Source organism: Paracoccus sp. S-4012 (assembly GCF_009674885.1).
Classification (GTDB): Bacteria; Pseudomonadota; Alphaproteobacteria; order Rhodobacterales; family Rhodobacteraceae; genus Paracoccus.
The window spans coordinates 112070-199225 of record NZ_WKKA01000007.1 but is presented as its reverse complement, the minus strand read 5'-3'; the positions used below and the strand labels follow the sequence as shown (position 1 = coordinate 199225).

General features: G+C 70.0%; 98 protein-coding genes, 2 tRNA genes and 3 pseudogenes (1 of these 103 running past the window's edge). 67 read left to right on the top strand and 36 right to left on the bottom strand.

What is annotated here, in order from left to right; genetic code table 11:
• Positions 1 to 248, bottom strand: a pseudogene (locus GI374_RS11670) (transposase); the annotation flags it as partial.
• Positions 249 to 307: 59 nt separating this feature from the next.
• Between GI374_RS11670 and GI374_RS11665 the strand changes: the two are divergent.
• A pseudogene (locus GI374_RS11665) lies at positions 308 to 1279 on the top strand (MFS transporter); the annotation flags it as partial.
• Positions 1280 to 1295: 16 nt separating this feature from the next.
• Here GI374_RS11665 and GI374_RS11660 read toward each other — a convergent pair.
• The 3 genes from GI374_RS11660 to GI374_RS11650 form a co-directional block, all read right to left on the bottom strand.
• Positions 1296 to 2525 carry an MFS transporter gene (locus GI374_RS11660; RefSeq protein ID WP_154337229.1) on the bottom strand — a complete coding sequence of 410 codons (1230 nt, stop codon included), beginning with the start codon at positions 2523 to 2525 and terminating at the stop codon, positions 1296 to 1298.
• Between the two features lie 73 nt (positions 2526 to 2598).
• Positions 2599 to 4005, bottom strand: a complete 1407-nt coding sequence (chrA, locus tag GI374_RS11655; RefSeq protein ID WP_154337228.1) for a chromate efflux transporter — start codon at positions 4003 to 4005, stop codon at positions 2599 to 2601.
• Positions 4002 to 4838 carry a chromate resistance protein ChrB domain-containing protein gene (locus GI374_RS11650; RefSeq protein WP_154337227.1) on the bottom strand — a complete coding sequence of 279 codons (837 nt, stop codon included), beginning with the start codon at positions 4836 to 4838 and terminating at the stop codon, positions 4002 to 4004. The genes chrA and GI374_RS11650 overlap by 4 nt, the downstream gene beginning before the upstream one ends.
• A gap of 329 nt (positions 4839 to 5167) precedes the next feature.
• Here GI374_RS11650 and GI374_RS11645 point away from each other — a divergent pair, with 329 nt between their 5' ends.
• The gene (locus tag GI374_RS11645) at positions 5168 to 5740 is read left to right on the top strand and encodes a recombinase family protein (RefSeq protein WP_154337226.1); all 573 of its coding nucleotides are present in this window, start codon (positions 5168 to 5170) and stop codon (positions 5738 to 5740) included.
• On the top strand, positions 5737 to 6069 hold the full coding sequence (locus GI374_RS11640) for a WGR domain-containing protein (protein WP_229583119.1): 333 nt from the start codon (positions 5737 to 5739) through the stop codon (positions 6067 to 6069). Before GI374_RS11645 ends, GI374_RS11640 begins: the two co-directional genes overlap by 4 nt.
• A 132-nt stretch (positions 6070 to 6201) precedes the next feature.
• On the opposite strand, the gene brnA is transcribed toward GI374_RS11640, so the two are convergent.
• A complete protein-coding gene (gene brnA / locus GI374_RS11635; RefSeq protein WP_154337225.1) occupies positions 6202 to 6417 on the bottom strand; it encodes a type II toxin-antitoxin system BrnA family antitoxin in 216 nt (71 codons plus the stop codon).
• On the bottom strand, positions 6404 to 6667 hold the full coding sequence (locus GI374_RS11630) for a BrnT family toxin (protein ID WP_154337224.1): 264 nt from the start codon (positions 6665 to 6667) through the stop codon (positions 6404 to 6406). Before GI374_RS11630 ends, brnA begins: the two co-directional genes overlap by 14 nt.
• A gap of 72 nt (positions 6668 to 6739) precedes the next feature.
• Here GI374_RS11630 and GI374_RS11625 point away from each other — a divergent pair, with 72 nt between their 5' ends.
• Positions 6740 to 7207 carry an ArsR/SmtB family transcription factor gene (locus GI374_RS11625; RefSeq protein ID WP_370515299.1) on the top strand — a complete coding sequence of 156 codons (468 nt, stop codon included), beginning with the start codon at positions 6740 to 6742 and terminating at the stop codon, positions 7205 to 7207.
• Between the two features lie 84 nt (positions 7208 to 7291).
• Positions 7292 to 7786: pseudogene (locus GI374_RS11620) on the top strand (arsenic resistance protein); the annotation flags it as partial.
• Between the two features lie 127 nt (positions 7787 to 7913).
• On the opposite strand, the gene GI374_RS11615 reads toward GI374_RS11620, so the two are convergent.
• From GI374_RS11615 to GI374_RS11580, 8 genes are all read right to left on the bottom strand, one after another.
• Positions 7914 to 8312, bottom strand: a complete 399-nt coding sequence (locus tag GI374_RS11615; protein WP_154337223.1) for a hypothetical protein — start codon at positions 8310 to 8312, stop codon at positions 7914 to 7916.
• Positions 8309 to 8659 (bottom strand): hypothetical protein, encoded by a 351-nt coding sequence (locus tag GI374_RS18895; RefSeq protein ID WP_195759903.1) that lies wholly within the window; start codon positions 8657 to 8659, stop codon positions 8309 to 8311. The genes GI374_RS11615 and GI374_RS18895 overlap by 4 nt, the downstream gene beginning before the upstream one ends.
• A gap of 36 nt (positions 8660 to 8695) precedes the next feature.
• Complete coding sequence (locus tag GI374_RS11605; protein WP_154337258.1) at positions 8696 to 8971, bottom strand: DUF2312 domain-containing protein; 276 nt, start codon at positions 8969 to 8971, stop codon at positions 8696 to 8698.
• A 58-nt stretch (positions 8972 to 9029) separates the two neighbouring features.
• On the bottom strand, positions 9030 to 9554 hold the full coding sequence (locus GI374_RS11600) for a hypothetical protein (RefSeq protein ID WP_154337222.1): 525 nt from the start codon (positions 9552 to 9554) through the stop codon (positions 9030 to 9032).
• Between the two features lie 71 nt (positions 9555 to 9625).
• Positions 9626 to 9865 carry a hypothetical protein gene (locus GI374_RS11595; protein WP_154337221.1) on the bottom strand — a complete coding sequence of 80 codons (240 nt, stop codon included), beginning with the start codon at positions 9863 to 9865 and terminating at the stop codon, positions 9626 to 9628.
• Positions 9862 to 10008, bottom strand: a complete 147-nt coding sequence (locus tag GI374_RS11590; protein WP_154337220.1) for a hypothetical protein — start codon at positions 10006 to 10008, stop codon at positions 9862 to 9864. The genes GI374_RS11595 and GI374_RS11590 overlap by 4 nt, the downstream gene beginning before the upstream one ends.
• Positions 10009 to 10032: 24 nt before the next feature.
• The gene (locus GI374_RS11585) at positions 10033 to 10284 is read right to left on the bottom strand and encodes a hypothetical protein (RefSeq protein WP_154337219.1); all 252 of its coding nucleotides are present in this window, start codon (positions 10282 to 10284) and stop codon (positions 10033 to 10035) included.
• Positions 10281 to 10592, bottom strand: coding sequence for a hypothetical protein (locus GI374_RS11580; protein ID WP_154337218.1), 312 nt, complete (start codon positions 10590 to 10592; stop codon positions 10281 to 10283). Before GI374_RS11580 ends, GI374_RS11585 begins: the two co-directional genes overlap by 4 nt.
• 87 nt (positions 10593 to 10679) lie before the next feature.
• Here GI374_RS11580 and GI374_RS11575 point away from each other — a divergent pair, with 87 nt between their 5' ends.
• From GI374_RS11575 to GI374_RS11565, 3 genes are all read left to right on the top strand, one after another.
• On the top strand, positions 10680 to 10985 hold the full coding sequence (locus GI374_RS11575) for a helix-turn-helix domain-containing protein (RefSeq protein ID WP_195759902.1): 306 nt from the start codon (positions 10680 to 10682) through the stop codon (positions 10983 to 10985).
• Positions 10986 to 11176: 191 nt separating this feature from the next.
• Positions 11177 to 11353, top strand: coding sequence for a hypothetical protein (locus GI374_RS11570; RefSeq protein ID WP_154337216.1), 177 nt, complete (start codon positions 11177 to 11179; stop codon positions 11351 to 11353).
• Between the two features lie 172 nt (positions 11354 to 11525).
• Positions 11526 to 12623, top strand: a complete 1098-nt coding sequence (locus tag GI374_RS11565) for a tyrosine-type recombinase/integrase (protein ID WP_154337215.1) — start codon at positions 11526 to 11528, stop codon at positions 12621 to 12623.
• Positions 12624 to 12641: 18 nt separating this feature from the next.
• Here GI374_RS11565 and GI374_RS11560 read toward each other — a convergent pair.
• The 5 genes from GI374_RS11560 to GI374_RS11540 all read right to left on the bottom strand — a co-directional run bounded on the left by GI374_RS11560 (position 12642) and on the right by GI374_RS11540 (position 16385).
• Positions 12642 to 12715 (bottom strand) — tRNA-Cys (locus tag GI374_RS11560).
• A 53-nt stretch (positions 12716 to 12768) separates the two neighbouring features.
• Positions 12769 to 13587, bottom strand: coding sequence for an ABC transporter ATP-binding protein (locus GI374_RS11555; RefSeq protein ID WP_154337214.1), 819 nt, complete (start codon positions 13585 to 13587; stop codon positions 12769 to 12771).
• Complete coding sequence (locus GI374_RS11550; RefSeq protein ID WP_154337213.1) at positions 13584 to 14543, bottom strand: iron chelate uptake ABC transporter family permease subunit; 960 nt, start codon at positions 14541 to 14543, stop codon at positions 13584 to 13586. The genes GI374_RS11555 and GI374_RS11550 overlap by 4 nt, the downstream gene beginning before the upstream one ends.
• Positions 14536 to 15489, bottom strand: coding sequence for an ABC transporter permease (locus GI374_RS11545; protein WP_154337212.1), 954 nt, complete (start codon positions 15487 to 15489; stop codon positions 14536 to 14538). The genes GI374_RS11550 and GI374_RS11545 overlap by 8 nt, the downstream gene beginning before the upstream one ends.
• Entirely contained in the window at positions 15486 to 16385 is a 900-nt protein-coding gene (locus tag GI374_RS11540; RefSeq protein WP_154337211.1) for a siderophore ABC transporter substrate-binding protein, read from the bottom strand. Before GI374_RS11540 ends, GI374_RS11545 begins: the two co-directional genes overlap by 4 nt.
• Before the next feature lie 403 nt (positions 16386 to 16788).
• Here GI374_RS11540 and GI374_RS11535 point away from each other — a divergent pair, with 403 nt between their 5' ends.
• A complete protein-coding gene (locus GI374_RS11535) occupies positions 16789 to 17613 on the top strand; it encodes a DUF4167 domain-containing protein (RefSeq protein ID WP_154337210.1) in 825 nt (274 codons plus the stop codon).
• Between the two features lies 1 nt (position 17614).
• Here GI374_RS11535 and rsmA read toward each other — a convergent pair whose 3' ends face one another.
• The 6 genes from rsmA to lptF are packed head-to-tail and all read right to left on the bottom strand — an operon-like array spanning position 17615 to position 25286.
• Positions 17615 to 18472, bottom strand: coding sequence for a 16S rRNA (adenine(1518)-N(6)/adenine(1519)-N(6))-dimethyltransferase RsmA (gene rsmA, locus GI374_RS11530; RefSeq protein WP_154337209.1), 858 nt, complete (start codon positions 18470 to 18472; stop codon positions 17615 to 17617).
• Positions 18469 to 19449 carry a 4-hydroxythreonine-4-phosphate dehydrogenase PdxA gene (gene pdxA / locus GI374_RS11525; RefSeq protein ID WP_154337208.1) on the bottom strand — a complete coding sequence of 327 codons (981 nt, stop codon included), beginning with the start codon at positions 19447 to 19449 and terminating at the stop codon, positions 18469 to 18471. The genes rsmA and pdxA overlap by 4 nt, the downstream gene beginning before the upstream one ends.
• Positions 19427 to 20737 (bottom strand): peptidylprolyl isomerase, encoded by a 1311-nt coding sequence (locus GI374_RS11520; RefSeq protein WP_154337207.1) that lies wholly within the window; start codon positions 20735 to 20737, stop codon positions 19427 to 19429. The genes pdxA and GI374_RS11520 overlap by 23 nt, the downstream gene beginning before the upstream one ends.
• A 36-nt stretch (positions 20738 to 20773) precedes the next feature.
• A complete protein-coding gene (locus GI374_RS11515; protein WP_154337206.1) occupies positions 20774 to 23065 on the bottom strand; it encodes an LPS-assembly protein LptD in 2292 nt (763 codons plus the stop codon).
• On the bottom strand, positions 23062 to 24162 hold the full coding sequence (gene lptG / locus GI374_RS11510) for an LPS export ABC transporter permease LptG (protein WP_370515298.1): 1101 nt from the start codon (positions 24160 to 24162) through the stop codon (positions 23062 to 23064). The genes GI374_RS11515 and lptG overlap by 4 nt, the downstream gene beginning before the upstream one ends.
• The gene (gene lptF / locus GI374_RS11505) at positions 24159 to 25286 is read right to left on the bottom strand and encodes an LPS export ABC transporter permease LptF (protein WP_370515297.1); all 1128 of its coding nucleotides are present in this window, start codon (positions 25284 to 25286) and stop codon (positions 24159 to 24161) included. The genes lptG and lptF overlap by 4 nt, the downstream gene beginning before the upstream one ends.
• Before the next feature lie 143 nt (positions 25287 to 25429).
• Here lptF and GI374_RS11500 point away from each other — a divergent pair, with 143 nt between their 5' ends.
• Both GI374_RS11500 and GI374_RS11495 read left to right on the top strand, forming a co-directional pair.
• Positions 25430 to 27049 carry a leucyl aminopeptidase gene (locus GI374_RS11500; protein ID WP_154337205.1) on the top strand — a complete coding sequence of 540 codons (1620 nt, stop codon included), beginning with the start codon at positions 25430 to 25432 and terminating at the stop codon, positions 27047 to 27049.
• Positions 27049 to 27501 (top strand): DNA polymerase III subunit chi, encoded by a 453-nt coding sequence (locus GI374_RS11495; RefSeq protein WP_154337204.1) that lies wholly within the window; start codon positions 27049 to 27051, stop codon positions 27499 to 27501. The genes GI374_RS11500 and GI374_RS11495 overlap by 1 nt, the downstream gene beginning before the upstream one ends.
• Positions 27502 to 27507: 6 nt before the next feature.
• On the opposite strand, the gene GI374_RS11490 is transcribed toward GI374_RS11495, so the two are convergent.
• Positions 27508 to 28083: a TIGR02281 family clan AA aspartic protease gene (locus tag GI374_RS11490; protein ID WP_154337203.1), complete on the bottom strand. Its 576-nt coding sequence runs from the start codon at positions 28081 to 28083 to the stop codon at positions 27508 to 27510.
• 150 nt (positions 28084 to 28233) lie between these two features.
• On the opposite strand from GI374_RS11490, the gene GI374_RS11485 reads away from it, so the two are divergent.
• Genes GI374_RS11485 through GI374_RS11470 form a run of 4 tightly spaced genes read left to right on the top strand, consistent with a single transcriptional unit; the run spans position 28234 to position 30802 of the window.
• The gene (locus tag GI374_RS11485; protein WP_154337202.1) at positions 28234 to 28500 is read left to right on the top strand and encodes a twin-arginine translocase TatA/TatE family subunit; all 267 of its coding nucleotides are present in this window, start codon (positions 28234 to 28236) and stop codon (positions 28498 to 28500) included.
• A gap of 32 nt (positions 28501 to 28532) precedes the next feature.
• Complete coding sequence (tatB, locus tag GI374_RS11480; protein WP_154337201.1) at positions 28533 to 29030, top strand: Sec-independent protein translocase protein TatB; 498 nt, start codon at positions 28533 to 28535, stop codon at positions 29028 to 29030.
• A gap of 9 nt (positions 29031 to 29039) precedes the next feature.
• Positions 29040 to 29930, top strand: a complete 891-nt coding sequence (gene tatC / locus GI374_RS11475) for a twin-arginine translocase subunit TatC (RefSeq protein ID WP_154337255.1) — start codon at positions 29040 to 29042, stop codon at positions 29928 to 29930.
• 5 nt (positions 29931 to 29935) lie between these two features.
• Complete coding sequence (locus tag GI374_RS11470) at positions 29936 to 30802, top strand: ATP-binding protein (protein WP_154337200.1); 867 nt, start codon at positions 29936 to 29938, stop codon at positions 30800 to 30802.
• Between the two features lie 5 nt (positions 30803 to 30807).
• Here the strand turns inward: GI374_RS11470 and GI374_RS11465 are convergent, their stop codons facing one another.
• The gene (locus tag GI374_RS11465) at positions 30808 to 31890 is read right to left on the bottom strand and encodes a FliM/FliN family flagellar motor C-terminal domain-containing protein (RefSeq protein ID WP_154337199.1); all 1083 of its coding nucleotides are present in this window, start codon (positions 31888 to 31890) and stop codon (positions 30808 to 30810) included.
• A 151-nt stretch (positions 31891 to 32041) separates the two neighbouring features.
• Between GI374_RS11465 and infA the strand changes: the two genes are divergently transcribed.
• The 6 genes from infA (at position 32042) to GI374_RS11435 (ending at position 35244) form a co-directional block, all read left to right on the top strand.
• Positions 32042 to 32260 carry a translation initiation factor IF-1 gene (gene infA / locus GI374_RS11460; RefSeq protein WP_036716789.1) on the top strand — a complete coding sequence of 73 codons (219 nt, stop codon included), beginning with the start codon at positions 32042 to 32044 and terminating at the stop codon, positions 32258 to 32260.
• Complete coding sequence (locus GI374_RS11455) at positions 32257 to 32832, top strand: nucleoside triphosphate pyrophosphatase (RefSeq protein WP_370515296.1); 576 nt, start codon at positions 32257 to 32259, stop codon at positions 32830 to 32832. The genes infA and GI374_RS11455 overlap by 4 nt, the downstream gene beginning before the upstream one ends.
• Positions 32829 to 33893 carry a ribonuclease E/G gene (locus GI374_RS11450; RefSeq protein ID WP_154337198.1) on the top strand — a complete coding sequence of 355 codons (1065 nt, stop codon included), beginning with the start codon at positions 32829 to 32831 and terminating at the stop codon, positions 33891 to 33893. Before GI374_RS11455 ends, GI374_RS11450 begins: the two co-directional genes overlap by 4 nt.
• A complete protein-coding gene (locus GI374_RS19225; protein WP_370515295.1) occupies positions 33890 to 34069 on the top strand; it encodes a DNA gyrase inhibitor YacG in 180 nt (59 codons plus the stop codon). Before GI374_RS11450 ends, GI374_RS19225 begins: the two co-directional genes overlap by 4 nt.
• A 66-nt stretch (positions 34070 to 34135) precedes the next feature.
• Positions 34136 to 34211: transfer RNA gene (locus GI374_RS11440), tRNA-Phe, on the top strand.
• 100 nt (positions 34212 to 34311) lie between these two features.
• Positions 34312 to 35244 (top strand): 3-hydroxyacyl-CoA dehydrogenase NAD-binding domain-containing protein, encoded by a 933-nt coding sequence (locus GI374_RS11435; RefSeq protein ID WP_154337197.1) that lies wholly within the window; start codon positions 34312 to 34314, stop codon positions 35242 to 35244.
• Positions 35245 to 35250: 6 nt separating this feature from the next.
• On the opposite strand, the gene GI374_RS11430 is transcribed toward GI374_RS11435, so the two are convergent.
• Positions 35251 to 36528: an ArgE/DapE family deacylase gene (locus GI374_RS11430; protein WP_370515294.1), complete on the bottom strand. Its 1278-nt coding sequence runs from the start codon at positions 36526 to 36528 to the stop codon at positions 35251 to 35253.
• 194 nt (positions 36529 to 36722) lie between these two features.
• Between GI374_RS11430 and GI374_RS11425 the strand changes: the two genes are divergently transcribed.
• From GI374_RS11425 to GI374_RS11335, 19 genes are all read left to right on the top strand, one after another.
• On the top strand, positions 36723 to 36914 hold the full coding sequence (locus GI374_RS11425) for a hypothetical protein (RefSeq protein WP_154337196.1): 192 nt from the start codon (positions 36723 to 36725) through the stop codon (positions 36912 to 36914).
• Between the two features lie 42 nt (positions 36915 to 36956).
• Positions 36957 to 38081: an FAD-binding oxidoreductase gene (locus tag GI374_RS11420; RefSeq protein ID WP_154337195.1), complete on the top strand. Its 1125-nt coding sequence runs from the start codon at positions 36957 to 36959 to the stop codon at positions 38079 to 38081.
• Positions 38082 to 38083: 2 nt separating this feature from the next.
• Positions 38084 to 38380 carry a (2Fe-2S)-binding protein gene (locus GI374_RS11415; RefSeq protein ID WP_154337194.1) on the top strand — a complete coding sequence of 99 codons (297 nt, stop codon included), beginning with the start codon at positions 38084 to 38086 and terminating at the stop codon, positions 38378 to 38380.
• Positions 38377 to 39774 carry an NAD(P)/FAD-dependent oxidoreductase gene (locus tag GI374_RS11410; RefSeq protein ID WP_370515293.1) on the top strand — a complete coding sequence of 466 codons (1398 nt, stop codon included), beginning with the start codon at positions 38377 to 38379 and terminating at the stop codon, positions 39772 to 39774. The genes GI374_RS11415 and GI374_RS11410 overlap by 4 nt, the downstream gene beginning before the upstream one ends.
• Positions 39775 to 39949: 175 nt before the next feature.
• The gene (gene rpsM, locus GI374_RS11405; protein ID WP_370515292.1) at positions 39950 to 40318 is read left to right on the top strand and encodes a 30S ribosomal protein S13; all 369 of its coding nucleotides are present in this window, start codon (positions 39950 to 39952) and stop codon (positions 40316 to 40318) included.
• A 12-nt stretch (positions 40319 to 40330) separates the two neighbouring features.
• Positions 40331 to 40720 carry a 30S ribosomal protein S11 gene (gene rpsK, locus GI374_RS11400; protein WP_154337193.1) on the top strand — a complete coding sequence of 130 codons (390 nt, stop codon included), beginning with the start codon at positions 40331 to 40333 and terminating at the stop codon, positions 40718 to 40720.
• Between the two features lie 112 nt (positions 40721 to 40832).
• Positions 40833 to 41849, top strand: coding sequence for a DNA-directed RNA polymerase subunit alpha (locus GI374_RS11395; RefSeq protein ID WP_154337192.1), 1017 nt, complete (start codon positions 40833 to 40835; stop codon positions 41847 to 41849).
• 142 nt (positions 41850 to 41991) lie between these two features.
• Positions 41992 to 42414, top strand: a complete 423-nt coding sequence (gene rplQ, locus GI374_RS11390; RefSeq protein ID WP_154337191.1) for a 50S ribosomal protein L17 — start codon at positions 41992 to 41994, stop codon at positions 42412 to 42414.
• A gap of 144 nt (positions 42415 to 42558) precedes the next feature.
• A complete protein-coding gene (locus GI374_RS11385; RefSeq protein ID WP_154337190.1) occupies positions 42559 to 43170 on the top strand; it encodes a LuxR family transcriptional regulator in 612 nt (203 codons plus the stop codon).
• A 66-nt stretch (positions 43171 to 43236) separates the two neighbouring features.
• The gene (locus GI374_RS11380) at positions 43237 to 43827 is read left to right on the top strand and encodes an acyl-homoserine-lactone synthase (RefSeq protein WP_154337189.1); all 591 of its coding nucleotides are present in this window, start codon (positions 43237 to 43239) and stop codon (positions 43825 to 43827) included.
• A gap of 45 nt (positions 43828 to 43872) precedes the next feature.
• Positions 43873 to 45186, top strand: coding sequence for a replication-associated recombination protein A (locus GI374_RS11375; protein ID WP_154337188.1), 1314 nt, complete (start codon positions 43873 to 43875; stop codon positions 45184 to 45186).
• Positions 45187 to 45349: 163 nt separating this feature from the next.
• Positions 45350 to 45721 carry a fluoride efflux transporter CrcB gene (gene crcB, locus GI374_RS11370; RefSeq protein ID WP_154337187.1) on the top strand — a complete coding sequence of 124 codons (372 nt, stop codon included), beginning with the start codon at positions 45350 to 45352 and terminating at the stop codon, positions 45719 to 45721.
• A complete protein-coding gene (locus GI374_RS11365) occupies positions 45718 to 46761 on the top strand; it encodes an RluA family pseudouridine synthase (RefSeq protein WP_154337186.1) in 1044 nt (347 codons plus the stop codon). The genes crcB and GI374_RS11365 overlap by 4 nt, the downstream gene beginning before the upstream one ends.
• Positions 46758 to 47414 (top strand): HAD-IA family hydrolase, encoded by a 657-nt coding sequence (locus GI374_RS11360; RefSeq protein WP_154337185.1) that lies wholly within the window; start codon positions 46758 to 46760, stop codon positions 47412 to 47414. The genes GI374_RS11365 and GI374_RS11360 overlap by 4 nt, the downstream gene beginning before the upstream one ends.
• Positions 47411 to 48142 carry an ATP12 family chaperone protein gene (locus tag GI374_RS11355; protein WP_154337184.1) on the top strand — a complete coding sequence of 244 codons (732 nt, stop codon included), beginning with the start codon at positions 47411 to 47413 and terminating at the stop codon, positions 48140 to 48142. The genes GI374_RS11360 and GI374_RS11355 overlap by 4 nt, the downstream gene beginning before the upstream one ends.
• Positions 48143 to 48278: 136 nt before the next feature.
• Positions 48279 to 49295, top strand: a complete 1017-nt coding sequence (locus GI374_RS11350) for an amino acid ABC transporter substrate-binding protein (RefSeq protein WP_154337183.1) — start codon at positions 48279 to 48281, stop codon at positions 49293 to 49295.
• 113 nt (positions 49296 to 49408) lie between these two features.
• Positions 49409 to 50665 (top strand): amino acid ABC transporter permease, encoded by a 1257-nt coding sequence (locus GI374_RS11345; RefSeq protein WP_229583116.1) that lies wholly within the window; start codon positions 49409 to 49411, stop codon positions 50663 to 50665.
• Between the two features lie 3 nt (positions 50666 to 50668).
• Positions 50669 to 52126 (top strand): amino acid ABC transporter permease, encoded by a 1458-nt coding sequence (locus tag GI374_RS11340; protein ID WP_154337182.1) that lies wholly within the window; start codon positions 50669 to 50671, stop codon positions 52124 to 52126.
• Positions 52127 to 52199: 73 nt separating this feature from the next.
• Positions 52200 to 52943 carry an amino acid ABC transporter ATP-binding protein gene (locus tag GI374_RS11335; RefSeq protein WP_195759907.1) on the top strand — a complete coding sequence of 248 codons (744 nt, stop codon included), beginning with the start codon at positions 52200 to 52202 and terminating at the stop codon, positions 52941 to 52943.
• Here the strand turns inward: GI374_RS11335 and GI374_RS11330 are convergent.
• A complete protein-coding gene (locus tag GI374_RS11330; protein WP_154337181.1) occupies positions 52921 to 53820 on the bottom strand; it encodes a DMT family transporter in 900 nt (299 codons plus the stop codon). The genes GI374_RS11335 and GI374_RS11330 overlap by 23 nt on opposite strands.
• 149 nt (positions 53821 to 53969) lie before the next feature.
• Here GI374_RS11330 and GI374_RS11325 point away from each other — a divergent pair, with 149 nt between their 5' ends.
• Positions 53970 to 55226: an aspartate kinase gene (locus GI374_RS11325; protein WP_154337180.1), complete on the top strand. Its 1257-nt coding sequence runs from the start codon at positions 53970 to 53972 to the stop codon at positions 55224 to 55226.
• Between the two features lie 58 nt (positions 55227 to 55284).
• Positions 55285 to 57570, top strand: a complete 2286-nt coding sequence (gene ptsP, locus GI374_RS11320; RefSeq protein WP_154337179.1) for a phosphoenolpyruvate--protein phosphotransferase — start codon at positions 55285 to 55287, stop codon at positions 57568 to 57570.
• Here the strand turns inward: ptsP and GI374_RS11315 are convergent.
• Positions 57510 to 58406 carry a zinc ABC transporter substrate-binding protein gene (locus tag GI374_RS11315; RefSeq protein ID WP_154337178.1) on the bottom strand — a complete coding sequence of 299 codons (897 nt, stop codon included), beginning with the start codon at positions 58404 to 58406 and terminating at the stop codon, positions 57510 to 57512. The genes ptsP and GI374_RS11315 overlap by 61 nt on opposite strands.
• Before the next feature lie 82 nt (positions 58407 to 58488).
• Here GI374_RS11315 and GI374_RS11310 point away from each other — a divergent pair, with 82 nt between their 5' ends.
• From GI374_RS11310 to GI374_RS11295, 4 genes are all read left to right on the top strand, one after another.
• Positions 58489 to 58944, top strand: a complete 456-nt coding sequence (locus GI374_RS11310; RefSeq protein ID WP_154337177.1) for a transcriptional repressor — start codon at positions 58489 to 58491, stop codon at positions 58942 to 58944.
• Positions 58941 to 59693, top strand: a complete 753-nt coding sequence (locus tag GI374_RS11305; RefSeq protein WP_154337176.1) for a metal ABC transporter ATP-binding protein — start codon at positions 58941 to 58943, stop codon at positions 59691 to 59693. Before GI374_RS11310 ends, GI374_RS11305 begins: the two co-directional genes overlap by 4 nt.
• Positions 59693 to 60490: a metal ABC transporter permease gene (locus GI374_RS11300; RefSeq protein ID WP_154337175.1), complete on the top strand. Its 798-nt coding sequence runs from the start codon at positions 59693 to 59695 to the stop codon at positions 60488 to 60490. Before GI374_RS11305 ends, GI374_RS11300 begins: the two co-directional genes overlap by 1 nt.
• A 144-nt stretch (positions 60491 to 60634) precedes the next feature.
• Positions 60635 to 62038, top strand: a complete 1404-nt coding sequence (locus GI374_RS11295; protein WP_154337174.1) for an ammonium transporter — start codon at positions 60635 to 60637, stop codon at positions 62036 to 62038.
• A 33-nt stretch (positions 62039 to 62071) separates the two neighbouring features.
• Here GI374_RS11295 and GI374_RS11290 read toward each other — a convergent pair whose 3' ends face one another.
• From GI374_RS11290 to GI374_RS11280, 3 genes are all read right to left on the bottom strand, one after another.
• Positions 62072 to 62575 carry a MarR family winged helix-turn-helix transcriptional regulator gene (locus GI374_RS11290; protein ID WP_154337173.1) on the bottom strand — a complete coding sequence of 168 codons (504 nt, stop codon included), beginning with the start codon at positions 62573 to 62575 and terminating at the stop codon, positions 62072 to 62074.
• Between the two features lie 94 nt (positions 62576 to 62669).
• Entirely contained in the window at positions 62670 to 62954 is a 285-nt protein-coding gene (locus GI374_RS11285) for a succinate dehydrogenase assembly factor 2 (protein WP_229583114.1), read from the bottom strand.
• On the bottom strand, positions 62951 to 63313 hold the full coding sequence (locus GI374_RS11280) for a helix-turn-helix transcriptional regulator (RefSeq protein ID WP_154337172.1): 363 nt from the start codon (positions 63311 to 63313) through the stop codon (positions 62951 to 62953). The genes GI374_RS11285 and GI374_RS11280 overlap by 4 nt, the downstream gene beginning before the upstream one ends.
• A gap of 126 nt (positions 63314 to 63439) precedes the next feature.
• Between GI374_RS11280 and GI374_RS11275 the strand changes: the two genes are divergently transcribed.
• Positions 63440 to 64642, top strand: coding sequence for a pyridoxal phosphate-dependent aminotransferase (locus GI374_RS11275; protein ID WP_154337171.1), 1203 nt, complete (start codon positions 63440 to 63442; stop codon positions 64640 to 64642).
• Positions 64643 to 64697: 55 nt separating this feature from the next.
• Positions 64698 to 65081: a host attachment family protein gene (locus tag GI374_RS11270; protein WP_154337170.1), complete on the top strand. Its 384-nt coding sequence runs from the start codon at positions 64698 to 64700 to the stop codon at positions 65079 to 65081.
• A 49-nt stretch (positions 65082 to 65130) separates the two neighbouring features.
• Here the strand turns inward: GI374_RS11270 and GI374_RS11265 are convergent, their stop codons facing one another.
• Positions 65131 to 65361: a DUF1127 domain-containing protein gene (locus GI374_RS11265; protein ID WP_154337169.1), complete on the bottom strand. Its 231-nt coding sequence runs from the start codon at positions 65359 to 65361 to the stop codon at positions 65131 to 65133.
• A gap of 210 nt (positions 65362 to 65571) precedes the next feature.
• Here GI374_RS11265 and GI374_RS11260 point away from each other — a divergent pair, with 210 nt between their 5' ends.
• Positions 65572 to 66459, top strand: a complete 888-nt coding sequence (locus tag GI374_RS11260; protein WP_154337168.1) for a LysR substrate-binding domain-containing protein — start codon at positions 65572 to 65574, stop codon at positions 66457 to 66459.
• 86 nt (positions 66460 to 66545) lie between these two features.
• Here the strand turns inward: GI374_RS11260 and GI374_RS11255 are convergent, their stop codons facing one another.
• Entirely contained in the window at positions 66546 to 67328 is a 783-nt protein-coding gene (locus tag GI374_RS11255) for a 3-hydroxybutyrate dehydrogenase (protein ID WP_154337167.1), read from the bottom strand.
• A gap of 269 nt (positions 67329 to 67597) precedes the next feature.
• Between GI374_RS11255 and GI374_RS11250 the strand changes: the two genes are divergently transcribed.
• From GI374_RS11250 to GI374_RS11240, 3 genes are all read left to right on the top strand, one after another.
• Positions 67598 to 69466, top strand: coding sequence for an extracellular solute-binding protein (locus GI374_RS11250; protein WP_154337166.1), 1869 nt, complete (start codon positions 67598 to 67600; stop codon positions 69464 to 69466).
• Between the two features lie 86 nt (positions 69467 to 69552).
• Positions 69553 to 69912 (top strand): hypothetical protein, encoded by a 360-nt coding sequence (locus GI374_RS11245; RefSeq protein WP_154337165.1) that lies wholly within the window; start codon positions 69553 to 69555, stop codon positions 69910 to 69912.
• 268 nt (positions 69913 to 70180) lie between these two features.
• Positions 70181 to 71539, top strand: a complete 1359-nt coding sequence (locus GI374_RS11240) for a DEAD/DEAH box helicase (RefSeq protein WP_370515291.1) — start codon at positions 70181 to 70183, stop codon at positions 71537 to 71539.
• Between the two features lie 33 nt (positions 71540 to 71572).
• Here the strand turns inward: GI374_RS11240 and GI374_RS11235 are convergent, their stop codons facing one another.
• The gene (locus GI374_RS11235) at positions 71573 to 72001 is read right to left on the bottom strand and encodes a VOC family protein (RefSeq protein WP_154337164.1); all 429 of its coding nucleotides are present in this window, start codon (positions 71999 to 72001) and stop codon (positions 71573 to 71575) included.
• A 136-nt stretch (positions 72002 to 72137) separates the two neighbouring features.
• Here GI374_RS11235 and thyX point away from each other — a divergent pair, with 136 nt between their 5' ends.
• The 15 genes from thyX to GI374_RS11160 form a co-directional block, all read left to right on the top strand.
• Positions 72138 to 73043, top strand: a complete 906-nt coding sequence (gene thyX, locus GI374_RS11230; RefSeq protein WP_154337163.1) for an FAD-dependent thymidylate synthase — start codon at positions 72138 to 72140, stop codon at positions 73041 to 73043.
• A gap of 4 nt (positions 73044 to 73047) precedes the next feature.
• Complete coding sequence (locus GI374_RS11225; protein WP_154337162.1) at positions 73048 to 74337, top strand: hypothetical protein; 1290 nt, start codon at positions 73048 to 73050, stop codon at positions 74335 to 74337.
• Between the two features lie 79 nt (positions 74338 to 74416).
• Positions 74417 to 76702 (top strand): bifunctional salicylyl-CoA 5-hydroxylase/oxidoreductase, encoded by a 2286-nt coding sequence (locus GI374_RS11220; RefSeq protein ID WP_154337161.1) that lies wholly within the window; start codon positions 74417 to 74419, stop codon positions 76700 to 76702.
• Positions 76703 to 76771: 69 nt separating this feature from the next.
• Complete coding sequence (locus GI374_RS11215) at positions 76772 to 77503, top strand: SDR family NAD(P)-dependent oxidoreductase (protein ID WP_154337246.1); 732 nt, start codon at positions 76772 to 76774, stop codon at positions 77501 to 77503.
• 2 nt (positions 77504 to 77505) lie between these two features.
• Positions 77506 to 77988, top strand: a complete 483-nt coding sequence (locus GI374_RS11210) for a MarR family winged helix-turn-helix transcriptional regulator (RefSeq protein WP_154337160.1) — start codon at positions 77506 to 77508, stop codon at positions 77986 to 77988.
• Positions 77985 to 78809, top strand: coding sequence for an enoyl-CoA hydratase family protein (locus GI374_RS11205; protein ID WP_154337159.1), 825 nt, complete (start codon positions 77985 to 77987; stop codon positions 78807 to 78809). The genes GI374_RS11210 and GI374_RS11205 overlap by 4 nt, the downstream gene beginning before the upstream one ends.
• Positions 78810 to 78861: 52 nt before the next feature.
• Complete coding sequence (locus tag GI374_RS11200; protein WP_154337158.1) at positions 78862 to 80019, top strand: acyl-CoA dehydrogenase family protein; 1158 nt, start codon at positions 78862 to 78864, stop codon at positions 80017 to 80019.
• Between the two features lie 11 nt (positions 80020 to 80030).
• Positions 80031 to 80453 (top strand): thioesterase family protein, encoded by a 423-nt coding sequence (locus GI374_RS11195; protein WP_154337157.1) that lies wholly within the window; start codon positions 80031 to 80033, stop codon positions 80451 to 80453.
• Positions 80450 to 80860: a RidA family protein gene (locus GI374_RS11190; protein ID WP_154337156.1), complete on the top strand. Its 411-nt coding sequence runs from the start codon at positions 80450 to 80452 to the stop codon at positions 80858 to 80860. Before GI374_RS11195 ends, GI374_RS11190 begins: the two co-directional genes overlap by 4 nt.
• A 45-nt stretch (positions 80861 to 80905) precedes the next feature.
• Positions 80906 to 82540, top strand: coding sequence for an AMP-binding protein (locus GI374_RS11185; protein WP_154337155.1), 1635 nt, complete (start codon positions 80906 to 80908; stop codon positions 82538 to 82540).
• Between the two features lie 120 nt (positions 82541 to 82660).
• Complete coding sequence (gene kynA, locus GI374_RS11180; protein WP_370515305.1) at positions 82661 to 83497, top strand: tryptophan 2,3-dioxygenase; 837 nt, start codon at positions 82661 to 82663, stop codon at positions 83495 to 83497.
• Positions 83498 to 83548: 51 nt separating this feature from the next.
• Positions 83549 to 84691, top strand: a complete 1143-nt coding sequence (locus tag GI374_RS11175; RefSeq protein ID WP_154337153.1) for an ABC transporter substrate-binding protein — start codon at positions 83549 to 83551, stop codon at positions 84689 to 84691.
• Positions 84692 to 84746: 55 nt separating this feature from the next.
• Positions 84747 to 85658 carry a branched-chain amino acid ABC transporter permease gene (locus GI374_RS11170; RefSeq protein ID WP_154337152.1) on the top strand — a complete coding sequence of 304 codons (912 nt, stop codon included), beginning with the start codon at positions 84747 to 84749 and terminating at the stop codon, positions 85656 to 85658.
• Complete coding sequence (locus GI374_RS11165; protein WP_154337151.1) at positions 85655 to 86641, top strand: branched-chain amino acid ABC transporter permease; 987 nt, start codon at positions 85655 to 85657, stop codon at positions 86639 to 86641. The genes GI374_RS11170 and GI374_RS11165 overlap by 4 nt, the downstream gene beginning before the upstream one ends.
• Positions 86631 to 87156, top strand: the 5' portion of a protein-coding gene (locus GI374_RS11160) for an ABC transporter ATP-binding protein (RefSeq protein ID WP_154337150.1). Its footprint extends 227 nt past the window's final position; 526 of the gene's 753 nt are visible here — the first part of the coding sequence; it begins with the start codon at positions 86631 to 86633; the stop codon falls past the right edge of the window. The genes GI374_RS11165 and GI374_RS11160 overlap by 11 nt, the downstream gene beginning before the upstream one ends.

The following is an 87156-nucleotide window of genomic DNA, read 5'->3' as shown; positions in this document are numbered from 1 at the left end:
GAGATCCTTCAACGCAGCCTGGTCGAGCAGCGACTCCGCCAGGAGCCGTTTGAGCCGGGCGTTCTCGTCCTCGAGCGCCTTCAGCCGCTTCGCGTCGGATACGTCCATGCCGCCGAACTTGGCCTTCAGGCGTAGAACGTGGCGCTGCTGATTCCGTGGCGACGGCAGAGCTCCGACGTCTTCGCCCCGGCTTCCTGTTCCCGCAGGATCCCGATGACCTGCTCCTCGGTGAACTTCGATCTCTTCATGTCCGGTCCTCTCGTTGGGCCGGACTCTAGCGTCACATGGAGGAGTTATCGGGGGTCACAGCATCCAGGCCACGATCCCGGACGTTCTGCCAGACGAGGCCGAGTACACACGGGCGCTGTCGCTCTCACGCCTGGCCTACGATCTCGAGAGCCTGCTCTCGCCGATGCTGGCGGCGGCGCTGCTGACGGTGGTGAGTTTCCCGGTCCTCTTCGGCGGTACCGTCATCGGCTTTCTCGCGTCGGCGGCGCTGGTGCTCACGGTTGCACTGCCTTCGCCCAGGCCTGCCCAGCCCCGCGGCATCTGGGATCGGACCACCCGCGGCATCCGCATCTATCTGGCCACGCCGCGCCTTCGAGGGCTGCTCGCCCTCAATCTCGCCGTCGCCGCGGCCGGCGCCATGGTAATCGTCAACACCGTCGTCCTCGTTCAGGCCCGCCTCGGCCTCGGCGAGGCAGAGGTGGCGCTGGCGCTCGCGGCGTTCGGCGGCGGCTCGATGGTGGCGGCGCTGCTCCTGCCGCGGCTGCTCGATCGCATCCCCGACCGTCCGGCGATGATCGCGGGCGCGGTGATCCTGGCGCTCGGGACGGCGCTTGGTCCGCTCATCGGATCGCTCACCGCACTGATGGTCCTGTGGCTCGTGATCGGCTTCGGCTACAGCCTGACGCAGACGCCGACGGGCAGGCTCCTGCGCCGGTCGGCCCAGCCGGAGGACCGGCCGGCGATCTTCGCCGCCCAGTTTGCGCTGAGCCACGCCTGCTGGCTCCTCACCTATCCGCTGGCCGGGCGGTTCGGTGCTTCGTTCGGGCTCGATGCGACCTTTCTGGTTCTCGCCGGCATCGCGGCGGCGGGTGTCGTGAGCGCCATGCGTCTCTGGCCGGCGCATGACCCCGATGCAGTGCTGCACGTGCATCCGGACTTGCCCGATGATCACCCGCACCTTCGGGAGCACGGACCCTCCGAGCATCGGCATCCGCTGGTAATTGATGACCTGCACCGCCAATGGCCACGTCCAAAGCGGCGTGCGTCGTAGCGCGGCCGCCGGTTCCTCAGGCTTCTTCCGGTGGCTTGATGTGGCGAAACTGCGAAAGCAGGAGCAGGTCGTAGGTTATCTTCAGGACTCCGCAGAGGAGGAATGGTCCCGCAAGAAACGCGCTTCCGAACATGGCGCCCGCGAGCGCGGGACTGAGCGCTGCCGCTAGGCTTCGCGGCACGGACGTGACGCTCGCGGCGGCCGGGCGTTCGGCTTCGGTCACCACCGCCATGACGTAGGAGGAGCGGGTCGGCACATCCATCTGCGACAGCGCGGCCCGCACCAGCAGCAAGGCAAGGGCAAGCCACAGGGTCGGCGCGAAGGCCGCCAGGATCAGGCACAGGCTTGACGGAATATGGGTGAAGACCATCGTGTTGATCAGGCCGATCCGCCCGGAGAGCCAGGCTGCAACCGGAAACGAGAACGCCGACAGGAGCCCCGACCAGAAGAAGAACAGGCTCGCGGCGGCCAGCGACATGTCGAACCTCTGGAAGAGCCAGAGCGCCAGCAGCGACTGGACCACGAAACCGCCCGCAAATGCATCCAGACTAAACAGCGCCGCGAGCTTGAAGACGATCTTCCGCGACGGCCCCAGCGCACTCGGCGCCCGGCCACTTTCGGGGTCCGGCCGCCGCGGGATCCGCCGATAGATGAGGTATCCCGCCACCCCGAGCATCGCATAGACGACGAACATTGCCTTGATGGCTGTTAACTGTCCGACCCCTCCGCGGCCGAGAAGATCAGGCGTTGCGGCCGACAGCGCTCCCACCGCGCCGGCCAGGGCGCCGATAAGGCTGTAGCGGGCGAAAAGCGCCGTGCGTCCCGCCGCTGATACGGCGCGCGACAGAACCGCGTGCTCGAGCGGGACGAAGACGCTGACGCTTCCCGCCGAGGGGTTCATTGTCCCGGCGAACGCAATCGCCAGCAGGACGGCATAGGTCTCCGCGATCGAGAACACGATCCCGGTGACAGCCATCAGGCAGGCGGCGGCCAGTAGGAGTTGCCGCCGCTCGTGGTGCGCACCGAGGATGCCGACGGCCAGAGTAAGCAGCGACGAGCCGAAGAGCGCGGCGGAAGAGATGACGCCGACCTGCCACGGCGACAGTCCAAGGGCGAGCAGGTAAGCGGGAAGGAGCACGGCGGCAAAGCCGTCGCCGAAATCCCTCAGTCCTCTGGCTACAAGCAGGGGTACGACCGCGGTTGCCTCCAGGCATCCGTTCCGCGCCAGCCCATCCGTCCGAGTCATGGCCCCCATGCCCTCGTGCGTCGAGATGTTGCCGTGACGCCCACCACGCCAACGGGGCGCCGATCCATGGCCCCTACGTGACCAGCCCGACAGCGTGGAGAGCGAAGCCGAGAACCGCCGCCCCACCCAGCACCGTTGTCACCCCGAGCTTCAGCCGGAACACCGCGACAAGGGCGAGCACGGACAGCGCGGCCGCGATCCAGTCGATCGAGCCGAAGACAGGCAACTCTATTGAGAGTGGTCCGGCCTCCACCCGCTGCACCTCGCGCCAGATGACATGGATGGCGAACCAGATCGCGAGATTCAGGATCACGCCGACGACCGAAGCCGTAACCGCGGTCAGGGCAGCGGACAGCGCCCGGTTGGAGCGAAGGCCCTCCATGTAGGGCGCGCCGAGAAAGATAAAGGCGAAACAGGGCGCGAAGGTGACCCAGGTAGCGAGCAGCCCGCCCAGCGTGCCCGCAAGCAGCGGGTTGTCCCAGCCGGCTTCGCGGAAGGCGCCCAGGAAGCCCACGAACTGGAGCACCATGATCAGCGGCCCCGGCGTCGTCTCGGCCATGCCGAGGCCGTCGAGCATCTCGCCGGGCTTGAGCCAGCCATAGGTTCCCACGGCCTCCTGCGCCACATAGGCGAGCACCGCATAGGCGCCGCCGAACGTCACTACCGCCATCTTCGAGAAGAAGGTGGTGATGTCGGCGAAGACGTTGCCCGGACCCAGGACGGCCACCAGCGCTGCCACCGGGCCGAGCCAGAGCGCCACCGCCGCCGCACCCGCGATCAGTGCGCTGCGTCGCGCTCCAGCGGGCATCTCGGCCATCTCCTCGCCGAGGAGTGTCTCGGCATCGTCGACATGGACGCCTCCGACCGACCCGTGACCGCCACCCGGCGTGAAGGCCGGCAGGCCGCTCCGCGCCCCCAGGAATCCGATCATCGCGGCGACGAGCACGATCAGCGGGAACGGTGCATCGAAGGCGAAGATCGCGACGAACGACAGCACCGCGAGCAGTCGCATCGCATCGTTCTTCAGCGCTCGCCGGCCGATGCGGACCACCGCCTGCAGCACGATGGCGAGGATCGCCGCCTTGAGGCCGAAGAACAACGCCTCGACCATGCCGATGTCACCATAGAGGGCGTATAGCCAGCTCAAGGCCATGATCGCGACCACGCCGGGCAGCACGAACAGCATGCCCGCAATCACGCCGCCGCGGGTGCCGTGCATCAGCCAGCCCACGTAGGTGGCGAGCTGCTGCGCCTCCGGCCCCGGGAGCAGCATGCAGAAGTTGAGCGCATGCAGGAAGCGCCCGTCGCCGATCCACCGCTTCTCCTCCACAAGGATGCGGTGCATGACCGCGATCTGCCCGGCCGGTCCCCCGAAGGACAGGAGCGCGATGCGCGCCCAGACCCGTGTTGCCTCGGCCAGCGTCGGATAGACCTGCGCCGGCGCGTCGCCCTGCGGTGTCGCCAATGTGGCATCCGTCATTTCGCACCGCCCAGCCGGTTCGTCGGCCAGTTGTGGGTCTCGCCGGTCGCGTCGCGGGCCCAGCGGTAGAACGCGTCGTAGAGCGCCATGCCCGCCTCGAGCTGCTCGAGGTCATCCGCATGCATCCGGGACAAACCGAGAGAGGCGGCAAGAAGCCCCGCAGCCTCGGGCGCGAGATCAAGCCGCGCCGTGTCCGCTGCGCGCACGACGGCGGCCAGTCGGTCAAGCGCGGGCGTGGAAATCCCGAACTCGGCGAGCATCGTGTCAAAGGTGCAAAGCTCGCCACGATGGCTCCAGAACACGTCCTCCACATCATAGGGCATCGCCCCGAACAGCTCCGCCACGCCGGCGACTTCCGCGGGAGCAACATAGAGGAAGATCGCACGCGGATCGACGAAGCGCCGGATCAGCCACGGGCAGGCAATCCGGTCGATTTTCGGCCGCGAGCGCGTCACCCAGACGGTCCGACCCTCGGCGTCGCGCGCGGTGATCTTGCCAGGCTCGACCAGCGGAAACCCCGCCGCGACCCACGCGGCCTGTCCGCCCTCCAGGTATTCGGCAGCTACGCCCGCGCTCCGCAGCAGCGCGGCGACACCCTGGCTGCGCCTGTGCCCTGCGGCGCAAATGACGACAACCGGGCCCGACAGGCTAGCCCCAAGCCGCACCACGGCAGCATGGGTGAGTTCCGCGTCGCCGAGCGGCCGGGCCGAGGGAACAGATCGCGAGTCCGCGCCGCGGGCGGCGTCGTCGCGGACATCGAGCAGCGTCGGACAGCGGGGCGTACCGATCAGCTTGGCAAGTTTTTCAATGGGAATGGCGTCGGGCACAGGCAAGAGCGTTCCTCCTTGCGGTCAAGGTTCGGGTGGAACGCGAGCTTCGGCTGTCGCCTCGTGGGGAGATCGCGGATCCCCATGACTCGAAACTTTCCGAAAACCTAGGGGCTGTCAACGTCCGGCTCCGGCGACGCCCGGATTTGCCTAAAGGTCTGCCAGCGTCGCCGCGAGATTGCGCATCAGTTGCGGATAGAGCGCCGGCGGAACCTTCGTATTCTGGACATGTCCGCCAGGGCGGTCCCAAACCCCGCCTTTGTAGCTCTTTTCTGTCCGGAAACCGTGTCTGGAAATCAGTTGTCCGACATACCATGTTCAGCTACTATCCTGACATGCTGATCGGCTATGCGCGCGTCTCAACCGACGACCAGAACCTGGACCTGCAGCGCGACGCTCTGCTCCAGGCTGGCTGCGAGCGCATTTTCGAAGAAAAGGAGTCCGGCCGCGCCGGCACGAAGCGCCCGGCCTTCGAGGCCGCGCTCGCCTTCCTGCGCCCCGAGGACCAGCTCGTGGTCTGGAAGGTGGACCGGCTAGGGCGTTCCCTGCGCGAGATGCTGGACACCGCCCACAAGCTTCAGGCGCAGGGGGTCAGGCTCCGCTCCCTGACCGAGGCGGTGGACACAGAAACGCCCACGGGACGGCTGATGTTCAACTTCCTGGGCACCATCGCCGAGTACTTCCTCGATCTCAACCGCGAGAGGACGATCGAGGGGCTCAGGGCGGCCGCGGCCCGCGGCCGCAAGGGCGGGCGGCCCCGGAAGCTCTCCGATGATGACCTCGCGATGGCGCGGGCGCTCCTCAAGGACCCGAGCATCCCCGTCGCGCAGATCGCCAAGCGCCTCGACGTGAGCCGGGCCACCTTCTACGCCTACTTCCCGCAAGCGAGGAGACGGAGCCTGCCATGAGCGAAAAGCAGATCGATCTTCTGGACTGGCTGGCGGCGAATCCGCCTAGGGCTCCTGAGGTTGTGCCGTCCGCGGGTGAGGATGCGATGGAGGATCCGGGCGTGACGCCCGTCCTGCTCACGCGCGCCGATCCGTCCTGCAACATGCACCGGTTCTACAGCCTGGAGCTCGCCACCAGCCTCTTCGGCGAGTGCGGGGTGGTGCGCCACCGGGGGAGGGTCGGGGCCTCGGGCCGGAGCCGGACGGACTGGTTCGAGAAGCCTTGTGAGGCGGAGGCTGCCTTTTCGATCCTGTTGAGGGCGAAGCACAGGCGAGGCTATGCGCCTTGAGATGCCAGCAGGTTCCGGCTACCGACAGAGCGCCGGAAGATCGTTGCCGTCTTCAGGTGATTGCGCAGATGCGGCGAATGGAGCCTCACGACAGACTACCTGCCGCTTCCCCGCGGAGGCAGGTGTTCATTCTCACTGAAGACGTTCGGCAATCCACAGCTTGATAAGAGACTGCCGCGTGACGCCCAGTTCCTTGGCCTGGCGGTCAAGGCTGGTGACTACCCAAGCCGGAAAATCCACATTGACCCGACGGGTCTGGGTGTTCGTGCGGCGCGCCTGCGACCAGTCTACTTGGGCGCTCACGTCCTCGCCGGCATCGAACCTCTCATCGAACTCACGAGCCTTCATAGCGATCAACTTCCTCCTTGCGGGCACGACGCACCGAGATGATGCGCGTGGCTTCGTCCCTGGGCGTCCACACGGCCGCCCAATGCCGCTCCCCGATCCGCCCAACCGCGAGAAAGCGTGGCTCGTCCTCCGTGCGGGCGGGTGCCTCCAGCAGCCAAGGATCATTCCAGAGCGCTTGAGCCTCCTCGAAGTCGATGCCGTGCTTGGCCTTGTTGGCTGCGCTCTTGTCGGGGTCATATTCGAAGGACATGAAGCTTATTAGTGCGGAAATTATACCTTTTCAATCCAACAACGATTGATCTGCCAGCTGTCGGGCTGAACCTTGAAGACGGGATTGCCCGGTGTGCGCGGCCCGCGATCATCCTGTTCGGACCTCGAACGTCGTGCGATCTACGCGCCGGTTGTGCTGACCAACCATATCCTTTATTCTAGAAGTATGGAATCATCAGACGCCATTGCCGCCTTGGCGGCCCTCGCCCAGGCCACCCGGCTCGACACCTTCCGCCTGCTCGTGCGCCACGAGCCGGAGGGACTGCCGGCCGGCGAACTGGCCCGCCTCCTCGACGTGCCGGCCAACACCATGTCGGCGCATCTCGGCACCCTTGCCCGCGCAGGCCTGGTGGCGGGCACGCGGCACAGCCGCTCCATCGTTTATCGGGCCGATCTCGAGCGCCTGCGCGAGCTGATCCTGTTCCTGCTCAAGGACTGCTGCGGGGGCGACGCCGCGCTCTGCACACCTCTGATTGCCGAACTCACGTCCTGCTGCGCCCCTCTGGAGGCCGTCCAATGACCGACCGCGTCTCGGACGTGTCGTTCCTACCCACCTCAGCCGCGCCGATCGTGCGGCGGCTGCTCGACCTTGAAGGACGAGAGCATGACTGACATGACCGCCGCCCCCGGTGGCTTGGGCCGCTTCGAGCGCTGGCTCTCGATCTGGGTGGCCGCCGCCATCCTGGCCGGGCTTCTCTTGGGCAACATTGCGCCCGGCATCTTCGGGGGCCTTGCGGGACTGGAGGTCGCCTCCGTCAACCTGCCCGTCGCCGTTCTGATCTGGGCCATGGTCTACCCGATGATGGTGGGCGTAGATTTCGGCTCGATCCGCCGGGTGGGCGAGGAGCCGCGCGGGCTGCTCATCACGCTGGTGGTGAACTGGCTCATCAAGCCCTTCACCATGGCTGCGCTCGGCGTTCTCTTCTTCAACCACGTCTTCGCCGGTCTGATTCCGCCGGAGGATGCGCAATCCTACCTCGCCGGGGTGATCCTGCTCGGTGCCGCACCCTGCACGGCCATGGTCTTCGTCTGGTCGAACCTCACGCGGGGTGATCCGACCTACACTCTCGTGCAGGTGAGCGTGAACGATCTCATCATGGCCGCATCGCGGTCGCGCCATGCCGCCGCGGCGACCATCCAGTCCCAGGCGTAGCCGCGGCGGAACTTCTCGCCGGCGAACAGATGGTGCTCGAAACGCGCGCGCTGCGCCCTGACGTAGCCGCTCATCACTTGGCCCGCCCGCGCGCCTTGCGGCGCTTCTTGCATGCCTCGTGGCGGCGCCAGCCTTCCTTGGTGCGGCGCTTGGCGTCGCGCGCCTCACGCGCCTTCTCGGCCTCCTCGATGCTCACGTCCTTGAGAACGCGGACCTGCTCCTGCGTCAGCACCGTGATGGGCGTGCCGGTCACGTCCGAGACCATGGCGTAGGTGATGCCGCCGTGCTCCTCGGGCAGCAGCACGCGCCAGACGGAGCGGCCGCGCTTGTAGGACGCAATGACCCGCTCGGCGACCGACTCGTTGCCCTCGTGGACGGCGCGGGCAATGCGATGCGCGAGGATGGGGGGATCGCCGGGCCAGCCCGACGACTCGGGGACGCGCTGGCACAAGGGCTCGGTGGCCACGGTCATGGGGCGTCCTCACGCGATGGGAAGGTGATGGTCAGGATCGCGGCCCCGGCCGTGCCCCGGGCGCGGGGCAAGGCGGTCGGGGCGCCGTAGCCGAACCGGCTGTCGTCCACGCCGAGAACCTCGACGATGCCGTCGATCGCGGCCTTCTGCGAGGCGACGGCGTTGTCGAGGTCGAAGGTGATGGTGCGGAACGAGGGCTGGAAGGCGAAGGTCAGCGTCACCCGCGCGCCCTCGGGCAGGTGCCGCAACCCGGCGCTGCGGGCGAGGATGCCGGCCTCCGCACGCTGCTTCTGAGCGGCGCGGTGGCGCGCGGACCAGTGCGGCGGGCGGCCGTTCGGCCATAGCACCCGCGTCGCCCAGCGTGAGGACGACCGGCTCCATGGTCAGGCCATGCCCAGCGCGGCCAGATACATGGAGAGGATCGCTTCTTCCTCGGCCACGTCGTCCTTGTCGCGCTTCCGCAGGGCGACGACCTTCCGCAGCACCTTGCTGTCGTAGCCGCGGCCCTTGGCCTCCGCGAAGATTTCCTTGAGGTCGCGCTTCCGCTCGTCGATCTCGGTGTCTATCGCCTCGATGCGCTCGATGAACGACCGCAACTCGCCGGCGGCGATGCCATAGGTGCGCTGTTCCACCGCCTCGTCCTCGGGCGTGTTCTTCATCGGCGGCTTGCCGGCGCGCGCGGCCTCGAACAGCGGCGTCATGTCAGCCTCGCGGCCGTCATGCGTGCGCAGCGTCACGCTGATCCCGTCTGTCATGGTGTCCTCCTGTCAGTTGATGGTGGCGCTGTGGCCGGCGGCGCGGGCCGCGAGCCGATCGGCCAAGGTGACGGCTGTCGCCCGCAAGGCCGAGAACTGGTCCTCGATGGCCGTGAGGTCGCCTTGCGTCCATGGTGGCCTTGGTGGCCTCGGCCAGCAGGACCAGCCGCTGCTCGACCGTGGGCTCATCGGAACCCGCATTTGTCGCCATGCCCGCAATCGCCTTACGGACGACATCGAGCGTGCAGCTCATGCAGCCACACTCCACCCGGTTAAAGCCCTCGGGCAGCCTCCCCATGACGGACTCGCTCATCATGGCGTCGAGCACGATCGCAACGGCCTCGCCCGGCGTTCTGGACGCGAGGCGGGTCTGGACCGCAAGGGCATGGGCGAGCGCGAACAGCGCATACTGGCCCTCACCGCCGAGGTTCAGTTCCTGCGCCACCGCGACGACCGCGCCCCATTGCTCGGGCAACTTGAGCTCCACCTTCCTAGCCATCCCGGCCCCTGTGGTTGAACCGCCGCGCGGCTCGGGGTTTCGGTGGAAAAATCGAGGGTTCATGCCGGCACCTCGGCCCGCCGGATCCAGACTCCCGGCCGCACCGCGTCGTGGATCACGAGCTTGCCGGCGCCATTTCCGGCGACGACCTCGGCGACGATGGCGAAGTCGATGCCGGTCGCGCGGGCGATGCCGCCGATGTCGAGCCGCGCGGGCGGCGCGATGGCGGCCCAGACGGCGACCTTGTGCGGGCGGGTGACGCGGGCCGCGACGGAGGAGGGGTGATAAGGCGCGCTCACAGCAGCGCCTCCTGCCGGAGATCGCCGCGCGGCTTGTGGAGCCAGCGAAAGACCGGCTCGCCATTCCAGCCGCGGCGCCAGACGAACCACGCATTGCGCTGCGGCGGGGAACCCTCGCCGGTGAAGTCGAGCTTCCAGCGCATCAGGGCGCAACCGGACGGCGGCGTTCATGCCGTCAGCACCTCGAGGGCGTCGTCCACCGTGTCGATCAGCGGATAGCGGCCCGACAGCGGCATTGGCGGGAGCCGGAAGCGATCGGCCCAGCCGCGGCAGGTGACGAGCGCGCGCACGGTCTGGGTCCGCTCGCTGATGGCCTCCGCGACCTCGGCGATGGTCTGGTCCCAGCCGCGCAGGGTGCACCCGTTATGGACATGGGCGAGGATGCGCATGGAGCGCGGCGTGAAGCCCGCGATGGTCATTGCTGCCCCACCCCGGCCGTTTCGGCGCCGCTTGCAAGGGTAGCCTTTACATTGACTTGTCCGCCCGAACAGGCAGGTTGCGCGCTCGCCACAATGTGACCATTCTGGCGCTTGCGCTCCAGCTCGTCTCGCAGCAAGGAAATGCCTCGCTCGGCCGCGACTTCCAGCATCGGCACGAAGTATTCACCGGGGATGGAACTACGCTGATGCCACCGATGAATGACGACCTTCTCGAGGCCAAGATCGCCAGCCAGAGCCCTGCGGCTTGGCCAACGCTCGATGATTTGCTGCACGGAGGATTTTGTCATGCCCGCAGACTATGACCCCGGTGGTCATTCGTCTTTGGGTCCAAGATGGTGATTGCGGCTGTGGGGGAGCGGACTATTCCGCGTCCAATGAGCACACCACCCCAACGCATACCGCCCGAGATGTCGCCCGAGTCCATCGGGCGCCGTCTGCGCCTGATCCGCCTGGCGCATGGATTAAGGCCCGCCCAGATCTCCGACATGCTCGGGATCGAGCGGACCTACTGGTCACGGTTCGAGGGGGGGCGGCGGGCGCCCTCGGTCGAGTTCGCCTGTCTGCTCACGGCGAGATTCGGCGTTACGCTGGATTATCTGTATCTCGGGCGGGAAGCAGGCTTGCCACTGGAGCTTGCCGAGCGGCTTCGAGCCGCTGCTGCACAATCAGATCAAGACTGACACCCGACGCATATGCCGTTAGTGCGTCGTCCAGCAGCGTCTCGCTGCCGGACCAGTATGCGTCGTTCCGAGCCTGCATCATGTCCGGCAGCCAGTAATAACCGAACAGGTTATTCTTCTCTTGCCTGTAACCGTACTGGTCATTATTTTCGCTGCAGGGTCCGCCCCGGACCGCAGAGAGAGACGCCGCCATGAACATGAGCGCCGATGTGGTCCCCGACTATTTGCGGCTTCTGAACCGCGTGGTCTGGCCAGGCTGCACCCATTTGAAGCTGTCTGGGCTCATCCGCGAGGCTGATCGCGAGAGTCGGCCACAGCGCGGCCGCAAGGCGAAGTGGTGGAAGATCGTGCCGCCGGGAGAGCGGTGATGGGGGTTAGGTTCAGCCAAAGGGAACTGCGCAAGGCGCTCGACGTAGCTCGCGAGAAGGGACTTGCGATCCAGCGGTTCACCCTCAGCCCCGGACGGCACGATCACCGTCGACACTGCAGAGTCGAAACTCAGCGTGGGCTGCGACGACTTCGATATGCGGACTTGCGGCGATGACCAAGCGGAACCTGCCGGCCCATGTCTACGCACGGAAGCGCAAGAGCGGCACCTACCTCTATTTCGAGCGGGGCGGGCGCAGCGTGCGCTTGCATGAGCGGCCCGGCACGCCGGAGTTCCAGATGGAACTGGCCCGCGTCCTGGCCGACGAGCAGCGGATGCCGACCGGGCGCGATTTCCGCGCGTTTGTCGCCAGCTACCGCGAGAGTGACCGCTACAAGGACCGGGCGCCGCGGACGAAGGCCGATTACGACCGCGTGCTGCGCTACATCGAGGACAAGCTAGGGCAACTGCCCGCCGACAAGATGCAGCGCAAGGACGTAATCAGGGCTCGAGACGCGAACAAGGACAGCGCGCGCTTCGCCTCCTACATCGTCCAGGTGCTCCGCATTCTGTTCGAGCACGCGCATGACCTCGGCTGGATCAAGGCAGGGCAGAACCCCGCGAAAGGTGTCGCGCTGGTGAAGGCCAAGACCGTGGGGCGCAATCCGTGGCCGCCGGGCAAGGTCGAGGCGTTCCGCGAGGCTGCGGCCCACGGCACCCGCGCCCGACTCGTGTTCGAGATGTGCATCGGCACGGGGCAACGGATCGGCGACGTGCTCAAGATGCGCTGGAGCGACATCGACGAAGGCGTGATCCGCGTGCGCCAGAACAAGACCGATGCCCGGCTGTGGCTGCCGATCACGACCGACCTTAAGGCGGCGCTGGACGCCACGCCGGGGCTGGAGCCCAAGGTGCGGCTGGCCGTGAAGGGCCACGACCTCGGGCCGACGATCGTGCAGCGTCTCGACGGCGGCCCGGCCAGCTATCGCGTCGTTGCCGACGAGATCATGGCGGTGCGGCGGAAGATCCGGGCCGAGCGATTCGACATTCACGGCCTGCGCCACGCAACGGCGGTGGAGCTGGCCGAGCTGGGCTTGACCGACGAGGTGATCCAGTCGGTGACGGGCCACAAGGACAGCGCGACGTTGCGGAGCTACACCCACGAGGCGCGTCAGAAGGCGCGCGCGCGGCAGGCGATGGAGGCCCGAGAACAGGCCGGGATCAGAGCGCGAACTTCGGAACGGCTTTCGGAACAGGAAAGCGGCGGGTGAGAAAAGTTAGGAAAATCATGGAGGTGGGTACCGGAATCGAACCGGTCTTCACGGATTTGCAATCCGGTGCGTAACCTCTCCGCCAACCCACCGCCGTGCCGAGTGAGCTAGGGTTTCGGCGCGCCCGGGTCAAGCCGCTTGTGGCTCAGGACAGGCGGGCGCGATCGGGAAGGCGGCCGCGGCTCAGGTCGGCGATGCGGCTGTGCGAGTGGTGGTGCAGGACCAGCGGGCGGCCGTCGTGGCGGCTGACCTCGACCGGCGTGTCGTAGAGGTCGGACAGCAGGTCCTCGGTCAGCACCGCCTCGGCGGCGCCTTGGGCCACGATCCGGCCGTGCTTCATGGCGACGACGTGGTCGGCCCAAGCGGCGGCGTAGTTGACCTCGTGGACCACCGCGACGACGCTGCGGCCGGTGTCCTGCACCAGTTGCGCCAACCGCGCCATCAGCGCGCGGGCATGGGCCACGTCGAGGTTGTTCAGCGGCTCGTCGAGCAGCATCCACGCCGTGTCCTGCGCGAAGGTCATGGCGAGGAAGGCCCGCTGCACCTGCCCGCCCGAGAGCTCGTCGAGGAAGCGGCCCGCAAAGGGTTGCAGCCCGAACGCGTCGATCGCGGCCTCCACCGCCTCGCGGTCGGCGGCGCGGGGGCGGCCCTGATGGTGGGGCCAGCGGCCGAAGCCGACCAGCTCGCGCACCCGCAACCGGCTGGCGACGCTGTTCTGCTGGCCCATGATCGCCAGCGTCCGCGCCATCGCGTCGGTCGGCGTGGTGGCGAGGTCGAGGCCCTCGACGGTGATCCGCCCGGACTGCAGCGGCTCGAGCCGGGCCATGAGGCGCAGCAGCGTCGATTTGCCGGCGCCGTTGGGGCCGATCAGCGCGGTCAGGCTGCCCTCGGGCAGGCTGAGGCTGATGTCGCTGAGGATCGGGGCCGCGCCCACGCGATAGTGCAGGTCGTGAATCTCGATCATCGGATCCGTCCCTTCATCAGCAGGTAGAGGAAGAACAGCCCGCCCGCGAACTCGACCACCACCGAGAGGGTGGCGGGCTGGCTCATGGCGCGCTCGAAGATCGTCTGGCCGGCGACGAGGATGAGGGCGCCGATCAGCCCGGCGATGGGCAGCAGCGCCGCGTGGCGGTCGCTGGCGGCGGCGCCGTGTGCGAGGCCCGCGACCAGCAGGCCGAAGAAGCCGACCGGGCCGACGAGGGCTGTGGAGACCGAGACCAGCACCGCGACGAGGGCGAGGGTCAGCAGCACCATCCGCCGGTGCCGGAGCCCGAGCGAGACCGCCGCCGTCCGCCCGAGGGCCAGCACGTCGAGCCGCGACGAGAGCGCGAAGGCCGCGGCGATCATCCCCGCCGCGATCAGTCCGCCGGGCAGCAGCAGCGAGGCGTTGATGCTGCCGAAGCTGGCGAAGCTGACGCTCTGGACCACGGCATAGGCGTTCGGATCGAGGATGCGGGACACGAACCCGCTGATCGACCGGAAGAGCACGCCCAGAATCACGCCCGTGAGGATCGTGCGCGGGATGTCCCGCGCGCCACGGCCCAGAAGCGTGCCGAACAGCAGCCCCGCCAGCAGGACCATGACGGCGATCTCGGCCAGGAACTTCAGCGTCGGGTCCAGCATGGCGAAGCCGGTGATGCCAACGCTCGCGACCAGCAGCGTCTGGAGCAGCAGGTAGAGCGCGTCGAAGCCCATGATCGAGGGCGTCAGCACGCGGTTCGCCGCGACGGTCTGGAACAGCACCGTGGCGATGGCGATGGAGGCTCCCACGGTGATGAGTCCCGCCAGTTTCGTGGCCCGCAGCGTCAGGATGAAGCTGCGATTGCCGCCGCCGATGCCCTGGAACATCCAGACCAGCGACGACAGGACCAGCAACCCCGTCAGCCCGGCGATCACCTGCCATGAGGCGCGCTCAGGCATGGGCCGGCCGGCGGTAGAGGAGGACGAGGAAGATCAGCGCGCCGAGGACGCCGAGAATCACGCTGACCGGCATTTCGTAGGGCGCGATCAGCAGCCGGCCGATGATGTCGCAGGCCAGCAGCAGCCCCGCCCCACTGGCCGCCACCACCGGCAGCGAGGCGCGCAGGTTGTCGCCCATCACGCGGGCGACGATGTTCGGGACGACCAGCCCGAGGAAGGGCACCATGCCCACCGTGGTCACGACGAGGGCCGAGACGACCGCCACGACGACGAGGCCGAAGCGCATGACGCTCGCTGTCGAGAGGCCCAGCCCCGTCGCCACCCCGTCGCCGAGCGAGAGGATGGCGAAGCGGTCGGCGCCCACCCAGGCCAGCCCGGCGGCGAGGCCCGCGACCCACAGAAGCTCGTAGCGCCCCGCCGTCACGCCCGAGAACTCGCCGCTCATCCAGACGCCCACATATTGCAGCAGGTCCGCCTGCCAGGCGATCCAGGTCACGATCGAGCCGAGGACGCCCGACAGCACCAAGCCCGCGATGGGCACCAGCATGACCTCGCGCCGGGGCAGGCGGCGGATCACCACGATGAAGAGCGCGGTCCCGGCCATCGCGGCGAAGCTGGCGGCGACCATCTTCACCCAGATGGGCGAGGCCGGCGCCAGGATCGTCACCGCGAGGAGGCCGAGGGCGGCGCTTTCGCTCGTCCCCGTGGTGTCCGGCCCGACGAAGCGGTTGCGCACCAGGCTCTGGATCAGCGTGCCCGAGACGGCGAGCGCCGCCCCGGCGAGCGCGACCGCCAGCGTCCGCGGAAGCCGCGACTCCATCAGCACGAGCATCGTCCAGGCATCCGAGCGCGCCTGCCGCACCGAGATCTCGGCCGCCCCGACCCCGAGGCTGACCAGCATCAGCGCCAGCAGCGCCGCGAGGCCGAGACCGGCGGCGAACCTCATCCCGCGAGCGCCGCCTCAAGGCTGTCGAGGATCTCGAGCAGCGAGGTGTAGCCGCCGGCCGAGAGATAGACGTTGCTGGCCGGGAGATAGACGACCTGATCCTCGGTCCAAGCGGTCGTGCCCTTCACCAGCGCGCTGTCGAGCGTGGCTTCGGCCGACTGCACGTCGGCGCCGATCGCGGCGCCACGGTCGAGCACGAAGAGCCAGTCGGGATTGGCCTGCGCGATGAACTCGTGGCTGATCGCGTCGCCGTGGTTCGCCGTGGCGTCGAGCGTCTCGACCGCCGGGGTGAGGCCGGTCACGTCATAGGCCCAGCCGAAGCGCGAGCCGGGGCCATAGGCCGACATCTTCGGCCCGTTGGTCAGCACGACCAGCATCGTGCCCTTGCCCTCGCCCGCCGCCGCGACCGCGGCCAGCTTCTCGTCGAGCAGCGCCAGCAGCGCCTCGCCGTCGGCCCCCTTGCCGTAGAGCTGCGCGAAGGCGGCGAGCCGGGCCTTGGTGTCGGCCACCAGATTCGCGCCGTCCACGGTCATGTCGATCGCCGGCGCGACCTGCGAGACCGCGTCCTTCTGCGTGGCCGAACGGTTGGCGACCACGATCAGGTCGGGACCCACGCCCGCGAGCGCCTCGAGGTTCGGCTCCTGCAGCGTGCCGACCTTCACCGCGCCGGCGATGGCCTCGGCGATGTGGTCGATCAGGTTGCTGTCCGGCGCCGCGTCCGGCGCCACGCCGAGGGCCTGCAGCGTGTCGATCGCGCCGAGGTCCAGCACGGCGATGGTCTCCGGCGCGGCGGGCACCGTCGCCTCGCCCTGCGCGGTGGGGATGGTCACGTCCTGGGCCGCGGCGGGCACCGCATGCGCCGCCGTCAGGGCGAGCGCGAGGGCGAGGGATCGCATCGGGAAATCCTTTCGGTCTGGCAGTCCGCAGCACGCGGGCCGAACCGCTGCCTAATCCCGCAAGCAGGGGGTGTCCATAATAGGCGAGCAAAAAACTCTGAGAATGTCTGCGAGGACTTTTCGGGCAGGCAGGTGCGGGCTTGACCCGTCGTCCCCGGTCAATCTCGGCCGCTTCGGAGGGTTTTTCGCGATTTTCCGGCGCGCGGCTGCGTTTTCGGCTTGTAACGCGGCATCGGCGTGGTTACTCCAAAGGTCGTGACGGGGTGCTTTCGCGCCGCCGCACGGGTCAGCCGACACACTGCCGCTTGTCGCCACGGGTAAAACGCCCGCGGCCGCGCGCAGGGTGCAGGGCCGACCCGAACCTCCATGCCGCCGGCTGGATCCCTGACCGACAGACGAGCACATGAGATCATCCAAGTCCCGTTCGCGCAACAAGTCGAACCGCCAGCGTCCGCTGGGCAATGTTGTCAACCGCGTGTTCGACAGCTCCGGCCCCGAGGGCAAGGTCCGCGGCACGCCGCAGCAGATCATAGACAAATACCTGACGCTCGCCCGCGACGCGCAGCTCTCGGGCGACCGCGTGGCCGAGCAGAGCTTCCTGCAGCACGCCGAGCACTACACGCGGATGCTGGGCGAGGCGATGCGCGAGCAGGCCGAACGCCAGCAGCAGCAGGGCGGCGGGCAGGGCCCGCAGCAGCGCGACGACGACGGCGGGCGCGACGACGACCGCCAGCCGCGGGACGACCGCGCCCAGCGGGACGACCGTCAGCCGCGCGATGACCGCCGCGACGACCGCCAGCAGCGCGATGAGCGTCCGCAGCGCGATGACCGCCAGCAGCGCGACGAGCGTCCGCGCGAGGATCGCCAGCCGCGTGACGACCGCCGCCGCGACAGCGACCGCCGCGACGACAACCGCCGCGAGGATCGCGGCAACGGCCCCGCCGATGCCGGCACCCCGCCGTGGCAGGCCTGGGCCGCGCGCGGCGAGGGCGGCCTTCCCGACGCGGTCGGCGGCGAGGACGAGGGCGGCCCGGTGGAGCTGCCCGAGGCCCGCGCCGAGGTCCCGGCCGCCGAAGCCGCGGCCGGGCAGCCCGCTCCCGCCGCTGACGAGGCCCGGGCCGAGCCTGCGGCCCCGGCCCGCCAGCCCCGCGCGACGACCCGCCCGCGGGCCCCGCGCAAGACCGCGGCGGCCGCCGACGCACCGGACGAGACCGCGACCTCCGAATAAGCTACCGCCCCGCCTCGCGCGCTGCCTTCAGGCCGCGCGCGAGCGTGCAGAAGCCTTCGAGCGGGATTTCCTCGGCCCGCGCGGTCGGCGCGATCGCCGCCTCCGACAGCAGCGTCTCGATCTGCGGGTGCAACCCGCGCAGGCTCGCCCGCAGCATCTTGCGCCGCTGGCCGAAACCCGCGCGCGTCACCTCCTCCAGCACCTTCGCATCGGCCGGAAAGCGCGGCCCCGGCAGCGCCGTCAGATGCACCACGGCCGACTCGACCTTGGGTTGCGGCACGAAGGCCTGCGGCGGCAGGGTCAGCACGATCCGCGCCTCGGTCCGCCACTGCGCCAGCACGGCGAGGCGGCCATAGGCCCTGCCGCCCGGCTTCGCCACGATCCGCTCGGCCACCTCCTTCTGGAACATCAGCGTGAGCGACATCCAGAAGGGCGGCCATTCGGATGGCGTCAGCCAGCGGGTCAGAAGCTCGGTCCCGATGTTGTAGGGCAGGTTCGCCGCGACCCGGATCGGCGGCGCCAGATGCGCCAGCGGGTCCACCTCGAGCGCGTCGCCGTGGATCACCGTCAGCCGCCCCGGGTAGGCCGCGGCGATCTCCTCCAGCGCCGGGATGGCGCGGGCGTCCTTCTCGATCGCCAGCACATGCCGCGCGCCCTCAGCCAGCAGCCCGCGCGTCAGGCCGCCGGGACCGGGGCCGACTTCCAGCACGTCGCATTGCGTCAGGTCGCCCGCCGCCCGCGCGATGCGGGCGGTGAGGTTGAGGTCCAGCAGGAAGTTCTGGCCGAGCTGCTTCTTCGCCTGCAGGTCATGCCGCGCGATCACCTCGCGCAGGGGCGGCAAGCCGTCGATGGCGCTCATGTCGCGGCGCGGGCGGCGGCCATGGCGCGGGCCATGCGGAGCGCCGCGATGGTGCTGGACGGGTCGGCCCGGCCGGTGCCGGCGATGTCGAAGGCGGTGCCGTGGTCGGGCGAGGTGCGGATGAAGGGCAGGCCGAGCGTGACGTTGACCCCACCGGCGAAGTCCAGCGTCTTGATCGGGATCAGCGCCTGATCGTGGTAGGCGCAGACCGCCGCGTCGTAGCGGGCGCGGGCCGGGGCGTGGAACATCGTGTCGGCGGGCAGGGGGCCGGACAAGTCGAAGCCCTCGGCCCGCAGCCGGTCGAGGAGCGGCGCGATCCAGTCGCGCTCCTCGCCGCCCATCGCGCCGCCTTCGCCGGCATGGGGGTTGAGGCCCGCGACGGCGATCCGGGGGTGCGGCAGCCCGAAATCCCGCGAGAGGCCCGCCGCCGTCACCCGGATCGCGCGTTCCAGCACCTTGGGCGTCAGCGCCTCGGGCACCGCCGAAAGCGGAATGTGGATCGTCGCCGGGACCACGCGCAGCGGCGGGTTCACGGTCGAGGAGGCCAGCATCATCGCCACTTCCGCGCCCCCCGCGAGATGGGCGAGGAACTCGGTATGGCCGGGGAAGGCGAAGCCCGCGCCCTCCTTCAGCGCCAGCTTGCTGATCGGCGCGGTAACGAGGCCCGCGGCCGCGCCCGACTGCGCCAGTTCGACCGCGCGGGCGATGACCTCGATCACGGCGGCCGCGTTGACGGGATCGGGGCGGCCCGGCCAGGCGGCGGCGGGGAAGCGGTGCGGGAGGACGGCAAGCACGCCGGGCTCCGCCGCGCGGTCCTCGGTCCAGCGGGTGCCGGGCGGCAGATGCGCGGGGTCGCCCAGCCATACGAAGGCCTCGCCCGCGGCCCGCGCGAGCGGTGCAAGCTCCGGCCCGATACCCGCAGGCTCGCCGCAGGTCAGGATCAGCGGGACGGGCTCAGGGGCGGATGATGATGGCATTGGCGCGCAGTTCCGCCAGCAGCGTCTCGGCGGCGCGGTTCACCTCCGCGGTAAAGACCGCCTCGCGCGCCTCGCCCGCGGTCGGCACCGGATCGAAGCCGTCGGGCGCCTCGGGCAGCTCGGCCACGGTGGGCGCGCCGCCCGCGATCACCGGCTGCGGCAGGCCGGGGATCGGGTTCTCGCCCATGCCCTCGGCCAGCAGCGTCGGCGCGCGCTCGCAGAGCATCAGGACCTCCACGGCGCCGCCGCGCGGGATGGCCGCGATCTCGTTCGGGTCGAGCCGCGACAGCACCAATGCGGTCTCGGCCGGGATGGCGGAGGTATCCGCCACCTGATGCTCGACCGGGCGGCCGCGAGCGGCGACGTAAAAGGTGCCGCAGGTGTCGGCCTCGGCCTGCACCTGCGCGGCTTCCGCCGTCGAGGCGACCATCAGGCGCAGGAACTCGACCGTCTCCGCCGTCGCGCCGGGGCGAACCTCGCCGCGCGTGTCGCGCAGGTAGAACAGCACCACCGCGCCCGGAATCGAGAGCGGCTGCGTCACCTGTCCCGGCTGCAGCGCCAGCAGGATCGGCGCGAGGCCCTGCGGCAGGTTGTCCACCCGCGTCCAGTCGAGGCGGCCACCCTGCGGGGCGGAGGGCGTGGCCGAATACTGCCGCGCGGCGGCGGCGAACTCGGCCTCGCTGCTCACGCTCGCGGCGATCTGGGCGGCCTGCGCCGCGATGCGCTCCTCGGTGCCCGGGGGGGCGGGGATGATGAGCTCCGAGATCAGCACCTGGGTCACGCGCGGCGTCTCGATCGCGCGCTGCCGGGCCTGCGCCACCTGCCGGTCCGAGACCACCACGCCCGGCGCCACGCGGACCCGCAGGATCTCGCGCCAGACGACGCCCGCGCGGATGAAGTCGCGGAAGGTGGTGGCATCGACGCCCGCCTGCGCCAGCTGGCCGATGAAACTCATCGAGTCGAGGCCGGCGCGGCCCGCGAATTCGGTCATGCCGGCCTGGATCGCCTGCTCGCCGGGCGAGATGCCCATGCGCCGCGCCTCCTGCAATTGCAGCCGCTCGTTGATGAGCGCGGTCTCGGCCGCCTCGGCGGTCGTGCCCGGCGCGCCGAGGGCCTGCATGAAGCGCAGCCGCTGCTCGAGCTCATAAGCGGTGATGACCTCGTCGTTGACGATCACCGCGGGCGCGTCCTGCGCCGCGGCCGTCCCGGAAAGCGGCCCGAGCGGCAGCCCCGGCACGAACGCGGCGAGCACTGCTGCGAGCAGTCCGGCAGGCATCAGTTGGCGCATCGGGGGGCGTCCTTTCGTCACTCGGCGGCGGCGAGCCTAGCGCATGCAGGAGCGCCGCGCCACCGTGCCCGGCAGGTCCGAAGCGCGGCCGAAGCCGCCGAGACGGACCGAGAAATCGAACGAGGTGTCGGGCTCGTCCCGCCCCTCGCCCGCCCAGTCGCGGCTGAGCGCGCCCGCGACGGTGATGCATTCGTTGCGGTAGGTGACGCCGAGCGCCGCGCTCTCCGGGCGGCCGAGGACGAGGTCGTAGCGCGTGTCGGCCTCGGCCCACCATCCGGGCGCGACCTGCCAGCCGGCGTCGAAGGCGATTTGGTGGCGCTCGGCCGTCCCGGCGGACGCGTCCACGAAGCCGTAGCCGGCCGAGAGCTGGATGTCCGGGCGCAGGATGCCGAGGCGGGCATCGGCGCGGCTGACCTCGCCGCCGTCGGCGAAGAGGGCGCGGCCCACCGCGGCGAGGCCCTGCGGGTGCTGCCAGTTCGCGGCGAGGAGCCAGTCGGAGCGCCGTCCCTCGAACGGCGTTCCGGCGAGGTCCGGGTCGTCCTCGTCGCGCCAGACCCGCCCCGCCATCGCGCCGAAGGCAGTCCCGTCAGCGAGGGTTCGCGTCCAGGTCAGGCCGAGTGCCGCGCGCAGGCCGGTCTCGCGCCGGTCGCGGCCGGGCAGGCGGTCGAGGGCGTAGAGGTTGCCCTCGTCCAGCTCGGCGCTGCGGCTGTCCTCGTTGGGGATGCCCTCGTCGTCCTCGTCCCGGCGCGGCGACCAGGCGATCTGCGCCACCGGCTCCAGCACGTCCACCGCGCCCGCGCCCGCACGGAGCAAGGGCCAGCGAAGCTCCACCGCGACGGTCGGGACCACGCGGCTCGCCTCGGCCCGGATCGTGCTGTCGTCCTCCACCCGCCACAGGTCGGCATCGAGCCGCGTGTCGATGCGGCCCAGCACGCCGCCGGGCAGCACCGCGCTGCGCTGCCAGCCGCCCCAGGCGGAGAGGCGGGCCACGTCACGGCCGAGCACGTCGAGGTCCGACGGCCGGCGATGGGCATGGGCCTGCCAGCCCAGTTCCACCGTGCCGCCGATCCCCGGCGCCTGCCAGCGGCGGATCCACGCGGCATCCAGCACCTCGGTCGGCAGCAGCGCCTGCACCTCGCCCTCGCGCAGCGTACGGTAGGCCCCCGCGCGCAGGCCGATCAGCTCGCCCTCGCGCACCCGCTCGAGGGTCACGCCGGTCCACAGCCGGTCGGCATCCGAGATGCCGTAGTCGTCAAGGTAGTCGCGGTCGGACACCCATTGCTGCTGCAGGCCGAGGTTGAAGCCGCTGGAGAGTGCGAATTGCGCCGCGCCGAAGCTCATGCCGCGGGTCTCGCCCTCGCGGATGTCGTCGCGGCTGACCGCGCCCTGCCATTCGAGCGCGCCGTTGGTGAAGGCCTGCCGGTAGCGCGCCTCGAGCGTGAGGGTGCGGCCGGTGGCGAGGTAGGGGGTCAGCGTCAGGTCGGCGCTGTCGCCGAAGGTCAGGAAATAGGGCGCCTTGACCCCGACGCCGAGTTCGGAGGTCGTCCGCAGGGTCGGGCGCAGGAGGCCCGACATGCGCTCGACGGTCGGACCGGGGGCGGTGATGCGGCCGGGCAGGCTGAGGATCGGAACGCCGAAGGCACGGAATTGCGGCTGCTCGAAGGTCAAGCGGCGCGTGTCCTGATCGTGGGTGATGCGGCGGGCGCGGATCTCCCAGAGCGGCGTCGGGCTGGCCGCGCAGACGCGGCAGGAGGACGCCACGACGCGGTCGAGGACGGTCACGCGGCCCTCGTCCAGCACGCGCACCTCGTCCGCCGCCAGTTGCAGCTCGCGCGCCAGCACCAGCCGGGCGCCGCGCATGAGGCCCTGGCGCAGATCGCCGTCGAGCTCGGCCGCCTCGGCCACTAGCACGCCCTCGCGGTCGGTGCCGCGGTCGCCGGGGCGGGTGAGATGGATCGGCCCCTCGATGTAGAGGCGGTCGGCCTCGCCGTCGTAGATCACGCGCGGGGCGATGAGGCGGGTGCCCTGATACCAGACGACGACGCCACCGGAGGCCTCGAGGCGGCGGTTGCCGCTGAGCGTGACCATGTCGGCGAGCAGCGTGGCCTCGGTGCCGTCCTCCACCGGGGCGGCGGGGGTCGCCTCGATGACCTGCGAGGCCGGCGCGGCCGGGACCACGACCGCCTCGGTGCCGTCGGCGCGGGTGCCGGGAAGCAGCGCGCCGTCGGTCGGCGCGAGCGCGGGTTGCGCCAAGGCGCCTGCGGGCAGGGCGAGCGCCACGAGCAGCGCGGCCAGCCTCCCGCCCCATCGCCTCCGCGCGCCCCTCATCCGTCCTCCAGCCGCAAGAGCCGCCCGAGCGCCAGCAGCGTCCCGGCCGCCGGCGGCACCCAGGCGGCGAGCGCCGGGGGAATGTCGCCGTTGTCGCCCAGAACCTGCGCGAAATGGCGCAGGAAGAACAGCCCCAGACCGGCGGCGAAGGCGGCGAGGATCAGCCCGCCGGTGCGCTGGCCGCGGACGTGGTGCATGGTGAAGGCCGCCGCGATCAGCACCATCGCCGCCAGCAGCGCCGGGCGGGCGAGTTCTGTGTGCAGCCAGACCCGGTGCCGCTGGGCCGAGAAGCCCGCGCGCTCCATCCCCGCGATGAACTGCGGCAGCTGCCAGATCGGCACCGCCTCGGGGGCGCCGAAGGCGTCGCGGATGCGCTCGGCGGTGAGGTCGGAGGGCAACTCCAGCGTCGGTGCAGTGGTGGCGACCGCCTCGGGGTTCGGCTGGGCGAGCGGCCACACCTTCACGTCGGCGAGTTGCCAAGCGCCGGGGACCAGCCGCGCCTCGCGCGCGATGAGGCGGCGCAGCGGCCCGGCCTGCGCGTCGAAGACGAGGAAGGTGGCGTCGTAGAGCGTGGTGGCGTCGCGCGAGGCGCGCTCGGCCCGGATCACCACTTGCCCGCCGCCGTCGCCCAGGGCCTGCCGGAGCCACAGCGAGTCCTCGGCCACGCTGACGGTCTGCGCGCGGCCCCGGTCGAGGGCGTCGGCCGCATCGCCATAGCGCTGCACGGTCGCGGCGACGATCGGGTTGAGGAACGCCACGGCCAGCAGCCCGACCAGCACCGCCACCGCCGAGGGCGCGGCGAGGAAACGCAGCGCCGAACGGCCCGAGGCCCGGATCGCCACCAGCTCGGAGCTGCGCGAGAGGGCCAGGAACATGCCCATGCCTGCCAGCAGCACGATCAGCGGCAGGATCGTATAGAAGGTCCCCGGCACCAGCAGGGCCGAGAGCGCCGCCGCCCCGCCGAGGCCCACGCCCGCGCCACCGAAGCGGCGCACCTGCTCGACCAGCTCGACGAAGAACAGGATGGCGACGAAGCCGATGCCCACCGTCAGCAGCATCCGCGCGAAGCGCCGGGCGATGTAGCGCGAGAGGATCACCCGCGGGCCTCCCTTGGTCGACGCCTCGGGGCGGAGGCAAGCCACAGCACGGCAGCGCAGGCGGCGGCGCCGATCAGCGCGGGCAGATAGACCACCGGCCACAGCGACGGATCGCCTTCGGCGGCGTTCTCGGCCGCGGTGCTGGCGAATTGCAGCGCGATCAGCGCCAGCACCGACAGCACCACCTGCCGCCCGACGCCGAAGCGGCTGTAGCCGCCGACCAGCAGCAGCGCGAAACCGAGGACCGCCGCTACCGGCGACAGCAGCGGTTGGGCGAGCCGCAGATGCGCCTCGAGGCGGGCGCGCGCGGGCGTCTCGCCGGTCGCCTCCAGCAGCGCCGCGTCGGGCGCCAGCAGCCGATGCGTGGCGTAGTCGCGCAGGTCGGTGCCGGTCCGGCGCCCGCCGCCGATCAGGTCGCCGATGTCGAAGGTGAGGTCGCGGAAGCGCGTGACCGCCAGTCGCTCGGCCCCGTTCGCGCTGGGCCGCGCCTCCTGGGCCATGCCGCTGGCCATGACCAGCACCGGCCCGCGGTCCGAAGGCACGATCCGCGCCTCGTCGGCGGTGTAGGTGAGCCGCCGCACAGGATCGCGCGAATCGTCGAACAACAGGTCGTGCATGGTGCCGTCCGCGCCGATCTCGCGGATGAAGAGGGTGACGCCCCGGCTCGGGAACTGGAAGCTGCCGGCGCGCAGGAAGCGGGCGGCGACATCTTCGGCCACCGCGTCCTGCCGGGCGCTGAGGCGGGCGCGGGCCGAGGGCACGAGGCCGTGGACGAGGATCGCCACCATCAGCGCCACCATTAGTCCGAAGACCAGCACCGGCCGCGCCAGCCGCCAGGGCGACATCCCCGCCGCCTGCATGGCCACGAGTTCGCTCTCGCCCGCGAGGCGGTTGGTGCCGTAGGCGGCGGCGGTGAAGGCCGCGACCGGCAGGACGAGCGCAATGACATGGGGCAGCGTCAGCGCCGTGAACTCCAGCACCACGAGCGCGGTCTGGCCGTCGGCGATCAGCTGCTCGAAGAGGGCCACGGCCCGGTTGAGCCAGTAGACCGACACCAGCACCAGCGCGAAGAAGCCGAACAGCGCGGTCATCTGCGACAGGATGTAGCGATCGATGCGCGGCACGCGCGGGCCTCCGGCTCGGGCTCGAACACCCCTCTAACCCGCAGGCGGGCCGGGCGGATAGTCCCCAGGCCGCGGGCGGCGCTGGCCTTGGCGCCGGGGCGCCGCTAGTGTCGCGGCCCGAAACGCAGCCAGCCGAGGCCCCGATGACCCACCCCGTCGAGATCAGCTTCACCGACAGCCTGCCGGACGATCTCAGGGAGCGCGGCGGCCGCCTCGCGTTCCTGATCGAGGGCGAGCGCGGCGCCCCCCGCGGCCTGCCGGGCCTCGCCCGCGCCGCGGTCATGCGCGCGATCGCCTCGCCCGCCTTCGCCAAGCTGAAGCCCGGCGAGGCGATGGAACTCGCCTTCCCGGCGGGGATGGCGGCCGATGCGATCCAGCTCGTCTCGCTGCCGCGGGACGCCGATGTGGCGGCGGCGCGCAAGGCCGGAGGCCAGATCGGGGGGCGCATGGCCAAGGGGCAGGTCACGGTCTTCGCCGGCCGCCACCGCCGCGCCGCCGATGTGGCACTGGGCATCGCGCTGCGGGGTTATGACTTCTCGGCCTACAAGTCCGCGCCGGACGGCGTCGGGGCCGACGCTCCGACCGAGATGATGCCGCAGGCGGTCTCGGCTCAGGGCCAGCCGGACAGCGCCCGCCTCGACGACGCGCAGGCGCCCGTCATCGGCGAGCCGCCCGCCGATACCCCGGCCGAGGCGCCGAAGCCCGAGCGCGCCTCCGTCACCTTCGTCGCCGCCGATCCCGAGGCGCTCGCTCGCTCGGCCCGCGATGCGGCGGCGGTGGCCGAGGGCGTGTTCTTCACCCGCGACCTCGTCAACGAACCTGCCAACGTGCTGACCACCAGCGACTTCGCCGACCGGCTGAAGGCGATGGAGACGCTGGGCCTCGAGGTGGAGGTGCTGGAGGAGGACGAGCTCGAGCGCCTCGGCATGCGCGCGCTGCTGGGCGTCGGGCAGGGGTCGGAGAGCCCGACCAAGGTCGTCGTCATGCGCTGGCAGGGCGGCGGCGAGGAGGCGCCGCTGGCGCTGGTCGGCAAGGGCGTCGTCTTCGACACCGGCGGCATTTCGATCAAGCCCGCGGCGGGCATGGAGGAGATGACGATGGACATGGGCGGCGCGGGGGTCGTCGCCGGAGTCATGCGGACGCTGGCGCTGCGCAAGGCCAAGGCCAACGTGGTCGGCCTCGTCGGCCTGGTCGAGAACATGCCCGACGGTCGCGCCCAGCGTCCCGGCGACATCGTGCGCTCGATGAAGGGCGACACGATCGAGGTCAACAACACCGACGCCGAGGGCCGCCTCGTGCTGGCCGATGTCCTCTGGTACGCGCAGGAGCGGTTCAAGCCCTCCGCGGTGATCGACCTCGCGACGCTGACGGGGGCGATCATCATCGCGCTCGGCCATGACAAGGCGGGCGTCTTCGTCAACGACGACGGCCTGGCCAAGGCGCTGCTGGCTGCCGCGGACGCCGAAGGCGAGGGCGCCTGGCGGATGCCGCTGGCGCCGTCCTATGACGAGCTCATCAAGTCGCGGCTGGCGGATGTGAAGAACACCGGCGGGCGGCCGGCGGGGTCGATCACGGCGGCGCAGTTCCTGCAGCGCTTCATCCGCAAGGGCACGCCCTGGGCGCATATCGACATCGCCGGTGTCGCCCTGCCGCCGGGCGAGACGCCGCTTGCGCCCAAGGGCGCCTCGGGCTGGGGGGTGATGACGCTCGACCGGCTGGTGCGCGACCGCTACGAGCGCCGGGAGGACGCGCAGAAGGGCTGATGGGCGCGGCGCTCTTCTACCACCTGACCCGCTCGCCGGCCGAATCGCTGGTGCCGGTCCTGATCGAGAAGTCCCTCGCGCAGGGCTGGCGGGTCGAGCTGCGCGGCACCGATACCGCGCGCCTCGCCCGCCACGATGACCTCCTTTGGACGCGCGAGGGCTTCCTGCCGCATGGCCGCGCCGGCGGGCCGCATGACGCGCGCCAGCCGGTGCTGCTGACGCTGGCGGGCGAGGGGCCGGCGGCGAACGCGCCCGCCTGCCTGATCGCGCTCGACGGCGCGCCCGTGGAGGCGGCGGAATGCGAGCGACTGGAGCGCACCTGCATCCTCTTCGACGGCGCCGATCCCGCGGCGCTTGACGTGGCGCGGGGCCAGTGGCGCAGTCTCACCGCGGCCGGGGTCACGGCGGAATACTGGAGCGATGCGGATGGCGGCTGGGCCCGGCAGCGGTGACGCCGCCTAACGCTCCAGCACCAGCATGCCGCCCTCGAAGCTCACCCGCGCGAAGCGGCTGAGGAACGACATGCCCATCAACGAGCGGTCAAGCTCGCCCCCGATCACCATCGCCGGCACGTCATGGTCGGTGACGCCGCCGAGGCTGACCGAATCGAGCCGCACCGGCGCGGTGCCGACGATCCCGTTCGCGGTCCGCGCCTGCGAGGTATAGGCCAGCCGGTCCGGGTCGATGCCCACGCGCCGCGCGTCGCGCTGCCGCAGCGCCAGCATCGTGGCGCCGGTGTCCACGACGAAACGGACGGGAACGCCGTTCACCTCCGCGGTCAAATGCGCGTGACCGGAGGGGTCCAGCGGCACCTCGATCCGCCCGCCCTCGAGCACTCGCGCTTCGGGCGCGACGCTCTGCCGCACGTCCTGCCAGAGCCCCCCCGCGGCGATCACGCCGACGAAGATCAGCCCCCATGCAAGCGCCTGACGCAGCGCCTGTCCGCCGCGGCCGCGAAACTCCACGATCAGGAAGCCGCCGATCGCCGCCAGCAGCAGCGCGAGGTAGAGAAACCGGCCGATCTGGTCCTGCATGCCGCTCCCCCGCCTGCGCCGCCCGGTTTCTAGCCCGATCACCGCCGCGACACCAACCCGCGACGGGCCTTTGCATTCGACCCGCAACGCTCTAGATGTGTCAGGCCGGAAGGGGCGGGGGCACCTGCCCCGATTCAGGGAGTGGAGTTCATGCTCAACAACATCGGCCTCCCCGGCCTGTTGCTCATCGCGGTCGTGGTGCTGGTGCTTTTCGGCCGCGGCAAGGTCAGTTCGCTGATGGGCGAGGTCGGCAAGGGCATCACCGCCTTCAAGCGCGGCGTGAATGACGGCGCGGCGGAATACGACCGCGAGGTCGCCGAGGGGACGCGCACCACCGAGACCAAGGTCATCAGCGCCTCCGACGCCGAGGCCCGCGCCCGCGACGTCACGCCCGCGGCCGAGCGCGACCGCGTCTGAGCGCGGACCGCTGACAGGCTGAAAGGCGCGCCATGTTTGACGTCGGCTGGAGCGAGTTGCTGCTGATCGGCGTCGTGGCGCTGATCGTGATCGGCCCCGAGGATCTGCCGCGCATGTTCCACACGCTCGGCCGGATGACCGCGAAGGCGCGGTCGATGGCGCGCGAGTTCAACTCGGCGATGGAGGACGCGGCCCGCCAGAGCGGCATCAAGGAGGCGACCGACGACCTCAAGGGCATGCGGAACCTGACCTCGAAGAAGGCCCTCGGCCTCGACGCGCTCGACCGGGCGGTGGACAAGTTCGAGAAATGGGATCCGAAGCTGCCCACCGCCAAGACCGTCGGCATGAAGCCCGACCCGGCGGCTCCGGGCAAGACGCCGGTGCCGCCGGCTGCGGCTCCCGCTGCTGCCGCGCCCGGGACCGGGGTGGCCGCCGCAGCGCCCTCGGCGGCGGTGGCGCCCGAGCCGGGCGAGGCCGCACCCGGCAAGCGCCAGCTCAAGGCGGTGCGCCGCTCCGATCTGCAGGGATAGCCCGTGAACATGGCCACTCCGCCGCCGCGCCCGGACGATATCGACGAAAGCTCCGCGCCGCTGATCGAGCATCTGAAGGAGCTGCGCACGCGGCTCATCTGGTCGGCGCTCGCCTTCGTCGTGGCCATGGTGATCTGCTTCACCATCTGGAACCCGATCTTCAACTTCCTCACCCGGCCGATCTGCTCGGCCCTCGAGCAACGCGGCCAGGACTGCGGCCTGATCCTGCTGAAGCTGCAGGAGGGGTTCTTCGTCGCCATCCAGATCTCGTTCCTGGGCGGCTTCGTCCTCAGCTTTCCGATCATCGGCTACCAGCTGTGGCGCTTCGTGGCGCCGGGCCTCTACCGCTCCGAGCGCAACGCGTTCCTGCCCTTCCTGGTCGCCTCGCCGGTGATGTTCCTGCTTGGCGCGGCCTTCGCCTATTACATCATCCTGCCGATGGCCTATGACTTCTTCCTCGGTTTCCAGCAGGGTCCGCTGCAACTGCCCGACGACCCCGACCTGGCGGTCACGCCCGAGAGCGCGGACCTCGCCGGGATCGTGTTCCAGGGCTCGGTCAGCGAGTATCTGGGGCTGACGGTCCGCTTCATCATGGCCTTCGGCATGTCCTTCCAGCTGCCGGTGCTGCTGACGCTGATGGGCAAGGCGGGGCTGATCTCGGCCGACAGCCTCGCGGGCATTCGCCGCTACGCCATCGTCGGCATCCTGGTGCTGGCGGCGGTCGTGACGCCGCCCGACGTGGTGTCGCAGATCGTCCTCTTCGCGGTTATCTACAGCCTCTACGAGGTGTCGATCTGGCTGGTCCGCCGGATCGAGAAACGCCGCGAGGCGGAGCTGCGGGCACAGGGCCTCTGGATCGAGGACGACGAGGGCAGCGACGCAGCGGAGCCGCGCGGATGAATGACATGAACCCACGCCCCGCCGCGCCAACGGCCGAAGCGGCCCTCGGCCGGATGGCCGACGCGCTCGAGCGCCTGGCGCCGCCGCCCGCGCCCGCGCCCGACTTCGACGCCGCGGACGCCTTCATCTGGCACCCCGATCCCGACCGGCTGGAGCCGGTGGCGCAGGTGGCGCGGGTGGAGATCGAGCGCCTCGTCGGCATCGACCGCGCGCGCGACACGCTCGTCGCGAACACGCTGCAGTTCGCGCGCGGACACGCCGCCAACAACGCCCTCCTCTGGGGCGCGCGGGGGATGGGCAAGTCGTCGCTGGTCAAGGCGGTGCATGCCGAGGCGCGGGCCGAGGGGCTGCCGCTCACGCTGGTCGAGATCGCGCGCGACGACCTCTCGTCGGTGGCGCGGCTGCTGAAGATGCTGGGCGAGGTGCCGGAGCGGCGCTTCCTGCTCTTCTGCGACGACCTCAGCTTCGTGGCCGAGGACGCGCAGTACAAGTCGCTGAAGGCGGTGCTCGACGGCGGCATCGCCGGGCGGCCGGCGAACGTGGTCCTCTATGCGACCTCGAACCGCCGCCACCTGATGCCGCGCGAGATGATCGACAACGAGCGCGCGACCGCGATCCACGGCGGCGAGGCGGTGGAGGAGAAGGTCTCGCTCTCGGACCGCTTCGGTCTGTGGCTGGGCTTCCACCCCTGCAGCCAGGACGAATACCTGGCGATGATCCGCGGCTACTGCGCCGCCGCCGGGCTGGATTTGCCCGAGGAGCAGATCCGGGCCGAGGCGATCGAATGGCAGGCGACGCGCGGCGCGCGCTCCGGGCGGGTCGCGTGGCAGTTCTTCACCGACCTCGCGGGACGCCGCGGGCTGGCGGTCTGAAGCCGTCACGGGGCGGCCGCCGGCAGGGTGTCGTCGGCGGAATCCTCCGGCCGAGGCCAGGCCGAAGCGGCCGCCGTCATGGTCTCCTGTCGAAAGGCATCGGGCAGACCAAGATCGGCGATGGGAGGCTCGGCGGGCTGCGGCCCGGCGCCTCCTGCGTCCTCACGCCCGTGCAGGCGGACCGCATAGGCGCCGTCATTCTCGCCCAGCCGCCCGCGGGCGACGGTCTGCCCCGTCGCGGTCTCGAGCGTCACCTCGCCGAGGGCGGCGCGAGGCAGCGTCAGAGTCGCGCCGGGGGCGAGCTGGCGCAACTCGCGCAGGGTGACGCTGCGGCGGCACAGGACCGCAGTCAGGGGAACGGGGGCGGCGGCAACGGCGGCTGCAAGGGTCCGTCGCGGCCGCTTCGGCGGATTGACGGGCGCGGGGGCGGCAGCAGGTTCGGCCAGCTTGCGTCCCACGGCGTCCGGGCCGGGCAGCGCGATGAACACCCGCGCCTCGCGCCGCCCGCCCGGCCCGAGACGCAGCCGGGCGTCGATGGCGCGAAACCCGACCTCCTCCAGCATCAGCGGCAGCGGGCGGGGATCGTCCAGATGACTGGCATAGCGGTAGCCCTCGAGGCCCGCGCCGAAGGGCAGCGCGGCGGTCGCGGCGGCGATCTCGGCCAGGGCCTGGTTGACGAAGCCCGCGGCGATGGCCGCGTCGGTGCGCGTCGGACGCCGCGCCGCCGGGGCCTGTGCGGCGAGGCGGCCCATGGCCTGCATCTCGATCAGCGCCGCCACGGCCAGCGGGCAGAGGGCGACCACGCCCAAAGCCTCGCCCGGTCCCTCCACCACGGCCAGCAGCCCGCCCTCGGGCAGCGTTTCGGCGATCTCCGCGAGGCTCAGCCCCTGCAGCCGGATTCGCTCGGCATAGAGCGCGAGACCATGGGTCCGTTCGGCCGCGCGGGCGAGCGCGCCCGCCACCGCCCGTTCGAGCGAGGGGGGCGGCGGCGGGGGCACCGCCACCCCGCCCGCAGGCGCAACCGGCGCGGCGCGGGGCTTCAGCAATCCGCGCAGCACGCCCCCCGCCATGTCGCGTCCCCTGTCCATCATCGCCCGAATCGCCGCGCTTCCTTTCGGACGCTAGCCCCGCACCCCTTTCCAAATCGCTAACGGCCCGGTGACGCTTGAAATCCGACCCGTTCGCGCGCATCTACCATCAGCCCGCACCGTCCCCGCGGGCGGATTCAGCGGAGTGATCATGGCCAAGGAAGAGATGCTCGAATTCCCCGGCGTCGTGAAGGAACTCCTGCCCAACGCGACGTTCAAGGTCGAGCTCGAAAACGGCCACGAGATCATCGCGCATATGGCAGGCAAGATGCGCAAGAACCGCATCCGGGTTCTTGCCGGCGACAAGGTGCAGGTCGAGATGAACACCTACGACCTCACCAAGGGGCGCATCAACTACCGCTTCAAGTGACTGATACCGCACCGCGCCTGGTGCTGGCCTCAGCGAGTCCGCGGCGGCTGGAGCTGCTGGCGCAGCTGGGTCTGGTGCCGGATGAGGTCCGCCCGGCCGATATCGACGAGACGCCCCGCAGGGATGAGCCGGTGCGCGCCTATGCGCGGCGCATGGCGGCCGGGAAGGCCGAGGCCGCCGCCCGCGAGGGCGAGGTGGTGCTGGCCGCCGACACGGTCGTCTCCGCCGGCCGCCGGATCCTCGGCAAGCCCGAATCGCCCGACGAGGCCGCGGCCTTCCTGCGCCTCCTCTCCGGCCGCCGTCACCGGGTCGGCACCGCGGTCGCCGTCGCGGCAGGCGGGCGCATCGCGTTGAAACTGGTCGAGACCGTGGTCCGCTTCCGCCCCCTCCGCCCGGCCGAGATCGACGCCTACGTTACCAGCGGCGAGTGGCGCGGCAAGGCCGGCGGCTACGGCATCCAGGGCCGCGCAGCGGCTTTCGCGCCGTGGCTGCAGGGCTCGTGGAGCGGCGTCGTCGGCCTGCCGCTGGCCGAGACGGCCGCGCTGCTCGCCGCCGCCGGGGTGCGGGCATGAAGGGGCGGCAGGTCGTCCTCGGCCGCCTCTGGGGCCGCGAGGCGGCGGCGCTGATGGTGGACGGGCGGCTTGAGGACCTGATCCTCGACCCCGGCGCGCTGACGCCCTTCGCCCCCGGCGCGATCCTGCGCGGGCGGGTGGACCGGCTGGTGAAGGGGCAGGGCGGCGTGTTCCTGCGCCTGCCGGACGGCGCCCGCGGCTTCCTGCGCGACGTGCGCGGCGTGTCCGAGGGGCAGCCGCTGGTCGTGCAGGTCGCGGGCGTCGCCGAGGCGGGCAAGGCGCTGCCGGTCACGCGCCGGCTGCTCGTCCGCGGGCGGCATGTGATCGCCACGCCCGCCGCGCCGGGCGTCAATGTCTCGCGCAGCCTGCGCGACGAGGACCGCCGCGCCGAACTGACGGCGCTCGGCGAGGCCGCGCTGACCGGGGCGCCGGAAGATCTGGGGTTGATCCTGAGGACCGCCGCCGCTGCCGCAGACGACGCCGAAATCGCGGCCGAGGCGGCTGAACTGGTGGCCCTCGCCACCGCCCTTGCGACTGACACGTCCGGCCCGGCGGAGCTTCTGCTCGACGCGCCCGGCCCGTGGGAAGCGGCCTGGCGCGACTGGGCCGAGCCGCCGCCGGACGACGTGCTGGAAGGCTCCGACGCCTTCGTGGCGAGCGGCGCCGAGGATGCCGTGGCCGCGCTCCTCGGCCCCGATGTCGCGCTGTCCGCCGGAGCCTCCGCCGCCATCGAGCCGACCCGCGCCCTCGTGGCCATCGACGTCAACACCGGCCCCGACACCAGCCCCGCCGCCGGGCTGAAAGCCAACATCGCGCTCGCCCGCGACCTGCCGCGGCAGTTGCGGCTGCGGGGCCTCGGCGGGCAGGTGGTGATCGATTTCGCGCCGATCCCCAAGCGGGACCGCGGCACACTGGATCAGGTGCTGCGCGCGGCGTTCCGCGGCGACGGCGGCGCCACGACGCTCGCCGGCTGGACCGCCCTCGGCCTCTACGAGATCAGCCGCAAGCGCGAGCGCGTGCCGCTCGCCCGCCTCGCCGCCGCCGCGGAGGCCGCGTCGTGACGCAGGCCAGATGCCCGATCTGCGGCAAGCCCGCGCTGCAGGAGTTCCGCCCCTTCTGCTCCAAGCGCTGCGCGGATGTGGACCTCGCCCGCTGGCTGCGCGGCGACTATCGCATCCCCGGCGAGCCGGCCGAGGACAGCCCCCCGCCCGACGCGCCCTGCGGCGAGGACGAATAGCACTGGACAGCCGCGCCCGCCGCCGCTAATCACGCCCGCACCCCGGCCCGCAGAGGGCCGACCGGGGCCCGGATAGCTCAGTTGGTAGAGCAGCGGATTGAAAATCCGCGTGTCGGCGGTTCAAATCCGTCTCCGGGCACCATCCTTTCCGAATGGTCTTGCAGGTTCAAGGGCGCCGGGCTTCTCTGCCGGAAGCCTTGCAGCGGCCGCAGCCGCGCTGCCCCTCCAGCCGGGATGACCTGATGACCGACCTTGCGAATACCGCCGTTCTCGGCGCCGGAGTGATCGGAAGCAGCTGGGCTGCGCTGTTTCTGGCCGCGGGGCGCAATGTCGCGGTCTTCGACCCCGCCGACGGGGCCGAGGCCGCGGTGCGGGCCTATGTGGACGAGGCCTGGCCGACGCTGGCCGAGCTTGGCCTGATCCGCGACGGCGCACCGGGCGCGCTCCGGTTCTGCGCCACCGCGGCCGAGGCGGTCGGCGGCGCGGATTTCGTGCAGGAGAGCGTCCCCGAGCGCATCGCCCTCAAGCACGCCCTCTATGCCGAGATCGAGCCGCGGCTGAAGCCCGGAGCGATCGTCGCCTCCTCCGCCTCCGGCCTCACGCTGACCGAGATGCAGGGCGGCTGGGCCGACCCCGCGCGCTTCGTCCTCGGGCACCCTTTCAACCCGCCGCACCTGATCCCGCTGGTGGAGGTGATGGGCAACGACCGCACCGGCGAGGGCGTGGTGGAGGCGGCGGAGGCCTTCTACCGCGCCATCGGCAAGGTCACGATCCGCGTCGGCCGCGAGGTGCCGGGCCATGTGGCAAACCGCCTGCAGGCGGCGCTGTGGCGCGAGGCGATCCATCTCGTCGAGACCGGGGTGGCGACGGTCGAGGACGTGGACACCGCCGTCTGGGCCGGGCCGGGCCTGCGCTGGGCGGCCATGGGGCCGACCATGCTGTTTCACCTCGGCGCCGGGCAGGGCGGCCTGGCCGAGTTCTGCGCGCGTTACGAGGACAGCTTCAACACCTGGTGGCGCGATCTCGGGCAGCCGTTCTTGAACGACGAGATCGCCCGCAAGATGGTCGCGGGCGTCGAGGCGGAGGCGGGGGGCGGGAGCCCGGCGGCGCTCTCGGCGAAGCGGGACGCGATCATCACGGCGATGCTGAAGGCCGGGATGGCGGCGCGGGGCTGACCCGCGTCAGACGGCCTCGGTCCCGCACCACTCGGCGATGAAGAGCGCCATGGCCTGCGTGATCCAGCGCAGGGATTGCAGGCTGACCCATTCGTCGAAGCCGTGGATGTTGCGCGACACCGGCCCGTAGCAGAGCGCCGGGATGCGGTTGTAAAGCGCATAGACGCGGGCATCGAGGTAGCCGGGCGTGGTGAAGCTCTGCAGCGGCTCGCCGAAGGCGGTCTTGTGGGCCGTCGCCAGCACGGCTTCGGCCTCGGAGCCGGGCTCGAGATGATAGCCCTCGGAATTGAAGCCGTTCAGCGTGATCCGCGGCGGGTTCTGGGCGAGGAAAGGGTCGTGGCGGGCGAAGGCTGCGATATGGCGCTCGATCTCGGCCAGCTTCTCCTGCGCCTTCTGCCCCGGATAGATCGAGACGCGGGTCTGGAACCGGCACCAGGCCGGAACCGAGGAGCCCCAGTCGCCGCCCCGGATCAGCCCGATGTTCATGTTGATCGGATGGTCCATGTCCTCGAATCCGCGATGCTGCACCTTCTCGGCGTTCCACCGCGCCTCGACCTCGCGCAGCGCGCCGATGACGCGATACGCGGCGTCAATGGCGTTGGCGCCCTCGCCCATCTCGCGGACATGGACGGGGATGCCACGGACCTCGACCTCGAACCAGAGCACGCCGACATTGGCGCGGACGAGCATGTTCTCCTCCGGCTCGGGGATCAGGACCGCATCGGCGGTGTAGCCGCGCAGGAAGGTTTGCAAGGCGCCGTTGCCGGTCGATTCCTCCTCGACCACGGATTGCAGATACACCGTCGCCGCCGGCTGCAAGCCGATGCGCCGCAGCGCCTCGAGCGCGAAGACATTGGCTGCCGCGCCCGCCTTCATATCGCCCGCGCCGCGGCCATACATGCGGTCGCCCACGACCTCGCCGCCATAGGGGTCATGCTCCCACATGTCGCGCGGACCCGTGGGCACCACGTCCACGTGATGCTGGAGGATGAGCGAGCGGCCCTTCTCGTCGCGCGGATGGTGGATGCCGACGACGATCGGCGCGCGGGAATGGTCGGCCGAGAACGGGGCGCCGCCCTCATGGGCTGCGAGCGCCGCCTCGTCCATGTCGAAGCGGTCCATCCTCAAGCCGCGCGCGGCGTAGTCTTCATAGAGGAAATCCTGGATCGCGAACTCCTCGCCGCGCTGCGAGGCGAAGCCCACGAGCTGGCGGGTGTAGGCGATCTGCGCGTCGAAACCCTCGTCGACGGAACGCATGATGGCGGCGCGAAGCTCGGCGTCCACGGTCGTCCTCCTCGTTTTCCCTGCCGGAGAAGGGACGATGGCGCCGGTGGTGTCGAGGGGCGAAAAGACACACCGATCACGTTGACTCACGTTTTTGTCGAACCGAAGCGCGACAAATCGGGTTTGATCTCAGGCACGCGTCAGAAAACGTCGAACCGGGCGCAGGCTGTTGTCATCGAGTAAGGATCAGTACCATGTTGAAGTCGCGCCAGGATGTCTCCACCCTCGACAAGACTGACGGCGGAGGGGCGGCGCTCAACCCGTTCTGCGCGCTGGGCCCGCCGGGCACGCCGCTGCGCATGATGTTTGCGCCGTTCGAGGTCGCCACCTTCCTGCCCGCCTACGCGATCGACACGTTCCACGGCCGCAGGTCGGGGCGCCGCTGACCACCGGCTTGACGCGACCTTGGCCGCGGTGGACGGTCGGGCATGAGGCGCGATTATGACGTGGCGGTGATCGGCGGCGGACTGCTCGGCTCGGCCATCGCCTGGGGGCTGGGAAGGCTGGACGCGCGGGTCTGCGTTCTCGACGAGGGCGACATCGCGCGGCGCGCCTCGCGCGCCAATTTCGCGCTGGTCTGGGTGCAGGGGAAAGGGCTGGGGTTCCCGGCCTATGCGGACTGGACCGTTGAGGGCGCCGGGCGCTGGCCCGAGCTTGCGGAGGCGCTGCGGTACCAGACCGGCCTCGACCTGTGCTACGAAAGGCCCGGCGGGTTCCACATGGCCCTGAGCGAGCGCGAGATGGAGGCGCGCGCGGCGGTGGCCTCGCGCATGGCGGCGCAGGGCGCGGCGGCCGGGATCGAGTTGCTGGGCCGCGACGAATTGCGGCGTCTGATGCCGCAGATCGGACCGGACGTCGTGGGTGCGAGCTACTGCCCGATGGACGGGCATGTGAACTCGCTTCGCACCTTCCGCGCCTTCCATGAGGGGATGCGCGGCTTGGGCGTGGATTACCGGGCCGAGGCCCCGGTGGAGGCGATCGAAGCCCGGCCCGGCGGCGGCTTCGAGCTGCGGACGCCTGCCGGCGAGATGGGGGCGGCGCGGGTGGTCCTCGCGGCCGGCAACGCCAACGAGCGCCTCGCACGGCAGGTCGGGCTCCACGCGCCGATGCTGCCGACGCGCGGGCAGATCATCGTGACCGAGCGCACCGGGCGCTTCCTCGATCATCTCGTGATGACCATCCGCCAGACCGACGAGGGCTCGATCATGATCGGCGACAGCAAGGAGGAGGTGCTGGAGGATGCCGAGACCACCCTCCGCGTCGGCGCCGTGATCGCCGACCGGGCGCGGCGGATCTTCCCGGCGCTCGCGCGGCTCAACGTGGTGCGGACCTGGTCGGGCATCCGGGTGATGACCCGCGACGGCTTCCCGATCTACGACGAGTCCACCAGCCACCCCGGCGCCTTCGTGGCCTGCTGCCACTCGGGCGTGACCCTCGCCGCGCAGCATGCCTTCGTCCTCGCGCCGATGATCCTTGCGGGCCGCCTCGACGCCCGCGCCGCCCCCTTCTCGGCCCGCCGCTTCGCCGACGCGCCCGCCACACTGGCGGCCTGAGCATGTTCCGCCGCGCCATGGCCGACCCGCGCCCCGAGGTCGGCATCACCATCGACGGCGCGGCCGTCAGGGCCCGCGAGGGCGACACGGTGGCCGCGGCGCTGCTCGCCTCCGGGCGCGACGTGCGGCGGCGGACGGCGGTCTCGGGCGCGGCGCGGCTGCCCTTTTGCATGATGGGCGTCTGCTTCGACTGCCTGGTGAGCATCGACGGGGTCGGCAACCGGCAGGGCTGCCTGATCGCGGTGCGCGAGGGGATGCGGGTCGAGGTGCAGCGCGGGGCGCGCCAGGTGGGGCGGTGAGCCCGCCCCATGAGAGCTACGATGTGGTCGTCGTCGGCGCCGGACCGGCCGGCATCGCCGCGGCGACCGTGGCGGCCGAGGGCGGCGCGCGGACCCTGCTGCTGGACGAAAATCCCGGTCCCGGAGGGCAGGTCTGGCGCGCGATCGACAGCACGCCGCTGCGGGACGAGGCGCTGCTGGGGGCCGATTACTGGGCCGGGCGGCGCGAGGTCGAGCGGCTGCGAGCGAGCCCCGCCGAAGTGATCCACCGCGCCACGGTCTGGTCGCTCGACCGCCATCTGGAGATCGCCGTGTCGGTCGGCGGCGGCTCGGCGGTGCTGCAGGCGCGGCGCGTGATCCTCGCCACCGGCGCGATGGAGCGGCCGTTTCCGATCCCCGGCTGGACGCTGCCGGGCGTGATGACCGCGGGGGCGGCACAGGGGCTGCTGAAGGGTTCGGGGCTGGTGCCGGATGTGCCGACCGTTCTGGCGGGGCAGGGGCCGCTCCTCTGGTTGCTCGCGGCGCAGATCCTGCGCGCGGGCGGGCGGATCGAGCGCATCCTCGAGACCACGCCGCGGCTGACGGCGGCGGCGCTGCGCCATGCGCCGGGGTTCGTGCTCTCGCCCTATTTCCGCAAGGGGCTGGCGCTGATGCGCGAGGTGCGGGGGAGCGTGCCGGTCGTGCGAGTCACCGCGCTCGAGGCGCTCGGGGCGGATCGTCTCGAGGCCGTGCGATATGAGGCTGGCGGACGGCACGAGGAGTTCGCCGCCGGGCTGCTCCTGCTGCATCAGGGCGTGGTGCCGGAGGTCAACCTCGCCATGGCCGCGGGGGTGCGGCATGGTTGGGACGAGGCGCAGCTCTGCTGGCGGCCGGAGACGGACGCGGACGGTCAGACAAGCGTGCCGGGGATCGCCATCGCGGGCGACGGGGCCGGGATCGGCGGGGCCGGGGCGGCGACGCTGGCCGGGCGGATCGCGGGCCATGCGGCGCTGACCGCGCTCGGGCGCGACACGGACGCCGCGGCCCTCGCCGCCGCCCGCCGCGGCCTCCGGCGCGCGCTGCGCGGCCGGGCCTTCCTCGACCGCCTCTACCGCCCACCCGACCGCTTCCGCATCCCGGCGGGGGACACCATCGTCTGCCGTTGCGAGGAGGTGCGCGCCCGCGACGTGCTGCGCGCCGTCGAGATCGGGGCGGCGGGGCCGAACCAGGCCAAGGCCTATCTGCGCGCCGGGATGGGCCCGTGCCAGGGCCGCCTCTGCGGCCTCACCGTGACGGAGCTGATCGCCCGGGCCCGCGGCCGCACGCCGCAGCAGATCGGCCATTACCGCTTGCGTCCGCCGGTGAAGCCGATCACGCTGGAGGAACTGGCGAACCTGCCAGCCGACGACGAGGCCCGCGCCGCGGTGGTCCGCTGACCCTTGGCGCCCGGGCTTGACGCTCCCCACCCCGACCTATACGTCGCAGTATCTCGCAAGAGAATCACCCCGTCACGGGGTCGTCGTCAATGGCCCGGAGGCGCGTGTCTTCGGGTCATCGGTTGTGAAAAAAGGTTCCGGCACTACGGAACCGCAACGAAAAGGAAGAGACAGCGTGGCTCGTATCGCCGGCGTCAACATCCCCACGGGCAAGCGCGTCCCCATCGCGCTGACCTATATCCACGGAATCGGCGCCCACAACGCCGAGCAGATCGTCCAGGCCGTCGGCATCGATCCGACCCGCCGCGTGAACGAGCTCTCGGACGCCGAAGTGCTGCAGATCCGCGAGTTCATCGACGCGAACCTGACGGTCGAGGGCGACCTGCGCCGCGACACGCAGATGAACATCAAGCGGCTGATGGACCTCGGCTCCTACCGTGGCCTGCGCCATCGCCGCGGCCTGCCGGTGCGCGGTCAGCGGACCCACACCAATGCCCGCACCCGCAAGGGCCCGGCCAAGCCGATCGCCGGCAAGAAGAAGTAAGGGGCAAGGCAGATGGCACGCGACAAGACGCGCATGAAGCGCAAGGAGCGCAAGAACATCGCCACCGGCGTGGCGCATGTGAACAGCAGCTTCAACAACACCAAGATCCTGATCTCGGACGTGCAGGGCAACGCGATCTCGTGGTCGTCGGCCGGCACCATGGGCTTCAAGGGTTCGCGCAAATCGACCCCCTACGCCGCGCAGATGGCCGCCGAGGACGCCGGCCGCAAGGCGCAGGAGCACGGCATGCGCACCATCGAGGTCGAGGTCCAGGGCCCCGGCTCGGGCCGCGAATCGGCGCTCCGGGCGCTGGCCGCGGTCGGCTTCAACATCACCGCGATCCGCGACGTGACGCCGATCGCGCATAACGGCGTCCGCCCGCCCAAGCGCCGGCGCGTCTGACCCGTTCTCGCCTTTGCCGGATCGCGCCTGCCCGCGCGGTCCGGTCCACGCATTTTTTCCTCGGGCGTTTCCGGTCGCTGGACATGGGCCGGAAACAGGAATGGAGGGACGCATGATCCACAGGAACTGGGCCGAGCTCATCAAGCCCGGCCAGCTCGATATTCGTCCGGGCGCCGACGCCAGCCGCACCGCCACCGTCATCGCCGAGCCGCTGGAGCGGGGCTTCGGCCTGACCCTCGGCAACGCGCTGCGCCGGGTGCTGATGTCGTCGCTGCAGGGCGCGGCCATCACCTCGGTCCAGATCGACAACGTGCTGCACGAGTTCAGCTCGGTCGCCGGCGTCCGCGAGGACGTTACCGACATCGTGCTGAACCTCAAGGGCGTGACGCTGAAGATGGACGTGGACACGCCCAAGCGCCTGACGCTCAGCGCCAAGGGTCCGGGCGAGGTCAAGGCCGGCCAGATTCAGGAAACCGCGGGCATCACCATCCTGAACCGCGACCACCTGATCTGCCACCTCGACGAGGGGGCGGAGCTGCACATGGAACTGACCGTCCAGAACGGCAAGGGCTATGTCGCGGCCGACAAGAACCGGCCCGAGGACGCGCCGATCGGCCTGATCCCGATCGACGCCATCTTCTCGCCGGTCAAGCGCGTCAGCTACGAGGTCACGCCGACCCGCGAGGGGCAGGTGCTGGACTATGACCGCCTGACCATGCGGGTCGAGACCGATGGCAGCCTCAGCCCCGAGGACGCGGTAGCCTATGCCGCCCGCATCCTGCAGGACCAGCTGGCGGTGTTCGTCAACTTCGAGGAGCCGGAGAGCGCCCGCGCCCAGACCGCCGAGGATGGGCTGGAGTTCGATCCGCGCCTGCTGAAGAAGGTCGACGAGCTGGAGCTGTCGGTCCGCTCGGCCAACTGCCTGAAGAACGACAACATCGTGTATATCGGCGACCTGATTCAGAAGACCGAGGCCGAGATGCTGCGGACCCCGAACTTCGGCCGCAAGTCGCTGAACGAGATCAAGGAAGTGCTCTCGGGCATGGGCCTGCATCTCGGCATGGACGTGGTCGACTGGCCGCCGGAGAACATCGAGGACCTGGCCAAGCGGTTCGACGAGCAGTTCTGACGAGTTCGGCGCGCGGGGAACCGCGCGCCAACGCAGGATGCGTCCTCTGGACGCACCTGCGACCACCGGGCATCCCGCCCCAAGGAGAGCGGCGTCCACGCAGCGCCGCCAGACAAAGCATAAAACGCTATAGGAGACACCCATGCGCCACGCCCGCGGCTACCGCCGCCTCAACCGCACCCATGAGCACCGCAAGGCCCTGTTCGCGAACATGGCCGGCAGCCTGATCGAGCATGAGCAGATCAAGACGACGCTGCCCAAGGCCAAGGAACTGCGTCCGATCGTCGAGAAGCTCATCACGCTCGCCAAGCGCGGCGACCTGCACGCCCGCCGCCAGGCCGCGGCGCAGCTGAAGCAGGACCCGTATGTCGCCAAGCTCTTCGACGAGCTCGGGCCGCGCTACAAGGAGCGTCAGGGCGGCTACATCCGCATCCTGAAGGCCGGTTTCCGCTATGGCGACATGGCGCCGATGGCGATCATCGAGTTCGTGGACCGCGACCCGGAGGCCAAGGGCGCCGCCGACCGGGCCCGGCTCCAGGCCGAGGATGCCCTGGCCGAAGCCTGAGCGCTCCTATCTGATTCGTGATGATGGCCGGGCCGCGCAAGTGGTCCGGCCAAGCGTTTTCCGTGCGACCGGATGAACGATGGGCATCTTTCTATGCACTGATAAGTTGACCTCGGCTCTCTCGCCCCTCCAATAGGCGATGAAATGTCAGCGCGTCACCAGATACAGGCAGCCCTCCCGAAGCTGCAGAAGCTCTCGCCCTCGGGGTATTATATCGCATTCCATATCCGCTTCGCCGCACCTCTGATGCAGTTCCAGACATACTCGCCCCGGTGGAGCGACCGCTACGCGCGCCACGCCTATGCCCTGCGCGATCCCGTCATCGCCTGGGGCTTCTCGACCACCGGCGCCTGCCGGTGGAGCGAACTTCCCGTCCCCGACCCCTTCGGCATCCTCAAGGACGCGGCCGACCACGGCCTGACCTACGGGTTGACGGTCTCCTGTGGTGTGATCACATCACGGACGATCGCCAACTTCGCGCATGACACGCGCGAGTTCACAGACGCCGAGATCACGACTATCTCGGACACGATCCGCAGGCTTCACGATCAGCTGAAGCCCCCGGAGAGCCTGACGAAGGCTCAGCAGGAGGCCCTGAGATGCATCGCCGAAGGGGACCGCTACGCAGCGGCGGCTGCCAAACTTGGGATTTCCGAAAGCGCTTTCAAGGCAAGGCTCATCTCGGCGCGCGAACGCCTCGATGCGCGCACTACTGCCGAGGCGCTGCAGAGAGCCAAGGACTACCGTCTGCTGTAGGGGTTCATTCATCAACTTCGGCGTATGCACTTGGGGAAACTGATTTTCAGCCCAGGAGCACAAGCAATGCAGACGACCACCCTTTCTTTCTCGAACCTCCACCAGCACGGCGAGCTGTTCGCCAACCTGCTGCGCGCCCGCAAGCAGAGCTTCATCGTCCAGAACCGCTGGCCGCTGCCGGAGGACGAGGGCATGGAGTTCGACCAGTACGACACGCCGCAGAGCCGCTGGGTCGCCATCCACGACCGCGGCGACATCCTGGCGGGCATCCGCCTGACGCCGACCACGGCCAAATGCGGCATCTACAGCTACATGATCCGCGACGCGCAGATCGGCCTCCTGAAGGACACGATCCCGCAGGATCTGCTCTACGAGGAGGCCCCGGTGGAGGCGCATGTGTGGGAAAGCTCGCGCGTGTTCGTCAACCACTCGGTCCCGATGGCGATTCGCCGCAAGGTCCACGGCATGCTGATCGGCGAGATGACGCGCTCGGCCCGCGAACTGGGCGCGACGCGGCTCATCGGCATCATCTCGGCCACCTGGCCGCGCTGGGCCAAGCGCTGCAATCTCGACATCACGGGCATCGGACGCCCGCTGGAGTTCGAGGACAGCGTGTCGCAATGCGTGTCGATCAACCTCGCCCAGAAGCTGCACTGATGCCACTTCCGGCGGCAGGGCGGGCGGCGTAACCTGCCGCCCGCCATGCAAGACCTGTTCGACCGCCCCGAACCCGCCGCACCGCGCGCGGCCGCGCACCGGCCGCTCGCGGACCGGCTGCGGCCGCGCACGCTCAGCGAGGTGATCGGGCAGGGCAAGGTGCTCTCGCCCGAAGGCCCGCTCGGCTCGATGCTGGCCGCGGGCAGCCTTGGCTCGCTGATCCTCTGGGGGCCACCGGGGGTCGGCAAGACCACCATCGCGCGGCTGCTGGCGGACGAGACCGACCTCGCCTTCGTGCAGATCAGCGCGATCTTCTCCGGCGTGCCGGAACTGCGCCGCGTGTTCGAGGCCGCACGCCTGCGCCGCGATCAGGGGCAGGGGACGCTGCTCTTCGTTGACGAGATCCACCGTTTCAACAAAGCGCAGCAGGACAGCTTCCTGCCGCATATGGAGGACGGCACCATCCTCCTCGTCGGCGCCACGACCGAGAACCCCAGCTTCGAGCTGAACGCCGCGCTGCTGTCGCGCGCGCAGGTGATCGTGCTCGAGCGCCTCTCGCCCGCCGACCTCGAGCAACTGGCGCAACGGGCCGAGCGCGAGCTGGGCCGCAAGCTGCCGCTGACGCCGGAGGCGCGCGACCGGCTGCTGGAGATGGCGGACGGCGACGGGCGGGCGATCCTGAACCTGGTCGAGCAGGTGACGGCCTGGAAGCTCGACGCGCCGCTCGATCCGCAAGCGCTCGGCCAGCGGCTGATGCGGCGGGCGGCGAAATACGACAAGTCGGGGGACGAGCATTACAACCTGATCTCGGCGCTGCACAAATCGGTGCGCGGCAGCGACCCGGACGCGGCGCTCTACTGGCTGGCGCGGATGCTGGAGGGGGGCGAGGACCCGCGCTATCTGGCGCGCCGCATCACCCGCATGGCGGTCGAGGACATCGGCCTCGCCGACCCGCAGGCGCAGGCCATCTGCCTGCAGGCCTGGGAGACCTACGAGCGATTGGGGAGTCCCGAAGGCGAACTCGCGCTCGCGCAGGCGCTGATCTATCTCGCGCTCGCGCCGAAATCGAACGCGGGCTACGCGGCCTACAAGGCCGCGCGGGCCGAGGCCCGGCGCACCGGCAGCCTGATGCCGCCCGCCCATATCCTGAACGCGCCAACGAAGCTGATGAAGGAGCAGGGCTACGGCAAGGGCTATGCCTATGACCACGACGCCGAGGACGGGTTTTCGGGGCAGGACTATTTCCCCGAGGGGATGAAGCGGCCGGTGCTCTATCAGCCGGTGGAGCGGGGATTCGAGCGGGATCTGAAGAAGCGGCTGGACTGGTTCGTGCAGCAGCGGTTGAAGCGGCAGGGGTGAGGGGGCGCAGGAGATGGTGCGTGGGGACCACGCACCTACCAATCGCCGTAGGTGCGTTCTCCGAACGCACCATGCCCGTGAGGCCGGTGCGTGCCGCCCTCCGTTGCGCTACGCGCGAAGGGCCCCGGTTGACTCCCGCCCCGCACGCCGCGACATGAGCCGCATGAACATCTATCTTCAGGTCGCCCTCGGCGGCGCGGTCGGGGCCGTGCTGCGCCTCGCGACCACGCGCGGGCTGCCGTGGCATGGGCCGGGGCTGCCCGTCGGCACCTTCGTCGTCAACGTGCTGGGCTGCTTCGTCATGGGATTCCTCGCCGCCCTCTTCGCGCATCGCGGCGGGCACCATCTCGCACCGTTCCTGATGACCGGCATCCTCGGCGGCTACACCACCTTCTCGGCCTTCTCGCTCGACGCGCTGACGTTATGGCAGCAGGGGCAGGGCGGCCTCGCGCTCGCCTATGTCGCTGGGTCCGTGGCGCTGTCGCTGCTGGCCGTGGTCGCGGGCCTCTCCGCAGGCCGGGCGGTGTTCGCATGAGCGGCGTCCAGACTCTTACCGTGTCGGAGGACGAGGGCGAGCAGCGACTCGACCGCTGGCTCAGGCGGCGCTACCCGCAGCTGAATCAGATCGCCATCGAGAAGCTCTGCCGCACGGGGCAGCTGCGGGTGGACGGCGGCCGGGTGAAACCGGCGACCCGCGTCCTGCCCGGGCAGCAGGTCCGCGTGCCGCCGCTGCCGGACGCGCCGGCCCTCGCCCCTCGCCGGGCCGAGGCGTCCGACGCGGATGCCGCCATGATCCAGGCCGCGGTGCTGTGGAAGGACCAGCACATCATCGCGCTGAACAAGCCGCCGGGACTGCCGTCGCAGGGCGGATCGGGGCAGGGCGACAGGCATGTGGATGGCCTCACGCCCGCCCTGATGTTCGGCTACAAGGAGCGTCCGAAGCTGGTCCACCGGCTCGACAAGGACACCTCGGGCGTGCTGCTTCTGGCGCGCACCGACCGCATCGCCCGCGCCCTCTCGGCCGCCTTTGCGGCGCGCAGCACGCGCAAGATCTACTGGGCCGCCGTGGCGGGCGTGCCCAGCCCCAAGATGGGCACGATCCGCTTCGGCCTCGTCAAGGCGCCCGGCCACGGCCGCAGCGGCGAGGGCGAGCGGATGATCTGCGTCCACCCCGCGAAGATCGCTGAGACGGAGGGCGCGAAGCGCGCCACGACCGACTACGCGGTGCTGGACGCGCTCGGCACCCGCGCCTCGTGGTGTGCGCTCGTGCCCGTGACCGGCCGCACGCACCAGCTGCGCGCGCATATGGCCGAGCTTGGCCATCCGGTCATCGGCGACGGCAAGTATGGCGGCTCGGGGCAGGAGAACCTCGGCGACGGCTGGGGCGCGCAGCTCGGCGGCGAGATCAGCCGCAAGCTGCACCTGCACGCCCGCTCGATCGCCTTCGACCACCCGATCACCGGCGCGCGCGTCACGATCACCGCGCCCATGCCGCAGCACATGGCCCGCACCTGGGCCAATCTCGGCTGGCACGAGCGCGACGTGCCGGCCGATCCCTTCGAGGAAGACGCATGAGACTCGTCGTGTTCGACGTCGACGGCACGCTGATCGACAGCCAGCACCACATCCATGCCGCCATGAGCGCCGCCTTCGCCGAGGCCGGGCTGGAGCCGCCGACGCTTTCGCAGGTCCATGCCATCGTCGGCCTGACGCTGCCCATCGCCGTCGCCGCGATCCGGCCCGACCTGCCCCACGCGACCGTCGACCGCATCGTGGGCGCCTACAAGGCGAGCTTCCTCGAGCGGCGGCTGCAGGAGGACGCGCCGCTGTTTCCGGGCGTGGTCGACTGCCTGACCACGCTCGCGGCCTGCGACGACCTCGTGCTCGGCATCGCAACCGGCAAGGGCCGCCGCGGGCTCGACGCGATGCTGGACCTGCATGGCCTCTCGCGGTTCTTCATGACCACGCAATGTGCCGACGGCCACCCCTCGAAGCCGCATCCGGCGATGCTCGAGGCGGCTTGCGCGGCGGTGGGCATCCCGCCCGCGCGGGCCATCATGGTCGGCGACACGACCTTCGACATCGAGATGGCGGTCTCGGCCGGGGTGCTGCCAGTGGGCGTCCAATGGGGCTACCACCCGGTCGAATCGCTGACCGCCGCGGGCGCGGGCTGGATCGCCCCCGATTATCCGGCGCTGACCCGCTGGGTCGGCGACTGGGCGGCATGAGCGGCGAGTGGAAGGCGCGGCGGTTCTGGACCGCGGCCGATCCGCGCCAGGCCGAAGGCGGCTGGGAGGTTGCGCTGGACGACCGCGTTCTGCGGACGCCCGGCAAACTGCCCCTGCTGTTGCCGACGCCCGAACTCGCCCGCGCCGTGGCCGAGGAATGGCAGGCGCAGGGCGACCTCATCGCGCCCCTGACCATGCCGCTGACCCGCGCCGTCAACTCGGCGGTGGAGCGGGTGACGCCGCAGCGCGAGGCCGTGGCGGCGATGCTCTGCGAATATGGCGGCACCGACCTGCTCTGCTACCGGGCCGAGGCGCCGCTGAGCCTGACGCAACGTCAGGCGGCCGCCTGGGACCCGCTGCTCGACTGGGCCGCGGGACGCTATGGCGCGCGGCTGCGGGTCACGGCGGGGATCCTTCCGGTTGCACAGGACGCGGCCGCGCTCGCCGCCCTCGCGCAGCGGGTAAGCGGGCTCGATCCGTTCCGCCTGACCGCGCTGCACGATCTGGTGACGCTGCCCGGCTCCCTCATCCTCGGCCTCGCGGTGCTGGAGGGGCGGTTGGACCCGGACGCTGCCCATGCGATCGGGCGCACCGACGAACTCTTCCAGGCCGAGCAATGGGGCACCGATGACGAGGCCGAGGCGGCGGCGGCGGGCCGTCTCGCCGCCATGCGCTCGGCCGGCCGGTTGCTTCAACTGCTCGGCAACGAGGTCAACCACGGCGGTTGACGGACGGAAATCCTTCGGCAACTGTTCGCGCATGCGGCCGTGGAACTCACGGCCCTGCCAACGGGCCGTCGCGAGGGCCCGCAACATGCGGCGCCTCCGGGGAGGGGTGTCCGCGACCACAGGGAAGAGGTTTTTCATGAAGAGATCCGTTCTCCTCGCCACGCTTGGCGGGGCCGTTCTCGCCGGAGGAATGGCGTCGGCCGCCACCCTCGACGAGGTCAAGGCGCGCGACGTCCTGAACTGCGGCGTCAACACCGGCCTGGCCGGCTTCGCCGCGCCGGATGCCAACGGCAACTGGCAGGGCTTCGACGTCGCGGTCTGCAAGGCGCTGGCGGCGGCGGTCCTGGGCGATGCGACCAAGGTCAAGTATGTGCCGACCACCGGCCAGACGCGTTTCACGGCGCTCTCCTCGGGCGAGGTCGACGTGCTGGCGCGGAACTCGACCTGGTCGTTCCAGCGCGACACCGACCTCAAGCTCGATTTCGTGGCCACCAACTATTACGACGGCCAGGGCTTCATGGTGCCGCGCGCGCTCGGCGTGACCTCGGCGACCGAGCTCGACGGCGCGACGGTCTGCATCCAGACCGGGACCACGACCGAGCTGAACCTCGCGGACTGGTTCCGCGCCAACAACATCACCTATCAGCCGGTCAACATCGACAGCAACGCCGAGGGCGAGCAGCAGTATCTCGCCGGTGCCTGCGACGCCTACACGACCGACGCCTCGGGCCTCGCCGCCACCCGCGCGGCCTTCGCCAACCCCGACGACCACATCATCCTGCCAGAGATCATCTCCAAGGAGCCGCTGGCGATCGCGGTGCGCCACGGCGACAACGAGTGGGGCGACATCGTCCGCTGGACCTTCTTCGCGCTCGTCGCGGCAGAGGATTACGGCATCACCTCCGCCAATCTCGAGGAGCAGGCAGCGAACTCGCAAAACCCCGAGGTGCAGCGTCTGCTCGGCAAGACCGACGACCTTGGCGCCATGATCGGCCTCGACGCGGACTGGGCCAAGCGCGCCATCGCCGCCTCGGGCAACTACGGCGAGATCTTCAACGCCACGATCGGCGAGGCGACCCCGATCAAGCTGAACCGCGGCCTGAACGCGCAGTGGACCCAGGGCGGGCTGATGTACGCCCCGCCGTTCCGCTGAGGGCGGGTGACGGCTGACAAGACCCAGGCCGCGCGGCGACGATGCCGCGCGGCCCAGGCTTCCGGCGAGAACCGGCCCGCATAGAGGCCGCCGCCGGGCACAGGGAGACGCGCATGGCAGACACTGCGGCCCCGGCGGACCCGCCGTTCCGGCTGAGCATGCTGATCTACGACCGCCGCTATCGCGGCTGGACGATCCAGATCGTCGTGTTCCTGGTCGTGATGACCGCGGCCGCATGGCTCATCAACAACACGCTCGAAAACCTGGCCGCGCTCGGCAAGGACTTCAGCTTCCGCTTCCTCGGGCAGCGCGCCGGCTACGACATTCCGCAGCGGCTGATCCCCTACACCGCCGACAGCACCCATCTGCGGGCGACGGTGGTGGGGCTGCTGAACACGCTGCTGGTGTCGATCCTCGGCTGCATCGCGGCCACCGTCCTGGGCGTCGTGGCCGGGGTGCTGAGGCTCTCGAACAACTGGATCGTCGCGCGGCTGCTGACAATCTATGTGGAGATCTTCCGCAACATCCCGCTGCTGCTGTGGATCCTCGTGATCTACGCGATCTTCACCGAGGCCCTGCCGCCGCCGAACGCCTTCCGGGGCGAGGACCCGGCGGCCTCCATGGTCCTTTTCGACAGCATCGCGCTGACGAACCGCTACACGGCCATCCCCTCGCTGCACGCGACGAGTGACCCCGGCAGCCTGTCGCTCGGCTGGGGCGTGTTGATCAGCTGGGCGGCGGTGGCCTTCGTCCTCGCCTTCGTGGCGGCGGTGATCGCCCATCGCGCGATCCGCCGCTGGGCCAAGGCGCGGCAGGAGGAGACCGGCGCCCGCCCGACCACCTGGCCGATCAGCCTCGGGCTCTATGTGGTGCCCGCCGTGGTGCTGTGGTTCTGGTTCGGCATCACGGTCGAGCGGCCGGTGCTGGCCGGGTTCAACTTCGCCGGCGGCAGCAACGTGCACAACGCCCTCGTGGCGTTGTGGCTGGCGCTGACCCTCTATACCGGCGCCTTCATTGCCGAGATCGTGCGCGCGGGCATCCTCGCCGTCAGCAAGGGCCAGACCGAGGCCGCCTATGCGCTCGGCCTGCGGCCCGGCCGGACCATGAGCCTCGTGGTGCTGCCGCAGGCGCTGCGCGTGATCGTGCCGCCGTTGATCTCGCAATGGCTGAACCTGACCAAGAACAGCAGCCTCGCCATCGCCACCGGCTACATGGACCTGCGCGCCACGCTGGGCGGGACCACGCTGAACCAGACCGGGCGCGAGCTCGAGGCGATGGTGCTGATGATGCTGATCTACCTTGTCCTCAGCCTCATCATCTCGGGCGGGATGAACATCTACAACGCCCGCATCCGGCTGAGGGAGCGCTGAGCGATGAGCGAGATCCACGCCGAGACCGTCGGCTACACGCGCAACACCATGCTGCCACCGCAGCCGCCGCCGCAGCGGCAGAGCGGCGCCATCCTGTGGCTGCGCGAGAACCTGCTCTCGGGGCCGTTGAACATCCTGCTCACCATCCTCGGCATCGCGGTGGTCTGGTACCTGGTCAGCGGCGTCTGGCCGTGGCTGGCCAATTCCGTCTGGCGCGCGGACGGGCTGCAGGAGTGCCGGGCGATCATCACCGCGCGCGCGGGCGAAGGCACGACCGGGGCGTGCTGGGCGGTGATCCGCGAACGCTGGTGGCAGTTCACCTTCGGCTTCTATCCGCGCGCCCTCTACTGGCGCCCGGTCGCAGCCTTCGGGCTGCTCTTCGTGGCGATCGCGCCGATCCTCTTTGCTGACGAGCGGCGCATCCGCCGTGTGGTGCTCGGCGTTGCGGCGGTGCTGACGCTGCTGGCGATGTGGGCGGTGAACGCGCCCGATGGCTGGCTGGTCGCGGTGGCCGCGGTGATGGTCGGCGGGCTGGTCCTGTCCGAGCGCCGTCCCTCGGCGCTGCTGGCCTTCAGCGGCTTCTATCCGGTGCTGGCCTACTGGCTGCTCTGGGGCGGCTCGCTCTGGCAGCCGTTGATGGTGCTGGCGGGGTTCTTCGTCGGCTGGGGCATCTACCGGCTCGTCGGCCGCGGCGCGCCGATCCTGCGGATGGTCGCGGCGGTCCTCGCCGTCGTGGCCTGGTGGCTCTGGCTCGGGCCGCTTGTCGCCCAGACCCTCGCGGCCGCGCTGCCGCTGGCCATCGCCGCCGTCACCTCGGACACCTTCGGCGGCTTCCTTCTGTCGATCACCATCGGCGTCACCGCGATCTCGATGTCGCTGCCGCTGGGCATCATCCTCGCCCTCGCACGGCGGTCGGACCTGCCGCTGGTGAAGATGCTGGCGGTCACCTTCATCGAGTTCATCCGCGGCGTGCCGCTGATTGCGCTGCTGTTCGTGGCCTCGCTGCTGCTGAACTACTTCCTGCCGCCGGGGACCAGTTTCGACATCATCCTGCGGGTCATCATCATGGTGACGCTGTTCGCCGCGGCCTACATGGCCGAGGTGATCCGCGGCGGCCTCGCGGCGCTGCCGCGCGGGCAGTACGAGGCGGCCGACGCCCTCGGGCTCGACTACTGGAAGGCGCAGCGGCTCATCATTCTGCCGCAGGCGCTGAAGGTCTCGATCCCCGGCATCGTCGGCACCTTCATCGGCATCTTCAAGGACACCACCCTCGTCACCTTCGTCGGGCTCTACGATCCGCTGAAATCCACCGCCGATTCCGTCCGCGCCTCGATCGCATGGAAGGGCACCTACTGGGAGCCCTACATCTTCACCGGCGCGATCTTCTTCATCCTGTGCTTCGCCATGTCCCGATACTCGATGTATCTCGAGACGCGGCTGAAGCGCGGCGACAGCCATTGAGGGCCAGATGACCGACACGCAGATGACCTGGGCCGCCGCGACCGAGGCCCGTGGCCCGGCCTCGATCCAGCGGATGTCGACCGAGGTCGCCATCAGCATCGAGAAGATGAACAAGTGGTATGGCAACTTCCACGCGCTGCGCGACATCGACCTGACGGTGCACCGGGGCGAGCGGATCGTGATCTGCGGGCCCTCCGGGTCGGGCAAGTCGACGATGATCCGCTGCATCAACCGGCTGGAGGAGCATCAGACCGGCCGGGTGATCGTTGACGGAACGGAGCTGACAACGGACCTCAAGAACATCGACAAGGTCCGCTCCGAGGTCGGGATGGTGTTCCAGCACTTCAACCTCTTCCCCCATCTGACGGTGCTCGAGAACTGCACCCTGGCGCCGATCTGGGTCCGCAAGGTGCCGCGCCGTCAGGCCGCGGGGGCGGCGATGCGCTATCTCGAGAAGGTCAAGATCCCCGAGCAGGCGGCGAAGTATCCCGGCCAGCTCTCGGGCGGCCAGCAGCAGCGCGTGGCGATCGCCCGCGCGCTCTGCATGGAGCCGAAGATCATGCTCTTCGACGAGCCGACGAGCGCGCTCGACCCCGAGATGATCAAGGAGGTGCTCGACACCATGATCGGCCTCGCCGAGGAGGGGATGACGATGCTGGTGGTGACGCACGAGATGGGCTTCGCGCAGGCGGTGGCCGACCGCGTGATCTTCATGGACCAGGGCCAGATCGTCGAGCAGAACAGCCCGCGCGAGTTCTTCGCCAACCCCAAGAGCGAGCGGACGAAGCTGTTTCTCAGCCAGATCCTGGGACACTGAGCCGCGGTGGCGCGCGCGGGGCGGTGAAGACCGCCACGTTCCCGGCGACCACGAGGGCGAAGCCGAGGACGGTGCTCCAGTCCCAGGCATAGCCCTCCACCAGCCACGAGAGCGTCAGGGCGACGACCGGTGCCGCGACGGTCGTGTAGGCGGCACGGGCCGGGCCGACCGCCACGGCGAGGTTGAGATAGGCCGCGAAGCCCGCGACGGAGCTGAACAGCGCCAGATAGACGAGCGCGCCGAGGAAGCTCGGCGTGGCCGGGACCGGGAAGCCCGCGCCGCTGATCATCACGAGGGCCGCGAGAAGCGCCGCGCCGAAGCCCATGCCCCAGCCCGTGCTCCACATCACCGGCAGCCCCGCCTCGGAGTTGCGCCGAGCGATCATGTTGCCCAGCGAGAAGAGCAGCGTGCCGCCCAGCCCACAAAGCACGCCCACCCCCGCGCCCGGGCCCATGCCGGAGGCGAGGCCCGGGCCGAACAGCAGGGCCAGCCCCGCGACGCCGATCAGGGTCGCGAGCACCATCCGCGCGGTGATCCGGTCGCCGTAGAAGATCCGGCCGTTCACGGCGTTGAAGAGCGCGGCCGTGGCGAAGATGACCGAGAGCAGCCCCGAGGGCAGACCGCGCGAGGCGTAGTAGAAGAGCACGAAGTTGGTCGAGAACATGCAGGCGCCGAGCCCCGCCAGCCAGGGCAGGTCGCGCGCCCGCGGCAGCGGAAGCCGTCCGAGCGCGGCGAGACCGGCCAGCGTCGCCGCGCCGGCCACCATGATCCGCCAGAACACCGCCGTGACCGGCGCCGCGTCGATCTGCAACTTCATCCCGATCCAGCTCGTGCCCCAGGTGAGCACGGTGAGCAGAAAGAGCAGGGGGACAGGCATCGTCCGGGCCTCCGGCCGCGCCGCCGCAGCGCAGACCCGGGCGCAGGACTGCCCGAGCGGGCGGGCGCGCGCAAGCAGCCGGGTCTTGCGCTCCCCCGCCCCCGACCCTAAACCCCGCGCGTTCCCGCGAGCCTCGGAGGTCCCGGTCCATGCCGCTTCTGGTGATGAAATTCGGCGGCAGCTCGGTCGCCGATCTCGATCGCATCGCCAATGTCGCCGCCAAGGTGAAGGCCGAGGTCGAGCGCGGCTACGACGTCATCGTGATCGTCAGCGCCATGTCGGGCAAGACCAACGAGCTGGTCGGCTGGGTCGAAGGCACCTCGCGCCTCTACGACGCGCGGGAATACGACGCGGTCGTGGCGTCGGGCGAGAACGTGACGGCGGGGCTGACGGCGCTGCGGCTGCAGGAGATGGGCGTGCCGGCGCGCAGCTGGCAGGGCTGGCAGGTGCCGATCAACACCACGGCGCAGCATGGGGCTGCGCGGTTCGTCTCGATCCCGCGGGACAACATCGACCAGAAATTCGCCGAAGGCATGCGCGTCGCCGTCGTCGCGGGCTTCCAGGGCATCGCCCCCGACGGGCGCATCACCACGCTGGGCCGCGGCGGCTCGGACACCACCGCCGTCGCCTTCGCCGCCGCCTTCGAGGCCGATCGCTGCGACATCTACACCGACGTGGACGGCATCTACACCACCGACCCGCGGATCGTCCGCAGGGCGCGCAAGCTCGACCGGATCGCCTTCGAGGAAATGCTGGAGCTGGCCTCTCTGGGGGCGAAGGTGCTGCAAACCCGCTCGATCGAGCTGGCGATGCGCTACAATGTCCGCCTGCGAGTGCTGTCGTCCTTCGAGGACACCGACGGGACCTCGGGAACCCTGGTCTGCGCTGAGGAGGAAATCATGGAATCCAAGGTCGTCTCCGGTATCGCCGGCTCGCGCGACGAGGCCAAGATCACGCTGGTCACGGTCGAGGACCGGCCCGGCGTGTCGGCCGCGATCTTCGAGCCGTTGGCCGAGGCCGGCGTGAACGTGGACATGATCGTCCAGAACATCTCCGAGCGTGACTACGAGGAGCATCCCGGCGCCGTTACCGACATGACCTTCTCGGTTCCGGTCAACCAGGTCGCGCGGGCTCGCAAGGCGGTGGAGGACGCGCGCGCCGCGGGCAAGATCGCCTATGACGAGCTGGTCGTGGACGAGGAGGTCGCCAAGGTCTCTGTCGTGGGCATCGGCATGCGCAGCCAGGCGGGTGTCGCCGGGCGCATGTTCCGCGCGCTGGCCGACGAGAACATCAACATCAAGGTCATCTCAACCTCGGAGATCAAGATTTCGGTTCTGATCGACCGCAGGTATATGGAACTGGCGGTCCAGGCGCTCCACGATGCCTTCGAGCTGGAGCGGGCCTGAGCCGGGGGGCCGCGCGCCCGACCAGAGGGCGTCCTGCGCGCCGCCGGAAGGGGGAACGATGCCCGATCGGAAGGAGAGCGAGTCGCGCAAGCTGCTGAAGCGGCTGCGCGAGACGCTGGCCGCGCCGGGCGGCGGGCAGGCGCGGCTCGACAGCATCACGCGCCAGATCGCCGATTCGATGGGCACGCAGGTGTGCTCGATCTACCTGTTCCGCGATCCCGATACGCTCGAGCTCTGCGCCTCGGAGGGGCTGCGGCCGGAGGCCGTCCACAAGACCCGCCTGCGTCTTGGCGAGGGGCTGGTCGGCCGCGTCGCCCGCCTCGGGCAGCCGCTGAACACCGCTGACGCGCCGGCGCAGCGCGGCTTTCGCTACATGCCCGAGACGGGGGAGGAGATTTACTCGTCCTTCCTCGGCGTCCCGATCCAGCGGGTGGGAGAGCGGGTCGGCGTCCTCGTGGTCCAGTCCCGCGACAAGCGCCTCTTCAGCGAGGACGAGGTCTACGGCCTCGAGGTCGTGGCCATGGTGCTGGCCGAGATGGCCGAGCTTGGTGCCTTCCTCGGCACGGCCGAGGATTCCCTGCCGCTGGCGCACCGCTTCCCGCAGGTGTTCCGGGGCCGGCCCGGGCAGGAGGGCGCGGCCGAGGGGCATGTCTGGCTGCACGAGCCGCGGGTGGTGATCTCCAACCCCTTCGGCGACGACCCGCGGAAGGAGCGCGCGCGCCTCAACGATGCGGTGGACAAACTGCGCCAGCAGATCGACGCGCTGCTCGACGGCAGCGACTTCGGCGACGGCGACCATGCCGAGGTGCTGGAAGCCTTCCGCATGTTCACCCGCTCGAAAAGCTGGCTCCGGCGGATGGAGGAGGACATCGACCTTGGCCTCTCGGCCGAGGCGGCGGTCGAGAAGGAGCAGTCCTCGGCCCGCGCCCGGCTGGAGAGCGTGGCCGACCCCTATCTGCGCGACCGGCTGCACGACCTCGACGACCTCTCGAACCGGCTGCTGCGGATCCTGACCGGGCAGGGGCGCGACACCGGGGCCGCGATGCCGCCCGACCCGATCCTCGTGGCGCGCAACATCGGCCCGGCCGACCTGCTCGATTATGGCCGCAGCCTGCGCGGCGTGGTGCTGGAGGAGGGCTCGGTCGGCAGCCATGCGGTGATCGTCGCCCGCGCGCTCGCGATTCCGCTGGTGGTGCAGGCGCATCGCATCACGTCGGAGGCGCTGAACGGCGACACGATCCTCGTGGACGGCGATTCCGGCATGGTCCACCTGCGCCCGGAGGAACACGTCGCCGCCGCGTTCGGCGAGAAGCTCGCCATGCAAGAGGCCGCGACCCTGCGCTATGCGGGCCTGCGCGCCCTGCCCGCGGTCTCCACCTGCGGGCAGCGGGTCGAGCTCTACATGAATGCCGGGCTGATGGCGGACCTGCCCTCGCTGGAAGGGTCGGGGGCCGAGGGCGTGGGCCTCTTCCGCACGGAGTTGCAGTTTCTCACCCGCACCCGCGTGCCGCGCCGGGCCGAACTGGCCGAGATGTATCGCCGCGTGATGGACAACGCCCAGGGGCGGCCGGTGGTGTTCCGCACCCTCGACATCGGCTCGGACAAGGTGCTGCCCTACATGAAGCGCATCGACGAGCCGAACCCGGCGATGGGCTGGCGCGCGATCCGGGTCGGGCTCGACCGCAAGGGCATCCTTGGGATGCAGCTGCAGGCGCTGATCCGCGCGGCGGCGGGGCGGCCGTTGCACGTGATGTTCCCCTTCATCGCCGACCCGGCCGAGTTCGATCAGGCGCACCGGATGCTGATGGAGTATGTCGCGCGCGAGCAGGCGATGGGCCATGCGCTGCCGACCGACATCCGCGTCGGCGCCATGATCGAGACGCCCTCGATGGCCTTCGCGCCGGCCTCGTTCTTTCGCATGTGCGATTTCGTGTCGATCGGCGGCAACGACCTCAAGCAGTTCTTCTACGCCGCCGACCGCGAGAACGAGCAGGTGCGGCGGCGCTACGACACGATGAACACGGCCTTCCTGGACCTCATCGCTACCATCGCCGCGCGGGCGGGGGAGGCCGGGGTGCCGCTCAGCTTCTGCGGCGAGGATGCGGGCCGCCCGGTCGAAGCACTGGCCTTCGCCGCCCTCGGGATCACGCGGTTGAGCATGCGCCCGGCCTCCATCGGCCTCATCAAGAGCATGATCCGCGCCGCCGATCTCGACGCGGTTCGGGCCACGATGGAGGCGGCGCGAGCAAGCGGCCTGACGAACATGCGCGCGCCCGTCGCGGCCTATCTGGCGTCGGTGCAGGCGGTGAGCCCATCGGCCAGCGAGGCGATCAGCGCCGGATAGAAGCCTGGCCCGGCCTCGATCCCGACGCCGAGCGGGTCCAGAACGGCGGTTCGGGCTTCGGTGCCCTCGAAGACGGTGGCGAGCAGGTCGGGGTTGAACTGCGGCTCGCTCAGCGCGCAGCCGATGTCCAGCGCCGCCACCCGCTCCTGCAGCGCGGCGACGCGGGCCGGGCCGGGCGGCGCGGCGTCGCTGAGGGAGATCGCGCCTGCCGCCTCGAGGCCGAAGCGGGCCTCGAAATACTGGAAGGCGTCGTGGACGACGATGAACCGGAACGGGCCGAGGCTGGCGATGGTCTCGGCCGCCTTCGCTGCCGCGGCGTCGATCTCGGCCGCGCCGGCGTCGGCATTGGCGCTGTAGGCGGCGGCATTGGCCGGGTCGAGCCGCGACAGCCCGGCGGCGATGGCGGCGAGCCAGAGCTTGCCGTTCTCGGGGTCGAGCCAGGCGTGCGGGTCGGTGCCGCCATGGTCGTGGTCGCGGTCATGCTCCCCGCCCGGATCGGTTCGGTTCGGCAGCGTCACCGTCCCCTCCACCGCCAGCAGCGGCAGATGCGCGGCGTCGGGGGCCAGCGTCTCGATCGGCCGCGTGAGCCAGGGCGTCAGCTCCGGTCCGACGAACACCACCGCATCCGCCGCCTCAAGCGCCGCCGCCTCCGAGGGGCGCAGCGCGTAGCCATGCGGCGACGCGCCGGGGCGGACCAGCAGCGACGGCTCGCCCAGGCCTTCCATCACGCGCGCGACGAGGCCCTGAACGGGCGGAATATCCGCGACCACGCGCGGCGCGGCGATGGCAGGCACCGGAGAGAGGAGCAGCAGGGCGGCGACGAGGAGGCGTGACATGGGCGGACCTGCGATGTAATATCATCACACCAAGTATAATATAACATTCCGCGCGGCAACCCGCTGCCGCCAGAAAGCCGCCATGACCGAACCCGCCCTCCAGACCCGCGCCCTGATGGATGCCGAGGCGCATTGCCGCGCCCGTGGGCTGCAACTGACGCCCATACGCCGCCGCGTGCTGGAAATCCTGCTCGAGGAGGGCCGCGCGCTCGGCGCCTACGAGATCCTCGACCGCCTGCGCGCCGAGGGCCAGAAGAGCCAGCCCCCCGTTGCCTACCGCGCCCTCGACTTCCTCATGCGCCACGGCTTCGTCCACCGGGTCGAGACGCTCAACGCCTTTGTTGCCTGCAGCCACGGCGGCACCGGCCACGCGCCCGCCTTCCTGATCTGCCGCACCTGCCGCCGGGTGATCGAGACCCCCACCGAGACCCGCGGCGGCACGCTGGAGCAGGCCGCGGCGGGCGCGGGCTTCTCGATCGAATCGGCCGTGCGCGAGGCCGAGGGCCTCTGCGCCGACTGCCGGAGGGCCGCGGCATGACCCTGCCCGACCATGATCGGCTGCTGGAGCTGCGCCGCCTTTCGGTCGAGATCGAGGGCCGGCGGGTGCTCGACGGCGTCAATCTGACGCTGCGCCGGGGCGAGATCGTCACCATCGTCGGGCCGAACGGCTCGGGCAAGACGACGCTGATGCGGGCGATCATCGGCACCCTGCGCCCCTCCGCCGGCAGCGTCCAGCGGCAGCCGGGGTTGCGGATCGGCTATGTGCCGCAGCGGCTGGCGATCGACCCGACCATGCCGATGACCGTGGGCCGCTTCATGGCGCTGCCGCGCGGGCGCAGCCGCAGCGCGGTGGAAGCGGCGCTGGCCGAGGCCGGGCTGGCGGGCGCGGCGGGGCGGCAGATCACCGCGCTGTCCGGCGGGCAGCTGCAACGGGTGCTGCTGGCGCGCGCGCTGATGGACCGGCCGGACCTGCTGATTCTCGACGAGGCGACCGCCGGGCTCGACCAGCCCGCCGTCGCCGCCTTCTACGCCCGGATCGAGGCGGTCCGCGCCACGCAGGGCTGCGCCGTGCTGATGGTCAGCCACGATTTGCAAATCGTGATGCGCGCCTCCGATCACGTCGTCTGCCTCAACGGCCATGTCTGCTGCGAGGGCACGCCCGAGAGCGTGTCGTCCTCGCCCGCCTATCTGCGCCTCTTCGGCGCCGAGGGCGCCTCGACGCTGGCGCTCTACCGCCATCACCACAGCCACAGCCACGACCTGCCCCTGGACGAGGACGCCGCCTGATGCTCGACAGTTTCCTGCTGCGCGCGGCCCTCGCCGGGGTCGGCCTCGCGCTCGCCTGCGCGCCGCTCGGCTGCTTCGTCGTCTGGCGGCGGATGGCCTATTACGGCGACGCAACGGCCCATGCGGCGCTGCTGGGCGTGGCGCTGTCGCTGGCGCTGTCGGTGCCGCTGTTTCCGGCGGTGATCGTGGTGGCGCTGGCGATGGCGGCGGTGGTCGCGGGCATGTCGGGCCGCCACGCGCCCGATACGCTGCTGGGCGTGCTCTCGCATGGCGCGCTGGCCGCCGGGCTGGTCGCGGTGTCCTTCCTCGAGGGTGTGCGCTCGGACCTGATGGGCTATCTTTTCGGCGACATCCTCGCCGTCACCCGCGCCGACCTCGCGCTGATCTGGGGCGGCGCTGTGGTGGTCGGGGGGCTGATCGCCTGGCGCTGGTCGGCGCTGCTGCTCGCCACCCTCTCACCCGAGATGGCGGCCTCCGAGGGCATCAGCCCGCGGGCCGAGCAATGGGTGCTGAACATCGCGCTGGCGCTGGTCGTGGCGGCGGGCATCCGCATCGTCGGCGCGGTGCTGATCGGCGCCATGCTCATCATCCCCGCCGCCGCCGCACGGCCGCTGGCGCGCACGCCCGAGGCGATGGCGGTCGCGACGGCCGTGATCGGCAGTGCGGCGGCGCTGGGCGGGCTGGCCGGGGCGTGGCACCTCGACACGCCCGCGGGGCCGACGATCATCTGTGCCGCGGCGGTCCTGTTCGCGGTGACGAGCGCCGCCGCGGGCGTGAAGCGGCTTCTGCCCGCATAACGCGCCGCGCCGCCTCCAACTGCGCGAAAAAGCAGCATCGGCCATCTGCCGCCATGCGGCGCGGTGCCTGCGCTTTACCGCAGGCCCGGTCCGGGGCCGCATCGGGGTCTCCTCCCGGACCAACCACTGCTCAAGGGACATCCGATGCGCGCACCGATCTTCCAGCCAAGGCCGACCCTCGCCCTCCTCGCCCTCGCGGCCTTGGTCCTCGCCGGGCCAGCCGCCGCCCAGGCTGCGGCGCCGGTCCCCGACAAAGGCGACGCCGCCTGGGTGATGATCTCGGCGATCCTGGTGATGAGCATGACGCTGCCGGGCCTCGCCCTCTTCTACGGCGGGCTCGTGCGGGCGCGGAACGTGCTGTCGGTGCTGATGCAGGTGCTGACGGTGTTCTCGACCACGGCGCTGTTGTGGATCGCCTTCGGCTATTCGCTGGCCTTCACCGGCGCCGGAACGGCCGAGGACGCCGGCCCGCTCACTCCGTTCATCGGCGGCTTGTCGAAATCCTTCCTCGCCGGCGTCACGCCCCAGTCGCTGGCCGAGAGCTTCTCTGCCGGAGTCTTCATCCCGGAACTCGCCTTCGTCGTCTTCCAGATGGCCTTCGCCTGCATCGCCTGTGCGCTGATCGTCGGCGCCACGGCCGAGCGGATGCGCTTCGGCCCGATCCTCGCCTTCGTGACGATCTGGTTCTTCCTGGCCTACCTGCCGATGGCGCATATGGTCTGGTGGTGGGGCGGGCCGAGCGCCTTCGACGCGCCCTCGGGCTACCTCTTCGGCCACGGCGCGCTCGACTTCGCGGGCGGGACGGTGATCCACATCAACGCGGGCTTGGCCGGGCTGGTCGCGGCCTGGGCGGCCGGGCCGCGGCGCGGCTACGGGCGCGAGCAGCTGGCGCCGCACAACCTCTCGCTGACGCTCGCCGGGGGCTGCATGTTGCTAATCGGCTGGTTCGGCTTCAACGCCGGCTCGAACCTCGAGGCGAACGGACTGACGGCGCTGGCGATGCTCAACACCGCCGCCGCCGCTGCTGCCGGGGTGCTGGGCTGGAGCTTTACCGAATGGGCGCTGCGCGGGCACCCGTCGCTGCTGGGCGGCGTCTCCGGGGCGATCGCGGGGCTGGTCGGCGTGACGCCTGCGGCGGGCTTCGTCGGTCCGGTCGGGGCGATGGTCATCGGCCTCGCGGCGGGGGTGCTGTGCCTCTGGGGCGTGGTGCGGCTGAAGGCGATGCTGGGGATCGACGACAGCCTCGACGTCTTCGGCATCCACGGCATCGGCGGCATCGTGGGCGCGCTGCTGACGGGCGTCTTCGCGGCGCCCGCCCTCGGCGGGGCGGGGGTGTTCGACTACGCCGCCGGGGCCGTAGCCCCCTATTCGATGGGCGCGCAGCTCTGGGTGCAGTTGCTGGGGGTGCTGGTCTGCGTCCTCTGGTCGGGCGTCGTGTCCCTCGTCGCGATCAAGCTCGTCGGCGCGGTCGCCGGGCTGCGGGTCGGGACCACCGACGAGCAGCAGGGACTCGACATCACCACTCACGGCGAGAGCGCCTACAACTGACCCCTTCCCCGCCCCCCTCGGGGGCGGGTGCCCCTAGTAGATGTAGCGAATCTGGTCGGCCCAGTAGCGCTCGATCCGCCGCCACTGGCGGTTCACCGCGTCGAGCGGCGGGTCGTCCAGCACGCCGGAGAGGGCCAGCCCCTCGGCATGGCGCGAGAAGAGGGCGCCGATGACGTTGCGGACCTCGACTCCGCGCTGCGTCAGGCGGATCCGAACCGAGCGGCGGTCCACGTCCGAGCGCTCGTGGTGGACATAGCCCGTGGCCACCAGCTTCTTGAGATTGTAGCTGACGTTGCTGCCCTGATACATGCCGCGGCTCCGCAACTCGCCGGCCGAGACCTCGGCCGAGCCGAGATTGTAGAGGATCATCGCCTGCACCGGGTTCAACTCCTCCATGCCGAGCCGCTCGAACTCGTCCTTCACGAGATCGAGCTGCAGGCGGTGCAGACGCTCGATCAGGTGGAGCGCCTCGAAGTAGGCGCCGCGGTGATCGGCGTCCTCGTGGCGGGGGACGGCGTGGGGAAGGGGTGACAGCATCGGACAAGACCCTGCATTCGACCTGGTCCGGGCAGACTGCCAAAAACCTCCTGCCGTCCGGTTAACCGCGGGGCGGTTTCCGGGCCGAAATGCCTCAGTTTTTCCCGATTCTGTCGCTCGCCGCCGCCGAGATGCGGGCGATCAGGCCCGCATAAGGGGCGGGACAGCCCGTCTCGCCCCGGCTTTTGGCGATGATCCAGGCGTAGAGATCCTGGTCGTTCTCCTCCAGCATCCGGGCGTAAATATCGAGCGTGGGACCGTCCATCGTCGCCAGCTCAGCCTCCGCGAAGGGGCCGAGCAGCAGGTCCATCTCGCGCATGCCCCGGCGCCAGCTTCGCATCAGCAGCCGCTTGCGCGCCGGGTCCGACGCCGGCGTCATCCGAGCCGCGCCTCGATCCGGGACAGCCGCTCGGTCGCCTCGGCGACGAGCCGGCCGATGCTGCGCAGCTCGGCCGTGAGCTGGCCGGGGGCCGGCTCCGGCGACTCGGCCGGCGCGGTCCAGGGGCGCGGGCCGCCGCCCGTCATCAGCCAGATCAGCGGCACGCCCAGCATGCCCGCCAGCATCTGCAGCCGGTTCGCGCGCGGCGCGCTGTCGTCGGCCTCCCATGCGGCCAGCGTCCGGGTGCGCACGCCGAGGCGGGCGGCCGCGTCGCGCAGCGACAGTCCCGCCTGCTCGCGCGCAGCGGTGATGCGGTCGCCTAGCGTGGCCTTGTCGTCGCCGTAGAAGTCGCCTTCCATCGGTCCCTCCGTCCTTGTTTTCCGTGCGTTCGCTTGTCTGTTTGAGGCGCCGAGCCTAAGACATCGAGGCCGCGCCGCCCACCCCGTAAGGCCACGGCGGCTCATTTTCCCCGCACGGAGCCCCGCATGGCCTTCCTTTCCGACGCCGTCTCGCGCGTGAAACCCTCGCCCACGATCGCCATGACCGGCCGCGCCCGCGACCTCGCCGCCTCGGGGCGGGACGTGATCTCGCTTTCCGCCGGTGAGCCCGATTTCGACACGCCCGAGCATATCCGCGACGCGGCGAAGGCGGCGATTGACGCCGGGCACACGCGCTATACGGCGGTGGACGGCATCCCGGAGCTGAAGCAGGCGATCCGCGAGAAGTTCGCGCGGGAGAATGGGCTCGACTATGCGGTTGCCGAGATCACCGTAGGCACCGGCGGCAAGCAGGTCCTCTACAACGCGCTGATGGCGACGCTGAATCCGGGTGACGAGGTGGTGATCCCGGCGCCCTACTGGGTCAGCTACCCGGACATGGTGCTGCTGGCCGGGGGCGCACCGATCGTGGTCCAATGCGCGATGGCGCAGGGCTACAAGCTGGCGCCCGAGCAGCTCGAGGCCGCCATCACGCCGCGGACCAAGTGGGTGATGCTGAACTCGCCGTCGAACCCGACCGGCGCGGTTTACACCGCCGAGGAGTTGGGCGCGCTTGCGGAAGTGCTGGCGCGGCACCCGCATGTCTGGGTGATGACCGACGACATCTACGAGCACCTGACCTTCGACGGGCTGACCTTCGCCACCTTCCCCGCCGTCGCGCCGGCGCTGAACGACCGCACGCTGATCGTGAACGGCGTCAGCAAGGCCTATGCCATGACCGGCTGGCGGATCGGCTATGGGGCGGGGCCGGCCACGCTCATCAGGGCCATGGGGGTGCTGCAGTCACAGTCCACCTCGAACCCGAACTCCATCGCCCAGCATGCGGCGGTGGCGGCGCTCAACGGGCCGCAGGACTACATCGCCGAGAGCCGCGCGGTGTTCGAGCGGCGGCGCAACCTCGTCGTCGCGGGGCTGAACCAGTGCGAGGGGATCGACTGTCCGGTGCCGCAGGGGGCGTTCTACGTCTATCCCTCTATTGCCGGGCTGATCGGCAAGACCTCGGCCGCCGGCACGCGGATCACCGATGACGAGGCCTTCGCCAACGCGCTGCTGGAGGAGACCGGGGTCGCGGTGGTCTTCGGCGCGGCCTTTGGCCTCGGCCCGCATTTCCGCATCAGCTACGCCACCTCGGACGCCCAGCTGGAGGACGCGGTGGCGCGCATCCGCGGCTTCTGCGGCGGCTGCCGCTGAGGAACCGGCCCGGCAAGGCGGCGTTTCCCCGGCGAGTTCGGACAAGGAGACCGCCATGCTCGCCCACAAGGCCCTCGTCGTCGTCGCCGACGGCCACCGCGCCGTCCTGTTCCGCAACGTCGCGCGCCACGGCATCGAGCTCGAGGAGCAGGAGCAGATCACGCCCCAGAACCTGCAGGACGAAAGCCAGGGCCGCCAGCCCGAGGAGACGGTGCCGAAGGACGAGGACGAGGCGACCTTCGCCAAGCAGCTGACCGAGCGGCTGAACCTGATGGTGCTGCAACACAAGGTCGAGGAACTGGCGATCGTGGCGGACCCCTCGACGCTCGGGGTGATGCGCAAGCACTACCACAAGGAGCTTGAGGGGCGGCTGAAGAAGGAAGTGCCGAAGACGCTGACCTCGGCCTCGGGCGAGGAAATCGCGCGGGCGCTCGGCTGACGGGAGGGGCGGACGGGAGGCCGTCCGGGTCCGGGTGGCCCCTTTCGCCTCACCAGTGCGGCCCGCCGCGCAGGTTGTGGTCGAGCATACGGTTGCCATTGGCCTCGGGCGGAGCCTGATCGATGAGGCCAACGTCCTGCAGCAGATAGGCCGGGAGCCGGGCGATCTGAGCGCGCATGCGGCGGCGCAGCCGCCAGTCGCGGTGCGCGGTGAGCGTTACCACGACGGGCAGGCGGCGGACGACGCGGCCCGCGAGCGGCAGGGACGTGGGGGCGGTCATCGGCGGGCTCCTTTCTCGAATGCGACCGGGTTGCGCCCCGGCAGGCTCCGCCGGGCCGCGCCGACGGGCACGGCATCGCCGGTCCGGTTCTCGCCTGTTGCGAGAGTCCGGCCGCGTCGCGGCGGTGATTCCTTGATCGACGCCGCGACAATGCTACCCTTGCGGTAGAATCACCAACTCACCCTCGACTGGTCGCCATAAGGCAGGCTCATGTCGTTGCCCCCTCTTGCGGCGCTGCGGGTCTTCGAGGCCGCGGCGCGCCACCTGAACTTCACCGTGGCCGCGGGGGAGCTGGGGATGACGCAGGCCGCGGTCAGCCACCAGATCCGCCTGCTGGAGGGGCGGCTGGGCGCGCCCCTGTTCCTGCGTCGGCCGCGGGGCCTGGCGCTCACCGACCTCGGCGCGCGGCTCGCCTCGCCCACGACCGAGGCCTTTGACAGGCTGCGCGAGGTCTGGACGGACGGCGACCTGGCTTCGCGGCGGCTCGTCATCTCGACCTTCGTCAGCGTCGCCGCGAACTGGCTCGCGCAGCGAATCGGCCGCTTCCAGATGGCGCATCCCGAGCAGGAGGTGCGGCTGGAAAGCACCGACCACGTGGTCGATTTCGCCCGCGAGGAGGTGGACGTGGCGATCCGCCACGGCCGCGGCGACTGGCCGGGGCTGGTCGCGGTGAAGCTCTTCGACATGGTGTTCTCGCCGATGCTCTCGCCTGCGCGGCTGGCCGAGTGGGGCCCGCTGGAGCGGCCCGAGCAACTCGTGCCGCTGCCCTGGCTCGACAACGGCGATTTCATGTGGCGCACCTGGCTTGCCGCGGCCGGGATCGACGGGGACGGGCACCATGCGCCGACGCTTCCGCCCCTGGGCAATCAGGTCCACGACGCACGGGCGGCGATGGCGGGCGAGGGGGTGGCGCTGCTGACCCCGCGGTTCTTCCGCTTCGAGCTGGCGACCGGGGCGCTGGTTCAGCCGTTCCCGATCGTCGCGGGGCAGGGGACCGCCTGCTGGCTGGTCTATCCGTCAGCGCGCCGCAACCGACCGGCGATCCGGCAGCTGCGGCAGTTTTTGCTGGCGGAAGCGGCGGCGGACGGGGACGGGTAGGGCGGTGGCGGTGCGTGCGGAGCACGCACCCTACATTCAAAGGGTGCATAGGCTGTAGGGTGCGTGGTTTCCACGCACCGCCACCCTCACAACGCCGTCCACCCCCCGTCCACGCTGATCGTCGTCCCGGTGATCTGCGCCGCGGCCTCGCTGCACAGGAACACCGCCGTGCCGCCCATCTGCTCGACCGTGGCGAACTGGCCCGAGGGCTGGCGGGCCAGCATGACCTTGGCGATCACGTCCTCGCGGCTCATGCCGTGGGTCTTCATCTGGTCGGGGATCTGCTTCTCCACGATCGGAGTCAGCACGTAGCCGGGGCAGATGGCGTTGCAGGTGATGCCCTGTCCCGCGCATTCGAGCGCCGTGACCTTGGTCAGGCCGACGACCCCGTGCTTGGCCGCGACATAGGCGGACTTGTAGGGCGAGGCGGTCAGCCCGTGGGCCGAGGCGATGTTGACCACGCGGCCCCAGCCCCGCTCGCGCATCCCCGGCAGGGCTGCGGCGGTGCCGTGGAAGGCGGAGCTGAGGTTGATCGCGATGATCTGGTCCCAGCGTTCGACCGGGAACTCGTCGATAGGCGCGACGTGCTGGATGCCCGCGTTGTTGACGAGGATGTCGCAGCCGCCCGCCTCCTCGACCAGCCGCCGGCAGTCCTCGGCCCGGCTCATGTCGGCGGCGATGTAGCGGGCGGTGACGCCGAACTCGGCCGCGAGGTCGCGCGCGAGGGCGTGGTCCTCGTCGCGGTCGGTGAAGCTGTTGAGCACCACGTCCGCCCCGGCCTCGGCCAGAGACCGGGCAATGCCGAGCCCGATCCCCGAGTTCGATCCCGTGACCACCGCCCGCCTTCCGCCAAGCACCCGCTCCGCCATCTGCCGTCTCCCGTTTGCACTCTCGCCCTGCACCTTATAGCCGCCGCGCGGCACGGGAAGGGCGGGGCGGCGGAAAAAAAAGCGCCCGCACAAGGCGGGCGCAAGTCATGAGGCAGGTTTCATACAGGCAAGAAACCTATCGAGCAGTGCCCAAGCCTTACGCTTTTCCGCCAACCGGGCCAAGGGCAAATTGCGAAGCCTTTGACGCACGGGTAGTTTCGCGCGCACGCGCCGGTCACGAAGCGCGAGCGAGGCGAGAGGGCTAAGGCATGGCGCGAATCTTCAAATCTCCTGACATTCGCGCGATCGGCGGGGTTCCTGCGCTCCTCCTCACCGCCCTGATCGGTGTGGCCGCGATGCCGCGGGCAAGCCTCGCGGAGCCGTCGCATGGCATCGCGATGGTGGGCGAGCCCGCGCTTCCGGCCGACCTTGCGCACCTGCCCTATGCCGATCCCGAAGCGCCCAAGCGCGGGACGATTCGCCTCGCCGAGCCGGGCAGCTTCGATTCGCTGAGGCCCTGGGTGCTGAAGGGCAACCCGGTGATGCCGCTGTCGATCCAGCCGAATCTGGTGGTCGAGACGCTGATGCTGCGTTCGGTGGACGAGCCCTTCACGCTCTATTGCCTGCTCTGCGAGACGGTCGAGACAGACGCGGCGCGGAGCTGGGTCGAGTTCACGCTGCGGCCCGAGGCGCGCTTCTCGGATGGCAGCCCGGTCACGGTCGAGGACGTGATGTGGTCCTACGAGACGCTCGGGACCGAGGGGCATCCGCGCTACCTCGGCACCTGGGGCAAGGTCGCGGCGATGGAGCAGACCGGCGAGCGTTCGGTGCGCTTCACCTTCAACACCCCCGACCGCGAGCTTGCGCTGCTGATGGGGATGCGACCGATCCTCAAGAAAGCCCAGTGGGAGGGGCAGGATTTCACCGCGAGTTCGATGGAGGTGCCCATCGGCTCCGGCCCCTATGTCGTGGGCGCGGTCGATCCCGGACGTTCGATCAGCTTCCGCCGCAACCCGGACTACTGGGCCAGGGACCTGCCGCTGACGCAGGGGCTCAACAACTTCGACACCATCCGCTACGACTATTTTGCCGACAGCAACGCCATGTTCGAGGCCTTCAAGGCCGGCGAGATCGACATCTGGCGCGAGCAGAACGCCGCCCGCTGGGCGCGCGACTACGGCTTCCCGGCGGTGACCTCGGGCGCGGTGGTGAAGGAGGAGATCCCGCATCAGCGGCCCTCGGGGATCGTCGGGCTGGTGATGAACACCCGCAACCCGCTGTTCGCGGACTGGCGCGTGCGGCAGGCGATGATCGAGGCGTTCAACTTCCGCTTCATCAACGCCACGCTGACCGGGGGCGACGACCCTCGCATCACGTCCTATTTCGCCAACTCGCCGCTGGCGATGGACGAGGGGGCGGCGGAGGGGCGGGTGGCGGAGTTGCTGGCGCCATACGCGGCCGACCTGCCCCCCGGCACGCTGGAGGGCTACGCGCTGCCCGAGGGGTCCGAGCGCGCGCTCGACCGCTCCGGCATCCGCCGGGCGATCGCGCTGCTGGAGGAGGCGGGCTGGACGGTGCAGGACGGGGTGCTGAAGAACGCCGAGGGCCGCCCCTTCGCCTTCGAGATCCTGCTGAACCAGACCGGAAGCTCGATGCGCTCCTCCTCGGAGGTGCAGCAGATCGTGGACATCTACCTCGAGGCGCTGCGGCCCTTGGGGATGCAGGCGCAGGTCACGCTGCTCGACAGCGCGCAATATGTCGAGCGGACGAACAACTACCGGTTCGACATGACCTGGTACGAGCGCGCGCTGTCGCTCTCGCCGGGGAACGAGCAGACGCTCTACTGGGGCGCGCAGGGCGTGACCGAGCCGGGCAGCCGCAACTGGATGGGGATGAACGCGCCCGCCGCCGAGGCGATGATCGCGGCGATGCTGGGGGCGGAGACGGCCGGCGACTACACCGCCGCGGTGCAGGCCCTCGACCGGGTGCTGACGGCGGGACGCTACGTCATCCCGGTCGGCTTTCCGCAGGTCTCGCGCCTCGCCCGCAGCGCGCGGCTGGCCTATCCGGCGCAGGTGCCGCTCTATGGCGACTGGCCCGGCTGGATGCCGGATGCCTGGTGGTCCACGGCGCCCTGACCGGAACCCGGCCCCGCCTGCGCGGTTGACGCGGGGAGAGGCGCGGGGCGGCCCCCGCGCAACAGACGCAAGAAGGGCGTTCCGACATGAAATGGCAGCACGTGCAGGAGAACTGGGCGGCCTTCTCGGAGGCGATCCGGAGCCGCTGGCCCGATGCCGAGGAAGAGGTGCTCGAGGATATCGACGGCGACCAGCGCGCCTTTGTCGCCTATATCGCCGAACTCGAGCAGATCGAGCCGGTCGACGCGCGTGAGGAGGTCCGCGACTGGCTGACGGGCGAGATCCCCGCGGACGTCGTGATGGACCGCAGCCACGACAACCACTCGATCATGCTCTCGGCCAAGTATGTGGGCGAGGGCGAGGACGAGTCGGACGACGACGCCCGCTTCGGGGATGACGACCAGGTTCGCGGGGACGGCGACCGGACGGGGCGGATGCGCGAATGATCGGCGGCGCGCACCGCGGTTGTCCTTGACTTCCGGGCGCCCGCCCCTCATCTGTCCCCCGTCGCCGCCTGCTGCCGCGTGAGCAGCCGCGGGGGTTTTGCCCCGCCTTGGCCCGACACCTCACAGGTTCCCGTTTCACGCGTGGGTGCCAGCGGGCTTCGTATCACACGCCCGCGCCCCGACGCCTGCCGGATGCGCCATTCGCATCGGCGACAGCCGCTTGCGCCCGATACGGGGGCGGGGCGGCGACCGAAAGAATATTGAAGACATGAACGACATGACCATGACCCGCACCCGCCGCGCGCCGCGCCGTGGGGGCAAGCCGTTCGGAGCGGCGATCGAAGCCAACGCCGGCCGCCGCGCGCCCGCGCCCCCGCCGCTGGCCGAGGGCCCGTTCTACGAGATGGGCATCGACGCCCAAGTCTGCGCCAACCTGCCGCCGCTCGGCATGACCGAGCCGACGCCGATCCAGCGCGAGGCGATCCCCGCCATCGTCTCCGGCCGCGACCTGCTGGGCCTCGCCCAGACCGGCACCGGCAAGACCGCCGCCTTCGGCCTGCCGATGATCGAGCGGCTGCTGAAAGCGGGCGGGCGTCCGGCGCCGAAGACCGTGCGCGCGCTGATCCTCGCTCCCACGCGCGAACTGGCGACGCAGATCACCGCCAGCGTTGACTCCTACGCCCAGGGGACGCCCGTCCGCGCCTACCGCGTCGTCGGCGGCGCCTCGCTGAACGCACAGGCCGAGCGGCTCTCGCGCGGCGTGGATGTGCTCGTCGCGACGCCGGGCCGGCTGATCGACCTGATCGACCGCGGCGCCGTGGACCTCAGCCAGACCAGCTATCTGGTGCTGGACGAGGCCGACCAGATGCTCGACATCGGCTTCATCCACGCGCTGCGCCGCATCGCGCGGGTGCTGCCGAAGAACCGCCAGACGCTTCTGTTCAGCGCCACCATGCCGAAGCTGATGGAGGAGCTGGCCGACAGCTACCTGACCGATCCGGTCCGCGTGGCGGTGAACCCGCCCGGCAAAGCGGCCGAGAAGATCGCGCAGGGCGTCCACTTCGTGAACCAGGGCGACAAGGCGGCGCTGCTGGCCGAATATGTGGCCAAGCATCCCGGCGAGCTGGCGATCGTCTTCGGCCGCACCAAGCACGGCTCTGACAAGCTTTCGAAGCTGATGGAGAAGTGGGGCTTCTCGGTCGCCGCGATCCACGGCAACAAGAGCCAGGGGCAGCGCGAGCGGGCGCTTTCCGCGTTCCGCGCCGGGCAGACGCAGGTGCTGGTGGCGACCGACGTGGCGGCGCGGGGGCTCGACATCCCCGAGGTCGCGCATGTCTACAACTACGACCTGCCGAACGTCCCCGAGAACTACGTCCACCGCATCGGCCGCACCGCCCGCGCCGGCCGCGACGGCCGCGCCGTGGCCTTCTGCGCCCCGGACGAGTGGAGCGCGCTGAAGGACATCGAGCGGGCGATGAAGGCCGAGATCCCGGTCATCGGCGGCGAGCCCCCGGCCCGTCCCGAGCCGCCGCGGCGGAACGGCGGCGGCAACAAGCCGCAGCAGCGCAACCGCCCGGCGGGGCGGCCCTCGCGGGCGCCGAAATCCGCGCAGCGGGCGCGGGGCTGAGACAGGAAAGGGCGCCGAGAGGCGCCCTTTTGCTTACCAGTGGCCGGTGTTCCCCATGCTGGCCCAGGGCTCCTGGGGCGGCAGCCGCTCGCCCTTCTGCAGAAGCTCGACCGACACGTTGTCGGGGCTGCGGATGAAGGCCATGTGGCCGTCGCGCGGGGGGCGGTTGATCGTCACCCCGTTCTCCATCAGGTGCTGGCAGGTGGCGTAGATGTCGTCCACTTCATAGGCCAGATGCCCGAAATGGCGGCTGTCCGAGGGCAGGCCCTCGTCCCCGTCCCAGTTGTAGGTCAGCTCCACCGGCGTCTCCGGCTGGCCGGGTGGGGCCATGAAGACCAGCGTGAAGCGGCCCTTCTCGTCGTCCCTCCGGCGGGTCTCCTCGAGGCCCAGCAGCCGGTAGAAGGCCATCGATTTCTCGAGGTCCTTCACGCGGACCATGGTGTGCAGGTAGCGGATCGTCATGCGGGCCCCCTTGGCGGTCGGTTCGCGCCGATCCTGCCACGCCGCGGCCGCCGGTGCCACCGCGAGAACGCCACCGCCCGTTGCGCGAACCCCGGCCATGATCCACAAGATGTGGAAAGCAGACAGGAGGCGCGCGATGACCCTGACCCCCGAACAGCAAGCCGAGATCGAGGCCTCCCGCGCCGCGCCCCGCCCCACGCTGCGGCCCGTCAGCCCCGGCATGGAGGCGCGCCTCTACACCGCGCATCCGGTCCTCGACCACGGCTTCGTGCGGGTCATCGACTACATGGGCGATGATTCGGCCATCGTGCAGGCGGCGCGGGTCAGCTACGGGGCCGGCACCAAGAAGGTCAGCGACGATGCCGGGCTGATCCGCTACCTGATGCGGCACTGGCACTCGACCCCGTTCGAGATGTGCGAGGTCAAGTTCCACGTCAAGCTGCCGGTCTTCGTGGCCCGGCAGTGGATCAGGCACCGCACCGCCAATGTGAACGAATATTCCGCCCGCTATTCGATCCTCGAGCGCGAGTTTTACACGCCCTCGCCCGAGCATCTGGCGGCGCAATCCTCGGTCAACCACCAGGGCCGCGGCGCCGTGCTGGAGGGGGCGGAGGCGGCGCGGGTGCTGGACCTGCTGCGCGAGGACGCGACGCGGGCCTATGACCATTACGAGGCGATGCTGTCCACAGACGGCCAGCAGGGCCTCGCGCGGGAGCTGGCGCGGATGAACCTGCCGGCCTCGGTCTATACCCAGTGGTACTGGAAATGCGATTTGCACAACCTGTTCCACTTCCTGCGCCTGCGCGCCGACGCCCACGCGCAATGGGAAATCCGCGCCTATGCCGAGGTGATGGGACAGATCGTCGCCGACTGGGTCCCGGCGGCACATGCGGCGTTCGAGGATTACCGGCTGGGCGGGGTGCAGTTGTCCGCGAAGGGGGTGGAGGTGATACGGCGGCGGCTGCGCGGGGAGGCGGTCACGCAGGAGACGAGCGGGATGAGCAAGGGTGAATGGCGCGAGTTTGAGGGGGTGTGGGGGTGAGGAGGTGATTAGTTGGCAAGACAAGAACTCAGCTAAAGTAATTCTGCATGGTTTATCGCAGAGCCGTACCATCAATGATGATGGATCGACCTCCTTCAGTCGGTTTGGCGGCGACGACTACTGGATCGAACTCCTCAAGACAGCAGTTCGGGATTCACAAGTGACGGGGTTTATCCACGAGACTGCCATTAAGCGCGCTTCGCGGCGCGTCCAGGAGCCAACGCCTGATCAATTCATCGCGCTCTATACAGAGGAACGAAAGAAGCTGCGCGGGAAAAAGCTTCCGTACCTTGTCGCATTTTCGATATGGGGGAAAACGGGGATCTTGAAGCCTCCTCTACCTGTCTTGGATCAGAGGGTAACGTTCTTCCCGGAGATATCCGGTGACGTTTCTGCTGCGATTGAGAGGGAGCGCGAGCGCATCCGACATGAGTCGAAGTATCTGTTTGAAACAATCTTTTCCGATCATCCGAGCTATGAAACTATCGTAGCAAAGGTGTACGCTAACGCCCCGGAAGACGCCTTTGAGCGTGCCTACAAGACCATCGCCATGATTATCGGTTGCACAACATTTGTGGACGGCTCCGAGTCCTTTGACATTTTCGGAAAGTCGGTCCACAAGCCCTCGCTGCAACTGTTGATCGGCCCGCAGTCCACGGTGCACAACCTGGCTGGTCAATCCGCTTACGAGGGTTTCTGGTATACCGAGTGGGTGCCGAAGAGACGCTTGCCTGCACAGCCTCTGGAAGAGAGGATATCGAGCGTAACAGCGGAGGTCGGCAGAGTTCTGGATGCCGTAGTTCAGTCGTGTTGGCGAGAAAAATGTGAGGCGGCGCTCCTCTTGTACTATGATGCATTCAGCGAACATCAGTCATCTAAGTCCATCTTTTCAGGATGGCGGTTGCTGGAGGTGATTGCTGGCGGGCAGGAGGAAAAGTCAGACGTTCTTATCAGGCGTGTCGCGTCGTTCTATTCGGATAGCCATGTTGCTGAGATCGTGGGGCTTCACCTCCGAGCTAGGCGGAACAGCGCGACACATGGTGAAAACTGGACCTTGGGCGTCAATGATACTTGTATCAGTCAACTGCGGAACCTGATCCGGCCGATGCTGGGAAATTTCCTGATCAATCCTCAAGGCTTTCACTCAACCGGCGAGTTCTGGAAATTCTGTGATGCAACGCGGAATCTTGACACGCTTGATGCGACGGAGCGGATACTGCACGCGGCTCGACAGCGACAGAAAGCTTTGGCTAAGCCGCAGTCAGACGCAGCGGTCGAGGTGCTGCCCGCCTAAACTTCAAGCTTGAAACATCCCCCCTCCCCGTGCCACAACCTCTCCCACCACACACGCGCCATGCGCGAGGGAGAGACGGATGAAGGTTCTGTGCCTGGGAGGAGGGCCTGCGGGGCTCTATTTCGCCATCAGCATGAAGCTGCGCGACCCGGCCCATGAGGTCACGGTGATCGAGCGCAACCGCGCCAACGACACCTTCGGCTGGGGCGTGGTCCTCAGCGACGACGCGCTCGAGCGGATGCAGAAGAACGACCCCAAGTCCACCGACGCGATCCGCGACAGCTTCATCTACTGGGACGATATCGCCGTCGTGAAGGAGGGCGAGCGGATCGTCTCGGGCGGGCACGGTTTCGCCGGGCTCGGCCGCAAGCAGATGCTGGTCCTGCTGCAGGCGCGCGCCCGCGAGCTGGGCGTCGAGATGCGCTTCGAGACCGAGTTCAAGTCGGCCGAGGAATACCGCCAGGACTACGACCTCGTGGTCGGCGCCGACGGCATCAACAGCCGCGTGCGGGCGGAATATGCCGACGTCTTCAAGCCCGACATCGACACCCGGCTGTGCAAGTTCATCTGGCTCGGCACGCATCAGAACTTCAACGACGCCTTCACCTTCATCTTCGAGAAGACCGACGCCGGCTGGATGTGGGCCCATGTCTACCAGTTCGACGAGAACACCGCGACCTTCATCGTCGAGACGACGCAGGAAGTCTGGGACCGCATGGGCTTCGAGCACATGACCAAGGAGGAGACGGTCGAGACCTGCCGCAAGGTCTTCGAATCGCATCTCGGCGGGCATGAGCTGATGTCGAACGCGGCGCATCTGCGCGGCTCGGCGGTGTGGATGAACTTCCCGCGCGTGATCTGCGAGAAGTGGTGGCACGAGAACGTCGTGCTGATGGGCGACGCTGCGGCGACAGGGCATTTCTCGATCGGCTCCGGCACGCGGCTGGCCTTCGACAGCGCGATCGCGCTCGCCGACTACCTGCACAGCGAGCCGACGATGGAGGCCGCCTTCGTCCGCTACCAGGAGGAGCGGCGCTTCGAGGTGCTGCGGCTGCAGTCGGCGGCGCGCAACTCGCTCGAGTGGTTCGAGGAGGTGGAGCGCTACCTCGGCTTCGACCCGGTGCAGTTCAACTACTCGCTGCTGACCCGCAGCCAGCGCATCAGCCACGAGAACCTGCGCCTGCGCGACCCCGCATGGCTCGGCAGCGCCGAAGACTGGTTCCAGAAGCAGGCCGGCGGCGAGCCCGGCCGCGCGCCGATGTTCGCGCCCTTCAAGCTGCGCGACATGGAGCTGAAGAACCGCGTCGTCGTCTCGCCCATGGCGCAGTACAAGGCGGTCGACGGGACGCCGACCGACTGGCACCTCGTCCATCTGGGCGAGCGCGCGAAGGGCGGCGCGGGGCTGGTCTATACCGAGATGACCTGCGTCTCGCCCGAGGGCCGCATCACCCCCGGCTGCCCGGGCCTCTACGCGCCCGAGCATGAGGCGGCGTGGAAGCGGATCGTGGACTTCGTCCATGCCGAGAGCGACGCGAAGATCTGCTGCCAGATCGGCCATTCCGGCCGCAAGGGCTCGACCGGGCTCGGCTGGGACGGGGCCGAGAAACCGCTGAAGGAGGGCAACTGGCCCCTGATCTCGGCCAGCGCGATCCCGTGGGACGAGGACGCCGACACGCCGAAGGAAATGGACCGCGCCGACATGGACATGGTCCGCGACGAGTTCGTGGAGGCGACGAAGATGGCCGCGCGCTGCGGCTTCGACATGGTCGAGCTGCACGCCGCCCACGGCTACCTGATCTCGAGCTTCATCAGCCCGGCCTCCAACCGGCGGACCGACGAGTATGGCGGCAGCCTCGAGAACCGGCTGCGCTACCCGCTCGAGGTCTTCCGCGCCATGCGCGAGGCCTGGCCGGCCGAGAAGCCGATGTCGGTGCGGATCAGCGCCAACGACTGGCTGGGCGACGAGGGCGTGACCCCCGAGGAGGCGGTCGAGATCGCGCGCGCCTTCCACGAGGCAGGCGCGGACATCATCGACGTCTCGGCCGGGCAGACCAGCCCCGACGCGAAGCCAGTCTATGGCCGCATGTTCCAGACGCCCTTCAGCGACCGCATCCGCAACGAGCTGGGCATCCCCACCATGGCGGTCGGCAACATCTACGAGCCGGATCATGTGAACTCGATCCTGATGGCCGGCCGGGCGGACCTCGTGTGCCTCGCGCGGCCGCATCTGGCGGACCCCTACTGGACGCTGCGGGCGGCGACGGCGCTGGGCGACCGCGGGACGAAATGGCCCGACCCCTACCGCGCCGGCGGGTCGCAGGCGCGGCGGCTGCGGGAGCGCGAGCAGGAGCAAATCCGGGTGTGACAAAGGCCGGGGGCTTCGCGCCCCCGGACCCCCGCGGGATATTTTCGGACAGAAGAAGGGGCGGGCGTGCTGGAAGGTCGGTCGGTTCTCATCACGGGTGGCGGGACGGGCGTCGGTGCGGACCTCGCCCGCGGCTTTGCCGCGGCGGGCGCGCGGGTCGTGATCGCCGGGCGGCGGCGCGGGCCGCTGGATGCGGTAGCGGCGAAGACCGGGGCCGCGGTTGTCGAGGCTGACGTCACCGATGAGGCATCGGTCGCGGCCATGTTCGACGCGGCCGGTTCCTGCGACATCGTCATCGCCAATGCCGGCGCCTCGATCAGCGCACCCTTCGGCAAGGTCTCGCTCGACCAGTGGAACGCCATGATGGCAGTGAACCTCACCGGGGTATTCCTGACCTTCCGCGAGGGTCTCGCCCGGATGCAGGACTGGGGGCGGCTGATCGCCGTCGCCTCCACCGCCGGTCTGAAGGGCTACGCCTATGTCGCGCCCTATGCGGCCGCCAAGCACGGCACCGTGGGCCTCGTTCGCAGCCTCGCGCAGGAAGTGGCGCGGCGCGCGGTGACGGTGAACGCCCTCTGCCCCGGTTTCCTCGACACCGAGATGACCGAACGCTCGATCGCCAACATCATGGAGACGACCGGCCGCTCGGAGGAGGAGGCGATGCGGGCGCTGACCACGACCAACCCGCAGCGGCGGTTGATCCGGCCGGAGGAGGTCACGGCCGCGGCGCTGTGGCTCTGCGGTGCCGGCGCCGAGGGCGTGAACGGTCAGGCCATCGCCATTGCCGGAGGGGAGGTCTGACGATGGACGGACCAGGGAATTCCGAGGCGCGCGAGAGCCTCACCAAGCGCCGCCTGCGCCTCTGGCTGCGGATGCTGACCGTCACCCGCGCCACCGAGGCGGGCCTGCGGGGCTACCTGCGCGAGCAGCACGGCACCACGCTGCCGCGCTTCGATGTCATGGCGGCGCTGTGGCGGCGGGGCGAGGCGATCCCGATGGGCGAGCTGAGCCGGATGCTGCTGGTCAGCAACGGCAACGCCACCGACGTGGTCGGCCGTCTGGAGAAGGAGGGGCTGGTGCAGCGCACCCCCTGCACCGAGGACCGCCGCACCGTTCGCGTCACGCTGACCGAGGCGGGCCGTGCGCAGTTCGAGGGCATGGCGAGCGGGCACGAGGCGGAACTCTCGCGGCTCTTCGGGGCGCTGAACCTTGACGACCTCGAGACGATGCGGGCGATCCTGCGGAAGGTCTCGCCGCAGATGGACGGAGCGAAGGAGAAGGCATGAGCTTCAACGGCACCAGCATGGCGGGCCATCAGCCGCGGCATTTCCTGTGGCAGGCGCAGGACCGCATCGCCACGATCCGGCTCGACCGGCCCGACCGGAAGAACCCTCTGACCTTCGAGAGCTACGCCGAGTTGCGCGACACCTTCCGCGCGCTCGCCTACGCCGACGACATCGACGCGGTGGTCTGGGCCTCGAACGGCGGCAACTTCAGCTCCGGCGGCGATGTCCATGACATCATCGGCCCCCTGGTCGGCATGGACATGAAGGACCTGCTGGCCTTCACCCGCATGACCGGCGATCTGGTCAAGGCGATGATCCATTGCGGCAAGCCGATCATCTCGGCGGTGCAGGGCGTCTGCGTCGGCGCCGGCGCGATCGTCAGCATGGCCTCGGACCTGCGGCTCGCCGCGCCGGACGCGAAATGCGCGTTCCTCTTCACCCGCGTCGGCCTCGCCGGCTGCGACATGGGCGCCTGCGCCATGCTGCCGCGCATCATCGGGCAGGGGCGGGCGGCGGAGCTCCTCTATACCGGGCGCAGCTTCGATGCCGACGAGGGCCTCGCCTGGGGCTACTGGAACGCGGTGCATCCGGCGGAAGCGCTGGAGGCCGAGGCGCTGAAGCTGGCCCAGCGGATCGCCGCCGGGCCGACCTTCGCGCATGGGATCACCAAGACCCAGCTGAACCAGGAATGGAACATGAGCCTCGACCAGGCGATCGAGGCCGAGGCGCAGGCGCAGGCGATCTGCATGCAGACCCGCGACTTCGAGCGCGCCTACCGGGCGTTCGTTGCCAAGGAGAAGCCGGTTTTCGAGGGCGACTGAAGGCCGGGGGCGCTGCCCCCGGACCCCCGGGATATTTGGATCAAGGCAAAGCATGGATCGCAGCTTTCTTGACTGGCCGTTCTTCGAGGAGCGGCACCGCGAGTTCCAGCAGGGGCTCGACGCGTGGTGCGCGCGCGAGCTGGGCCATGTGGATCACGGGGACGCCGACGCCGCCTGCCGCGATCTGGTGACGCGTCTTGGGCGCGATGGCTGGCTGCAGCCCACCGGCGCCGGCGAGGGCGAGCGGCTGGACGTCCGCACCCTCTGCCTCGCGCGCGAGACGCTGGCGCGGCATGACGGGCTCGCGGATTTCAGCTTCGCCATGCAGGGCCTCGGCATGGGGGCGATCAGCCTCTTCGGCTCGCCCGCGCAGCGCGAGTGGCTGGAGCGGACCCGCTCGGGCGAGGTCATGGCGGCGTTTGCCCTGACCGAGCCGGGGGCGGGGTCGGACGTGGCCTCGACCGCGACCACGGCGCGGCGCGAGGGGGATTCCTGGGTTCTGAACGGCGAGAAGACCTATATCTCGAACGGCGGCATCGCGGGCGTCTATGTCGTCTTCGCCCGCACCGGCGAGGCGCCGGGCGCGAAGGGCCTCTCGGCCTTCCTCATGCCGGGCGACGCCGAGGGGCTGGAGGTCGTCAGCCGCATCGACGTGATGGCGCCGCATCCGCTCGCGCATCTGCGGCTCAACGGTGTGCGGCTCCCCGCGGAGGCGCTGATCGGTGAGGCGGGCAGCGGCTTCAAGGTCGCCATGTCGGTGCTCGACGTGTTCCGCTCGACCGTGGGCGCCGCGGCGCTGGGCTTCGGGCGTCGGGCGCTCGACGAGGCGTTGAGCCGCGCGCTGCGGGTTCGGGCCGATGGCGGACGGCTGGCGGATTTCCAGATGGTGCAGGGGCACCTCGCCGACATGGCGCTGAAGATCGACGCCGCCGCGCTGCTGGTCTACCGCGCCGCCTGGACCAAGGACATGGGCGCCGCCCGCGTCAGCCGCGAGGCGGCGATGGCGAAGCTCTATGCCACCGAGGCGGCCTCCAAGGTCATCGACATGGCGGTGCAGCTGCATGGCGGCGACGGGGTGCGGGTGGGCGAGACGGTCGAGAGCCTTTATCGCGAGATCCGGGCGCTGCGGATCTACGAGGGCGCGAGCGACGTGCAGCGGGTGGTGATCGCGCGCGCGGTGCTCGACGCCCACGCGGCGGCCAGAGCTTGAGGGAGACCCGGATGCCCTACCGCCGCACCGTCCAGATCGAGTTCAACCACTGCGATCCCGCGAAGATCGTCTTCTATCCGCGCTTCCTCGAATTCGCGAACCACGTGGTCGAGAACTTCTTCGCCGACGTGGTCGGGCGCAGCTACCGCCGGATCATGGACGATGGCGACGGGCTGCCCACGGTGCACCTGGAATGCGACTTCCGCATTCCGTCGAGCCTTGGCGACAAGGTGGAACTGACCCTGCGCGTGGTCGCTGTCGGCCGAGCCAGCCTCGACGTGAATATCGAAGGGCGTGGCGAGGGCGAGGACGCCCTACGGTTCACCATCAACAAGCGGCTGGTCTGGATCGACGGCCGTGCAATGAAATCGGCGCCGTGGCCGGACGAGGTCCGGGCGCGGCTCATCGAGGCACAGAAGGAGGACGCGGCATGAACGACGTGAGCCCGCACGAGTTTCTCAATCCCGAAGGCTGGAAGCCGGCAATCGGCTATGCCAACGGCGTCGCGGCCAGCGGCCGGATGGTCTTTCTCGGAGGCCTGATCGGCTGGAACGGCCAGCAGGAGTTCGAGACCGACGACCTGATCGAGCAGATCGACCAGACCCTCGCCAATATCGTCACGGTGCTGGAGGCGGCGGGCGGACGCCCCGAGCATCTCGTGCGGCTGACCTGGTACATCACCGACAAGCGCGAGTATCTCGACCGGCTGCGCGAACTTGGCGCCATCTACCGCAAGAATCTCGGCAAGCACTTCCCGTCGATGGCCATGATTCCTGTTGCGGAACTGATCGAGGATCGGGCCAAGGTCGAAATCGAGGCGACCGCCGTCATTCCGGACTGATACCCGGCCGGTCGTGCCGGGAGCCCTTGGGGAGGGGGCAGCAGGATGAAGAACGAACCGCTCGGGCCGTCGGGCCATGTGGACAGCTTCACGCGCGACAACCTGCCGCCCGCGGAGCTGTGGCCGGAGCTGCGCCTCGGCGACTTCCGTTATCCCGAGTGGCTGAACGCCGGCTACGAGCTGACCGACGCCATGGTCGCCAAGGGCTTCGGCGACAACGTGGCGCTGATCGGCAATGGCCGGCAGCGGACCTACAAGGAACTCAGCGACTGGACCAACCGCATCGCCCATGCGCTGGTCGAGGACTACGGCGTCAAGCCGGGCAACCGGGTGCTGATCCGCTCAGCCAACAACCCGGCGATGGTGGCGTGCTGGCTGGCCGCGACCAAGGCCGGGGCGGTGGTCGTCAACACCATGCCGATGTTCCGCGCGGGCGAGCTGCTGAAGATCGTGGAGAAAGCCGAGATCAAGTTCGCCCTGTGCGACACCCGGCTGATGGAGGAACTGGTCGAGGCGACGCGCCGCTCGGACATCCTCGAGACGGTCGTGGGCTTCGACGGCAGCGCCAACCACGACGCCGAGCTCGATCGCGTGGCGCTGGGCAAGCCGGTGCGTTTCGACTGCGTGCGGACCGGCCGCGACGATGTGGCGCTGCTGGGCTTCACCTCGGGCACGACCGGCGCGCCCAAGGCCACGATGCATTTCCATCGCGACATTCTCACGATCGCGGATGGCTATGCGAAGGAGGTGCTGAACGTCACCTCTGACGATGTGTTCGTGGGCAGCCCGCCCTTGGCCTTCACCTTCGGCCTCGGCGGCCTGGCGGTGTTCCCGCTGCGTTTCGGCGCCACCGCGACGCTGCTCGAGAACGCCAGCCCGCCGAACATGATCGAGATCATCCAGAAGCACCGCGCCACAATCTGCTTCACGGCGCCGACCGCCTATCGCGCGATGCTGAACGCGATGGAGGAGGGGGCGGACCTCGGCTCGCTCCGCGCCGCCGTGAGCGCGGGCGAGACGCTGCCGGCGCCGGTCTACGAGGACTGGATCAGGAAGACCGGGCGGCCGATCCTCGACGGCATCGGCTCGACCGAGATGCTGCACATCTTCGTCACCAACCGCTTCGACGACCACCATCCCGGCTCCACCGGTCGCCCCGTGACAGGCTATGAGGCGAAGATCGTGGACGAGGCCGGCAACGAGCTGCCCCGCGGCGAGATCGGGCGCCTCGCCGTGAAGGGTCCGGTCGGCTGCCGCTATCTCGCCGACGAGGAGAAGCAGCGGCAATATGTCCAGAACGGCTGGAACCTGACCGGCGACGTGTTCCACCAGGACGAGGAGGGCCGCTTCCACTTCGCCGCGCGCACCGACGGCATCATCCTCTCGGCCGGCTACAACATCGCCGGGCCGGAGGTCGAGGCCGCGCTGCTCTCGCACCCGGCCGTCGCCGAATGCGCCGTGGTCGGCGCCCCCGACGAGCAGCGCGGACATATCGTGCAGGCGCATGTGGTGCTGAAGCCCGGCTTCGAGGGCGACCGGCTGATGGTCCGCGACATCCAGGACCATGTGAAGATGACCATCGCGCCCTTCAAATATCCCCGCAGCGTGATCTTCACCGAGGCGCTGCCCAAGACCGAGAGCGGCAAGATCCAGCGGTTCCGGTTGAAGGAGGCGGGGTAAGGGCCCGAGCTGTCCGAGGGTTGCGGGCGTCGGATCTGGATATTTGAGGACAGAAGAAGGGGAAGGGAGATGGCGGAGGGCAGCGCGACGGCGGAGGCGCCTGGCTATGACGGCGACGGGGTGCCGCGGCGCTACGACCCCTCGGCCGAGGGCGCGCGCATGGGCTTCGAGGGCCGCATGTCCTATGGCGACTACCTGCATCTCGACCCGGTGCTGTCGGCCCAGCATCCGCTGTCGGATGCGCATGACGAGATGCTGTTCATCATCCAGCACCAGACCTCCGAGCTGTGGATGAAGCTGGCGCTGCACGAGATCGGCGCGGCGCGGGCGGCAATCGCCGGGGACCGGCTGCGGATGGCATTCAAGATGCTGACCCGCGTGGCGCGCATCTTCGAGCAGTTGAACAGCGCCTGGGACGTGCTGCGGACCATGACGCCCAGCGAATACCAGAGCTTCCGGGCGAGCCTGGCCGAGAGCTCGGGCTTTCAGTCGTTCCAGTATCGGCTGATCGAATACGCCGTCGGCAACCGCAACCACGCCATGCTGAAGCCGCACGAGCACCGGCCCGACCTGCACGCGGCACTGGTGGCGGAGCTGGAGCGGCCGTCGCTCTATGACGTGGTGCAGGCCTGCGCCGCGCGCCGCGGGCTGCCGATCCCGCAGGACATCCTCGGGCGCGACACGCGCCAGCCCTGGGCCGCCGATCCCCGCGTCGAGGCGGCATGGGCGGAGGTCTACCGCAACCCCGAGACCCATTGGGAACTCTACGAGCTGGCCGAGAAGCTGGTCGATTTCGAGGACTATTTCCGCCGCTGGCGCTTCAATCACGTGACCACGGTCGAGCGCATCATCGGCTTCAAGCGCGGCACCGGGGGCACCGCTGGGGTGCAGTATCTGCGGAGAATGCTCGAGACCGAGCTCTTCCCCGAACTATGGCGGTTGCGAACCGGCCTCTGAGGCCCGTAACTGGCGACAGCAAACAAGAAGACAACAGGGAAAGAACAAGACATGAAACTGCTCTCCACCCTCTCCCTCGCTGCCGCGCTGATGGCCGGGACCGCCTTCGCCGCGCCGGTCAAGGTCGGCATGATCACCACCCTCTCGGGCGGCGGCGCCGGCCTCGGCATGGATACCCGCGACGGCTTCGACCTCGCGCTGAAACTGGCGGGCGACGCCGCCTCCGAGATTACCGTCGTGACCGAGGACGACCAGCAGAAGCCCGACGTGGCGGTGCAGATCGCCGACAAGATGATCCAGTCCGACAACGTGGACATCCTGACCGGCATCGTCTGGTCGAACCTCGCCATGGCGGTGGTCCCGGCGGCGGTCCAGCAGGGCAAGTTCTACCTCTCGACCAATGCCGGCCCCTCGGCGCTGGCCGGCGCGCAGTGCGATCCGAACTACTTCTCGGTGAGCTACCAGAACGACAACTTCCACGAGGCCGCGGGGCAGGCGGCAATGGATGCGGGCTACAAGAACGTCTTCATCATGGCCCCGAACTACCCCGCCGGGCAGGACGCGCTGACCGGCTTCAAGCGCTACTACACGGGCGAGCTTGCGGGCGAGATCTACACCCAGGTCGGCCAGACCGACTATGCGGGCGAGATCGCGCAGATCCGCGACAGCGGGGCGGACGCGGTGTTCTTCTTCCTGCCGGGCGGCATGGGGATCAGCTTCATCAAGCAATATGCGGGCTCGGGCGTGACCACGCCGCTGATCGGCCCGGCCTTCAGCTTCAGCCAGGACGTGCTGCCCGCCGTGGGCGATGCGGCGCTGGGCATCCGCAACACCGCGAGCTGGGCGCCCGACCTTGACAACGAGGCCAACCACAAGTTCGTCGAGGCCTTCAAGGAGGAATACGGTCGCATCCCCTCGGTCTATGCGGCGCAGGCCTATGACACCGCGAACCTGATCCTCTCGGCCGCGGCCAAGGCCGATGTCACCGACGCCGATGCCTTCCGCGAGGCCCTGCGCGAAGCCGATTTCGACAGCGTCCGCGGCAACTTCACCTTCGGCCCGAACCAGCACCCGATTCAGGACCTCTATGTCCGCGAGGTGGTCAAGGACGCCGATGGCGTGCTGACCAACAAGATCGTCGGGGTGGCGATCGAGGACCGCGGCGACGCCTACGCCGAGCAGTGCAGCATGTGATCCTTCCGCGGGGGCGGGTCTCCGCCCCCGCGACCAGCGGCGCGGAAGACCCCCGATGTTGATCTTCGAGCAGCTCCTGAACGGGCTGCAATACGGCATGACGCTGTTCCTGATGGCGGCCGGCCTGACGCTGGTCTTCGGCGTCATGGGCCTCATCAACCTGGCGCATGGCTCGCTCTACATGATCGGCGCCTTCGCCTGCGCCGTGGTGGCGGCCGCAACCGGCTCGTTCTGGCTCGGCGTTGCGGCGAGCCTCGCGGCGGCGGCGGCGGCGGGCGCGCTGATGGAGCTGCTGGTGATCCGCCGCCTCTACCGGCGCGACCACCTCGACCAGGTGCTGGCGACCTTCGCGCTGATCCTGATCTTCTCCGAGGGGACGCGCTGGCTCTTCGGCTCCTTCCCGCTCTACCTCACGCTGCCGCCTTCGCTGTCGGGGACCGTCACGCTGCCGGGCGGGCTGGTCTATCCGGTCTTCCGCTTCGCCGTGATCGTCCTTGGCCTCGCCATCGCAGGCGGCCTCTTCTGGCTGATGCGCGGCACCCGCCTTGGCATCCGCATCCGCGCGGGCGAGGCGGACCGCGAGATGATCGGCGCGCTGGGGGTGGACATCTCGAAGCTCTATACCGTTGTCTTCGCTCTTGGCGCCGCCTTGGCGGGTCTCGCGGGCGCGCTGGTCGGCGCGGTGCAGTCGGTGCAGGTCGGCATGGGCGAGCCAGTGCTGATCCTCGCCTTCGTGGTCGTGGTGATCGGCGGCATCGGGTCGATCGGCGGGGCGCTGGTCTCGGCGATCCTCGTCGGCATGACGGATTCGCTCGGCAAGGCGCTGCTGCCGGGGATGCTGGCGCAGGTGATGCCGCAGGCCGCGGCCAACACGCTGGGGGCGTCGCTGGCGTCGATGTCGGTCTATATCCTCATGGCCGTGGTGCTGGTCTGGCGGCCCACGGGCCTCTTCGGGGCGCGCGCATGAGCCGGCTCGCCCTCGTCAACATCGCCGTCCTCGGGCTGCTGATCGGCGGCGCGTTGGTCGCCCACCTCACCGGCCATGCCTTCCTCGTGACCCTCGCCACCAAGGCCGCGATCTTCGCGCTTGCCGGCGTTGGCCTCAACTTCGCGCTCGGCTATGGCGGCCTCGTCAGCTTCGGCCATGCCGCCTTCTTCGGCATCGGCGGCTATGTCACCGGCATCCTCGCCAGCCACGCCATGTCCGGCACGCCGCTTACGACGCTGCCATACACCATGAACGGCACCAACGAGATGCTGGCGATCTGGCCGATGGTGCTGCTGGTCTCGGGCCTCGCAGCCCTCGCCATCGGCGCGTTGAGCCTGCGGACCTCGGGCGTCTATTTCATCATGGTGACGCTCGCCTTCGCGCAGATGATCTACTGGTTCGCGATCGGCTGGCCCGCGTACGGCGGCGAGGACGGCCTCAGCTTCTACGTCCGCAACACGTTTCCCGGCGTGCCGACGATGCGGCCGCTGAACTATTTCCTGATCTGCACCGCGCTCCTGCTGCTCGCGCTCGGCTTCACGGCGGTCGTGATGCGCGCCCGCTTCGGCCTCGCGCTGCAGGCGGCGCGGCGGAATACGCAGCGGACGGTCGCGGTGGGCATCCGGCCCTTCGGCATCCGCCTGACGGCCTTCGTCATCTCGGCCATGATCACCGGCCTCGCCGGCTCGCTCTATGCCGATCTCAACCGCTTCGTCTCGCCCGCGATGCTCAACTGGCACATGTCGGGCGAGATCATGGTCTTCATCATCCTCGGCGGCGTCGGGCGGCTGATGGGGCCGGTCGCGGGGGCGGTGGTGTTCGTCACGATGGAGCATCTGCTCGGGGGGATTACCGAATACTGGCAGGTGCTGCTGGGCCTCGTGCTGCTCGCGATCGTCCTCTGGGCGCCGGGCGGGATCGTGGGGATGCTGTCGGGGAGGGGGCGCGACAATGCGCACTGACCCGATCCTCGAGATCCGCGGGTTGCGGAAGAGCTTCGGCGCCCTGATCGCCACCGACGACGTCAGCCTGACGCTGATGCCGGGCGAGATCCACGCGCTGATAGGGCCGAACGGCGCGGGCAAGTCCACGCTCATCAAGCAGATCGTCGGCGAGCTCAGTGCCGACGGGGGCGAGGTCCGGTTCGAGGGGCAGCGCATCGACAGCCTCGACGCCGCGGCGCGCGCCCGGTTGGGGCTGGCGCGCAGCTTTCAGGTCTCGAGCGTGATCCCGGACTTCACCGTGCTGCAGAACGTCTGCCTTGCGGTGCAGGGCGGCTCCGGGCGCAGCTACGGCTTCCTGCGGCCGGTGCTGTCCGATCCGGCGCTGACCGAGCCCGCGCGCTTCCACATCCAGCAGGCGGGGCTGGACGGACGCGAGGACTTTGCGGCGGCGGCGCTGAGCCACGGCGAACGGCGCAAGCTCGAGGTGGCGATGGCGCTTGCGCTCAGGCCGCGCGCCTTCCTCCTCGACGAGC

What these genes read in the sequence shown, in the direction of transcription:
- GI374_RS11660 (WP_154337229.1), bottom strand. Translation starts at nt 2,525, where the DNA reads ATGACTCGGACGGATGGGCTGGCGCGGAACGGATGCCTGGAGGCAACC.
- chrA (WP_154337228.1), bottom strand. Translation starts at nt 4,005, where the DNA reads ATGACGGATGCCACATTGGCGACACCGCAGGGCGACGCGCCGGCGCAG.
- GI374_RS11645 (WP_154337226.1), top strand. Translation starts at nt 5,168, where the DNA reads ATGCTGATCGGCTATGCGCGCGTCTCAACCGACGACCAGAACCTGGAC.
- GI374_RS11640 (WP_229583119.1), top strand. Translation starts at nt 5,737, where the DNA reads ATGAGCGAAAAGCAGATCGATCTTCTGGACTGGCTGGCGGCGAATCCG.
- brnA (WP_154337225.1), bottom strand. Translation starts at nt 6,417, where the DNA reads ATGAAGGCTCGTGAGTTCGATGAGAGGTTCGATGCCGGCGAGGACGTG.
- GI374_RS11630 (WP_154337224.1), bottom strand. Translation starts at nt 6,667, where the DNA reads ATGTCCTTCGAATATGACCCCGACAAGAGCGCAGCCAACAAGGCCAAG.
- GI374_RS11615 (WP_154337223.1), bottom strand. Translation starts at nt 8,312, where the DNA reads ATGACCGTGGCCACCGAGCCCTTGTGCCAGCGCGTCCCCGAGTCGTCG.
- GI374_RS11605 (WP_154337258.1), bottom strand. Translation starts at nt 8,971, where the DNA reads ATGAAGAACACGCCCGAGGACGAGGCGGTGGAACAGCGCACCTATGGC.
- GI374_RS11590 (WP_154337220.1), bottom strand. Translation starts at nt 10,008, where the DNA reads ATGCGCTGGAAGCTCGACTTCACCGGCGAGGGTTCCCCGCCGCAGCGC.
- GI374_RS11585 (WP_154337219.1), bottom strand. Translation starts at nt 10,284, where the DNA reads ATGACCATCGCGGGCTTCACGCCGCGCTCCATGCGCATCCTCGCCCAT.
- GI374_RS11580 (WP_154337218.1), bottom strand. Translation starts at nt 10,592, where the DNA reads ATGACAAAATCCTCCGTGCAGCAAATCATCGAGCGTTGGCCAAGCCGC.
- GI374_RS11575 (WP_195759902.1), top strand. Translation starts at nt 10,680, where the DNA reads ATGAGCACACCACCCCAACGCATACCGCCCGAGATGTCGCCCGAGTCC.
- GI374_RS11570 (WP_154337216.1), top strand. Translation starts at nt 11,177, where the DNA reads ATGAACATGAGCGCCGATGTGGTCCCCGACTATTTGCGGCTTCTGAAC.
- GI374_RS11565 (WP_154337215.1), top strand. Translation starts at nt 11,526, where the DNA reads ATGACCAAGCGGAACCTGCCGGCCCATGTCTACGCACGGAAGCGCAAG.
- GI374_RS11555 (WP_154337214.1), bottom strand. Translation starts at nt 13,587, where the DNA reads ATGATCGAGATTCACGACCTGCACTATCGCGTGGGCGCGGCCCCGATC.
- GI374_RS11550 (WP_154337213.1), bottom strand. Translation starts at nt 14,543, where the DNA reads ATGCCTGAGCGCGCCTCATGGCAGGTGATCGCCGGGCTGACGGGGTTG.
- GI374_RS11545 (WP_154337212.1), bottom strand. Translation starts at nt 15,489, where the DNA reads ATGAGGTTCGCCGCCGGTCTCGGCCTCGCGGCGCTGCTGGCGCTGATG.
- GI374_RS11540 (WP_154337211.1), bottom strand. Translation starts at nt 16,385, where the DNA reads ATGCGATCCCTCGCCCTCGCGCTCGCCCTGACGGCGGCGCATGCGGTG.
- GI374_RS11535 (WP_154337210.1), top strand. Translation starts at nt 16,789, where the DNA reads ATGAGATCATCCAAGTCCCGTTCGCGCAACAAGTCGAACCGCCAGCGT.
- rsmA (WP_154337209.1), bottom strand. Translation starts at nt 18,472, where the DNA reads ATGAGCGCCATCGACGGCTTGCCGCCCCTGCGCGAGGTGATCGCGCGG.
- pdxA (WP_154337208.1), bottom strand. Translation starts at nt 19,449, where the DNA reads ATGCCATCATCATCCGCCCCTGAGCCCGTCCCGCTGATCCTGACCTGC.
- GI374_RS11520 (WP_154337207.1), bottom strand. Translation starts at nt 20,737, where the DNA reads ATGCGCCAACTGATGCCTGCCGGACTGCTCGCAGCAGTGCTCGCCGCG.
- GI374_RS11515 (WP_154337206.1), bottom strand. Translation starts at nt 23,065, where the DNA reads ATGAGGGGCGCGCGGAGGCGATGGGGCGGGAGGCTGGCCGCGCTGCTC.
- GI374_RS11500 (WP_154337205.1), top strand. Translation starts at nt 25,430, where the DNA reads ATGACCCACCCCGTCGAGATCAGCTTCACCGACAGCCTGCCGGACGAT.
- GI374_RS11495 (WP_154337204.1), top strand. Translation starts at nt 27,049, where the DNA reads ATGGGCGCGGCGCTCTTCTACCACCTGACCCGCTCGCCGGCCGAATCG.
- GI374_RS11490 (WP_154337203.1), bottom strand. Translation starts at nt 28,083, where the DNA reads ATGCAGGACCAGATCGGCCGGTTTCTCTACCTCGCGCTGCTGCTGGCG.
- GI374_RS11485 (WP_154337202.1), top strand. Translation starts at nt 28,234, where the DNA reads ATGCTCAACAACATCGGCCTCCCCGGCCTGTTGCTCATCGCGGTCGTG.
- tatB (WP_154337201.1), top strand. Translation starts at nt 28,533, where the DNA reads ATGTTTGACGTCGGCTGGAGCGAGTTGCTGCTGATCGGCGTCGTGGCG.
- tatC (WP_154337255.1), top strand. Translation starts at nt 29,040, where the DNA reads ATGGCCACTCCGCCGCCGCGCCCGGACGATATCGACGAAAGCTCCGCG.
- GI374_RS11470 (WP_154337200.1), top strand. Translation starts at nt 29,936, where the DNA reads ATGAACCCACGCCCCGCCGCGCCAACGGCCGAAGCGGCCCTCGGCCGG.
- GI374_RS11465 (WP_154337199.1), bottom strand. Translation starts at nt 31,890, where the DNA reads ATGGACAGGGGACGCGACATGGCGGGGGGCGTGCTGCGCGGATTGCTG.
- infA (WP_036716789.1), top strand. Translation starts at nt 32,042, where the DNA reads ATGGCCAAGGAAGAGATGCTCGAATTCCCCGGCGTCGTGAAGGAACTC.
- GI374_RS11450 (WP_154337198.1), top strand. Translation starts at nt 32,829, where the DNA reads ATGAAGGGGCGGCAGGTCGTCCTCGGCCGCCTCTGGGGCCGCGAGGCG.
- GI374_RS11435 (WP_154337197.1), top strand. Translation starts at nt 34,312, where the DNA reads ATGACCGACCTTGCGAATACCGCCGTTCTCGGCGCCGGAGTGATCGGA.
- GI374_RS11425 (WP_154337196.1), top strand. Translation starts at nt 36,723, where the DNA reads ATGTTGAAGTCGCGCCAGGATGTCTCCACCCTCGACAAGACTGACGGC.
- GI374_RS11420 (WP_154337195.1), top strand. Translation starts at nt 36,957, where the DNA reads ATGAGGCGCGATTATGACGTGGCGGTGATCGGCGGCGGACTGCTCGGC.
- GI374_RS11415 (WP_154337194.1), top strand. Translation starts at nt 38,084, where the DNA reads ATGTTCCGCCGCGCCATGGCCGACCCGCGCCCCGAGGTCGGCATCACC.
- rpsK (WP_154337193.1), top strand. Translation starts at nt 40,331, where the DNA reads ATGGCACGCGACAAGACGCGCATGAAGCGCAAGGAGCGCAAGAACATC.
- GI374_RS11395 (WP_154337192.1), top strand. Translation starts at nt 40,833, where the DNA reads ATGATCCACAGGAACTGGGCCGAGCTCATCAAGCCCGGCCAGCTCGAT.
- rplQ (WP_154337191.1), top strand. Translation starts at nt 41,992, where the DNA reads ATGCGCCACGCCCGCGGCTACCGCCGCCTCAACCGCACCCATGAGCAC.
- GI374_RS11385 (WP_154337190.1), top strand. Translation starts at nt 42,559, where the DNA reads ATGTCAGCGCGTCACCAGATACAGGCAGCCCTCCCGAAGCTGCAGAAG.
- GI374_RS11380 (WP_154337189.1), top strand. Translation starts at nt 43,237, where the DNA reads ATGCAGACGACCACCCTTTCTTTCTCGAACCTCCACCAGCACGGCGAG.
- GI374_RS11375 (WP_154337188.1), top strand. Translation starts at nt 43,873, where the DNA reads ATGCAAGACCTGTTCGACCGCCCCGAACCCGCCGCACCGCGCGCGGCC.
- crcB (WP_154337187.1), top strand. Translation starts at nt 45,350, where the DNA reads ATGAACATCTATCTTCAGGTCGCCCTCGGCGGCGCGGTCGGGGCCGTG.
- GI374_RS11365 (WP_154337186.1), top strand. Translation starts at nt 45,718, where the DNA reads ATGAGCGGCGTCCAGACTCTTACCGTGTCGGAGGACGAGGGCGAGCAG.
- GI374_RS11360 (WP_154337185.1), top strand. Translation starts at nt 46,758, where the DNA reads ATGAGACTCGTCGTGTTCGACGTCGACGGCACGCTGATCGACAGCCAG.
- GI374_RS11355 (WP_154337184.1), top strand. Translation starts at nt 47,411, where the DNA reads ATGAGCGGCGAGTGGAAGGCGCGGCGGTTCTGGACCGCGGCCGATCCG.
- GI374_RS11350 (WP_154337183.1), top strand. Translation starts at nt 48,279, where the DNA reads ATGAAGAGATCCGTTCTCCTCGCCACGCTTGGCGGGGCCGTTCTCGCC.
- GI374_RS11345 (WP_229583116.1), top strand. Translation starts at nt 49,409, where the DNA reads ATGGCAGACACTGCGGCCCCGGCGGACCCGCCGTTCCGGCTGAGCATG.
- GI374_RS11340 (WP_154337182.1), top strand. Translation starts at nt 50,669, where the DNA reads ATGAGCGAGATCCACGCCGAGACCGTCGGCTACACGCGCAACACCATG.
- GI374_RS11335 (WP_195759907.1), top strand. Translation starts at nt 52,200, where the DNA reads ATGTCGACCGAGGTCGCCATCAGCATCGAGAAGATGAACAAGTGGTAT.
- GI374_RS11330 (WP_154337181.1), bottom strand. Translation starts at nt 53,820, where the DNA reads ATGCCTGTCCCCCTGCTCTTTCTGCTCACCGTGCTCACCTGGGGCACG.
- GI374_RS11325 (WP_154337180.1), top strand. Translation starts at nt 53,970, where the DNA reads ATGCCGCTTCTGGTGATGAAATTCGGCGGCAGCTCGGTCGCCGATCTC.
- ptsP (WP_154337179.1), top strand. Translation starts at nt 55,285, where the DNA reads ATGCCCGATCGGAAGGAGAGCGAGTCGCGCAAGCTGCTGAAGCGGCTG.
- GI374_RS11315 (WP_154337178.1), bottom strand. Translation starts at nt 58,406, where the DNA reads ATGTCACGCCTCCTCGTCGCCGCCCTGCTGCTCCTCTCTCCGGTGCCT.
- GI374_RS11310 (WP_154337177.1), top strand. Translation starts at nt 58,489, where the DNA reads ATGACCGAACCCGCCCTCCAGACCCGCGCCCTGATGGATGCCGAGGCG.
- GI374_RS11305 (WP_154337176.1), top strand. Translation starts at nt 58,941, where the DNA reads ATGACCCTGCCCGACCATGATCGGCTGCTGGAGCTGCGCCGCCTTTCG.
- GI374_RS11300 (WP_154337175.1), top strand. Translation starts at nt 59,693, where the DNA reads ATGCTCGACAGTTTCCTGCTGCGCGCGGCCCTCGCCGGGGTCGGCCTC.
- GI374_RS11295 (WP_154337174.1), top strand. Translation starts at nt 60,635, where the DNA reads ATGCGCGCACCGATCTTCCAGCCAAGGCCGACCCTCGCCCTCCTCGCC.
- GI374_RS11290 (WP_154337173.1), bottom strand. Translation starts at nt 62,575, where the DNA reads ATGCTGTCACCCCTTCCCCACGCCGTCCCCCGCCACGAGGACGCCGAT.
- GI374_RS11285 (WP_229583114.1), bottom strand. Translation starts at nt 62,954, where the DNA reads ATGACGCCGGCGTCGGACCCGGCGCGCAAGCGGCTGCTGATGCGAAGC.
- GI374_RS11280 (WP_154337172.1), bottom strand. Translation starts at nt 63,313, where the DNA reads ATGGAAGGCGACTTCTACGGCGACGACAAGGCCACGCTAGGCGACCGC.
- GI374_RS11275 (WP_154337171.1), top strand. Translation starts at nt 63,440, where the DNA reads ATGGCCTTCCTTTCCGACGCCGTCTCGCGCGTGAAACCCTCGCCCACG.
- GI374_RS11270 (WP_154337170.1), top strand. Translation starts at nt 64,698, where the DNA reads ATGCTCGCCCACAAGGCCCTCGTCGTCGTCGCCGACGGCCACCGCGCC.
- GI374_RS11265 (WP_154337169.1), bottom strand. Translation starts at nt 65,361, where the DNA reads ATGACCGCCCCCACGTCCCTGCCGCTCGCGGGCCGCGTCGTCCGCCGC.
- GI374_RS11260 (WP_154337168.1), top strand. Translation starts at nt 65,572, where the DNA reads ATGTCGTTGCCCCCTCTTGCGGCGCTGCGGGTCTTCGAGGCCGCGGCG.
- GI374_RS11255 (WP_154337167.1), bottom strand. Translation starts at nt 67,328, where the DNA reads ATGGCGGAGCGGGTGCTTGGCGGAAGGCGGGCGGTGGTCACGGGATCG.
- GI374_RS11250 (WP_154337166.1), top strand. Translation starts at nt 67,598, where the DNA reads ATGGCGCGAATCTTCAAATCTCCTGACATTCGCGCGATCGGCGGGGTT.
- GI374_RS11245 (WP_154337165.1), top strand. Translation starts at nt 69,553, where the DNA reads ATGAAATGGCAGCACGTGCAGGAGAACTGGGCGGCCTTCTCGGAGGCG.
- GI374_RS11240 (WP_370515291.1), top strand. Translation starts at nt 70,181, where the DNA reads ATGAACGACATGACCATGACCCGCACCCGCCGCGCGCCGCGCCGTGGG.
- GI374_RS11235 (WP_154337164.1), bottom strand. Translation starts at nt 72,001, where the DNA reads ATGACGATCCGCTACCTGCACACCATGGTCCGCGTGAAGGACCTCGAG.
- thyX (WP_154337163.1), top strand. Translation starts at nt 72,138, where the DNA reads ATGACCCTGACCCCCGAACAGCAAGCCGAGATCGAGGCCTCCCGCGCC.
- GI374_RS11220 (WP_154337161.1), top strand. Translation starts at nt 74,417, where the DNA reads ATGAAGGTTCTGTGCCTGGGAGGAGGGCCTGCGGGGCTCTATTTCGCC.
- GI374_RS11210 (WP_154337160.1), top strand. Translation starts at nt 77,506, where the DNA reads ATGGACGGACCAGGGAATTCCGAGGCGCGCGAGAGCCTCACCAAGCGC.
- GI374_RS11205 (WP_154337159.1), top strand. Translation starts at nt 77,985, where the DNA reads ATGAGCTTCAACGGCACCAGCATGGCGGGCCATCAGCCGCGGCATTTC.
- GI374_RS11200 (WP_154337158.1), top strand. Translation starts at nt 78,862, where the DNA reads ATGGATCGCAGCTTTCTTGACTGGCCGTTCTTCGAGGAGCGGCACCGC.
- GI374_RS11195 (WP_154337157.1), top strand. Translation starts at nt 80,031, where the DNA reads ATGCCCTACCGCCGCACCGTCCAGATCGAGTTCAACCACTGCGATCCC.
- GI374_RS11190 (WP_154337156.1), top strand. Translation starts at nt 80,450, where the DNA reads ATGAACGACGTGAGCCCGCACGAGTTTCTCAATCCCGAAGGCTGGAAG.
- GI374_RS11185 (WP_154337155.1), top strand. Translation starts at nt 80,906, where the DNA reads ATGAAGAACGAACCGCTCGGGCCGTCGGGCCATGTGGACAGCTTCACG.
- GI374_RS11175 (WP_154337153.1), top strand. Translation starts at nt 83,549, where the DNA reads ATGAAACTGCTCTCCACCCTCTCCCTCGCTGCCGCGCTGATGGCCGGG.
- GI374_RS11170 (WP_154337152.1), top strand. Translation starts at nt 84,747, where the DNA reads ATGTTGATCTTCGAGCAGCTCCTGAACGGGCTGCAATACGGCATGACG.
- GI374_RS11165 (WP_154337151.1), top strand. Translation starts at nt 85,655, where the DNA reads ATGAGCCGGCTCGCCCTCGTCAACATCGCCGTCCTCGGGCTGCTGATC.